At 69.2% G+C, this 108,983-nt stretch carries 121 protein-coding genes (2 of these 121 running past the window's edge); 60 read left to right on the top strand and 61 right to left on the bottom strand.

Annotation, left to right across the window (positions count from 1 at the left end; genetic code table 11):
- Nucleotides 1-391, bottom strand: partial view of a hemolysin III family protein gene (locus AB0M51_RS31935; RefSeq protein WP_344192806.1) — the 5' portion only. 305 nt of this gene lie to the left of the window's left edge; 391 of the gene's 696 nt are visible here — the first part of the coding sequence; the start codon lies at nt 389-391; the stop codon falls past the left edge of the window.
- 260 nt (nt 392-651) lie between these two features.
- On the opposite strand from AB0M51_RS31935, the gene AB0M51_RS31930 reads away from it, so the two are divergent.
- Nucleotides 652-1,431: an isoprenyl transferase gene (locus AB0M51_RS31930; RefSeq protein WP_344192808.1), complete on the top strand. Its 780-nt coding sequence runs from the start codon at nt 652-654 to the stop codon at nt 1,429-1,431.
- Here AB0M51_RS31930 and AB0M51_RS31925 read toward each other — a convergent pair.
- Complete coding sequence (locus tag AB0M51_RS31925) at nt 1,428-2,456, bottom strand: NYN domain-containing protein (RefSeq protein ID WP_344192810.1); 1,029 nt, start codon at nt 2,454-2,456, stop codon at nt 1,428-1,430. The two genes, AB0M51_RS31930 and AB0M51_RS31925, sit on opposite strands and share 4 nt — an antisense overlap.
- Before the next feature lie 403 nt (nt 2,457-2,859).
- On the opposite strand from AB0M51_RS31925, the gene AB0M51_RS31920 reads away from it, so the two are divergent.
- The 3 genes from AB0M51_RS31920 to AB0M51_RS31910 all read left to right on the top strand — a co-directional run bounded on the left by AB0M51_RS31920 (nt 2,860) and on the right by AB0M51_RS31910 (nt 5,747).
- Nucleotides 2,860-4,191 carry a PhoH family protein gene (locus AB0M51_RS31920; protein ID WP_344192812.1) on the top strand — a complete coding sequence of 444 codons (1,332 nt, stop codon included), beginning with the start codon at nt 2,860-2,862 and terminating at the stop codon, nt 4,189-4,191.
- Between the two features lie 203 nt (nt 4,192-4,394).
- Complete coding sequence (locus AB0M51_RS31915; protein ID WP_344192814.1) at nt 4,395-5,099, top strand: hypothetical protein; 705 nt, start codon at nt 4,395-4,397, stop codon at nt 5,097-5,099.
- A gap of 6 nt (nt 5,100-5,105) precedes the next feature.
- Complete coding sequence (locus AB0M51_RS31910) at nt 5,106-5,747, top strand: hypothetical protein (RefSeq protein WP_344192816.1); 642 nt, start codon at nt 5,106-5,108, stop codon at nt 5,745-5,747.
- On the opposite strand, the gene AB0M51_RS31905 is transcribed toward AB0M51_RS31910, so the two are convergent.
- Entirely contained in the window at nt 5,732-6,001 is a 270-nt protein-coding gene (locus tag AB0M51_RS31905) for a DUF3224 domain-containing protein (RefSeq protein WP_344192818.1), read from the bottom strand. The two genes, AB0M51_RS31910 and AB0M51_RS31905, sit on opposite strands and share 16 nt — an antisense overlap.
- Before the next feature lie 189 nt (nt 6,002-6,190).
- Between AB0M51_RS31905 and AB0M51_RS31900 the strand changes: the two genes are divergently transcribed.
- Genes AB0M51_RS31900 through AB0M51_RS31890 form a run of 3 tightly spaced genes read left to right on the top strand, consistent with a single transcriptional unit; the run spans nt 6,191 to nt 8,443 of the window.
- Complete coding sequence (locus tag AB0M51_RS31900) at nt 6,191-7,591, top strand: class II fumarate hydratase (protein ID WP_344192820.1); 1,401 nt, start codon at nt 6,191-6,193, stop codon at nt 7,589-7,591.
- Nucleotides 7,588-8,253 (top strand): DUF402 domain-containing protein, encoded by a 666-nt coding sequence (locus AB0M51_RS31895; RefSeq protein WP_344192822.1) that lies wholly within the window; start codon nt 7,588-7,590, stop codon nt 8,251-8,253. Before AB0M51_RS31900 ends, AB0M51_RS31895 begins: the two co-directional genes overlap by 4 nt.
- A 31-nt stretch (nt 8,254-8,284) precedes the next feature.
- The gene (locus AB0M51_RS31890; protein ID WP_344192824.1) at nt 8,285-8,443 is read left to right on the top strand and encodes a hypothetical protein; all 159 of its coding nucleotides are present in this window, start codon (nt 8,285-8,287) and stop codon (nt 8,441-8,443) included.
- Between the two features lie 199 nt (nt 8,444-8,642).
- On the opposite strand, the gene AB0M51_RS31885 is transcribed toward AB0M51_RS31890, so the two are convergent.
- Nucleotides 8,643-10,304, bottom strand: coding sequence for a fumarate hydratase (locus tag AB0M51_RS31885; RefSeq protein WP_363751728.1), 1,662 nt, complete (start codon nt 10,302-10,304; stop codon nt 8,643-8,645).
- A 77-nt stretch (nt 10,305-10,381) separates the two neighbouring features.
- On the bottom strand, nt 10,382-10,684 hold the full coding sequence (locus tag AB0M51_RS31880) for a hypothetical protein (protein ID WP_344192828.1): 303 nt from the start codon (nt 10,682-10,684) through the stop codon (nt 10,382-10,384).
- 93 nt (nt 10,685-10,777) lie between these two features.
- Between AB0M51_RS31880 and AB0M51_RS31875 the strand changes: the two genes are divergently transcribed.
- Complete coding sequence (locus AB0M51_RS31875; protein WP_344192830.1) at nt 10,778-11,473, top strand: DUF1707 domain-containing protein; 696 nt, start codon at nt 10,778-10,780, stop codon at nt 11,471-11,473.
- Nucleotides 11,474-11,482: 9 nt separating this feature from the next.
- On the top strand, nt 11,483-11,836 hold the full coding sequence (locus AB0M51_RS31870) for a helix-turn-helix transcriptional regulator (RefSeq protein ID WP_363752373.1): 354 nt from the start codon (nt 11,483-11,485) through the stop codon (nt 11,834-11,836).
- Nucleotides 11,837-11,854: 18 nt separating this feature from the next.
- Here AB0M51_RS31870 and AB0M51_RS31865 read toward each other — a convergent pair whose 3' ends face one another.
- The 4 genes from AB0M51_RS31865 to AB0M51_RS31850 form a co-directional block, all read right to left on the bottom strand.
- Complete coding sequence (locus tag AB0M51_RS31865; protein ID WP_363751725.1) at nt 11,855-12,214, bottom strand: hypothetical protein; 360 nt, start codon at nt 12,212-12,214, stop codon at nt 11,855-11,857.
- Nucleotides 12,215-12,323: 109 nt separating this feature from the next.
- Entirely contained in the window at nt 12,324-12,842 is a 519-nt protein-coding gene (locus AB0M51_RS31860) for a hypothetical protein (RefSeq protein WP_363751723.1), read from the bottom strand.
- 87 nt (nt 12,843-12,929) lie between these two features.
- The gene (locus AB0M51_RS31855; protein ID WP_363751720.1) at nt 12,930-13,718 is read right to left on the bottom strand and encodes an ATP-binding cassette domain-containing protein; all 789 of its coding nucleotides are present in this window, start codon (nt 13,716-13,718) and stop codon (nt 12,930-12,932) included.
- Nucleotides 13,706-15,028 carry a 2-isopropylmalate synthase gene (locus AB0M51_RS31850; RefSeq protein ID WP_363751718.1) on the bottom strand — a complete coding sequence of 441 codons (1,323 nt, stop codon included), beginning with the start codon at nt 15,026-15,028 and terminating at the stop codon, nt 13,706-13,708. Before AB0M51_RS31850 ends, AB0M51_RS31855 begins: the two co-directional genes overlap by 13 nt.
- A gap of 184 nt (nt 15,029-15,212) precedes the next feature.
- On the opposite strand from AB0M51_RS31850, the gene AB0M51_RS31845 reads away from it, so the two are divergent.
- Complete coding sequence (locus AB0M51_RS31845; protein ID WP_363751716.1) at nt 15,213-15,881, top strand: FCD domain-containing protein; 669 nt, start codon at nt 15,213-15,215, stop codon at nt 15,879-15,881.
- Here AB0M51_RS31845 and AB0M51_RS31840 read toward each other — a convergent pair.
- The 3 genes from AB0M51_RS31840 to glpX are packed head-to-tail and all read right to left on the bottom strand — an operon-like array spanning nt 15,870 to nt 18,380.
- Nucleotides 15,870-16,343: a hypothetical protein gene (locus AB0M51_RS31840; protein WP_363751714.1), complete on the bottom strand. Its 474-nt coding sequence runs from the start codon at nt 16,341-16,343 to the stop codon at nt 15,870-15,872. The genes AB0M51_RS31845 and AB0M51_RS31840 overlap by 12 nt on opposite strands.
- 2 nt (nt 16,344-16,345) lie before the next feature.
- Nucleotides 16,346-17,290: a carbohydrate kinase gene (locus AB0M51_RS31835; RefSeq protein WP_363751712.1), complete on the bottom strand. Its 945-nt coding sequence runs from the start codon at nt 17,288-17,290 to the stop codon at nt 16,346-16,348.
- Nucleotides 17,291-17,345: 55 nt separating this feature from the next.
- Nucleotides 17,346-18,380 carry a class II fructose-bisphosphatase gene (gene glpX / locus AB0M51_RS31830; RefSeq protein ID WP_344192848.1) on the bottom strand — a complete coding sequence of 345 codons (1,035 nt, stop codon included), beginning with the start codon at nt 18,378-18,380 and terminating at the stop codon, nt 17,346-17,348.
- Nucleotides 18,381-18,449: 69 nt separating this feature from the next.
- Between glpX and AB0M51_RS31825 the strand changes: the two genes are divergently transcribed.
- Together AB0M51_RS31825 and AB0M51_RS31820 are read left to right on the top strand one after the other, a co-directional pair.
- The gene (locus AB0M51_RS31825) at nt 18,450-19,073 is read left to right on the top strand and encodes a DUF4245 domain-containing protein (protein ID WP_363751710.1); all 624 of its coding nucleotides are present in this window, start codon (nt 18,450-18,452) and stop codon (nt 19,071-19,073) included.
- Between the two features lie 173 nt (nt 19,074-19,246).
- Entirely contained in the window at nt 19,247-19,891 is a 645-nt protein-coding gene (locus AB0M51_RS31820) for an NTP transferase domain-containing protein (protein WP_363751708.1), read from the top strand.
- A gap of 10 nt (nt 19,892-19,901) precedes the next feature.
- On the opposite strand, the gene AB0M51_RS31815 is transcribed toward AB0M51_RS31820, so the two are convergent.
- Nucleotides 19,902-20,222 (bottom strand): multidrug efflux SMR transporter, encoded by a 321-nt coding sequence (locus AB0M51_RS31815; protein ID WP_344192854.1) that lies wholly within the window; start codon nt 20,220-20,222, stop codon nt 19,902-19,904.
- Between the two features lie 63 nt (nt 20,223-20,285).
- Between AB0M51_RS31815 and AB0M51_RS31810 the strand changes: the two genes are divergently transcribed.
- Entirely contained in the window at nt 20,286-20,912 is a 627-nt protein-coding gene (locus tag AB0M51_RS31810; RefSeq protein ID WP_363751706.1) for a TetR/AcrR family transcriptional regulator, read from the top strand.
- Here the strand turns inward: AB0M51_RS31810 and AB0M51_RS31805 are convergent.
- From AB0M51_RS31805 to xseA, 3 genes are read right to left on the bottom strand one after another with little or no spacing between them, the layout of a single operon-like run.
- A complete protein-coding gene (locus AB0M51_RS31805) occupies nt 20,902-21,414 on the bottom strand; it encodes a GNAT family N-acetyltransferase (protein ID WP_363751704.1) in 513 nt (170 codons plus the stop codon). The genes AB0M51_RS31810 and AB0M51_RS31805 overlap by 11 nt on opposite strands.
- Before the next feature lie 26 nt (nt 21,415-21,440).
- Nucleotides 21,441-21,656 (bottom strand): exodeoxyribonuclease VII small subunit, encoded by a 216-nt coding sequence (locus AB0M51_RS31800; RefSeq protein WP_344192860.1) that lies wholly within the window; start codon nt 21,654-21,656, stop codon nt 21,441-21,443.
- A complete protein-coding gene (gene xseA / locus AB0M51_RS31795; RefSeq protein ID WP_363751702.1) occupies nt 21,653-22,867 on the bottom strand; it encodes an exodeoxyribonuclease VII large subunit in 1,215 nt (404 codons plus the stop codon). Before xseA ends, AB0M51_RS31800 begins: the two co-directional genes overlap by 4 nt.
- A 136-nt stretch (nt 22,868-23,003) precedes the next feature.
- On the opposite strand from xseA, the gene AB0M51_RS31790 reads away from it, so the two are divergent.
- Both AB0M51_RS31790 and AB0M51_RS31785 read left to right on the top strand, forming a co-directional pair.
- A complete protein-coding gene (locus AB0M51_RS31790; protein WP_363751700.1) occupies nt 23,004-23,147 on the top strand; it encodes a hypothetical protein in 144 nt (47 codons plus the stop codon).
- Nucleotides 23,148-23,317: 170 nt separating this feature from the next.
- On the top strand, nt 23,318-24,349 hold the full coding sequence (locus AB0M51_RS31785) for a 4-hydroxy-3-methylbut-2-enyl diphosphate reductase (protein WP_344192866.1): 1,032 nt from the start codon (nt 23,318-23,320) through the stop codon (nt 24,347-24,349).
- Here AB0M51_RS31785 and AB0M51_RS31780 read toward each other — a convergent pair.
- The 3 genes from AB0M51_RS31780 to AB0M51_RS31770 all read right to left on the bottom strand — a co-directional run bounded on the left by AB0M51_RS31780 (nt 24,342) and on the right by AB0M51_RS31770 (nt 26,084).
- Nucleotides 24,342-25,130: a hypothetical protein gene (locus tag AB0M51_RS31780; protein ID WP_344192868.1), complete on the bottom strand. Its 789-nt coding sequence runs from the start codon at nt 25,128-25,130 to the stop codon at nt 24,342-24,344. The genes AB0M51_RS31785 and AB0M51_RS31780 overlap by 8 nt on opposite strands.
- Before the next feature lies 1 nt (nt 25,131).
- Complete coding sequence (locus AB0M51_RS31775; protein WP_344192870.1) at nt 25,132-25,650, bottom strand: SigE family RNA polymerase sigma factor; 519 nt, start codon at nt 25,648-25,650, stop codon at nt 25,132-25,134.
- A gap of 71 nt (nt 25,651-25,721) precedes the next feature.
- Nucleotides 25,722-26,084 (bottom strand): helix-turn-helix domain-containing protein, encoded by a 363-nt coding sequence (locus AB0M51_RS31770; RefSeq protein ID WP_344192872.1) that lies wholly within the window; start codon nt 26,082-26,084, stop codon nt 25,722-25,724.
- A 79-nt stretch (nt 26,085-26,163) separates the two neighbouring features.
- Between AB0M51_RS31770 and AB0M51_RS31765 the strand changes: the two genes are divergently transcribed.
- A complete protein-coding gene (locus tag AB0M51_RS31765; protein WP_344192874.1) occupies nt 26,164-26,778 on the top strand; it encodes an NAD(P)H-binding protein in 615 nt (204 codons plus the stop codon).
- A 28-nt stretch (nt 26,779-26,806) separates the two neighbouring features.
- Here the strand turns inward: AB0M51_RS31765 and AB0M51_RS31760 are convergent, their stop codons facing one another.
- From AB0M51_RS31760 to AB0M51_RS31725, 8 genes are all read right to left on the bottom strand, one after another.
- On the bottom strand, nt 26,807-27,256 hold the full coding sequence (locus AB0M51_RS31760; protein ID WP_344192876.1) for an SRPBCC domain-containing protein: 450 nt from the start codon (nt 27,254-27,256) through the stop codon (nt 26,807-26,809).
- Nucleotides 27,253-27,591, bottom strand: coding sequence for a metalloregulator ArsR/SmtB family transcription factor (locus AB0M51_RS31755; protein ID WP_344192878.1), 339 nt, complete (start codon nt 27,589-27,591; stop codon nt 27,253-27,255). The genes AB0M51_RS31760 and AB0M51_RS31755 overlap by 4 nt, the downstream gene beginning before the upstream one ends.
- A gap of 39 nt (nt 27,592-27,630) precedes the next feature.
- Entirely contained in the window at nt 27,631-28,797 is a 1,167-nt protein-coding gene (locus AB0M51_RS31750) for a glycoside hydrolase family 64 protein (protein ID WP_344192880.1), read from the bottom strand.
- Between the two features lie 129 nt (nt 28,798-28,926).
- A complete protein-coding gene (locus AB0M51_RS31745) occupies nt 28,927-29,472 on the bottom strand; it encodes a DinB family protein (protein ID WP_344192882.1) in 546 nt (181 codons plus the stop codon).
- Nucleotides 29,473-29,553: 81 nt separating this feature from the next.
- Nucleotides 29,554-30,723, bottom strand: coding sequence for a DNA recombination protein RmuC (locus AB0M51_RS31740; RefSeq protein WP_344192885.1), 1,170 nt, complete (start codon nt 30,721-30,723; stop codon nt 29,554-29,556).
- Nucleotides 30,724-30,794: 71 nt separating this feature from the next.
- A complete protein-coding gene (locus tag AB0M51_RS31735) occupies nt 30,795-31,769 on the bottom strand; it encodes a methyltransferase (protein WP_344192887.1) in 975 nt (324 codons plus the stop codon).
- Nucleotides 31,770-31,778: 9 nt separating this feature from the next.
- On the bottom strand, nt 31,779-32,564 hold the full coding sequence (locus tag AB0M51_RS31730; protein WP_344192889.1) for a polysaccharide deacetylase family protein: 786 nt from the start codon (nt 32,562-32,564) through the stop codon (nt 31,779-31,781).
- Between the two features lie 77 nt (nt 32,565-32,641).
- On the bottom strand, nt 32,642-33,508 hold the full coding sequence (locus AB0M51_RS31725) for a DUF817 domain-containing protein (RefSeq protein WP_344192891.1): 867 nt from the start codon (nt 33,506-33,508) through the stop codon (nt 32,642-32,644).
- Nucleotides 33,509-33,578: 70 nt separating this feature from the next.
- Between AB0M51_RS31725 and ychF the strand changes: the two genes are divergently transcribed.
- Complete coding sequence (ychF, locus tag AB0M51_RS31720; protein WP_344192893.1) at nt 33,579-34,655, top strand: redox-regulated ATPase YchF; 1,077 nt, start codon at nt 33,579-33,581, stop codon at nt 34,653-34,655.
- A gap of 55 nt (nt 34,656-34,710) precedes the next feature.
- Here the strand turns inward: ychF and AB0M51_RS31715 are convergent, their stop codons facing one another.
- Nucleotides 34,711-35,337 (bottom strand): VOC family protein, encoded by a 627-nt coding sequence (locus tag AB0M51_RS31715; RefSeq protein WP_344192895.1) that lies wholly within the window; start codon nt 35,335-35,337, stop codon nt 34,711-34,713.
- A 102-nt stretch (nt 35,338-35,439) separates the two neighbouring features.
- Here AB0M51_RS31715 and AB0M51_RS31710 point away from each other — a divergent pair, with 102 nt between their 5' ends.
- On the top strand, nt 35,440-35,859 hold the full coding sequence (locus AB0M51_RS31710) for a pyridoxamine 5'-phosphate oxidase family protein (RefSeq protein WP_344192897.1): 420 nt from the start codon (nt 35,440-35,442) through the stop codon (nt 35,857-35,859).
- Here the strand turns inward: AB0M51_RS31710 and AB0M51_RS31705 are convergent.
- A complete protein-coding gene (locus tag AB0M51_RS31705) occupies nt 35,856-36,116 on the bottom strand; it encodes a helix-turn-helix transcriptional regulator (protein ID WP_344192901.1) in 261 nt (86 codons plus the stop codon). The genes AB0M51_RS31710 and AB0M51_RS31705 overlap by 4 nt on opposite strands.
- 45 nt (nt 36,117-36,161) lie before the next feature.
- Here AB0M51_RS31705 and map point away from each other — a divergent pair, with 45 nt between their 5' ends.
- Nucleotides 36,162-36,932, top strand: coding sequence for a type I methionyl aminopeptidase (gene map, locus AB0M51_RS31700; protein WP_344192904.1), 771 nt, complete (start codon nt 36,162-36,164; stop codon nt 36,930-36,932).
- A 16-nt stretch (nt 36,933-36,948) separates the two neighbouring features.
- Here map and AB0M51_RS31695 read toward each other — a convergent pair whose 3' ends face one another.
- Nucleotides 36,949-37,887: a WYL domain-containing protein gene (locus AB0M51_RS31695; RefSeq protein ID WP_344192906.1), complete on the bottom strand. Its 939-nt coding sequence runs from the start codon at nt 37,885-37,887 to the stop codon at nt 36,949-36,951.
- Nucleotides 37,888-37,948: 61 nt separating this feature from the next.
- Here AB0M51_RS31695 and AB0M51_RS31690 point away from each other — a divergent pair, with 61 nt between their 5' ends.
- The 4 genes from AB0M51_RS31690 to AB0M51_RS31675 are packed head-to-tail and all read left to right on the top strand — an operon-like array spanning nt 37,949 to nt 41,209.
- Nucleotides 37,949-38,917, top strand: a complete 969-nt coding sequence (locus AB0M51_RS31690) for an ATP-binding cassette domain-containing protein (RefSeq protein WP_344192908.1) — start codon at nt 37,949-37,951, stop codon at nt 38,915-38,917.
- Nucleotides 38,914-39,666, top strand: coding sequence for an ABC-2 family transporter protein (locus AB0M51_RS31685; RefSeq protein ID WP_344192910.1), 753 nt, complete (start codon nt 38,914-38,916; stop codon nt 39,664-39,666). The genes AB0M51_RS31690 and AB0M51_RS31685 overlap by 4 nt, the downstream gene beginning before the upstream one ends.
- Entirely contained in the window at nt 39,663-40,442 is a 780-nt protein-coding gene (locus tag AB0M51_RS31680) for an ABC-2 family transporter protein (RefSeq protein WP_344192912.1), read from the top strand. The genes AB0M51_RS31685 and AB0M51_RS31680 overlap by 4 nt, the downstream gene beginning before the upstream one ends.
- Before the next feature lie 44 nt (nt 40,443-40,486).
- The gene (locus tag AB0M51_RS31675) at nt 40,487-41,209 is read left to right on the top strand and encodes a class I SAM-dependent methyltransferase (RefSeq protein WP_344192914.1); all 723 of its coding nucleotides are present in this window, start codon (nt 40,487-40,489) and stop codon (nt 41,207-41,209) included.
- Here the strand turns inward: AB0M51_RS31675 and AB0M51_RS31670 are convergent.
- From AB0M51_RS31670 to AB0M51_RS31660, 3 genes are read right to left on the bottom strand one after another with little or no spacing between them, the layout of a single operon-like run.
- Nucleotides 41,196-42,083 (bottom strand): aminoglycoside phosphotransferase family protein, encoded by an 888-nt coding sequence (locus tag AB0M51_RS31670; protein WP_344193522.1) that lies wholly within the window; start codon nt 42,081-42,083, stop codon nt 41,196-41,198. The genes AB0M51_RS31675 and AB0M51_RS31670 overlap by 14 nt on opposite strands.
- Nucleotides 42,084-42,128: 45 nt before the next feature.
- Nucleotides 42,129-42,782, bottom strand: a complete 654-nt coding sequence (locus AB0M51_RS31665) for a hypothetical protein (protein ID WP_344192916.1) — start codon at nt 42,780-42,782, stop codon at nt 42,129-42,131.
- A gap of 33 nt (nt 42,783-42,815) precedes the next feature.
- Nucleotides 42,816-43,460 (bottom strand): LysE family translocator, encoded by a 645-nt coding sequence (locus AB0M51_RS31660; RefSeq protein ID WP_344192918.1) that lies wholly within the window; start codon nt 43,458-43,460, stop codon nt 42,816-42,818.
- A gap of 154 nt (nt 43,461-43,614) precedes the next feature.
- On the opposite strand from AB0M51_RS31660, the gene AB0M51_RS31655 reads away from it, so the two are divergent.
- On the top strand, nt 43,615-43,791 hold the full coding sequence (locus tag AB0M51_RS31655; RefSeq protein WP_344192920.1) for a DUF5302 domain-containing protein: 177 nt from the start codon (nt 43,615-43,617) through the stop codon (nt 43,789-43,791).
- A 121-nt stretch (nt 43,792-43,912) separates the two neighbouring features.
- Here AB0M51_RS31655 and AB0M51_RS31650 read toward each other — a convergent pair whose 3' ends face one another.
- Together AB0M51_RS31650 and AB0M51_RS31645 are read right to left on the bottom strand one after the other, a co-directional pair.
- Nucleotides 43,913-44,353 (bottom strand): SRPBCC domain-containing protein, encoded by a 441-nt coding sequence (locus AB0M51_RS31650; protein ID WP_344192923.1) that lies wholly within the window; start codon nt 44,351-44,353, stop codon nt 43,913-43,915.
- Nucleotides 44,343-44,660 (bottom strand): metalloregulator ArsR/SmtB family transcription factor, encoded by a 318-nt coding sequence (locus tag AB0M51_RS31645; RefSeq protein WP_344192925.1) that lies wholly within the window; start codon nt 44,658-44,660, stop codon nt 44,343-44,345. The genes AB0M51_RS31650 and AB0M51_RS31645 overlap by 11 nt, the downstream gene beginning before the upstream one ends.
- A gap of 54 nt (nt 44,661-44,714) precedes the next feature.
- On the opposite strand from AB0M51_RS31645, the gene AB0M51_RS31640 reads away from it, so the two are divergent.
- From AB0M51_RS31640 to AB0M51_RS31630, 3 genes are all read left to right on the top strand, one after another.
- A complete protein-coding gene (locus tag AB0M51_RS31640) occupies nt 44,715-45,896 on the top strand; it encodes a cytochrome P450 (protein ID WP_344192927.1) in 1,182 nt (393 codons plus the stop codon).
- A gap of 72 nt (nt 45,897-45,968) precedes the next feature.
- Nucleotides 45,969-46,589, top strand: coding sequence for a DedA family protein (locus AB0M51_RS31635; protein WP_344193524.1), 621 nt, complete (start codon nt 45,969-45,971; stop codon nt 46,587-46,589).
- A 78-nt stretch (nt 46,590-46,667) separates the two neighbouring features.
- Nucleotides 46,668-47,810, top strand: coding sequence for a hypothetical protein (locus AB0M51_RS31630; RefSeq protein WP_344192929.1), 1,143 nt, complete (start codon nt 46,668-46,670; stop codon nt 47,808-47,810).
- Here AB0M51_RS31630 and AB0M51_RS31625 read toward each other — a convergent pair.
- Nucleotides 47,805-48,629 (bottom strand): acyltransferase domain-containing protein, encoded by an 825-nt coding sequence (locus AB0M51_RS31625; protein ID WP_344192931.1) that lies wholly within the window; start codon nt 48,627-48,629, stop codon nt 47,805-47,807. The two genes, AB0M51_RS31630 and AB0M51_RS31625, sit on opposite strands and share 6 nt — an antisense overlap.
- Nucleotides 48,630-48,679: 50 nt before the next feature.
- Between AB0M51_RS31625 and AB0M51_RS31620 the strand changes: the two genes are divergently transcribed.
- Nucleotides 48,680-49,498, top strand: coding sequence for an AraC family transcriptional regulator (locus AB0M51_RS31620; RefSeq protein WP_344192933.1), 819 nt, complete (start codon nt 48,680-48,682; stop codon nt 49,496-49,498).
- A 25-nt stretch (nt 49,499-49,523) separates the two neighbouring features.
- Entirely contained in the window at nt 49,524-49,877 is a 354-nt protein-coding gene (locus tag AB0M51_RS31615; RefSeq protein ID WP_344192935.1) for a VOC family protein, read from the top strand.
- Between the two features lie 94 nt (nt 49,878-49,971).
- On the opposite strand, the gene AB0M51_RS31610 is transcribed toward AB0M51_RS31615, so the two are convergent.
- The 10 genes from AB0M51_RS31610 to AB0M51_RS31565 all read right to left on the bottom strand — a co-directional run bounded on the left by AB0M51_RS31610 (nt 49,972) and on the right by AB0M51_RS31565 (nt 61,969).
- On the bottom strand, nt 49,972-51,015 hold the full coding sequence (locus tag AB0M51_RS31610) for a hypothetical protein (RefSeq protein ID WP_344192937.1): 1,044 nt from the start codon (nt 51,013-51,015) through the stop codon (nt 49,972-49,974).
- A gap of 75 nt (nt 51,016-51,090) precedes the next feature.
- The gene (locus AB0M51_RS31605; RefSeq protein WP_344192939.1) at nt 51,091-51,378 is read right to left on the bottom strand and encodes a 4a-hydroxytetrahydrobiopterin dehydratase; all 288 of its coding nucleotides are present in this window, start codon (nt 51,376-51,378) and stop codon (nt 51,091-51,093) included.
- Between the two features lie 4 nt (nt 51,379-51,382).
- Complete coding sequence (locus AB0M51_RS31600; protein ID WP_363751685.1) at nt 51,383-53,812, bottom strand: glycoside hydrolase domain-containing protein; 2,430 nt, start codon at nt 53,810-53,812, stop codon at nt 51,383-51,385.
- A 75-nt stretch (nt 53,813-53,887) separates the two neighbouring features.
- Nucleotides 53,888-55,270, bottom strand: a complete 1,383-nt coding sequence (locus AB0M51_RS31595; RefSeq protein ID WP_344192943.1) for an MFS transporter — start codon at nt 55,268-55,270, stop codon at nt 53,888-53,890.
- Nucleotides 55,271-55,304: 34 nt separating this feature from the next.
- The gene (locus tag AB0M51_RS31590) at nt 55,305-57,368 is read right to left on the bottom strand and encodes an AarF/UbiB family protein (protein WP_344192945.1); all 2,064 of its coding nucleotides are present in this window, start codon (nt 57,366-57,368) and stop codon (nt 55,305-55,307) included.
- Between the two features lie 135 nt (nt 57,369-57,503).
- The gene (locus tag AB0M51_RS31585; RefSeq protein WP_344192947.1) at nt 57,504-58,256 is read right to left on the bottom strand and encodes a succinate dehydrogenase/fumarate reductase iron-sulfur subunit; all 753 of its coding nucleotides are present in this window, start codon (nt 58,254-58,256) and stop codon (nt 57,504-57,506) included.
- A complete protein-coding gene (locus tag AB0M51_RS31580; protein WP_344192949.1) occupies nt 58,253-60,130 on the bottom strand; it encodes a fumarate reductase/succinate dehydrogenase flavoprotein subunit in 1,878 nt (625 codons plus the stop codon). The genes AB0M51_RS31585 and AB0M51_RS31580 overlap by 4 nt, the downstream gene beginning before the upstream one ends.
- 17 nt (nt 60,131-60,147) lie before the next feature.
- Nucleotides 60,148-60,867 (bottom strand): hypothetical protein, encoded by a 720-nt coding sequence (locus AB0M51_RS31575; RefSeq protein ID WP_344192951.1) that lies wholly within the window; start codon nt 60,865-60,867, stop codon nt 60,148-60,150.
- 80 nt (nt 60,868-60,947) lie between these two features.
- Nucleotides 60,948-61,235, bottom strand: a complete 288-nt coding sequence (locus AB0M51_RS31570) for a hypothetical protein (RefSeq protein ID WP_344192953.1) — start codon at nt 61,233-61,235, stop codon at nt 60,948-60,950.
- A 107-nt stretch (nt 61,236-61,342) separates the two neighbouring features.
- Entirely contained in the window at nt 61,343-61,969 is a 627-nt protein-coding gene (locus AB0M51_RS31565) for a hypothetical protein (protein WP_344192956.1), read from the bottom strand.
- Between AB0M51_RS31565 and AB0M51_RS31560 the strand changes: the two genes are divergently transcribed.
- The 3 genes from AB0M51_RS31560 to mshB all read left to right on the top strand — a co-directional run bounded on the left by AB0M51_RS31560 (nt 61,941) and on the right by mshB (nt 63,785).
- Nucleotides 61,941-62,387, top strand: coding sequence for a (deoxy)nucleoside triphosphate pyrophosphohydrolase (locus tag AB0M51_RS31560; protein WP_344192958.1), 447 nt, complete (start codon nt 61,941-61,943; stop codon nt 62,385-62,387). The genes AB0M51_RS31565 and AB0M51_RS31560 overlap by 29 nt on opposite strands.
- Nucleotides 62,388-62,525: 138 nt before the next feature.
- A complete protein-coding gene (locus AB0M51_RS31555; RefSeq protein ID WP_344192960.1) occupies nt 62,526-62,822 on the top strand; it encodes a LuxR C-terminal-related transcriptional regulator in 297 nt (98 codons plus the stop codon).
- A gap of 51 nt (nt 62,823-62,873) precedes the next feature.
- A complete protein-coding gene (gene mshB / locus AB0M51_RS31550; RefSeq protein ID WP_344192962.1) occupies nt 62,874-63,785 on the top strand; it encodes an N-acetyl-1-D-myo-inositol-2-amino-2-deoxy-alpha-D-glucopyranoside deacetylase in 912 nt (303 codons plus the stop codon).
- Here the strand turns inward: mshB and AB0M51_RS31545 are convergent.
- Nucleotides 63,724-64,662 carry a DMT family transporter gene (locus AB0M51_RS31545; RefSeq protein ID WP_363751679.1) on the bottom strand — a complete coding sequence of 313 codons (939 nt, stop codon included), beginning with the start codon at nt 64,660-64,662 and terminating at the stop codon, nt 63,724-63,726. The two genes, mshB and AB0M51_RS31545, sit on opposite strands and share 62 nt — an antisense overlap.
- A 92-nt stretch (nt 64,663-64,754) precedes the next feature.
- Between AB0M51_RS31545 and AB0M51_RS31540 the strand changes: the two genes are divergently transcribed.
- On the top strand, nt 64,755-65,273 hold the full coding sequence (locus tag AB0M51_RS31540; protein ID WP_344192966.1) for a flavin reductase family protein: 519 nt from the start codon (nt 64,755-64,757) through the stop codon (nt 65,271-65,273).
- A 113-nt stretch (nt 65,274-65,386) separates the two neighbouring features.
- Complete coding sequence (locus tag AB0M51_RS31535; protein ID WP_344192968.1) at nt 65,387-67,147, top strand: VanW family protein; 1,761 nt, start codon at nt 65,387-65,389, stop codon at nt 67,145-67,147.
- On the opposite strand, the gene AB0M51_RS31530 is transcribed toward AB0M51_RS31535, so the two are convergent.
- Complete coding sequence (locus AB0M51_RS31530) at nt 67,144-67,575, bottom strand: type II toxin-antitoxin system PemK/MazF family toxin (RefSeq protein ID WP_344192970.1); 432 nt, start codon at nt 67,573-67,575, stop codon at nt 67,144-67,146. The genes AB0M51_RS31535 and AB0M51_RS31530 overlap by 4 nt on opposite strands.
- A gap of 48 nt (nt 67,576-67,623) precedes the next feature.
- Between AB0M51_RS31530 and AB0M51_RS31525 the strand changes: the two genes are divergently transcribed.
- Nucleotides 67,624-68,994: an MFS transporter gene (locus tag AB0M51_RS31525; RefSeq protein ID WP_344192972.1), complete on the top strand. Its 1,371-nt coding sequence runs from the start codon at nt 67,624-67,626 to the stop codon at nt 68,992-68,994.
- Here AB0M51_RS31525 and AB0M51_RS31520 read toward each other — a convergent pair.
- Complete coding sequence (locus AB0M51_RS31520) at nt 68,976-69,902, bottom strand: GNAT family N-acetyltransferase (protein WP_344192974.1); 927 nt, start codon at nt 69,900-69,902, stop codon at nt 68,976-68,978. The two genes, AB0M51_RS31525 and AB0M51_RS31520, sit on opposite strands and share 19 nt — an antisense overlap.
- 117 nt (nt 69,903-70,019) lie before the next feature.
- Between AB0M51_RS31520 and fdxA the strand changes: the two genes are divergently transcribed.
- A complete protein-coding gene (gene fdxA, locus AB0M51_RS31515; protein ID WP_012923087.1) occupies nt 70,020-70,346 on the top strand; it encodes a ferredoxin in 327 nt (108 codons plus the stop codon).
- Nucleotides 70,347-70,392: 46 nt separating this feature from the next.
- Here fdxA and AB0M51_RS31510 read toward each other — a convergent pair whose 3' ends face one another.
- Together AB0M51_RS31510 and dapD are read right to left on the bottom strand one after the other, a co-directional pair.
- Entirely contained in the window at nt 70,393-71,370 is a 978-nt protein-coding gene (locus tag AB0M51_RS31510; RefSeq protein WP_344192976.1) for a hypothetical protein, read from the bottom strand.
- 100 nt (nt 71,371-71,470) lie between these two features.
- Nucleotides 71,471-72,400 (bottom strand): 2,3,4,5-tetrahydropyridine-2,6-dicarboxylate N-succinyltransferase, encoded by a 930-nt coding sequence (gene dapD, locus AB0M51_RS31505; protein ID WP_344192978.1) that lies wholly within the window; start codon nt 72,398-72,400, stop codon nt 71,471-71,473.
- Nucleotides 72,401-72,453: 53 nt separating this feature from the next.
- On the opposite strand from dapD, the gene AB0M51_RS31500 reads away from it, so the two are divergent.
- From AB0M51_RS31500 to AB0M51_RS31490, 3 genes are all read left to right on the top strand, one after another.
- A complete protein-coding gene (locus tag AB0M51_RS31500; RefSeq protein WP_344192980.1) occupies nt 72,454-73,284 on the top strand; it encodes a phosphotransferase in 831 nt (276 codons plus the stop codon).
- Entirely contained in the window at nt 73,281-74,174 is an 894-nt protein-coding gene (locus tag AB0M51_RS31495; protein WP_344192983.1) for an NAD-dependent dehydratase, read from the top strand. The genes AB0M51_RS31500 and AB0M51_RS31495 overlap by 4 nt, the downstream gene beginning before the upstream one ends.
- A gap of 121 nt (nt 74,175-74,295) precedes the next feature.
- Nucleotides 74,296-77,379, top strand: coding sequence for a GH92 family glycosyl hydrolase (locus AB0M51_RS31490; protein ID WP_344192985.1), 3,084 nt, complete (start codon nt 74,296-74,298; stop codon nt 77,377-77,379).
- A gap of 44 nt (nt 77,380-77,423) precedes the next feature.
- Here AB0M51_RS31490 and AB0M51_RS31485 read toward each other — a convergent pair whose 3' ends face one another.
- A complete protein-coding gene (locus tag AB0M51_RS31485) occupies nt 77,424-79,331 on the bottom strand; it encodes a discoidin domain-containing protein (protein ID WP_344192987.1) in 1,908 nt (635 codons plus the stop codon).
- Nucleotides 79,332-79,438: 107 nt separating this feature from the next.
- On the opposite strand from AB0M51_RS31485, the gene AB0M51_RS31480 reads away from it, so the two are divergent.
- The 7 genes from AB0M51_RS31480 to AB0M51_RS31450 are packed head-to-tail and all read left to right on the top strand — an operon-like array spanning nt 79,439 to nt 88,275.
- Nucleotides 79,439-80,632 carry a DUF4185 domain-containing protein gene (locus AB0M51_RS31480; RefSeq protein WP_344192989.1) on the top strand — a complete coding sequence of 398 codons (1,194 nt, stop codon included), beginning with the start codon at nt 79,439-79,441 and terminating at the stop codon, nt 80,630-80,632.
- The gene (locus AB0M51_RS31475; RefSeq protein ID WP_344192991.1) at nt 80,632-83,640 is read left to right on the top strand and encodes a glycoside hydrolase family 38 C-terminal domain-containing protein; all 3,009 of its coding nucleotides are present in this window, start codon (nt 80,632-80,634) and stop codon (nt 83,638-83,640) included. The genes AB0M51_RS31480 and AB0M51_RS31475 overlap by 1 nt, the downstream gene beginning before the upstream one ends.
- Nucleotides 83,633-84,529 (top strand): sugar ABC transporter permease, encoded by an 897-nt coding sequence (locus AB0M51_RS31470; protein ID WP_344192993.1) that lies wholly within the window; start codon nt 83,633-83,635, stop codon nt 84,527-84,529. The genes AB0M51_RS31475 and AB0M51_RS31470 overlap by 8 nt, the downstream gene beginning before the upstream one ends.
- Complete coding sequence (locus tag AB0M51_RS31465) at nt 84,526-85,407, top strand: carbohydrate ABC transporter permease (RefSeq protein WP_344192995.1); 882 nt, start codon at nt 84,526-84,528, stop codon at nt 85,405-85,407. Before AB0M51_RS31470 ends, AB0M51_RS31465 begins: the two co-directional genes overlap by 4 nt.
- A gap of 11 nt (nt 85,408-85,418) precedes the next feature.
- The gene (locus AB0M51_RS31460; RefSeq protein ID WP_344192997.1) at nt 85,419-86,714 is read left to right on the top strand and encodes an extracellular solute-binding protein; all 1,296 of its coding nucleotides are present in this window, start codon (nt 85,419-85,421) and stop codon (nt 86,712-86,714) included.
- Nucleotides 86,711-87,640 (top strand): glycoside hydrolase family 130 protein, encoded by a 930-nt coding sequence (locus tag AB0M51_RS31455; protein ID WP_363751671.1) that lies wholly within the window; start codon nt 86,711-86,713, stop codon nt 87,638-87,640. Before AB0M51_RS31460 ends, AB0M51_RS31455 begins: the two co-directional genes overlap by 4 nt.
- Nucleotides 87,637-88,275, top strand: a complete 639-nt coding sequence (locus tag AB0M51_RS31450; RefSeq protein WP_344193001.1) for an SGNH/GDSL hydrolase family protein — start codon at nt 87,637-87,639, stop codon at nt 88,273-88,275. The genes AB0M51_RS31455 and AB0M51_RS31450 overlap by 4 nt, the downstream gene beginning before the upstream one ends.
- On the opposite strand, the gene AB0M51_RS31445 is transcribed toward AB0M51_RS31450, so the two are convergent.
- From AB0M51_RS31445 to AB0M51_RS31430, 4 genes are all read right to left on the bottom strand, one after another.
- Nucleotides 88,253-89,257, bottom strand: a complete 1,005-nt coding sequence (locus AB0M51_RS31445; RefSeq protein ID WP_344193003.1) for a LacI family DNA-binding transcriptional regulator — start codon at nt 89,255-89,257, stop codon at nt 88,253-88,255. The genes AB0M51_RS31450 and AB0M51_RS31445 overlap by 23 nt on opposite strands.
- Nucleotides 89,258-89,387: 130 nt before the next feature.
- Nucleotides 89,388-90,389, bottom strand: coding sequence for a LacI family DNA-binding transcriptional regulator (locus AB0M51_RS31440; RefSeq protein ID WP_344193006.1), 1,002 nt, complete (start codon nt 90,387-90,389; stop codon nt 89,388-89,390).
- Between the two features lie 69 nt (nt 90,390-90,458).
- Nucleotides 90,459-91,397 (bottom strand): ribokinase, encoded by a 939-nt coding sequence (locus AB0M51_RS31435; protein ID WP_344193008.1) that lies wholly within the window; start codon nt 91,395-91,397, stop codon nt 90,459-90,461.
- The gene (locus AB0M51_RS31430) at nt 91,394-92,047 is read right to left on the bottom strand and encodes an SIS domain-containing protein (RefSeq protein ID WP_363751667.1); all 654 of its coding nucleotides are present in this window, start codon (nt 92,045-92,047) and stop codon (nt 91,394-91,396) included. The genes AB0M51_RS31435 and AB0M51_RS31430 overlap by 4 nt, the downstream gene beginning before the upstream one ends.
- A gap of 252 nt (nt 92,048-92,299) precedes the next feature.
- On the opposite strand from AB0M51_RS31430, the gene AB0M51_RS31425 reads away from it, so the two are divergent.
- From AB0M51_RS31425 to AB0M51_RS31405, 5 genes are read left to right on the top strand one after another with little or no spacing between them, the layout of a single operon-like run.
- Nucleotides 92,300-93,658, top strand: coding sequence for a sugar ABC transporter substrate-binding protein (locus AB0M51_RS31425; RefSeq protein WP_344193012.1), 1,359 nt, complete (start codon nt 92,300-92,302; stop codon nt 93,656-93,658).
- Nucleotides 93,658-94,611, top strand: coding sequence for a sugar ABC transporter permease (locus tag AB0M51_RS31420; RefSeq protein WP_344193014.1), 954 nt, complete (start codon nt 93,658-93,660; stop codon nt 94,609-94,611). Before AB0M51_RS31425 ends, AB0M51_RS31420 begins: the two co-directional genes overlap by 1 nt.
- Nucleotides 94,598-95,398, top strand: coding sequence for a carbohydrate ABC transporter permease (locus AB0M51_RS31415; RefSeq protein ID WP_344193016.1), 801 nt, complete (start codon nt 94,598-94,600; stop codon nt 95,396-95,398). Before AB0M51_RS31420 ends, AB0M51_RS31415 begins: the two co-directional genes overlap by 14 nt.
- Before the next feature lie 9 nt (nt 95,399-95,407).
- The gene (locus tag AB0M51_RS31410; protein ID WP_344193018.1) at nt 95,408-96,433 is read left to right on the top strand and encodes a glycoside hydrolase family 172 protein; all 1,026 of its coding nucleotides are present in this window, start codon (nt 95,408-95,410) and stop codon (nt 96,431-96,433) included.
- 3 nt (nt 96,434-96,436) lie between these two features.
- Nucleotides 96,437-98,464 (top strand): DUF4185 domain-containing protein, encoded by a 2,028-nt coding sequence (locus AB0M51_RS31405; protein ID WP_344193020.1) that lies wholly within the window; start codon nt 96,437-96,439, stop codon nt 98,462-98,464.
- On the opposite strand, the gene AB0M51_RS31400 is transcribed toward AB0M51_RS31405, so the two are convergent.
- From AB0M51_RS31400 to AB0M51_RS31390, 3 genes are read right to left on the bottom strand one after another with little or no spacing between them, the layout of a single operon-like run.
- On the bottom strand, nt 98,451-98,909 hold the full coding sequence (locus tag AB0M51_RS31400; RefSeq protein WP_344193023.1) for a GNAT family N-acetyltransferase: 459 nt from the start codon (nt 98,907-98,909) through the stop codon (nt 98,451-98,453). The genes AB0M51_RS31405 and AB0M51_RS31400 overlap by 14 nt on opposite strands.
- The gene (locus tag AB0M51_RS31395; protein ID WP_344193025.1) at nt 98,906-99,571 is read right to left on the bottom strand and encodes a maleylpyruvate isomerase family mycothiol-dependent enzyme; all 666 of its coding nucleotides are present in this window, start codon (nt 99,569-99,571) and stop codon (nt 98,906-98,908) included. Before AB0M51_RS31395 ends, AB0M51_RS31400 begins: the two co-directional genes overlap by 4 nt.
- Complete coding sequence (locus AB0M51_RS31390; RefSeq protein ID WP_344193027.1) at nt 99,562-100,212, bottom strand: pyridoxal 5'-phosphate synthase; 651 nt, start codon at nt 100,210-100,212, stop codon at nt 99,562-99,564. The genes AB0M51_RS31395 and AB0M51_RS31390 overlap by 10 nt, the downstream gene beginning before the upstream one ends.
- A gap of 63 nt (nt 100,213-100,275) precedes the next feature.
- Here AB0M51_RS31390 and AB0M51_RS31385 point away from each other — a divergent pair, with 63 nt between their 5' ends.
- Genes AB0M51_RS31385 through AB0M51_RS31355 form a run of 7 tightly spaced genes read left to right on the top strand, consistent with a single transcriptional unit; the run spans nt 100,276 to nt 105,537 of the window.
- Entirely contained in the window at nt 100,276-100,866 is a 591-nt protein-coding gene (locus AB0M51_RS31385; protein WP_344193029.1) for an ABATE domain-containing protein, read from the top strand.
- Nucleotides 100,867-100,876: 10 nt separating this feature from the next.
- Nucleotides 100,877-101,563: a VOC family protein gene (locus AB0M51_RS31380; RefSeq protein WP_344193030.1), complete on the top strand. Its 687-nt coding sequence runs from the start codon at nt 100,877-100,879 to the stop codon at nt 101,561-101,563.
- Complete coding sequence (gene dapE / locus AB0M51_RS31375; RefSeq protein ID WP_344193032.1) at nt 101,560-102,624, top strand: succinyl-diaminopimelate desuccinylase; 1,065 nt, start codon at nt 101,560-101,562, stop codon at nt 102,622-102,624. The genes AB0M51_RS31380 and dapE overlap by 4 nt, the downstream gene beginning before the upstream one ends.
- A gap of 37 nt (nt 102,625-102,661) precedes the next feature.
- Nucleotides 102,662-103,507: a TIGR00730 family Rossman fold protein gene (locus tag AB0M51_RS31370; protein WP_344193034.1), complete on the top strand. Its 846-nt coding sequence runs from the start codon at nt 102,662-102,664 to the stop codon at nt 103,505-103,507.
- 55 nt (nt 103,508-103,562) lie between these two features.
- A complete protein-coding gene (locus AB0M51_RS31365; RefSeq protein WP_344193526.1) occupies nt 103,563-104,534 on the top strand; it encodes a DivIVA domain-containing protein in 972 nt (323 codons plus the stop codon).
- Between the two features lie 35 nt (nt 104,535-104,569).
- Nucleotides 104,570-104,980 carry an SRPBCC family protein gene (locus tag AB0M51_RS31360; RefSeq protein ID WP_344193036.1) on the top strand — a complete coding sequence of 137 codons (411 nt, stop codon included), beginning with the start codon at nt 104,570-104,572 and terminating at the stop codon, nt 104,978-104,980.
- Complete coding sequence (locus AB0M51_RS31355) at nt 104,977-105,537, top strand: DNA-3-methyladenine glycosylase I (RefSeq protein ID WP_344193038.1); 561 nt, start codon at nt 104,977-104,979, stop codon at nt 105,535-105,537. The genes AB0M51_RS31360 and AB0M51_RS31355 overlap by 4 nt, the downstream gene beginning before the upstream one ends.
- A gap of 228 nt (nt 105,538-105,765) precedes the next feature.
- Here AB0M51_RS31355 and AB0M51_RS31350 read toward each other — a convergent pair whose 3' ends face one another.
- Complete coding sequence (locus AB0M51_RS31350; RefSeq protein WP_344193040.1) at nt 105,766-106,557, bottom strand: enoyl-CoA hydratase-related protein; 792 nt, start codon at nt 106,555-106,557, stop codon at nt 105,766-105,768.
- A gap of 43 nt (nt 106,558-106,600) precedes the next feature.
- Nucleotides 106,601-107,419, bottom strand: coding sequence for a PaaX family transcriptional regulator C-terminal domain-containing protein (locus AB0M51_RS31345; RefSeq protein ID WP_344193042.1), 819 nt, complete (start codon nt 107,417-107,419; stop codon nt 106,601-106,603).
- 165 nt (nt 107,420-107,584) lie between these two features.
- Between AB0M51_RS31345 and AB0M51_RS31340 the strand changes: the two genes are divergently transcribed.
- Both AB0M51_RS31340 and AB0M51_RS31335 read left to right on the top strand, forming a co-directional pair.
- A complete protein-coding gene (locus AB0M51_RS31340) occupies nt 107,585-107,752 on the top strand; it encodes a DUF3117 domain-containing protein (RefSeq protein ID WP_012923066.1) in 168 nt (55 codons plus the stop codon).
- Nucleotides 107,753-107,948: 196 nt separating this feature from the next.
- On the top strand, nt 107,949-108,983 hold the 5' portion of the coding sequence (locus AB0M51_RS31335; protein ID WP_344193044.1) for a leucyl aminopeptidase family protein. It continues 411 nt past the right edge of the window; only the first 1,035 of its 1,446 coding nucleotides appear in the window; the start codon lies at nt 107,949-107,951; its stop codon lies beyond the right edge, outside the window.

Here is a 108,983-nt window from a genome sequence, read left to right as displayed (position 1 = left end):
CGGCGAGGGCGCCGCCCCAGACCAGGCCGAGCATCAGCACGCGGTCCTTGCCGTGCAGCAGGACCATGCCGAGCGGGGTGTAGGTCCCGGCGATCAGCAGGAAGATGTTGCTGTGGTCGAGCCGGCGCAGGATCGCCTCGCCGGTCGGGCCCCAGTAGAACCGGTGGTACAGCGCGGAGATGCCGAACAGCAGCATCGCGCCGACCGTGTAGACCGCGGCCGCCCAGCGGGCGTTGGCGTGCGGTGCGAGGCAGATCAGTACGATGCCCGCGGCGGTGGCGAACGGGAACGTTCCGGCGTGCAGCCATCCGCGGAGCTTGGGCTTCAGTGGGCCGAGCCGGCCCGACAGCTTGTGACCGAGTTCCTGGGGCTGGGTGCTGGAAGCGGTCATCGCCGTCCTTTCGAGGGGTTCCGGGCGGTTCGTACCTACGCAACCGTAACCTACGGCACCGTAGGTTGCATCGGTCAGAAGGATGAAATGTAGGCGACGTCACCCGGACGACGCGACCCCTCCGCGTGTTCGATGCACGAACTTCGAGGAAAGTTCGACCTTGCTGACAGCTTCCTGTGAGGCACTCCAGGGCCTCTCCTACCGGGGCGAATCTGGGCTAGCCTCGTGGTCGAGAAGTCATTGAGGAGAGCACCCTGCCCATGCGGACACCTGGCAAGCAGAAGCTGCGCGACGCGGTCTACGGACTGTACGAACGCCGGCTCACCCGATCGCTGTCGCCGGACCGGATCCCGCGGCACATCGGCGTCATCATCGACGGCAACCGGCGCTGGGCCCGTCAGGGCGGGGACCCGGTGTCGCGCGGTCACGAGGCCGGGGCCAACAAGATCTCCGAGTTCCTGTACTGGTGCGACGAGGTCGGCGTCAAGGTGGTCACGGTGTGGATGCTGTCCACCGACAACCTGACCCGCCCGGCGGACGAGCTGGAGCCGCTGCTCCGGATCATCGAGCAGGCCGTCGAGGAACTGACCGCGATCGGCCGCTGGCGGATCCACCCGGTCGGCGCACTCGACCTGCTGCCGGGCAGTACGGCGGAGGCCCTGAAGGCGGCCGAGACCGCGACCCAGGACGTCAACGGCATGCTGGTGAACGTCGCCGTCGGCTACGGCGGCCGCCGTGAACTCGCCGACGCGGTGCGCTCGCTGCTCCTCGAGGAGGCCGCGAAGGGCATCTCGATCGAGGAGCTGGCCGACCGGGTCGACGTCGAGCACATCGCCCGGCACCTGTACACCAAGGGCCAGCCGGACCCCGACCTGGTCATCCGTACGTCGGGTGAGCAGCGGCTCGGCGGCTTCCTCCTCTGGCAGAGCGCGCTGAGCGAGTTCTACTTCTGCGAGGCGCTCTGGCCGGACTTCCGGCATGTCGACTTCCTGCGCGCGATCCGCAGCTACGCCCAGCGCGAGCGCCGCTTCGGCACCTAGGACCGACCGCAACGTCTGCATGTGGTCCGGCGGCGCAGGTAGTACGCGTACGTCGCCGTACCCAACGCTGCGCCCCACGCGATCCACAGGATGCCTGGGGCGTTGGTTGCCCAGTTGTCGCCGCCGAGCGGCGCCTGGGCGTTCATCAGCCCGGCCGGGATCAGTGCGACGGCCACGACCGACGCGGGCAGGATCGCCAGCAGCGGCGGGACCCGCCGGCCGGCCTTGAACCAGATCCAGCGCGGGTAGACCTCGCCCCAACGGTGCACGAGCCCGTGCGTGAGTACTCCGCCTCCGAGCCCCATCACAGCCAGCCCGAGGCCCATTTCAAGCATGCCTGGCGTGTCGGCCATCATCTGGTGGAAGTCCTCGCTGATGCCGACGGGCCAGCCGAAGTACCAGGCAACCCGGGTGAACTCGTACGGCAGGTTCGCCACTACGGCGACGCCGACCGCCCACTTCCCCCAGCGCAGCGCGGCCTCCGGGCGGGCCCACGCGTGCTCCGCGGCGCCGCGCCCGCATGACACACACAGGTCGCGGCTGCGGCGGTGGTATGCGATCGCCGTCGCCGCCCAGAGCACACCGCCGACGAACAGGATGACCAGGTTCACCCGGTGCCAGTACAGGATGTCACCGACGCCGTCCTGAGCCCCTGGTACGCCGGTGAACGCAAACACCACCAGTGCCGGCGCCAGCGCGACAACAGCGATCAGTGTGTAGTCAGGAATCACCAGGGCGAGCCCCACGGCGAGTACGGCGGCAACCGCCTGCGGGAGTCGTCCACGCGGTCGAGTGCGCGTCATCACGAGCGCCAGCACCGCACCAGCCAGGCCGATCGTTGCCATCACCGGTGCAACCACGCGGTACGACGTACCCTCCAGGATCGAGGCCGTGGCGCGGTCGTCCGGGACTGGTGCGAACGGGTAGCCCGAGCCGCCGAAAGACCAGTACAGGCCGAGTACTCCGTACCCGAAGGACCAGGTCGCCGTGGCGTAGCCGGTCCACGCCGGCCAGTTCTTCCGCATGTACCGAGCGTCGCCGCATGCGAGCGGGTACCGGATCACCCAGGGGAGTGACCGAGCTCCCTCCGGCGGTTGAAGGTGTAACGCCCTGTTAACCCCGTGGCCGGGCGTGTCGGGCTGCGCGGTTTGCGGGAGCCTCCTACGCTGGCAGAGACGGTCGGAGGGGAAGCCGGCTGTCACGGGAGGCCCGATCAGTTTGAGAATCTCGTTCCAGCCGGTTGCCCCATGAGGGGCCGAACGGAGTCCCCGAGACCTGTGGTCTCGAACTCGCTGATCGCCGTTGCCGCACCTGCGGCGGCGCGGACGGGGCCAACACCGGGCCCCGAGGGCGGCACCCGACCCATCACCTAACCACTGGCGGGCCGGGGCGAGGGTGTACGTCACGGCCTAGAAGAGGACGTGCGACATGGCCATCCACGCCAAGGCGTCAAGTACCTCATCCACACCGGACCAGCGCACCTTCGTGCTGGACACCTCGGTGCTCCTCTCCGACCCGCACGCGATGCTGCGGTTCGACGAGCACGAAGTGATCGTTCCGGTGGTCGTCGTCACCGAATTGGAGGCCAAACGGCATCACCCCGAGCTCGGCTACTTCGCCCGTACGGCGCTGCGACTGCTCGACGAGCTCCGGATCCTGCACGGACGACTGGACGCACCCCTGCCAGTGGGGGAGAAGGGTGGAACTCTCCGGGTCGAACTGAACCACACCGACCCGGAGACACTGCCGGCCGGTTTCCGGCTCGGCGACAACGACAGCCGGATCCTGGCCGTGGCGTGCAACTTCATGGCCGAGGGCAAGGACGTGACGCTGGTCTCGAAGGACCTGCCGATGCGGGTCAAGGCGTCGGCGTGCGGCCTGCAGGCCGAGGAGTACCGGGCCGAGCTGACCCTGGAGTCCGGCTGGACCGGGATGGCCGAGCTCGAGGTCGGCACCCAGGTCGTGGACGACCTGTACGAGAACGGGGCCGTGGAGCTGGCGGAGGCCGCCGAGTTCCCCACCCACACCGGGCTGGTGCTGCTGTCCGACCGGGGCAGCGCGCTCGGCCGGGTGATGCCGGACAAGCGGGTCCGGCTGGTCCGCGGCGACCGGGAGGCGTTCGGGATCCGCGGCCGGTCCGCCGAGCAGCGGGTCGCACTCGACCTGCTGCTGGACCCGGACGTCGGGATCATCTCGCTCGGCGGCCGCGCCGGTACCGGTAAGTCCGCGCTCGCGCTGTGCGCCGGCCTGGAGTCGGTGATGGAGCGCCGGCAGCACAAGAAGGTGGTCGTGTTCCGGCCGCTGTTCGCGGTCGGCGGCCAGGAGCTCGGATACCTGCCCGGCAGCGAGTCCGAGAAGATGCAGCCGTGGGCGCAGGCCGTGTACGACACGCTGGGCGCGCTCACCAGCAGTGACGTGATCGACGAGGTCATCGACCGCGGCATGCTCGAGGTGCTGCCGCTGACGCACATCCGCGGCCGGTCGCTGCACGACGCGTTCGTGATCGTCGACGAGGCGCAGTCGCTGGAGCGGAACGTGCTGCTCACGGTGCTGTCCCGGGTCGGCGCGAACTCGCGGGTCGTGCTCACCCACGACGTCGCCCAGCGGGACAACCTGCGGGTCGGACGGCACGACGGCGTGGTCGCGGTGGTCGAGCAGCTGAAGGGACATCCGCTGTTCGCGCACGTCACGTTGACCCGCTCGGAGCGCTCGCCGATCGCGGCGCTGGTCACCGAGATGCTCGACGACCTGCAGCTGTGACCGGGGCGGTGGGGCGGGGAAGGTATCTGTAAGGGGTGTCTTGGTAGTTAGCTCATAGCTTTCTGTAAAGCAAGGGTAAGAACGGTGCGGTCGCCACGCGGCGGCCGCACCGTTGTCCTGTGACCTGCTTGTGATCACGGACGGTTTACGCCAGAGTATGTTCTCGTCGCAGCCGACGGGGGTCGGGTATCTCGGAAGGACAGATGAAAGCGAAGCGCTCCGTCACGGTTCTTGCAGTTACCGGAATCGCCGTGGTCTCCGTTGTCGCCAGTGTCGACCTCTTCAGCTCTCCCGGGAGCAGCAGTGCGTCGGAGCAGGTGTCCGGCCGGGCCGAGATGGCCGTCATCAACAGCGGCAAGGTGCTGGCGACTGACGACAAGCCCTCCACCCAGTCGAAGTCCGCTGTCTCCGACGCAGCCGCCGACGCGGTCCGGATGCGGAACCAGGTCGAGGCCATCGCGCAGCAGCAGGTAGCCCTGCAGAACGCGGCCGACCAGAAGATGGCAGCCAAGAACGTCGCCCGGAAGCGCGACGAAGCCCTGGCTCGCGCCGCCCGCTCGTCGAGCGAGGAGCGCGCCAGCCGGGACGCCGAGCGGAAGAAGTACGAGGGCACGCCGAAGGAGGTCGCGATGAACCTCCTCCCCGACCACGGCTGGGGCCAGGGCCAGTTCAGCTGCCTGGAGAAGCTCTGGAACAAGGAGTCCCGCTGGAAGGTCAGCGCGGCCAACCCGACGTCCTCGGCGTACGGCATCCCGCAGGCGCTCCCCGGCCGGCGGATGGCGGCGTACGGCTCCGACTGGCGCACCAACCCGGTCACCCAGATCAAGTGGGGCTTGGACTACATCGAGGCGACATACGGCTCCCCGTGCAGCGCCTGGGGGCACTCGCAGGCCACGAACTGGTACTGATCACCGGTGGAGCTGGCACGGGCGACCAGCGAGCGTGGCGAACTGGTACTGCGCCGCCGCGAGGACGAGGCGCTGGAGTTGCGGGTCAACGGCGTGTTCGTGATGGACGACCAGGAGACGTCGAGCGAGGAGCTCCTGGCGTCGGCGGCGCTGGCGACCGTACGGCGCCCGGACCGGGTGCTGGTGGGTGGACTCGGGCTCGGGTACACCGTCCGCGCGCTGCTGGCCGACGAGCGGCTCGGTGAGGTCGTGGTCGCGGAGATCGAGCCGGACCTGGTGGCCTGGATGCGGGCCGGGTTGGTGCCGTCGGTCCTCGACGACCCGCGGGTCGCGGTGGTCGTGGGGGACGTCCGGACCGTGGTCGCCGACCTCCCCGACGGGTCCGTCGACGCGATCCTGCTGGATGTCGACAACGGCCCGGACTTTCTTGTCTACAACGAGAACTCGGCCATCTACACGTCCGGCTTCCTGGCCACCTGCCACGCCAAGCTCCGCGCCGGCGGCGTCCTCACGGTCTGGTCCTCCTCGGCGTCGCCCGCCCTGGAATCAGCCGTCGAGGCCGCCTTCGGCGCGTGCGACGTGAAGCCTGTCCCGGTCGAGCTCCAGGGCCGCGACGAGCTGTACTACGTCTATCAGGGCAGCTCGTAGTCGACCGTGACCTGCGGCGACCCGTCCTCCAGGTGCTCGTAGAGCACCGTGCCGGTCAACCCGGCCAGGTCTCCCTCGGCGGCCACGATCTTCCCCGGCGCACCGGTCCGGTCGGCCGTCGCGCCGTGCAGCATCACGAACGACCCCTTCCGGTCGTCGAGCGTCCCGGTGAACCGCTCCAGCGCCGTGTACGCCGCCGGTCCGTCCGCGGTCCCCGCCATCAGCAGCTCGGCTGTGCTGGTGCCCTCGAGCACCGCCGGTGAACGTCTTGCCCACGCAGGCCTTCCCGAGCTGGATCGTGCCGGCCTCGTCGTACGCCGCCTGCTCCCACTTGGTGATCTCGAACGACTGGCTGAACTTCATGCCCTACCCCCTCCTGTGGTGTTGTCCACAGCTTGTCTATCAGCGCCTTCCGACAAGTTCGATCGACGTACTCTGCAGGTATGGGTGATGACGCAGAGTTCAGGATCGAGCACGACACGATGGGCGAGGTCAAGGTGCCTCGGGACGCGTTGTGGCGGGCGCAGACGCAGCGCGCGGTGGAGAACTTCCCGATCTCGGGACGGCCGCTCGCGCCGGCGCTGGTGCACGCGCTGGCAGAGATCAAGGCCTCGGCCGCGGTCGTGAACGCGTCGCTCGGCGTGCTCGACGCGGACCGGTCCGCCGCGATCGTCGCCGCCGCGGACCAGGTGGCGGCGGGGGAGTTCGACGCCGAGTTCCCGATCGACGTCTTCCAGACCGGCTCCGGCACGTCGACCAACATGAACGTCAACGAGGTGCTGGCCACGCTCGCCACCCGCGCGCTCGGGGCCGACGTACATCCCAACGATCACGTCAACGCGTCCCAGTCCAGCAACGACACCTTCCCGTCGGCGATCCACGTCGCGGCCACCGCGGGCGTCGTGCAGGAGCTGCTGCCGGCGCTCGAGCATCTCGCGGATTCCCTTGCCCGTAAGGGATCCGAGTTCGCCGAGGTGGTGAAGTCCGGGCGGACGCATCTGATGGACGCGACCCCGGTGACGCTCGGCCAGGAGTTCAACGGGTATGCCCAGCAGATCCGGCGCGGGGCCTCCCGGGTGCGCGCGACCCTGCCGCGGGTCGCCGAGTTGCCGCTGGGCGGTACGGCCGTCGGCACCGGGATCAACACACCGCCCGGGTTCGCGAGCGCGGTGATCACCGAGCTGAACCGGCGGACCGGGCTGGAGCTGTCCGAGGCCGAGGACCACTTCGAGGCACAGGGCGCGCGTGACGGCCTGGTCGAGCTGTCCGGGCAGTTGAAGACGGTCGCGGTCAGTCTGACCAAGATCTGCAACGACCTGCGCTGGATGGGCTCCGGGCCGCGCGCCGGGCTCGGCGAGATCGCGCTGCCGGACCTGCAGCCCGGGTCCAGCATCATGCCCGGCAAGGTGAACCCGGTGATCTGCGAGGCGACGCTGATGGTCGCCGCGCAGGTGATCGGCAACGACACCACGATCACCGTGGCCGGTGCCGGCGGCAACTTCGAGCTGAACGTGATGCTCCCGGTGATCGCCCGCAACCTGCTCGAGTCGATCACCCTGCTGGCGAACAGTTCCCGGCTGCTCGCCGACCGCTGCGTCGACGGCATCACCGCGAACGTCGGCCACGCCCGCGCGCTGGCCGAGTCGTCACCGTCGATCGTGACCCCGCTGAACCGCTACATCGGATACGAGAACGCCGCCGCGGTCGCCAAGAGCGCTTTGAAACAAGGGAAAACGATCCGCGAGGTCGTGATCGAGAACGGTTACGTCGAGAAGGGAGACCTCACCGAGGAGCAGCTCGACGCGGCCCTCGACGTACTGTCGATGACCCGGCCGGGCTCGTGACGCGGTACTGGGAGCCGGGTACCACGATCGAGTGGGTGTACGAGGGCACCGGGCGGCACGCCGAGCTGCCGAACGTGCGGCCGATGACGGTTGTGCGCGACGACGCCGGCGGACTGGTCGCCTGGCTCGCGCCCGGTACGCCGTTGCTCAAACCGGTGCTGGCGGACGGGCGCGAGACGCGGTACGCCGGTCCGGTCGGGATGTTCACCGAGAAGCGGGTGCTGAAGCTCGACGTGTGGCGCGGTACCGGGATCCTCAAGGCGTCGCCGAGCGGGAAGCCGTGGTCGGTCTGGTACTTCTGGGGCTCGGACGGGGCCTTCCGGGGATGGTACGTGAACCTGGAGCGCGAACACGTGCGCGATCCGGCGGGCCGGCGTACCAGCACCGTGGACCATGTGCTGGATCTGTGGATCAACCCTGATCGCAGTATCGAGTGGAAGGACGAGGACGAGCTGGAGGGGGCGGTGGCCGCGGGGCGGTTCACGCCTGCCGAGGCGGAGCGGATCGTGGCCGACGCGCACGCGGCGATCCGCGACGTGGAGGCCTGGGCGGCGCCGTTCTCCGAGGAGTGGCAGACGTGGGTCGCGCCGGCCGACTGGCGGGTGCCGGCGGCGCCGACGACCCACCAGCCGACGCTGGTCGCGGAGGAGCTGCACAGCTGACAACTGGTGGGGGTGGGATTAGCTTGGAGGTATGTACACCATCGAGCTGCAGGCCGAGGAGCTTCAGATGCTGCGCTCGGCCCTTGGGTGCTACCTCCAAGCCTTCGGCCACAACGAGGCAGATCTCGTCCGCGCCGCCAAGGCCCTCCTCCTCAAACTCCCCGAAGAGATCGAAACCAAAGCCGGCTGAGCCAGCTCCGTGGGACGGGCTGACCCCCACCCCTGCTTTTCAGCTGCGGGGACGGACGGTCAGCGGAACGGGCCGACCCCCACCCCCTGCTTTTCAACTGCGAGGACGGACGGTCAGCGGAACGGGCCGACCCCCACCCCTGCTTTTCAACTGCGAGGACGGACGGTCAGTGGGACGGACCGACCCCCACCCCTGCTTTTCAACTGCGAGGACGGACGGTCAGCGGAACGGGTTTTCTCGTGTCTGTGAAGAAGTCGTTCCCCTTGTCGTCCACCACGATGAACGCCGGGAAGTCCTCGACCTGGATCTTCCAGATCGCCTCCATCCCGAGCTCCGGGTACTCGATCACGTCGACCGACTTGATGCAGTCCTGCGCGAGCCGCGCCGCCGGCCCGCCGATCGACCCCAGGTAGAACCCGCCGTGCTCCTTGCACGCCGCCGTCACCTTCGCCGACCGATTGCCCTTGGCAAGCATCACGAACGATCCGCCCGCCGCCTGGAACTGGTCGACGTACGCGTCCATCCGGCCGGCCGTCGTCGGCCCGAACGACCCCGACGCGTACCCCTCGGGAGTCTTCGCCGGCCCCGCGTAGTACACCGCGTGGTCCCGCAGGTACGACGGCATCTCCTCGCCCGCGTCCAGCCGCTCCTTGATCTTCGCGTGCGCGATGTCCCGGGCCACCACCAGCGGCCCGGTGAGCGACAGCCGCGTCTTCACCGGCAGCTTCGACAGCTCCGCGCGGATCTCGCTCATCGGCCGGTTCAGGTCGACGCGTACCACTTCGGAGTCGTCCAGGTGCTCGTCGGTGGTGTCCGGCAGGAACCGCGCCGGCTCCTTCTCCAGCTGCTCCAGGAAGACCCCCTCCGGGGTGATCTTCGCCAGCGCCTGCCGGTCCGCCGAGCAGGACACCGCGATCGCGACCGGGCAGGACGCGCCGTGCCGCGGCAGCCGGATCACCCGCACGTCGTGGCAGAAGTACTTCCCGCCGAACTGCGCCCCGATCCCGAACTGCTGCGTGAGCTTGAAGACCTCCTCCTCGAGCTCGACGTCCCGGAATCCGTGCCCCACCGGTGATCCCGCCGTCGGCAGCGTGTCCAGGTAGTGTGCGGAGGCGTACTTCGCGGTCTTCAGTGCGTACTCGGCCGACGTACCGCCGACGACGACCGCGAGGTGGTACGGCGGGCAGGCCGCCGTACCGAGAGAACGGATCTTCTCGTCCAGGAACTCCATCATCCTGCTGGGGTTCAGGACCGCCTTGGTCTCCTGGTACAGGAACGACTTGTTCGCGGAGCCGCCGCCCTTGGCCATGAACAGGAACTTGTACGCCGGGTCACCGTGCTGCGGGGTCGAGTACAGCTCGATCTGCGCCGGGAGGTTGGAGCCGGTGTTCTTCTCGTCCCACATGGTCAGCGGGGCCATCTGCGAGTAGCGCAGGTTCAGCTTGGTGTACGCGTCGTACACACCGCGGCTGATCCACTCCTCGTCGACCGCGCCGGTCAGCACGCCCTCGGACTTCTTGCCCATCACGATCGCGGTACCGGTGTCCTGGCACATCGGCAGCACGCCGCCCGCGGAGATGTTCGCGTTCTTCAACAGGTCGAGCGCGACGAACCGGTCGTTCCCGGACGCCTCCGGGTCGTCGATGATCCGCCGCAGCTGCTCGAGGTGCGCGGTCCGCAGGTAGTGCGAGATGTCGTGCATCGCCTCCGCGGTCAGCTGCTGCAACACCTCCGGCTGCACCTGCAGAAACGTCCGGTCGCCGGCGGTGAACGTGCTGACACCCTCGGTCGTCAGCAGCCGGTACTCCGTCTCGTCAGCACCCAACGGCAACAGATCGGAGTAGTTGAAGTCCGCAGACACGCAATACCTCCACACAAACTGGACTGGACGCCCCAAATCCTAGTTCTCGGCACCCGCCCGGGACGGCCGCCCCCGTGTTACTTCACCAACACCCGCCGGGCGCGCGCCAGCTCCAGCCCCAGCGACAACCGGTTCCAGGCCAGCTGCCACCGTTCGCGCTGCCGGCCCGGGCGCGGTGGGACCACGTCGCGCAGGGCGAAGGACAGCCCAGTGATGACCAGCTGCCCGGCGACGAACAACACCCCACCAGGGATGGCCGGCTGCTGGTGCCCTGTGATCTGTGCGATGAGCACGAGAGCGATTCCGGCGACCATGGCCGGGAACGCGATCAGGTAGGCGACGGCCAGTCGACGGGCGTTCGGTACTCCACCCCAGTTCATGGCGCACAGTATGCGGGTCAGGGGACGGTTCAGGGGTTAATCGGGGAGGAAACGGGTCTGCGGTTGGGGGTGGGCGCGCGTATGGTTTCTGACGTGGCTCAGGATGACGTTCCCCAGCAGAACCGCCCGCAGGATGCGGTGCCCGCGCAGGTTGATCCGGCGCTGCGGCGGCGGGTGTCGGACCTCGAGCGGGAGGAGGTCGCCGACGTACTGCGCGACGCCGCCGGCGAGGGCCGTCTGACGTACTCCGAGCTCGAGGACCGGCTGGAGACGCTGTACGCCTCCAAGACGTACGGCGAGCTCGTCGAGCTGACCGTGGACCTGCCCAACGGCCCGCGGGCGCCCGGTGCCTCGCAGGGCATGCCGGCCACCACCCCGCAGTACAGCGGCGCGCTGGTGGAAACCGGGCCGGTGATCAGCGTGTTCCTGTCCGACACCAAGCGGATGGGCAACTGGCTGGTCCCGCAGCGCCAGGAGGTGAACGCGGTCCTCGGCGACGTGACGCTCGACTACACCGAGGCGGAGATCCCGTTCGACGAGATCCAGATCGACGTGAAGTCGATCCTCGCCGACGTGAAGATCCGCGTCCCGCAGAACGCGGTCGTCCTGCTCGACAGCAACCCCATCCTCGGCTCCGTCTCCGAACAGGAAGCCGGCCTCAAAGCCGTCCCCGACCCGAACGCCCGCTCCACCGCCCCCAAACGCTTCCACATCCGCGGCACCGCCATCCTCGGCGAAATCAAAATCAAACGCGGCCCCCGCCTCAGCAAACGCCTAGGCCTGACCTGATCGGCCTGCATCTATCCGATAACAGAGAGTAGTGCGGACCTGGCTCGAAGCGCTGCCGACAGATCTGTTCGTGAGTTGCGCTTCTGGCTTGATCAGGACGCGATGCGGATTGCGTACTGGATCGCCACTGATCGGCGGATCGTACTGCTGACCGTGTTCCGGAAGAGCCGGATGCGGGAGGTGCGAGAGCAGCGTGGCTGGGCGCAGACCCGGTTGGCTGAAGCCGCTGGGATGACCCAGTCGGCGCTCGCGCGATTCGAGGCCGGCGGCACCGTACCTACGCTCGCGTTGCTGGAGCGCATCGCCCACGCGTTCCACAACCAACTAGTGGTTCGCTTCGACGAGACGACCCCTGCTGCTTAGTTCCTGTGTGAAGTGGACCTACGCCCGGTGCTCGTCCAGCAGGTCGCCCAGCCAGAACCGGAACGCCGGTACGTTGCGCACGTGATCGTGTCCGACCCGGAGCCTCCGCTTGCGTACGTTCGGTACGACGACGAACGTGTGGTCACTTGTCGGCCCGTCCAGCTCGGCGATGCTCTCGATCTCGCTCCACGCCACGAACCGCCTCCGCCCCAGCCGTACGCCGGAACCGTCAACCGTCAGCACCGGCCGCCGGGTGAGCAGGTGCCAACAGTCGACGCCCACGCTGACCACAGCCACCGTCGTGATCACGATGCCCACAACCCGCAGTACGCCGCCGCTCCGTACGGCGTGGGGCAGCTCGCTGACGGCCAAGAGCACGACAAACAGTCCGGCGGCGCGGGTGGACCGGAGCAGCGGTTCGCGCCGGCGCGGAAATTCGACTCGTCCGGACCGCTGTAGCTCGGCGGTCCAAGCCTGAGTGGGGCCGTCACCGATCGGCGGCATTGTCGTCCTGTGAGCGTACTGTGAGGCGCTGTTCTTCGAGGATCGTTTCGAGCCAGGTGCGGAACGTTTGTAGGTCGCTCACGTGTTGCTGGGAGAGGACGAGGTCGTTGGCCCACACGTTCTTGGGGTGGATGGGGAGTTGGCGGATCGGTCTCGGGCCGCGGATGAGGCCGATCGAGCCGACTTCGGTCCATGGCATCGAGCGGCGGCCCTGGTGGATCCCGGTTCGGTCGACGATCAGGTACGGGCGCTGGGTGATGAGCTGCCAGGCGACCGCGATCACGACGCCGACGTACGCGGCGATCAGCAGGTAGCCGACGAACCGCCAGGCGCCGTCGTCGAGCATGTCGGGCAGTCGGCTCAGGAGCATCACCGAAGGCCCGACTACGAACAGGAACGGGAACTGCAGGAACGACCACCTGCGCAGCGGAAACTCGACCCGCCGGTTGTGGTGCCACTCGACGATCCATGCCTCGGGGAGGCGTTCGCCCATGACTGCCATGTCGCCCCCAGCTCTCACGACTCCGCCCCCGGAGCAGGATCACTGTAATGCACCACGCTTGGCGGATGGGGAGAGTTCGGCGCGTACTCAGCGGTGGGGCTTACCTCGCCCCGCGGTGGCGGTCCAGCGGCCGGCGTGGCGGTTGATCGCGATCGGGTGGTCGAAGGTCGACGAGATCAGCGGGGTGGTGACGACGTCCTCGACCGGACCGGCGGCGAGGATCCGGCCGTTGCGGATGAGGGCGGCGTGGGTGGTGCAGGTGGGGAGTTCTTCCAGGTGGTGGGTGACGAGGAGCCAGGCCAGGTGAGGGTGGGTGCTGTGGATCTGGTCGAGGACCTCCAGCAGTTGTTCGCGGGCGGCGACGTCGAGGCCGGTGGACGGTTCGTCCAGCAGCAGCAACCTCGGGTCGGCGATGAGGGCGCGGGCGATCAGGGCGCGGCCGCGTTCGCCCTGGGAGATGGTGGTCCAGGGGGCGTCGGCCAGTGCGCCGACGCCCAGCAGGTCGATCAGTTCCGAGGCACGGGCGGACTGGGCGGGGGTCGGTTCCCAGCGGGGCATGCGTTCGATGGTGCCGGTGAGGCCGGTGAGTACGACGTCCCGGATGCTCAGCGGTGAGCGCAACGGATGCCGTGGGTTCACGTGGCCGATCGACTCCCGCAGCGTGCGGATGTCGACCGTACCGAGCCGGCGCCCGAGGATCTCGACCGTCCCGCGGGTCGGGTGGGTGACGGCGCCGCAGAGCCCGAGCATCGTGCTCTTGCCTGCGCCGTTCGGCCCGAGCAGCGCCCAGCGCTCGCCCTCGCCTACGGTCAAGGAAACCCCGGAAAGCAGCAGTTTGCCGTCCCGGACGAAGTCGACGTCCTTCAGTTCGAGCACCCGTAAACCTCCTCGTACAACGCCTTCAACTCCGAAGCGGTCGCTTCCCGCCCGGTCTCGTCCGTGCGCTTCTGCACGTACCGCGCGAACTCACGTTCGTCAGCGGGCCGGATCCCGTACACAGACTCCAGCACATGCGCGATCCCACCCTTACCCGACTGGCTGTTCACCCGTACGACGGCCTCGTACCCGCGCCCCACGTCCGCCGGGTCGATCGGCAGATAGGGCACCTCCCACAGCCCGTCCCCCTGGACGGCGAACCCCTTCCGGATCGCGTCCTGATGCGTCCCCGAGAACGCCGTGTACACGAGCTCCCCGACGTACGGGTGCCGCGGATGGATCGGCATCCGCGTGCAGTACTCGACCACGGAGCGCACCTTGTCGATGTCGGAGAAGTCGATCATCGGGTCGACGCCCTGGGCGTGCAGGTTCAGTGCGAGCGTGGCGATGTCGACGTTCCCGGTCCGTTCCCCGTTTCCGAAAACGCATCCCTCGACCCGCTCGGCACCGGCGAGTACGGCGAGCTCGGCGCAGGCGATGCCGGTCCCGCGGTCGTTGTGCGGATGCACCGACAGGATGACGCCGTCGCGGCGCGGCAGGTTCTGGTGCATGTACTCGATCTGGTCGGCGTACACGTTCGGTGTCGCGGCCTCGATCGTGGCCGGCAGGTTCAGGATGACGGGCCGCTCCGGCGTCGCGTCCCACTGCTTGGTGAGGTGGTCGGCGAGCTCGAGGACGTAGTCCGGCTCGGTCAGGTTGTACACCTCGGGCGAGAACTGGAACCGCACCGAGTCCCCGGCCAGCCGCTGGATCTCCTCCGACCCGGCGTAGATCATCGAGGCCAGCTCGTCCCGCGATTTTCGCAGTACGACGTCCCGCCACACCGGCGCGGTCGCGGCGTACATGTGGATCACGACGTCGCCACGCATCCCGGCGACCGACTCGACGGTCCGCGCGATCAGGTCGGGACGCGCCGGCGTGAAGACCACGATCGTGACGTCCGGCGGCACCAGGTCGGACTCGGCCAGCAACCGGACGAAGTCGAAGTCGGTCTGTGACGCGGACGGGTACCCGACCTCGATCTCTTTGTAGCCGATGGCAACCATCAGCTCGAAGAACGTCCGCTTGCGTTCGGGATCCATCGGTTCGGCCAGTGCCTGGTTGCCGTCGCGGAGGTCGACCGGCACCCACAGCGGGGCCTGGGTGATCCGGCGGTCCGGCCAGGTCCGTTCGACCGGGGCGACCGGGACCTTCGCGAAGATGTCGCGGTACCGGTGGCTGGGCATCGGGGAGGGCTGCTGACGGTTCATGCGGATGGTCCTTCCAAACCTGTAGGAGGACCGGCGGACGACTGCACTCCACGAAGGGAGCGCCGGTCGAATCAGCTCCCGCCGTGGCGGCGAAGAAGGAGGAGACCCGGGAGCAGGCGCATGCCGAGCACGCTATCAACTCCTCAGACAAGCTGACAACCCGGATCCCGCTATTCTTGCCCGCATGATCCGCCGACACCCACTCGCCGAGCAGGCCGCCGAGGAGCTGCTGCGCCGGATCGGCAGCGGGGAGTGGACGCTCGGCACCAAGCTCCCGGGGGAGACGACGCTGGCCGCGCAGCTCGGCGTCGGCCGCTCGACGATCCGCGAAGCGGTCCGGGAGCTGGCCGGGAGGCGGGTGCTGGAGAGCCGGCAGGGCGCGGGGGTGTTCGTGATCGCGCTGCAGGCCGCCGAGGACTGGGACAAGGTCCTGCGGAAGGCCGACATCACCGACGTCCTCGAGGGCAGGCTGGCGATCGAGACCGAGGGCGCCCGGCTGGCCGCGTCCCGCCGTACCCAGGCGGACCTGAGGACCTTCCGCTACACGCTCGCGGACCGCAAGCGGGCGGCGGCGAACGCGCCGGACGACTGGTACATCGAGGCCGACCTCGCGTTCCACCGCGCGGTGGTGACGGCCGCGCACAACGCCGTACTGACCGAGCTGTTCGACACGTTCGTACCGCGGATCCGGCGGGCGATGATCGACATGCTGAAGCTGGACGACGAGCATCGGCACCGGCACGACCAGGCAGCGCACGAGGCGATCGCGGAGGCGATCCGCGCGAAGGACCCGGAGCTCGCGGCGACCCGCGCCCGCGAGCACCTCAGCGCCGTACGGAGCTCAGTCGGCTAGGTGCTGCCGGTGCAGTGCGCGCAGCCAGGGCGTGAGTGCGTCCAGGTCGTCGACGTTGTCCTGGGAGATCGAGATCGGGCGGGTACGCCGGTCTGCCGGGCGTACCTGGACCGCTCGCGCGAGCGGGAGGCCCGCCGGTTCGTCGATGCCGGTGATGCCCGACCAGGGCAGGCTCCGGCCGCGGGTGATGCCTTCGGCGTTCACCGTGACGACCGGGCGGTTCGTGGCCAGCTGCCACGCCGTCAGCCCGGTCCCGTAGACGAACGCCGCGAGCGCCGTCAGCCGCAGTACGCCGAGAGCGCCGGAGACGCCGTCCGCGCGCAGGTGGTCGACGTTCGTCCACGCCGACAGCACCATCAGCAGGCCGAACCCGAGCAGCCGTACCCACAACCTGCTCCGGCGCGGCGGGAAGTCCACACTGCCCTTCGACTCCAGCTCGGCGGACCACGCCTCGGCGGACACCGTCAGGAACCCCAGGTCGCCGTGTACTCGGCCGCGGTCGGCGGGTCGGCGCCGTGCCGCGTGCAGGTGATCGCCGCCGCCCGTACGGCGTACTCGACGACAGCGTGCAGGTCTTCCGGCGTCAGCCCGCTCAGCCGTCGCTCGCCGAGCAGCCCGCGCTTCTCCAGGCCCGCGATCAGCGCGGCCATGAACGAGTCGCCGGCGCCGACCGTGTCGACGACCTGGATCGGCGGCGCGATCACGTCCACCTGCGCGTCCCGGCTGACCCCGAGCGCGCCCTTGCCGCCGCGGGTGATCACCACGCACCGCGTCCGCTCCGCGGTCAGCAGCTCCGCGGCGATGTCGGCCGGCTCGATCCCCGGGCGGAGGAATTCGCAGTCCTCGTCGCTCAGCTTCACCAGGTCGCTCAACGCGGCCAGCTGCCGTACGGCGGTCCACGTCGAGACCGGGTCCGGCGTGATGCTCGGCCGCGCGTTCGGGTCCAGCGTCACGGTCACGGGCTGGTCCGCGACCGACTCCAGAAAAGCCCGGATCGCTGCCGCGCCGGGCTCCAGCACGGTCGCGATCGACCCGGTGTGCACGGCCGGGCAGCCGCGGGACAGCGACAACGCCGGCGGTTCCCAGGTGATGTCGAACTGGTACGTCGCGACACCCGCCGGGTCCAGCGTCGCGGTCGCCGTACTGGTCCGGAAGTGCGGGTCGACGGATCCGGGCGCGAGCTGCACGCCGTTCCCGAACAGGTGCGCGCCGAGCTGGTCGCCGTACCCGTCCGTGCCGAACCGGGTGACCAGCTCGGTCGGCACGCCGAGGCGGGCCAGGCCGACCGCCACGTTGGCGGGAGAGCCGCCCGGCGTCGCCTTGGTCTTCCCGTTGCCGTTGCGGGGCTTCGCAGCGGTACCGACGATGTCGACGAGGGCTTCGCCGATCACGAGAACAGGAGCGGTCACGAGGCCTCCCGGCCTGGAACGAGGCGCGACGGAGTCGCGGCATCCAACACAGCGCTCATCGGGCGTGCTCGAAGTCGATCGCGGAGTACGCGCGCAGCTTCTCCAGTTGGTGGACGCTCTCGATCGAGCGGATCGTGCCGCTCCGGGAGCGCATCACGAGCGAGTGCGTGCGGGCCGTCGAGCGGCCGTACCGGACCCCGCGGAGCAGTTCGCCGTCGGTGATGCCGGTCGCGACGAAGAAACAGTCGTCGCCGCTGACCAGGTCGTCGGTGTCCAGCACCCGGTCCAGGTCGTGGCCCGCGTCGACCGCCTTCTGCCGCTCGGCGTCGTCGCGCGGCCAGAGCTTGCCCTGGATCTTTCCGCCCAGGCACTTCATCGCGCAGGCGGCGATGATGCCCTCCGGGGTACCGCCGATGCCGAGCAGCATGTCCAGGCCGGTGTCCGGCCGGGCCGCCTCGACCGCGCCGGCCACGTCGCCGTCGGAGATGAACTTGATCCGCGCGCCGGTGGCCCGGATCTGCTTGGCCAGCTCGTCGTGCCGCGGCCGGTCCAGCAGTACGACCGTGACGTCGTCGACCGTGGAGCCCTTCGCCTTCGCCACCCGGCGGATGTTCTCCGCGACCGGGAGCCGGATGTCGACCACCTCGGCCGCCTCCGGGCCGACCACCAGCTTCTCCATGTAGAACACCGCGGACGGGTCGTACATCGAGTGCCGCGGCGAGACCGCCATCACGGCGATCCCGTTCGCCATGCCCTTCGCGACCAGCGTCGTACCGTCGACCGGGTCGACCGCGACGTCGCACTCCGGGCCCTCGCCGGCGCCGACCTGCTCGCCGTTGAAGAGCATCGGGGCGTTGTCCTTCTCGCCCTCGCCGATCACCACCACGCCGTTCATCCCGACGGTGCCGATCAGCGTCCGCATCGCGTTCACGGCCGCGCCGTCGGCGCCGTTCTTGTCGCCGCGGCCGACCCAGCGCCCGGCGGCCATCGCCGCCGCCTCGGTGACCCGGACCAGTTCGAGGGCGAGGTTCCGGTCGGGCGCGTGCGCCTCGACCTCCAGGTGGGCCGGTGGCGATGTCGGGTCCGTCATGTCCACGGATCGTAGCCAACGTCCTTGGGCGGTGTTCCGGCGGATTGCGCGTCGCGAGACACTGTGGGCATGAGTTCGACAGGTCAGGACGCTCCCGGCGAGGCTGCGGCCCAGGAGAAGGCGAGGGAACGCGCCCAGATCCAGGCGGAGGCGAACGAGTACCGCCAGGCGTACCGGCGGGACAAGGCGAAGTCGCAGACTGTCGGCAACATGGTGTTCGCGATGGCGATCTGCCTGGTCGTGGTGGCGTTCCTGATCATCGTCACCTGGCGGCCGAAGCACGAGGAAGTGAAGGCGGTCGAGTACACCGCGCAGCTGCAGGACGCCCGCAAGGCCGCGCCGTGGGTCCGCGGCCCGGAGCCGATGCCGTCCGGCTGGACCGCGAACAGTGTGGAGTTCCGCGCGCCGCAACAGGAGCCGATCACCTGGCACCTGGGGACGGTGACCGACAAGAAGATGTACGTCGGCCTCGAGCAGTCGAACATGGCGACCGGGAAGTTCCTCGCCGACAAGCTCGGCCGGACCGTCGACGACGGCACCGCGACGGTGGCCGGAGCGACCTGGCAGCGCAAGGTCCTGCTCGACCGGAAGAACGAGAACGCCTTGGTCCTGGTGACTTCCGGCATCACCACGATCGTCACCGGAAACGCCGGCTACCCGGCCCTCGCCACCTTCGCCACCGCGTTGCACTGAGAGCGTGCTGAGAGCTACCGCCCGGTATTGACCAGTTCGCGCCCACTTTCCGGACGCCCGTTGACACCTGCCCGGCACAGGCGCTTCCATCAAAGCTCGGCTTTGTACGCTCGGGGACCAGCGAATCGAGTCTCGGATGCGCATGCCACCCCGGTCGGGGAGTTGACCCGGCGATGTTCATCACGGGGTTGCTGCTGGGCGCTGATACCGCACCGCATCTCGGTGCGCCCTGGCAGTTGCTGGCCTATCGCGGCGGGACGTTGTTCGGTGCGGCGGTGGACGGTGCGCGGGACTGCGGGTTCGACCAGTTGGTGGTGACGCTGGGCGGCGCGTCCGAGCAGATCCGGGACCGGGTCGACCTCGACGGTGTGCGCGTGGTCGAGTCGCCGCATGCCGACACCGGCAGTGCGTCGATCGTGCCGGCGCTGGACGCGGTCGACCGGCGCGCCGACGGGATCGTCGTACTGCTCGGTGACCAGCCCGGGATCACGTCCGCCGCCGTCTGGTCGCTCGTCGCGGAGGTCGCCACGCCGATCGGCGTCTGCCGGTACGACGACGGCGAGAGCTTCCCGTGCTGGTTCGGCCGCGAGTTGTTCGGCGAACTCCGGGAGTTGCGCAGCGACGCCGACCTGTGGAACCCGATCCGCGACGCCGGCCACCCGGTCACCAGAGTCGATGCCATCGGCAACGTTCCGCCGCGCGCGACGAGTTGGGCGACGTACCAGCAACTCCTCTCCGGCACCCCCGGCCGGCCCGAGGAACTGCATCCCGCCCGCCCCAGCGCCTACGCCCGCCGCCGGCGCCGCGCAGCTCCCTGATCCGCTCCGGTCAGTCTGCTCCGGCGAGGCGGAGACCGACGACGCCGGTCACGATCAGCGCGATGCAGGCCAGGCGTGCCGGTGTCACCGGCTCGTGGAACAGGATGATCCCGAGCGTCACCACCCCGACGGATCCGATGCCGGTCCAGATCGCGTACGCCGTACCCACCGGCAGCCGGTCCAGCGTCCGCGCCAGCAGCGCCACCGAGATCACGCCGAACACGAGTACTCCGAGGGTCGGCCACAGCCGGCTGAACCCCTCGCTCGGCTTCAGGCTGAGCGCGAACGCGATCTCGAACGCCGCCGCCGCGAGCAACACGATCCACGCCATCAGCCGGCCACCGGACCCCTCATATGCTTCCTCCCACGTCCTGACCGGACTACAGTCCGTCTTATGGACGACAGTACCGGACCGAAGTCCGCTTCACAACGTGGGCTGCCGCTCGTGGACGCACCCCGCCCGGAGCGGGCCGACGCCCGGCGGAATCGGCTGCGCGTGCTGGAGGCGGCCGAGCGGCTGTTCACCGAGCACGGCGTCAAGAACGTCTCGCTCGACGCGATCGCCGCCGCGGCGGGAGTCGGGAAGGGGACCGTGTTCCGCCGGTTCGGTGATCGCGCGGGCCTCGCGGTCGCGCTGCTCGACGAGCGCGAGCAGGAGCTCCAGGCCAGGCTGCTCACCGGCCCGCCGCCGCTCGGTCCGGGAACGTCGCCGGACCTGCGGGTGCTGGCGTTCCTCGACGCGTACCTCGACCTGCTCGACCGGCATGTCGAGCTGTTCATGGACAGCGAGAACGCCTCGGACGGCGCGCGCTACCGGATCGGCTCGTACCACCTCTGGCACCGGCACCTGTCGCACCTGATCGAGTCCGCCCGCCCGGACCTCGACGCGGACTACACGGCCCACGTCCTGCTGGCGCCGCTGGCGGCAGACCTGCACAACGCCTTGCGTACTCAGGGATTCGAGCTCGAGCGGATGAAGTCCGGCCTGAGAGCCGTCGCCAAGAACCTGCTCAGCGCCTGAACCTGCCCTCGAGTGGCGCGATCAGCCTGATTTCCGGGAGGTTTCCGAGCGAGGAGTACGTGCGGTCGAGGGTTTCGGAGAAGCCGTAGCGTGTGTAGAACGTCCGCGCGCGGGTGTTTGCCTCGAGCACCCAAAGTTGAACATTGGTACAGCCGGCGGCCCGCAGATCGGCGCAGGCCGCGTCGGTGAGAGCGCGTCCGGCACCGGCTCCCCAGTGCTCAGGACGAACGAAGAGCGCGTACAACTCCCCGGTGTGCGGCGGGGCTTGCGGATCACGCTCGGGGCCGACACCGGCGTACCCGATGACTTGGTCGTCCTGTACGGCGACGTGGATGCGCGAGCGGCCCGCGGCGATGCTGTCCGCCCACGATGCGGCGATCGCGGCCGGGTCCATCGCGTCCAGGAAGTCCTGGGGGATCAGTCCGGTGAATGCACCCCGCCAACTGGCGACCCGCGCCTCGGCGGCGCCCGGTAGGTCGTCGGGGCGGGCGGGCCGCGTCACCAGCCGGTCGCCCGGCCCGGCGGTGCTCAGTTGGTCTTCTCCTCGTGGGCGGCCTGGGCCTTGGTGAGGCGTTCGCGGGCGCCGTCGAGCCAGCGTTGGCAGGTCGTGGCGAGCTCCTCGCCGCGTTCCCACAGCGCCAGCGACTCCTCCAGCGAGGTGCCGCCGGCTTCGAGTTTGCGGACCACCTCGACGAGCTCCTCGCGGGCCTGCTCGTAGGTGATCTCGGGTCGGTCGCCGCTCACTTCTTCTCCTCGGACTTGACTTCCACCGCGAAGCGGCCGTCGGTGACCCGCGCCTGCAGCAGGTCCCCGGGCGCCACCTGCGCCATCTCCCGGACGGCCGTGCCGTCGGCCAGTTGCAGCACGGAGTACCCGCGCTCGAGCGTCGCCTTCGGTGACAACGCCCGGACGCTCGTCAGCCGATGCGCGATGTCGTCGCTCGCCCGGTCCAGCCGATGCGTGAGCGTCCGCCGGCTGCGCTCGACCAGCGCCACGATCTCGTCGGACCGCCGCTGCAGATCGCTGACCGGTGCCGCCAGCGCCGGCCGCGAGCGGATCGCCGCCAGGGCGTGTGCCTCGCGGTCCAGCCACGACCGCACCGCCCGCAGCCCGCGCTCCCGGAGCAGCCGGACACCGTCCAGCTCCTCGCGGACGTCGGGAACGATCCGCTTCGCCGCATCCGTCGGTGTGGACGCGCGCAGGTCCGCGACCAGGTCGAGCAGCGGCGAGTCCGGCTCGTGCCCGATCGCGCTCACCACCGGCGTACTCGTCTTCGAAACCGCCCGGATCAGCCCCTCGTCCGAGAACGGCAGCAGGTCCTCCAGCGATCCGCCGCCGCGGGCGATCACGATCACCTCGACCGCGTCGTCCGCGTCCAGCTTCCGCAGCGCGGTCATCACCTCGGCGGCGGCCGACGGGCCCTGCACCGACGCGTACTCGATCCGGAACGCGACCGCCGGCCAACGGCGCTTCGCGTTCTCCAGTACGTCGCGCTCGGCCGCGGAGTCGCGCCCGCAGATCAGGCCGATCGTGTGCGGCAGGAACGGCAGGCGCTTCTTCCGGTACGGCTCGAAGAGGCCTTCGGCGCCGAGCAGCTGCTTCAGCCGCTCGATCCGCGCCAGCAGCTCACCGATGCCGACGTGCCGGATCTCGCTGACCGCGAGCGCGAGCGTGCCGCGCCGGGCGAAGAAGTTCGGCTTGGCGTGCACGAGCACCCGGGAGCCGTCCCGCACGTCGACCGTCTCGAACACCCGCCGGTTGCAGGTGAACCGCAGCGAGATGTCCGCGTCGGTGTCCCGCAGCGTGCCGAACACGGTCGTCGTACCGCGCCCGATCGAGACGTCCGTCAGCTGCCCCTCGACCCACACGGACCCGAGCTGGTTGATCCAGCTCGCAATCCCGTTCGCAATCGTCCGAACGGCCGCAGGCGCTTCCGGCGACGTCTCCAAAGCCACCCCCAGACCCTACGACCTATCACCGACAATCGAGGGATGCGCCCACTCCTGCTGCTGGATTTCGACGGCCCCCTCAACCCCCACGCGGCCGACGGCGTACGTCGCGGAGTGGGTGGGGGATCGGGGGTTCGCGTGGGTGGATGACGAGGTCGGGGATGTGGAGCGGGAGCGGTTTGTGGGGCAGTTGATTCTGCCGGTGGACGCGCGGACGGGGCTGACCGCGGGGCACTTCGCGGCGCTTAAATCCTTTGCGGGCAAGGGTTTTCGCGGGCATTCTTGAGGTCTGGTAACACCTCCCGCGGGGGAGCCGTCCGGACAGGGCGGGCGGCTCCTCGACGTGCTGCGAACCGTCGTGATACTGCTCACAAAGCCCGGATACGGACGCGCCCTCGGGTTTCGCGCCTGGCACGGAGGCCGGAGGCGTTGAACCCAGGCCCGTACGATGGGGCCGTGACTTCCCAGCCTGACGAGACCGGTGCACCGACCGTGACGAAGACCAAGCGGGTGCTGCTTGCGGCCCCCCGCGGGTACTGCGCGGGCGTCGACCGGGCCGTCGTCGCGGTGGAGAAGGCGCTCGACCTGTACGGGCCGCCGGTGTACGTCCGCAAGGAGATCGTGCACAACAAGTACGTCGTCCAGACCCTGCAGAAGCGCGGCGCGATCTTCGTCGACGAGACCTCCGAGGTGCCCGAGGGCGCGACGGTGATCTTCTCCGCCCACGGTGTCGCCCCGGTGGTGCACGAGGAGGCGGCCGCACGGCAGCTGAAGACGATCGACGCGACCTGCCCGCTGGTCACCAAGGTGCACCACGAGGCGAAGCGGTTCGCCGCCACCGACTACGACATCCTGCTGATCGGACACGAGGGTCACGAAGAGGTCATCGGCACCTCCGGTGAGGCCCCCGACCACGTCCACATCGTCGACGGGCCGGACGACGTACCGAACGTCACCGTCCGCGACCCCGAGAAGGTCGTCTGGCTCTCCCAGACCACGCTGTCGGTCGACGAGACGATGGAGACGGTACGCCGGCTGCGCGAGCGCTTCCCGCACCTGCAGGACCCGCCGAGCGACGACATCTGCTACGCCACCCAGAACCGGCAGGCCGCGGTCAAGAAGCTCGCCCCGGAGGCCGACCTGATGCTGGTCGTCGGCTCCCGCAACTCGTCGAACTCGGTCCGCCTGGTCGAGGTCGCGATCGAGCACGGCGCCAAGGGCGGCTACCTGGTGGACTTCGCCGACGAGATCGACGAGGCCTGGCTGGAGGGCGTCGACTCGGTCGGCGTCAGCAGCGGTGCAAGCGTGCCCGAGGTGCTGGTGCGCGACGTACTGCGCTGGCTCGCCGAGCGCGGGTACGGCGACGTCCGGGAAGTGACGACCGCGGAGGAGAGCCTGACGTTCGCTCTCCCCCGCGACCTGCGCACCGACCTGAAGGCAGCCGGCCTCCCCACCACCGGCACCTCCGACCACGCCTGGACTATTTGACCGTCACGTTCGTTGTCGCAGTCACCGGGACCCAGTCCTTCGCGCCGCAGTACTTGACCGTGTAGCTGATCCTGTAGGTCCCGGCTTTCGTGTAGGTGTGACTGCTCGGCGGCGTCGGCGCGGGGGAATTCCAGTCGATCAGCGCCCGCGTTTCATGACCGGTTCTCGTGGTGTGGGAGCCGACGCAGTTGACCGCGCCGGCGTCCGAACCGGTCTGCTGGCCGTCGCCGAACGTGTAGCTCTCGGAGCCGAGGACAGAGGTGAACGAGCCGGAGCTGACGTCGCCGATCGGCACCCGCACCGTTCCCTGGGCGGTCATGTTCGCCGTCACCACCCGGCCCTTCACGACCGGGTGCAGGCTGACGTGCAGACCGAACTGCGGTGCGGCCGGCGTGTTCGAGGTCGAGGCGGGAGGTGGGGTCTTGGTGTTCGGGGTGTGTACGGCGCCGCTCACGTGTGCCGACGAGGTGGTCCGTGTCGACCCGGTCGCCGACGGAGCTCCGGTGGGCGTCGCGGTGGGAGCGGCCGAGGGTGATGGCGTGCTGGTCGGTGCTACGACGCTCGGGGTGTTGGACGTCGGTGGGCGGCCGTCGATGTCGGTGACGTTGTTGACGGCGAACGCCACGGCGACCACCGCGGCAGCGGTCAAGGTCAGCGCACCGGCGGTACGGCGGCGTCGTACGGTCCGGACCCGGGCGAACACGGCCTCGCTGGGCGTCGCGCTCGGTGGCGGCGGATCGGCAACCAGCTGCTCGAGCTTGTTCTTCAGATCGTCGGTCATGTCAGCCCTCCTTCTGGACCGTGGTGGGGATCGCGGTGATCAGTTCGTGTTCGCGGAGCTTCGCGAGCCCGCGGGAGACGCTCGACTTCACGGTGCCGATCGAGCAGCCCATCATCTGGGCGATCTCGGCCTCCGGAAGGTCTTCGAAGTACCGCAGGACCAGCGCCGCGCGGGTACGGCGGGGCAGCGTGGCGAGGGCGCGGAGCAGCAGGTCGCGGTCGTCGACCGTGCCGTACTGCTCCTGGGCGCGGTGCTCGGGCAACTGCTCGGTCGGTGTTTCGCCGCGCCACTTCCGGCGCCACCACTGCGTGCTGGTGTTCACCATCACGGTCCGGGTGTAGCTCTCCAGCGCGGTGCCGCTGCGCAAGGAGTTCCGGTGGAACCACACCTTTGTCAGCGCGGTCTGCACCAGGTCCTCCGCGAGATGCCATTCACCCGTCAGCAGGTATCCGAACCGCTGCAGTGCGGTGAACCGCCCGTCCACGAACTCGGCGAACTCGTGGTCGCGTCCTGGATCCATCCCAACCCCCATCATGTTCAACTCGGTCAGACTTGTGATGCCCGAGCGGGCCGCAAAGGTTGAGCGGGATTTCAGGCGTTCGCGTCGTACGTCGCCTGGGCGCTGGTGATCGCCGGGAGATGGGTCTCGGCCCAGTCGGTGAGGACGCTGATCGGGTCGATGAGAGACGTGCCCAGCGGCGTCAGGGTGTAGACGACGCGGGGCGGGATCTCCGGGAAGACCTCGCGGGTGACCAGCCCGTCGCGCTCCATCCGGCGGAGGGTCTGCGTGAGAACCTTCGGCGCGACCTGGCCGATGGCGTCGCGGAGTTCGGTGAAACGCTGCGGGCCGGAGCGGAGCCGCAGTACGACGAGGACCGTCCACTTGTCGCCGAGCCGGTCCAGGATCACCCGGGTCGGGCAGTTCGGGTCGAAGACGTCGCCTTTGGTTACCACGAGGTACTTATAGCACGTTGAAGTAGCCAGTTACCAATAGATACTGTCGAGGTCGGACCCAACGAGACAGGAGTTGTTCATGAAGATCGCGGTGATCGGGGCGAGTGGGATGGTCGGCAGCCGGGTGGCGGCCGAGGCCGTCGGCCGGGGCCACGAGGTGACCGGCGTCACGCGCTCCGGCGGCGAACTGCCGGCCGGGGTTCGCGCGGTGCGGGGCAGCGCGAACGACGTCGCGACGGCGCGGGAACTCGCGGCCGACGCCGACGTACTGGTCGCGGCGATCGGCCCGAGCCGGACCGGCGGCGACCACCAGGAGTACCTGGACGCCGTCGACAACCTGATCGCCGCGGCGCGGGGTACGGCGACCCGGCTGTTCGTGGTCGGCGGCGCCGGCAGTCTGGTTGTCGACGGCAACCGGGTGGTCGACAGCCCCGACTTTCCGGCCGAGTACAAGGATGAGTCACTGACCGTCTCGCAGGCGCTCGAGAACCTCCGCGCCACCGGCGACGACGTGAACTGGACGATGCTCTCGCCCGCGTTGGTGATCGCCCCCGGTGAGCGCACCGGCAGCTTCCGGCTCAGCGGCGACGAGCCGGTCGGTGACCACATCTCCGCCGAGGACTATGCCGTTGCCCTGGTCAACGAGATCGAGACGCCGGAACACAACAGAAAGCGTTTTACGCTGGGCTACTGAGGTCGGGGAGACGGGACGCGTCTGCCTGCTATCGGGCGAACTCGACGTACTTGCCCAGCACGTAGTCCCAGCCGGTGTCGTAGCTGAGCCGTGCCTGGACGCCGTCGCCGCGGCGTTCCCAGCCGGCGTGGACGAGCTTCACCTCGGTGCCGGCGCCGGTCGCGGTGAACGTCACGGTGACCTGCCCGGCCGCCGCGGGATCCTGCCCCGGGTGCCAACTGAAGCTCAGCGACGCCGGCGGGTCCCACTCCGACAGTGTTCCCCAGGTGGCGATGTCGCCGTCGGCGCCGTACTCGACGATCTGCCCGCCGACTGCGCCTTCCACCCGCACGCCGCGCGCGGAGTCCTCGCCGACCGAGTGGCCGAACAACGGCCACCATCGCGACGCCTCCGCGGTGAACGCCTCGAAGGCGCGGTCGACGCCGACCGGCACCGTGACGGTCTTCACCAATGGCGAGATGTCTTGTTCCACAGTCATTTCCGTTCCTCCTCGGTCCGCCGTACGTGGTCTGCGTACGCCTGCAGCGTGTCGCCCCAGAACCGGTCGAGCCAGTTGCGCAGCTCGTCGAGGCCGGACTGGTGGACGCGGTAGATGTTCCGCGTCCCGCGCGACTCGTGCCGGACCAGGCCGACCGCGCCGAGCACCTTCAGATGCTGCGAGATCGCCGGCCTGCTGACGGGCACGCGCTCGGCCAGTACGCCGACCGAGCACGGCCCGCCGGTCCGCAGGGTCTCGAGGATCACCCGCCGGGTCGGGTCGCCGAGTGCGTCCAGCACCGGGCCGACCGCTTCGAGTGATCCGTAAGTTTCCACGAACGGTAAGTTGCCACTAACGAAGCGAGGAGTCAAGCCTCAGTTGAACGGATCGAGGATCAGCGCCGCCTGCTGAGGATTGCCGTCGTGCACGAGCGCCTCGTGGTTGCCGACGTCGTCGAACGCGAAGCCGTACGCGCGGCCGTCCGCCATCTGTGCGTGGATCGCCTTCGAGTACTGGTTCGTGACGGAGTCGGCGTAGAAGTTCGCGTCGCTCGCGTCCGGCTGGTTCGGGTTCGTCAGCAGGGTGGAGCGGTTGTACCCGGCGCAGAGCGTGCGCGAGATCGGGCCGCGGACCTGGTCGTTCGGGGCGTCGAGCAACTTGAAACAGCCGAAGACGCTGGCCGAGTCGGGCTTCTGGAACGACGTGACGACGGCGCCCGTGCTGTCGGTGAAGTTCATGACGTTGCCGGACACCTTGCCGAAGTACTTCGTGTTCGGTTGATCTCCGAACGGTGTCACGGTCAGGGTGTCCGAGCTGTACTTCGACCACACGCGGTTGATGTAGTCGTCCATCGCGCTCGCGGGTAGTGCGCCGGTCTCCACGCCGTACAGCGGGGAGAGTGCACGCAGCGTCGAGCCGTCCGGTGCGGTCTGGATCAGCCCGCCCCAGCCGGCCGAGCGCAGTCCGTTGTAGACCGCGGCGTATCCGCCGGACTTGAGGTGGCCGGTGGTGCTGGAGTTCACGCTGACGGCGTACGGCGCCGAGAACATGTCGACCTGGGTGCTGTTGATCCACAGGCCGTCGTTGTTGAGGGTGTACTCCGACCAGTTGAACAGGATGTTCCGGTTCGGGTCTGACGGGTTCTGGACCGCGGGCTGGACCAGGCCGCCGGTGGTCAGCTTGAAGACGAGCTTCTGCCCGTACGAGAAGTACACCCGGCCGGAGAACTTCGGCATCTGGATCGTCACCGACTGACCGTTGGCCGGACCCGCGATCGACGCGTCCGGCGCGGGCGTCGGCGGGTCGCCGCCGCCCGGCCAGGCGTGGAAGGTGCCGGACGCATCGGCCCAGCCCTGCTGTCCGGTCGCCAGGTTGGTGCCCAGGTTGTAGATGTACACGGCGTCGCCGCGGCCTGAGTTGTTGGTGATCGTCAGCGGGATGGTGTCCGGCACGGCCGCGTCGGCCGGCCTGGGTGGGGCCGCCGACAGCACGCCCGCCACGGCCGCCGCTGCTGCGACGACACCCAGCAGTCTGAAGCGCATCAGTTTCTCCTCACGTCCGCCTGAGAGAGCGCTCTCATCGTTTCGTGAGCAGACCACCGTGTGTCAACACTCCATCACTGTCGGCTTTCCGACACCGTCCAGCCGCCTGGCCCGACTCGGCGGGGCGGGCTACTGGGGTGGGATGCCTTCGCCGGTGAGGCCGTCGATGGATTCGCGGATGAGGTCGGCGTGGCCGGTGTGGCGGGCGTACTCCTCGATCAGGTCGACCAGGATGTAGCGCAGGCTGGGGGAGTCGCCGTTGCGGCCCTGCCAGTTCGCGAGCTGGTCGACGCCGCCGCGGGTGAGGACCTCGGCGACAGCGGCGCGCGAACGCTCGACCGACGCCTCCCAGAGGCCCATCAGTTCCTCGGGGGAATCGCCGGCCGCGCTGTGCCACTCCCAGTCCGGGTCGGCGTCCCAGTCGACGCCGTCCCACGGTGCGCCGAGGTCCTTCCCGAGCAGGCGCCGGGTGAAGTACTCGTCCTCGACCAGCGCCAGGTGTTTGAGCAGCCCACCGAGCGTGACCGTCGACGGCGGATGCGCCTTGTTCAAGCCGGCCGAGTCCAGCCCGCCGCACTTCCATGCAAACGTCCGCCGGTTGCGCTCGAGCGCCCCCAGCAACGTGTCGACCTCAGTCCCGGCAACCGGCGGCCCCGTCAACGGTGTCGTATCCATACCGGGCACGCTATCCGCGGTTCCGGACGATCCCCGTCCGGAACGCCGTCCGAACCACCAAGCTTGGCCCGGCGGTGTGGGTCAGCCTGCTTGGGACGGGGGCCAGCGGCGAGTGGTGGGGGATTCGTCGATCGCGAGGAACTCGGGCGCGGTGAGCGGGCGGACGGACGCCTCGATGGACTCCATCGCGGTCAGTTCGGACTCGGTGACGTGGAGGTCGCGCAGCTTTCGTGCGGTGATGAAGACCCGGCGCTCGAACGAGCCCACGGTGCCGTTGTACGCCTCGACCGCGGACGTCAGCGATCGCCCGACCCGGCCGAGGTGCTCGCCCATCGTGCCGAGGCGCTCGTACAGCTCGCGGCCGAGCTCGAAGACCTGCTGCGCCGACTCGGTCAGCGCCGACTGGTTCCAGGCGTAGGCCGCCGCGCGAAGCGTCGCGATCAGCGTGGTCGGCGTCGCCAGGATCACCCGGCGCTCGGCGGCGTACTCCAACAGGGACGGCTCGACGTCGAGCGCCGCGGACAGGAACGACTCGCCAGGCACGAACAGGATGACGAACTCCGGCGACGGAGACAGCCGGGTCCAGTACGCCTTCGACGAGAGCTGGTCGACGTGCGTCCGCAGATGCCGCGCATGCGCCCGGAGGCGGTCCTCGCGGAACGCGGCGTCGTCGGACTCGCTCGCGTCCAGGAACGCGGCCAGCGGCACCTTCGAGTCGACGACCAGATTCTTGCCCTCGGCAAGTCGCACCACGAGATCCGGCCGCAGTACGCCGTCCTCGCCGAACGTGGTCGTCTGCTCGGTGAAGTCGCAGTGCGCGACCATCCCGGCGAGCTCGACCGTACGGCGCAGGTGCAGCTCGCCCCAGCGGCCCCGGACCTGAGGCTTGCGCAGCGCGGTCGACAGCGACGCCGTCTCGCGCCGCAGCGCCTCGCCGCTCATCCGCACCTCGTTGACCTGCTGATGCAACTGGCTCTGCCACGCCGCCCGCCCCTGCTCGAGCTGATTCAGCTGCGCGTGCAAGCGATCGAGCGCCTCCTTCACGACCGCCTGGCCGCCCAGCTGCTGCCCGACCGACGTCCGCTCCTGCGTCAGCTCGACCACCCGGTCCTCGGCCGCGTCCCGCTCCGCCGTGATCCGCGCCAGCTGTGCCCCGTCCCGCCCGCGAACCCACAGCACCCCGAAGACAGCACCCAGCAACAGCCCGACCACCAGGAAGAGCAGGATCAGCAACACAGTCGTACCGGTCATGTCACCGATAGTGCCGAACCGCACCGACAGTTTTGTGCTGAAAGCGCCCGGAGTTCCGGAAAAGTGCCGGATCAGTTCCGGTCGGGTTCTGCTTCGAGCGCGAACATGTCCGAGGACGTCGGGATCGTCCGGGTCAGCCGCAGCCCGGCGGCGGCCAGCAAGGCGGCGTACTCGGCGGTGGTTCGTTCGAGGCCGCCGGTCATGACGAGCATGTTCAGGTCGGTGAATGCCGTGCGGACGGGGTCGGGTGCCTGGTCCAGCAGTTGTTCGAGGATCAGCAGCCGCCCGTCGACCGGCATCGCGCGGCGGATGGTGCGAAGGATCGCGACGGCTTCCTCGTCCGCCCAGTCGTGCAGGACGGACTTGAGCAGATGCAGAGATCCGGACGGGACCTCCTCGAAGAAGTTGCCCCCGACCACCTGACAGTCGACGACAGCCTCCGCGACCACCGCGGGCTGGTCGAACAGGATCCCCTCGACCGACGAGTACCGCTCCAGCACCGCGCCGAGCAACAGCCCGCGACCGCCGCCCACGTCCACGACGGTCGGGAAGCGGCCGAAGTCGTACGCCGACACGATCGCCTCGGCCTGCGTCTTCGACACCGACAACATGGCCGCGTCGAACAGCTCACGCTCGACCGGGTGCTTGTCGCGGTACGACCAGAGCGACTCGCCGTGCACCGACGCGAAGGCCGTCTCGCCAGTACGGACGCTGTGCTCCAGGGCGCCGTACGCCTGCCACTGCGAGCCCTGGCCGACGTACCGCGCCCAGCCGGCGATCGACTGCGGTGCGTCGGTCCGCAACGCATCGCCCAGAGAGGTGTTCACGTAACGGTCGTCGTCGACCTCGTACAGGCCCAGTGCGGTCAGCGCGCGCAACAGGCGTGTGAGCGCGGACGGCTCCGCTGACGTGAGCTCGGCGAGTTCGGTCAGAGTTTTCGGGCCTTCGGCGAGCAGGTCGCTCAGTCGCAGCGTGGCTGCGACGTGGACGGCCTGCGTCACCTGGAACCCGGAGACGAGGCGGTACAGCTGCCGGGAAGCATCCATACCGTCAATTCAACGCTGTTGGCAGTTCATCGCAGGGAACGTGTACCCCTGCGCCTTCAGCACCGGCAGCACCTGCTCCAGGGCCGCGACGGTCTGCGCGCGGTTCCCGCCGCCGTCGTGCATCAGGACGATCCGGCCGCTCTTCGCGTGGGTGAGGATGTTGTGCACGATCACGCTGGTGCCGGGGCGGGCCCAGTCCCGCGGGTCGACGTCCCAGAGCACCTGGACCATGCCGGCGGCCTTGATGTCGGCGCGGACCTTCGCGTTCGTCGCGCCGTACGGCGGCCGGAAGCAGGTGGACCGCGGGCCGTCGAAGATCTGGTGGTGCCGCTGTGCCGCGGACAGCTTGGTCAGCTGCGGGTGGCTGATCGAGTGGCTGCCGATCGCGTTGCCCGCGGCGAGGACCTGGCCACGCAGGCCCGGGTGTTCGCCCTGCATCTCGCCGAGCTCGAAGAACGTCGCGTGCGCGCCGTACTTCGCCAGCGTCGCGAGCACCTGCGGCGTCCAGGTCGGGTCCGGTCCGTCGTCGAAGGTCAGGAACAGCACCTTCTTGCCGCCGGCAACAGATGTGGTCGGGTTCGGCGGCACCGGCCTGACCGGCGTCGTCCGCTGCGTGGGGGTACTGCTCGGAGTGGGAGCACTGGTCGGCGTACCGGACGGTGCTGTGGTCGCCTTCGTGGTGACGGCGACCGCGTGCGGTTGCCGCTGTTGCCCGACCGCAGTGGCCATCAGCCAGCCGCCGAGAGCGGCGAGTGCGACCATCGTGGTGACGAATGCAGCCAGCTTGCGGGTCATGGCGTTTCCCCTTGTATTTCAGGCGGTTCTTTCCCCAGTGCTCCCCCTCAGGAGCGCCTCACACCACAAGAGACGCCTCATCCCGCGGAATGGTTGGCCCCGTCATGTTGCGGTGAGATCTCGACTGTCGCCGGCGTACCGCGGTGGTACAGCCGGCCCTCCAACGCCTTCACGCTCGCGACCAGTACGAAGCTCATGCTGACCAGCAACGACCACGCGCCGAACTTCGCCGGATGCACGAGCCGCCACACACTCACCTGGTCCGGGTAGTTCCAGGCGTCCAGGAAGGTGCCGAAGTTCTCCGCGATCCAGAGGAAGAACCCGATCAGCGCGAACGCCATCGCCAGCGGCATCCGGTACCGCCGTACGCCGACCGTGAAGAACACCCAGGTACGCCGTAACACGACGAGCAGGCCGAGTGCGATCGGGATCCGCAGGTCCGGGATCCAGTGATGGGTGAAGAAGTTCGCGTAGATCAGCGCCGCGAGGACCGTGGTCGGCCACGGCCGGTAGTTGCTCACCCGCAGGTCGAACCGGCGCCACGCCTGACAGATGTAGCTGCCGACCGCCGCGTACATGAACCCGGCGAACAGCGGTACGCCGCCGAACTTCGTCACCGCGTCGCCCGGGTACTCCCACGAGCCGACGCGGACCTTGAACAGCTCCAGCCCGAGCCCGACGAGGTGGAACCCGAAGATCACCGCCACCTCGCGCCAGGTCTCCAGCCGGACCGCCCAGAACAGTACGGTCAGCGCGAGGCAGTAGATCAGCAGCGCGTCGTACCGCGCGATCGGCAACTCGACGTACTTCGAGATCGCCAGGCCCGCGAACAGGAATCCCGGGAACAGGCAGGACACCACCTCCAGCCACCCGAACCGGCACAACTGCAGGCAGCCGAACACGAAGCGTGAAGGGATTCCGGCCCGATCTGTCCACGTGGTCACGCAGTGCCTGACGCTTCCCGCGACCGCCTGGTTGGGCAGGAATCGGTCACGCCGCGTACCCTTGCCTCCCGTGGCACTCACCATCGGAATCGTCGGACTCCCGAACGCGGGCAAGTCCACCCTGTTCAACGCACTGACCAAGAACGACGTGCTCGCCGCGAACTACCCGTTCGCGACCATCGAGCCGAACGTCGGGGTGGTCGGTGTGCCGGATCCGCGACTCGCCAAGCTGGCCGAGGTGTTCGGGTCCCAGAAGCTGATTCCGGCCACCGTGCAGTTCGTCGACATCGCCGGGATCGTCCGCGGCGCGTCCGAGGGTGAGGGGCTCGGGAACAAGTTCCTCAGCCACATCCGCGAGTCGGACGCGATCTGCCAGGTCACCCGGGTGTTCCGCGACGACGACGTCACGCACGTCGACGGCAAGGTCTCGCCGGCCGACGACATCTCCACGATCCAGACCGAGCTGATCCTCGCCGACCTGCAGACCGTCGAGAAGGCGATCCCGCGGCTGGAGAAGGAAGCCCGGCTGAAGAAGGAGAGCGCGGCCGTGCTGGACGCGGTCCGGGAGGCGCAGAAGCACCTCGAGGCCGGTACGCCGATCATCGCCACCGACGTGGACCGGGACGCGCTCCGCGAGCTGATGCTGATGACCGCGAAGCCGTACCTGTACGTCTTCAACTGCGACGCCGACGAACTCGCCGACGAAGAGCTCAAGCAGAAGATGCGGGACCTGGTCGCGCCGGCCGAGGCGATCTTCCTGGACGCCAAGTTCGAGGCCGAGCTGGTCGAGCTCGGCGACGAGGACGAGGCCCGCGAGATGCTCACCGAGATGGGCATCGACGAGCCCGGCCTCGACGTCCTCGCGCGGGTCGGTTTCGACACGCTCGGGCTGCAGACGTACCTGACCGCGGGCCCGAAGGAGTCCCGCGCCTGGACGATCAAGCGCGGAGCGACCGCTCCGGAGGCGGCCGGGGTGATCCACACCGACTTCCAGCGCGGGTTCATCAAGGCCGAGATCGTCTCCTTCGACGACCTGATCGACGCCGGCTCGATGAACGCCGCCCGCGCCGCCGGCAAGGTCCGGATGGAAGGCAAGGACTACGTGATGCAGGACGGCGACGTCGTCGAGTTCCGCTTCAACGTCTGAGAAAAGAAAAAGAGGTTGGGGGAGAGACGGCGACGTCGTCGGGCTCCTTCGACGTTTAGCCGGCGGGGGTGCCGAAGAGGATCAGGTTGCCGTCCGGGTCGCGGACGACGAACTCGTTGGCTCCCCATGGCTTCAGTTGCAGGCGCTCCTGGAATTCGACACCGGCGGCCTGGAACTCGAGGAACAGGTCCTTGGCGTTGGTGGTCGCGATGTACGCGGACAGTAGCTGCTCCCGTTCGCGCACGTCTGGGACGAAGGGTGACTCGTCGACGTGGCGCACGTTGAAGCCGGCGTCGCCGCGGCGGACCTCGCCGTAGAACGGAGGCTCGCCGTACGTGAAGACGACGTCGAATCCGAGCAGGGTGCGGTAGAAGGTCATCGCGCGGGCGAAGTCCGTGACGAACAGTTGCGCGCTCGCTCGCTGAAGCCGGGGCGTGGACGTGTCGGTGACAGGCATCGGTGGGTTCTCCTTCAGGTCGGACCAGGACGTGAACCCGAGTTCGGACGCGACGACCTCCTGGGCCTCGTGCAGAGCGAACTCCGCGGCGAGCACCTCGCGATCGGTCAGGCCGGCAAACCGAGGCAACGCGAGCCGCAGCCGTGCGGCAACCGGCCAGGCACCGGCGCGGTGCTGGCGGACGAGATGTTTCGCGCGTTTCCTGAGGTTCTCGAGTTCATCCATGGTCGATGAACGAGTGGGCATGGCCCTTTCCGGACTCTCCAGGTGCGCCTCGGCCGCGCTGGCTTGACGCTACCGGTTCGGGACACAGGAAACAATGGACCCATGAATCGTGAAGAGTTCGTGGCCTTCGTTCGGGAGGCGCGGGAGGGAGTTGTCGCGACGGTCGACGCCAAGGGCAGCCCGGAAGCCGCACTGGTTGGTTTGGCTGTTACCGATGCGGGTGACGTGCTGTTCGACACGTACACCGTGGCGCGGAAGGTCGCCAACATCCGGGTCAACGCACGCGTTGCGGTCGTGATCGGGTGGGACGACGGCGTGTCGGTACAGGTCGAGGGGGTGGCGGCGGTGCTCGCAGGCGCGGAGCGGGAGGCCTGTGGAAAGGTCTACCTCGAGCAGTTCCCGGGGGCGCGGGCGCTGGCGGACGGGTTCTCGCTTGTGCGCGTCGTACCGGACTGGTTGCGGCGCTACGACGCTCGTACGGACCCCGCGCTGGTGACCGAAGGGCACCCCTGGCACGGCTAGGAGACCAGGCGTTCCGGCTGGGTCACCTCGGACCAGAGGGTGTCGAGGGAGAGGCCAAGGACGTCGGCGATCGCGGCGATCGTGGGGAAGGCGGGGGTGGCGACCCGGCCGGACTCGATCTTGCGGAGGGTCTCGGGGGAGACGCCGGCGTCGAGGGCGGTCTGCAGCATCGAGCGGTTGCCGCGGGCGCGGCGGAGGAGCGCGCCGAGGCGTTCGCCGCGCTCGACTTCCGCGGGGGTGAGCGGGAGCCTGACCATGATCCGATAATAGTACCGGGATAATATGGCCGGTATAGTTATTGCATGATCGAGATCCTGGACACCCGTGAGTTGGCGCAGGCGAAGCAGACCGGCGCGTTGGTCGGCGGCATCCTGCAGGACCTGAAGAGCCGGACGGCGGTCGGGACGAACCTGCTGGACATCGACCAGTGGACCAAGGAGCTGATCCTCGGGGCCGGCGCGCAGTCGTGCTACGTGGACTACGAGGCGTCGTTCGGGCGCGGACCGTTCGGGCACTACATCTGTACGGCGGTGAACGACGCCGTGCTGCACGGGAAGCCGTCGGACTACAAGCTCGCGGACGGAGACCTGCTGACGCTCGACCTGGCCGTGTCGCTGGGCGGGATCGCGGCGGACGCGGCGATCAGCTTCGTCGTCGGCGAGACCGCCGCGCCGGAGGATCTCGCGATGATCGACGCCACCCGGCGGGCGCTGGAGGCGGGAATCGCGGCCGCCGTGCCGGATGCCCGGGTCGGGGACATCTCGCGCGCGATCGGGACCGTGCTGAGCGCGGCGGGGTACCCGATCAACACCGAGTTCGGCGGGCACGGGATCGGGTCGACCATGCACCAGGACCCGCATGTGGCGAACACCGGGCGCCCCGGGCGCGGGTACAAGCTGCGCCCCGGTCTGCTGCTCGCGCTGGAGCCGTGGGTCATGCAGGACACCGCGGAGCTGGTCACCGACGAGGACGGCTGGACCCTCCGCAGCGTCACCGGCTGCCGCACCGCCCACACCGAGCACACCATCGCCATCACCGCCGACGGCCCCGAGATCCTCACCCTGCCGAAGTAACCGCCCGGCGCCGGCTTCAGGACTGGCGGTGTGAGTGCGCGAGGCGCTCGGCGGCCTTGTGGACCAGCGCGACGAGTTCTGGTGGAGCCAGGGCCTGGGCGGCGCCGGCTTGGGCGAGGACGGCGGCTTGGGCTTCGTCGGCGTTCTCGAGGTCGGCGTGCACGATCCACCAACCGTCGTCGGTGGGGAGCATCGGCTGGGTCGGGCGGAAGCGGCGTACGGCGTGGTCGCGGACCTTGAGGACGATCGGGTACGACGAGCGCAAGGCCTGGAACTCGCGCTGGGACTGGGCCCAGTACGCGGCGAGGTCGAAGCCGGGCGGCCGGGTGAACGGGTCGCCCAGCTCGGCGGAGGTCAGGCGGGACAGGCGGTAGGTGCGTAGGCGGCCGTCGGTGCGGGCTGCTACCAGGTACCAGGTACGCGCCTTCGCCACCAGCCCGAGCGGCGCGACAGGGAACGGCCCGCGCTCGGATGGTTCGCCGTACGTGATGTTGAGGTGGCGTTCCTCCCAGACGGCTTGGCGGCAGAGGTCGAGCCAGCGAGGGGTTTCGCGGCGGTCGTCCCAGCCGGCGTGGTCGATCAGGAGCCGCTGGCGGGCGTACTCCGCTTCGCGACGGGTGCCCTCCGGGAGCGAGGCGATCAGCTTCGTGACGGCGAGGTCGCTGGACGCGTCCAGCCCGAGGTCGGCCAGCACGTGCGCGGTCGCGCCGACGAACACCGACATGACCTCGGACGGCGTCAGCCCGGTCAGCCGGCTGCGGTAGTCCGGCAGCAGCGCCCACCCGCCCCCGCGCCCGCGGATCGAGTACACCGGAACGCCCGCGAGGCTCAGCACTTCCAGGTCGCGCTGGATCGTCCGCGGCGATACGTCCAGCGCCTGCGAGAGCTGGTCGACCGTCGTCCGGCCGCGCGTCTGTAGGTGCAGGAGCAGCCGGAGGAGCCGTTCCGCGCGCATCTCCCGAGTATCGCAGGAAAATAAGCCACAGCTGGGCGTCTTTTGTTTCTACGGTCGCCCCATGACTGCTGTCGAGGTGGAAAACCTCTCGATGTCCTACCGAGCCCCCGTCCGCAAGGGCGGGCTGCGGGCGGCCTTCCGTTCGCTGGTACGCCGTGAGTACAAGACCGTCCAGGCCCTCGACGACATCTCGTTCGGGATCGCGCCCGGCGAAGTGGCGGGTTTCATCGGCCCGAACGGTGCCGGCAAGACCACGACCATGAAGATCCTCAGCGGGATCCTGCACCCGACGTCGGGCCGGGTGCAGGTGCTCGGCAGCGTCCCCTGGCACCGCCGGTCGCCGTTCCTGAAGCGGATCGCGTTCGTCCGCGGCAGCCAGCCGGTCGGTGGCTCGCAGGAGCTGACCGTGATGGACTCGCTGGAGTACCAGCGGCTGTTGTACGACGTCCCGCGCCCGGCGTTCCGCAGTACCCTCGCCGACCTCGCGAAGCTGCTCGACCTCGAACCGCTGGTCGAACGCCAGCTCCGTGCCCTCAGCCTCGGCGAACGGATGCGGGTCGGTCTCGCGATGGCGCTGGTCTACCGCCCGGAGGTCCTGTTCCTCGACGAGCCCACGATCGGGCTCGACGTCAGCGCCGCGAGCCTGATCCGCGCGTTCGTCCAGGAGTACGTCGAGCAGACCGGCGCGACCGTACTCCTGACCAGCCACTACATGGCCGACGTCGCCTCGCTCTGCCCACGGCTGATCCTGATCGACCACGGCCACGTGCAGTACGACGGCCCGTTGAAGGAGCTGTCCGCGCGGCTGACGCCGTACAAGCTGATCCGGATCTCCACCGGTGACGACCCGTCCGCGTTCGGTGAGGTGGTCGAGAAGGCGGACGGCCAGTGGGTACTGCGGGTGCCGCGGGACGAGGTCGCCGGTACGACGGGCCGGCTGCTGCAGGCGCTGGAGGTGGTCGATCTCGCGGTCGAGGAGCCGCCGCTGGAGAAGGTCATCGACCAGGCGTACCGGGAGGGGCTGCGATGAGAACCGCGGTACTGCTGGGGTTCCGGCTCCGTCAGGACGTGCTGGAGTGGTCTGGCGCGTGGTGGTTTCTGCTGACGCTCGTGGTGCAGGCCGTGGTCGCGCCGCTGATCGGGTTGTTCGTCTGGTCGGCCGTGTACCCGGGGGATCCGGCGATCGGGCGGTACTACGTCGCGGTCATCCTGGTCACGTTGATGACCGAGTCGTTCGAGCAGCACACGTTCTCCGAGCGGATCTACGACGGGACGCTGAGCCACGAGCTGCTCCGCCCGCAGCCGGTGGTGCTGGGCGTGATCGGGACGAACCTCGCGGTCCGCGCCTGGCTGACGTTGCTCGGGGCACCTGTCGTGCTGGTGACGGCGGTGGGGCTGCGGGTCGGGTTCGACTGGTGGGCGGTGCTGCGGGCGCTGCCGTATCTCGTCCTCGCTGCGGTGCTCGTGTTCTTGTGGACGTTCCTGCTGTCGCTGACAGCGTTCTGGACGGATCGGGTGCACGCGGTGGTGGGGTTCGGCGGGCAGGTGATGTTCCTGCTCGGCGGTACGGCGGCGCCGATCGGCGTGCTGCCGTCCGGGTGGCGGCGAGTGGCGGAGGTGTTGCCGTTCTACGGGATGAACGGATTGCCGGCGTCGGTCGCGGCCGGAGTCGGGGCCGGCGCGGTCGGTTATCAGTTGGCGTGGGTGGTGGTCCTGGTGGGCGGGGTCGTGGTCTTGTGGCGGGCCGGCGTACGGCGGTACACGGCGGTGGGATCGTGAAGCTGTTGCGGCTGTTCGGCGCGGGGTTCTCGATGTCGCTGCGGCGGAGCGTGGCGTTCCGGATCAACCTGTTCTTCGACGTCCTGCTGGCGTTCACGGGCCTGGGTACGGCGATCGCGGCGGTGCTGATCGTGTTCACCCGCGCGGATACGCTGGCGGGCTGGTCGAAGGCGCAGTTCCTGGTGCTGATCGGGACGTATCAGCTGATCACCGGGCTGCGGTCGGCGTTCATCGATCCGAACCTGTCGTGGTTCCCGGAGACCGGCATCCGGAACGGGAAGCTCGACGGGTACCTGTTGCAGCCGGCGTCCAGTCTTTTCCTGTCCAGTTTGTCGTTGTCGTCGCCGTTGCAGCTGATCCAGGTCGTGCTCGGTTTCGCCGTACTCGGATGGGGGATCGCGGATCGCTTGCCATCGGTCGGCGGGGTCGCGAGCTGGCTGTTGCTGGTCGTGGCGGGGATCGTGGTGACCTGGGCGTTGAGCGTGTTGCTGGCCTGCTTGGCGTTCTGGGCGCCGAAGCTGCAGTTGGACGTGTTCTACCACTCCGCCTGGCAGCTCGGCCGCTACCCGACGGACGTCTTCGCCCGCCCACTCCGCATCATCCTCACGTACGTCTTCCCGATGGCCCTGATCGCCAGCATTCCGTCCAGAGCACTCCTGCGCGGGCCTCAGCTTGGTGTCCTGGTCGCTGGGGTGGCAGCAGCGGGCGGGGCGGCCGGGCTGGCGGTGCTCGCCTGGCGGGCCGGGTTGCGGAGGTACTCCGGCGCAACGTCCTGAAATACAGTCGCCGACGTTGCGCGGGGCGGGTTAGCGTCGCGGGCATGGTTGATGCCTTGTTCGGGGTGCCTCGGTTGGCGGCGATCTACGACGCGCTGGATCCTGATCGCGGAGACTTGGAGCACTACTCGGCGATCGTGCAGGAGTTCGGCGCCGGGCAGGTGCTGGATGTGGGGTGCGGGACGGGTGAGCTCGCCTGTCTGCTGGCGAGCGCCGGAGTGGACGTGACCGGGGTGGATCCGGCGGAGGCTTCGCTGGAGGTTGCCCGAGGCAAGGAGTTTGCCGAGCGGGTGCGGTGGTTGCACGGGGACGCGACGACGCTGCCGCCGTTGCAGGTCGAGCTGGCGTTGATGACCGGGAACGTGGCGCAGGTGTTCCTCACCGCCGACGAGTGGGCGGCGACGGTGCGCGGGATCCACGCGGCGCTGGTGCCCGGCGGGCGATTCGTGTTCGAGACGCGGGTTCCGGCGCGGCGTGGGTGGGAGGAATGGACCCGCGAGAACACGCACCAGATACGGAAGATCGGCGACGAGACAGTCGAGGTCTGGACCGAGCTGGCCGAGGTGAAGCTGCCGTACGTGACCTTCCGCGCGACCTACATCTTCTCGTCCGACGGCGCAGTACTCACGTCAGACTCGACGCTGTGGTTCCGCGAGCGCGACGAGGTGGAGCAGTCGTTGACCGCGGCCGGGTTCGCGGTCGACGACGTGCGGGAGGCCCCGGATCGGCCGGGGAAGGAGTACGTGTTCGTGGCTAGGAAGCTTTGAGCAAGGCGGTCAGCGTGTGGTGAGCGGTGCGGGACATGACCGGATTGGTCTCGACGTAGTACCAGAGGCAGCCGATCGCCTGCGCGAACGACCAGCCCATCCCGCGTCGCCACTCGGCGTCGTCGCTGCCCAGGGCGGTCCGGAACGCCGCCCGCGCTGTCGGGTCCAGCAGGTTCCAGGCGGGTTGCAGGTCCATCGCGGGATCCGACACCGTGAACATGCCGACGTCGATCACCCCGGCCAGCCGGCCGTCCTCGACCAGTAGGTTGCCCGGCATCAGGTCGCGATGGGTCCACGCGTCGGGCTCGGTCCGCGGCGTCGTGCGCAGGTCGGCCCACAGCCTGGTCAACGCGTCCACGTCGATCATGCCGCGACTGTGCTCCAGGCACTCCGCGACCCACTCGTCCTGGGACGACAGCACCCCGCCGCGCCAGTGCCCGTCGAACGTCCGCCCCTCGGTCGGCTGTGCCCGCAGGGCGAGCACGAACCGCGCGAGATCCTCGGCGAACGCGGTGGAGCCGGCCACGTCGGCGTCGTACGCGATCGTCCCGTCCACCCAGGTCTGCACCGCCCAGGGCAGCGGGTAGTCCGGGGCCGGCGCGCCGAGCGCGACCGGCTCCGGCGTCGGGTACGGCGACATCGCGCGCAACCGCCGCGCCGCCTCGGCCTCGTTCTCGAGCTCCTGCCGCACCGCCTCCGGATCACCGGGCTGGATCGGGAGCCGCGCGGTCAGGTCGTCGCCGATCCGGAACACCGCGTTGACGGTCCCGTGCGACGGCACCGCGCGGACCGCGAGGGCGCTCCACTCCGGAAACTGCTCCTTGACGAGGCGTTCGACGAGCTCGACCGATACGTCCAGTTGTCCTTCGTGCATCACGCCGATCAGTATTCCGGCGGCCTCGCCGCGGGCGCACACGATTTAGACCAGGACTGCAGGGGCGACCCGGGCGGAGCCGATGCCTCGGTCCGGCTTGCCGAGACGGAAGCGGACCTTGCCCTTGAGCACCGTCCCGGACTCGGCCTGTCCGTCGACGAGCGGCTCGCCCGGGAAGAGGGTGAACGTCCAGCGCTCGTTGTGCTCGCAGTCCGGGGGCGTCGGACCACACTGCAACACACGCGCGCCCCAGACCTGGCGGGTCATCCAGGTGCGGGTGTCCTGCCCGTCGACGACGAAGCCGTCCGATGCCAGCACGTCGTTGTAACTCCCGAGCGACGGGCCGTACGACCCGATCACGCTCACGACCAGTCGCCACGGACCGTCACCCGGCAGCGCGACCCCGGCCGGCAGGCGCTCGTCGAACACATCCGGCGCCGTCAGCTCGCGGGGGAGAGGGGCGCGGGTGTCCAGCTTGGACGGATCGGGAACCAGCAGTACGCCGTACTCGACCTCGTCGGCGAACCGGGCCGAGGCGAAGTGCGAGGTCAGCGCACGCGTGGCCTGCTCCGCCCGGGACCAGTGGAAGGTGTCGCGCAGGTACTCCGTGGTGACTGCGGGGAGGCCTCGTTCGCAGACGAGCGGTAGGTCCCACGCGGCGACCAGCCGACGGATCGAGGAGGTGGCGAAATCGGTCATCCCGCGCAACGGTAGTCGGCGGGGCCGACAGGTTCAGTGGGTCGCGAGGGGGCGGGCGCGGTCGGTGGCGAGGCGGATCGCGAACACGGCGAGCGCCGTACCGGTCAGGTAGCGGTGGATGCGCATCCAGGACGGGCGGCGGGACAGGAATACCGCGATCGAGCCGGCAGTGATCACGAACACCGCGTTCATCACCACGCCGACAGTCAGCTGGCCGAGACCGAGGACCAGGCTCTGCAGGCCGAGGTGCCCGCGGGACGGGTCGAGGAACTGCGGGAGCAGCGAGATGTAGAGAATCGCGATCTTCGGGTTCAGCAGGCAGGTGAGCAGGCCCATCCCGAACAGCTTGCGTGGGCGGTCCGGTACCAGCTCCTGCGTCGCGAACACCGACGTACCGCCGGGACGGAACGCCTGCCAGGCGAGCCAGAGCAGGTACGCCGCGCCGGCCAGCTTCAGCGTCAGGTAGATCTCCGGGACCAGCGCGAACAGGGTCGCGAGGCCGGCGCTTGCCGCGAGCAAGTACACGAGGAAGCCGAGGCCGACGCCGGCCAGCGAGATCAGCCCGGCCCGGCGGCCCTGCGCGATCGAGCGGGAGATCAGGTAGATCATGTTCGGCCCCGGCACGATCACCAGGCCGAGCTCGACCAGCGCGATCCCCAGCAGCGCCTCGTTGCTCACCAGCACTTCGTCGTCCCTCCCTCGGCGGTACTCCGAACGCTAACAGCGCCGCGGTCGCCGTGGCCGGGGATTTCCACAGGCCGGTATTGACTCGCCTGCGGTACTCACCCTCGGTTAGTTTGGGTGCGTACGCCTACGGTTTGAAGGAGACGGTATGAGCGAAAAGTCCAGCGAGCCGGCGGACGATCTGCAGAAGAAGTTTCGGGAAGCGCTCGAGAAGAAGAACGCCGGCAACCACTCGCACCCCGGAAGCGGGACCCGCGGGCAGGGCGTCGGCGAGGCGCACAACGACAAGCAGAAGCGCCAGTTCCGGCGCAAGTCCGGCAGCTGAGTTCCGCCAAACTGTCCATCCATCCGACATGAGCCCCGGGTTGCCGCCCGGGGCTCGACCTTTGCGTCGGCGGGCGACGCTGGTCCTGTGACCGCCGGTCAGCTCTCCGTCGTACTCGTGGTCATCGTCGACCGGCTGCCGGTCCGGGCTGCCGGACGCCGAGCAGGTCGACCAGGCGGTCGAGCTCCGGCTCCCAGCCCATCCGGTGGTTCGCGGCGTCCTCGGCGTCGGCGAACCCCGTGTGGCTGAGCCGCATCCGGGTGCCGTCCGGTACTTCGGTCAGCTCGACCTCGACCCGGGTCGGCTCGTCGCCGGCCCCGTCCCACTGCCAGCTGAACACCAGCCGCGTCGGCGGCTCGACCTCCAGATACGTCCCGCGCACCACGTGCGGCCCCATCTCCACGACGTACGACCCGCCGCGCCGCACGTCCGCCCGCACCTTCAGCTCGAGCCGCGGATTCGGGCAGTACCACCGGACCAGCAGCTCGGCCCGCGTCCAGGCGTCGTACACGCGCTCGATCGTTGCCGGGAGCACCCTTTCGATCCGGATCTCAGTGTCCATCGCCGTCCTCCCGTAAGAGCTCTTCCAACCGGTCAACGGTGCTGTTCCAGTACGTCGTGAGGTCGCCGAGCCACTGCTGCACCTCGGAGATGGCCTCCGGCCGGAGCGTGCACACCACCGTCCGGCCGACCCGCCGGCGGTGCACCAGCCCGGCGTCGACGAGCACCCGGACGTGCTTGGTCATCGCCGGCGGCGTGATCCGGTGCGGCTCGGCGAGCTCACCCATGGTCGCCGCGCCGCGACTCAGCCGGCCGACGATCGCCAGCCGGGTCGGATCCGCGAGTGCCCCGAAGGTGGTCGTCAGCACCCGCAATACTTCACCAAATGGTGAAGTGTCCTGTCAAGCCCGTACGCTGGCCGCATGCGGCAGCCGTTCACCGAGACCAGTGGAATCGCCCGGCACTGGGGTTTCGAGGACCTCGCCTCCACCGGGCCCGTGCAGCGCTTCACGATGTTCACCGGCGTCCCGGTCCAGCTCGTCACCGGGTACGCCGAGACCCGCGAGTTGCTCGCCCATCCGGATGTGGTGCGGTCGTCGATGGAGGGCCCGCACCGGGACGCGGTGATGGACGACCTGATCGCGAGCACCGAGCTACACATGCTGAACCTGAACCCGCCGGACCACACCCGGCTCCGCAAGCTGGTCGCGGCCGCGTTCACCCGGCGCCGGATCGAGGCGCTCGAGCCGCGGATCCGCGAGATCGCCACCGGTCTGCTCGACGAGATGGCCGGCGCCGACGGCCCGGTGGACCTGGTGGACGCGTACAGCTATCCGCTACCGATCACCGTGATCTGCGAACTGATCGGCATCCCCGCGGTCCGCCGGGACGACTTCCGCCGCTGGTCGTCGGTGTTCGTGAACGCGGCCGTGCACACCCCGGAGGAGTACGTCGAGGCGATCACGCTGATGCGCGAGTTCGTGCACGAGCTGATCGCGCAGAAACGGCGGGCGCCGACCGGCGACCTCCTGTCCGGGCTGATCGCCGTACAGGAGGACGGGGACCGGCTGAGCCAGGACGAGCTCACGTCGATGGTGTTCCTGCTGCTCGCGGCCGGGCACGAGACCACGGTCAGCCTGATCAGTAACGGAGTACACGCTCTGCTTCGGCATCCGGACCAGCTCGAGCTGCTGAAGTCCGAGCCCGAGCGGTTGCCCGCCGCCGTCGAGGAGCTGCTCCGGTACGACGGCCCGCTGCAGGCCGCGATCCCGTACGTCGCCCGCGCGCCGATCGACGTCTCCGGGCGGCGGATCGAGGCCGGCGAGGTGATCGTGTTCGCGCTGCTGCCGGCGAACCGCGACGTCCGGAAGGTCGAGCGGGCCGACGAGCTGGACATCACCCGCGCGGACTCGGGGCATCTCGCGTTCGGGCACGGGATCCACCACTGCCTCGGCGCCCCGCTCGCCCGGTTGGAGGGGCGGATCGCGCTGGAGTTGCTGTTCGCACGGTTCCCGCGGCTGCGGCTCGCCGTACCGGAGCAGGACCCGCCGCGGAACCCGAGCTTCCTGATGAACGCGATCCGCGAACTGCCGGTGCTGCTCTGAACATCCGGTGAATGACGACGCCGGGACTGCCGCGAGTTTGACCGGGAATGGCATCCTTTCGGGGTGACGGAGATGATGGAGGTCGCGCGGCACCTGCTGAGCACCGCGATGGCCTCGCACTGGCTGCTGCTCATCCTGTTCGTCGCCGCCGCGGTCGACGCGGTGTTCCCGGTGGTGCCCAGCGAGGGCATGGTGATCACTGCCGGTATGGCCGCGGCCGCCGGCCACCAGAACCTGCCGCTCGTGATCGCGGTCGCGATGGCCGGCTCGGTGATCGGTGAGTCGTTCTGCTACTTCCTCGGCCGTGGCTCCGGTCCGGCGCTGCACCGCTGGATGAAGCGCCAGGAGCGCCGCCAGCAGCTCTACGACCGCGTGTCGGGGGCGCTGCACCAGCGCGGCGGGCTGATCCTGATGACGGTCCGCTACATCCCCGGCGCGCGGATGGTCGCGACGCTGACCGCCGGCGCGACCCGGTACTCGTTCAAGAAGTTCCTGGTCTTCACGTTCTTCGGCGTCACGATCGCGTACACGTACGTCGCGATGCTCGGCTACCTCGGCGGCGACGCGTTCGCGCACGACCAGTTGAAGGGGCTGGCGTTCAGCCTGGGGCTGGCCGCGGTGATCGGTCTCGTCATCGAGACGTCCCGCCGGATCGCGAACCGGCGGCGCGCCGCGAAGATCACAGGCGCCTAACGATCCCCACCCGGGTTCCGGCACCAGCGCGTGTCCTGAACCAACCTTTCCGCCCTTCCGTGCGTCAGTAGACAGGTGGTGAGGCCTGGGGTGAACCTCGCGGCCGCTGTGGTTGTCGTCGCGGCGGTCGTCGCCGGATGTGCCGACGTACCGCTGGAGGGCGCTCCGAAGCCCAGCAAACACACGGTTCCCAGGACCGGTGTGACGCCGTCGCCGAAGCCGACCACGCCAAGCGCGTCGACACCCTCGACGCCGAAACTTCCGGCGGCGGCGCCGGTGCTGCGGTCCTTCCCGGCGCGGCTGCCGAACGGGAAGCCGCCGCTGTTCGTCGTGGTCTCGTTCGACGGCGCGGGCGACCTCGGGCTCTGGGCGCACTGGCGGGCCGTCGCCAAGCAGGTCAACGCGCGGATGACGTTCTTCCTGTCCGGGCCGTACCTCTACCCGGAGGACCACCGCACCGACTACAAACCGCCGTACAAGAAGCCCGGCGCGTCCGACATCGGGTGGGGCGACACCGCGAACATCCTCGGCCGCACGAAGGTACTGCGGGAGGCGATCGCCGAGGGCCACGAGATCGGCACGCACGCCAACGGGCACTTCTGCGGCAAGGACGGCATCGGCCGTTGGACGACTGCGCAGTGGACCGCCGAGCTGAACGCGTTCGACCGGATGGTCCGGACCGGACCGACGCTGGCCGCGGGCAAGACCGTCCAGCCGCCGTTCGACCCGTCGACCGTGAAGGGCATGCGGACGCCGTGCCTGGAGGGCAACCGCGCCGCCTACCGGGCCGCGATGGTCCGCCGCGGCATGCTGTACGACGCCTCCACGCCCGGCTACCTCGCCTGGCCGAAGAAGGAGAACGGGGTCTGGAACTTCCCGCTCGAGTCGGTTCCGCTCGCGGGGACGAAGAAGATCACGCTGACGATGGACTACAACCTCTGGTACTCGCAGACCAAGGCGAAGCGGGCGCCGGTCGCCCAGGCGCCGGCGATGAAGGCGCAGGTGCTCGCGACGTACCGGCAGACGCTTGCCAAGTCCCGCGCCGGCGACAACCCGCCGCTGTTCCTCGGCAACCACTTCAACCACTGGAACAACAGCGTGTACTCCGACGCGCTCACCCAGTTCGTGCTGGAGACGTGCAAGCAGCCCGACGTCCGGTGCGTGTCGAACATGGAACTCGCGAGCTGGTTGGCCAAGAACGGCGTACCCGGGCGGTCATAGCTCCAGGTAGCCGAACCCGCTCTGCCAGGTGCCGCCGTCCTTGATCCGCTGCACGACGAGGCGCTGCAGCGTGGTGTCCTGCGGGAGCTCGTCGAGGTGATCGGTGCCGTGCGTACGGAACGTGAAGAAGATCGCGCTGTCCTGGCTGTCGACCGGCGTCCCGTACGGCGTGAACCGGCGGCCGAACTTCACCATGTTCGAGTCCTGCGGCAGGTGGTCCAGCAGGTACGGGTCGATCAGCCACGACCACAACGTCGCGATCCGCACCGGGTGCTCCGGGAAGTATCGCGGGAAGAACTCGCGGGCCTGCTGCAGGCTGTCGTCGACCAGCTCCGGGGTCAGCGGGCCGATCTCCGGGATGTGGACGCCGATCACCCACTCGCCGGTCTCGACACCCGGGACCGGGTCCTTCTCGGTGACCTCGTACAGCATGTACTGCAGCCGGCCGAGCGAGTAGATCTGGCCGTTCCAGAAGTGCCGCAGCCACCAGTGCGTCTCGAGGCCGTAGTCACCGTGCGTACGGCGGTTGACCTTGAGCTGCTGGCCGAGATCCGCGAGCGAGGCCCAGCTGATCTCGTCCGGGATGCCGCGCTCGGTGTGGAACCGGCGGATGTCCGGGACGGTGTCGAGGTACGCCTGGACCGAGTTCCGCGGGTCCTCGGGAAAGGTCGGCTCGGGCTCGCTGCCGAGCTTGCCGACCGCGGCCCGGAGCTGGTCGGCGAGATCCTTCACTGCCACCGGATCCGGCCTGAACGCCTCCGCCGCCTCCCGATCAAGCTCCGAAAACCCCAGCAGCCGGTACTCCTCAGCAGTCGTCACCGGTCAACGGTAACCGATGTAACCGCGGCCAGAACCTTACGATCTGAGGCGTGAGCTACCAGCGGTTTCCGGTGCCGGAGCGGTTGCAGGGTGTGGTCGAGCATGTCTGGATGGTCGAGTCCGCGCCGCTGCCGGAGGTCCGGCGGGAGATCCTGATCCCGAACGGGCGCCCCGGGTTGGCGATCGCGCTCGCGGATCCGGGGACGCGGCACGATCCGGTGACGGGCGCCGAGTGGGTGAACTCGGGGTCGGTGTTCGGCGTGATGACCCGGCCGCACGTGCTCGGGCAGATCGGTACGTCGAGCTACGTCGGCGTCGAGTTCACGCCGTGGGGACTGGCGGCGTTCGGGTTGCCGGCGTTGGTGGACTCGGTGCGGGAGCTATCGGAGTGGGCCGGTGCCGAGGCTGTGGCCGGGTTGCTGGGGGAGTTGCGGGCGGTGCCGTTCGGGGCTGCCCGGGCGGAGCGGCTGGCGGGGTTCCTGGCGGCCCGGCTGACCGGGGTCGACGTACCGCAGGTGGTGGTGGAGGCGGTGCGGGCGATCGACGAGCTGCGTGGGCGGGTCGCGGTGGCGGAGGTCGTGCGGCGGTGCGGGACGTCGTACAGCACGCTGTATCGGTTGTTCCGGCGGAGCGTGGGGATCGGACCGAAGCAGTACGCCGAGATCATCCGGTACTACGAGTTCGTCGGCGGGCTGCTGGGCGGTCCGGCGGATGCGGCGGCGACGCTGGCCGCGCTGCACGGGTACTACGACCAGGCGCACGCGGCGCGGGACTTCAAGAAGTACACCGGCGTCAGCGCGACGACGTTCCTCGCGGTGCAGAACGGGATCGCGGCGCTGATGCATGAAAGATCCGTCCAAGACGAATAGCCGCCGTGCCTACACGATCGTGGGTATGGGACGAATCATCCATGTCGAGATAGTTGCCGAGGACCACGACCGGGCGGCGGAGTTCTACACGAAGGTGTTCGGTTGGGAGGTGGCCCCGGCACCCGTGCCGAACGGCTATCTCGTGGCGCGGACCGGCTCGGGTGAGGGGATCGACGGAGCGATCATGAGCAACCGCTACCAGTCGCAGCCGACGATCGCCTGGATCGAAGTCGACGACCTCGAAGCAACGCTGGCCGCCGTGCGCTCGGCTGGTGGCACGCCGGTCGGCGAGATCCAGGAACTCCCAGGCGTAGGCCGCCTCAGCTACGTCCGCGACACCGAAGGCGTGCTGATCGGACTGCGTCAGGAGCGGACCTGAGGCACTCACCAACCCGCCGCAGCCGGAGCCGCGCACGCTCAGCGCGGCGCCGGCACGGGTCCTTCGGCCGCGTTGGTGAGTGCTGGAGGTCCGCCTACCGCTCCTCGGCGAGGCCCAGGTAGAGGATCTTGGGGTTGGCAGGGTTGAAGGCGAGGGAGGGGATGCCGTCGTTCTGGTTGTGCTGTTTGGTGAGGGCTCCGGTGGAGGGGACGAAGCGGTAGAGGTCGGCGCCGAAGTTGGCGAAGGATGTGCCGTAGCTGAAGTAGAGCAGGTCCGGGTCGACGGGGGAGGCCCACATCCGGTTGCCGTTGACGAGGTCGGCGCGGGACTGGTCGAGGACCTCGCGGAACTTCAGCCCGCCGTCGTCGGACTGCCAGATGAACCGGGTCGAGCGGTCCCGGTCGTACCCCTCCAGCCACACCTTGGACGGATCTGCCGGTGAGATCGTCAGGCTGAACGCGTTCACCCGCTCCACCGCCCGCGCCCGCGTCCAGGTCCGGCCGCCGTCGTACGTCGTGTAGACGCCGTCCGACATCACCCCGACGACGATGTGATCAGGGTTCCGCGGATCCACCACCGCGTCGTACAGGAAGAGATCGGCGGCTGCCGGTACGCCGATCCGCTGCCAGGTCGTGCCGTCGTCGGTGGAGTCGTAGATCTGCCCGTCCGTGGACACCGCGCGCAACCGCCCGGCGCGGGCGTCGAGCGCCGCCAGGCCGTTCCACTGGACCGGCCCGAGGGTCGAGGTGACCTGCGAACCGTGCACGCGATAGATCGGCTGGTCGTTGACGCTGTAGATGTACGCCGAGTCGCCCGGCCCGGGCTGGACGTCGTACGTGCTGAGGTCGTCAGGCGACTTGTCGAGCAGTTGCCAGCTGCAGCCGGCGTCGCTGGACCGCTGGATCGACCGCTGGCCGATGCTGATCAGCGTGTTGGGCTCCTGCAGCGCGGCGACCTTCGCGTATGTGACGGCCTGCAGCGTGCCGGTCGTCGGCGCGAGCACCTGGCCGTCGGTGCGGGTGATGGTCACCGAGCCGTCGCCGTACACCTTGTCGCAGTGCGGCTGGTTCCAGGACAAGCCAGGGGTCGGCGGAAGCAGTGTCAGCAGGACGGTCAGCGCGCTCGTGATCGGAGTCATCCCTTAGATGTAAGGGATTGCGGGCACCACGAGCCAGCGCCTGCCCTGGCCGACAGGCGCCATGACGTAAAGCGGTCAGCCTGCGGCGGTGTCGATGTGGCGGGCGAGGACCAGGTCGTCGTCGGTGATGCCGCCGGCCTCGTGGCTGCTGACCCGGAACGTGATCGTCGTGTAGCGGATGTCGATGTCCGGGTGGTGGTTCATCGACTCGGCCAGCTGGGCGACGGTCGCGACCAGGCGGATGCCGTCCAGGAAGTTGTCCCTCTTGACGCTCCGGACCAGTTCGTTGTCCACGACCTTCCAGTTCGGCAGGTGGTCGCGCAGCGCGACGTCGATCTGGTCGTCGGTCAAAAGGTCAGCCATGCAGTCACTCTAGACCCACCAACGTAGCGATGACGTCGGTACGCCAGGCCCGGTACCGGACCGGGTCCTCGGTGAAGGTGCGCTGGTCGGTCACCACGGCGTTCGCGGACAGCAACTCGGTCGCGTGTGCGCGCACGGGGGGCGGGATGTGCGTGTCGGTCTGCAGGCGCTGCCGGAGCAACCAGAGCAGGTTGTAGTCCTCCATGCCGTCGCGGAAGTTCTCCAGCCGGATCGACGCCATCGGTCCGTTCGGGCCAGGGTAGAACATCGAGCCGTCGCCGGCGGTGCCGTTGAAGGTACCGGCTTTCCACGCGGACAGGATGCCGTCGTTCACCAGCAGTTGGTTCGCGTGGTCGGAGCGCAGCCAGCGGTTCGTCGCGTAGTACAGCATGCCCTCGACGCCCGCCTTGAAGGACATTGGCCCGGCCAACGTCCTGGTGTCGATCGGCGGGTAGCCGTTGAACCAGTTCGGCAGTGGCGAACCGGTCGCGATGTCCGGGTACCACCAGGCCTGGTCGCCGCGAGCACGGGTGCGCTCGGCGACCGCCTGGTTGTAGAGGTCCTGCTGTGGAGCCCAGATGTCGACGAGCCCGGTCAGTCCGGTGTCGACGCCCATCGAGTTGTCCCGTAGCGTGGTCATGATCGGCAGGTCCGGGAACGCCTGCTTCACCGCGGCGAACGTTCGCTTGGCCGCCTCCAGCAGTGGCCCGCCGGCCTCGTCGAAGCCGTACACGTAGGCGTACTTGTCGACACCGGCCGCGCGGTAGCTGTCCATCGCGGTCCGCAGCTGCGCGATCCACGTGTCGATCTGCGCCTGCCAGGTCTCGGGCTTGGACGGGTTCAGCAGTCCGGCCCACAGGTAGAACGCGTTGAAGTCGCGCAGGCCGTAGTGGTCGCGGATGTACAGCACGTCGTCGACAGGGGTCGGCACGATCACCGGGTTCGCGTTTGAGGGGATGCAGGTGCAGGTGTAGAGCTGGTCGGGTTCGATCTTGTAGTCGTGCAGGAAGGACCAGTACTGGTGCTTGGTCGCCTCCTGTGCGGCCGGGTCGGTGATCCCGTACAGGTCGTTCACGATCGCGGGCGTGAACTGGAACGACGTGTTGAGCTTGGGTGAGTCTGGCACGGTCACCGGCCACACCTTGGCAGCGACGGTCATCGTCCGGGGCTGTTTGCCGGCCGCGGAGAACGTCACCTTCACGTGGTACGTCCCGGGCTTGGCGGTCGGCGCGGCCTTCAGCCGGATCCAGTACGGCTGGAAAGAGTCCGCCGGTACGTCGACCGCCGTCAGATCGTCGCGGATCGGGTCCGGCGTCCACCCGGCGTACGTCGGCCGGTGGTACACGTTCGTCGGCGTCACGTTCAGCGAGCCGACCGGTGCCACGGTCGCCTGCAGACCCGGTGGTACGGCGGTCACCCGCGCCTGTACGCCGGTCAGCGGCTCGGCGAACGGCAGTACGACGGCCTGCACGTTTTCGTACTCGCCACGGGTCAGCGACACCGTAGGCGCCGTACCGGTCGAGGTGAACGGGAGGTCCTTCGGGTATACCAGCGTCATCGAGTCCGCCGACTCCAGCCCGAAATCCGCTTTCTGGTCGTGGGCCCACGCCTGGATCGTGTCCGCCAGCCGCGGCACGGTCCGCTGGAGCGCGGCGACGGCGGCATTGAAAGGCTTGTACTGCGCGTAGGTCATCGGCCCGAGTTGCTGCCGCAGCTCCGCGCACTGCTTCGCCGCCGCGTCGACCTGCGCCCGCAGTTTGGCGTTGTCCGTCCGGAGCTCCTTGAGCTGGGTGCCTAGCTTGCTCAGTACGCCGTCGAAGTCCGCGAGCCGGAGCAACTGCGTCGCCGCCTGGTTCGCGTACGGCGTCTCGTCGTACGGGTAGCTGTCGACCAGCCGGAACGCGTCGTAGTGGCCGACCACCGGTGTCGTCGAGCGCGGCATCGAGAAGCCGATGTAGGCGATCCGGCTGATGTCGACGCCGGCCGCCGCGATGGTCTTCAGCTGCAGGTCGATCGGCGTCCAGTCGCGGGCCCGGATCGGGTAGTCGACGCCCCACGCCTTGTTCGAGCGGTCGCGGACCGTGATCCGGCCGACGGTCGTGTAGTCCTGCTCGGTGAAGAAGTCGAACCCGAGGACGGCGTGCCCGGACCAGTCGGAGACCGGGAGACTCGGCGTACCGGCGTACAGGTTGATGCCGGACGAAGCGCTCGCGCCCGGCGTACTGGCCGGGCCGATCGTGAACCTGAGGCCCGAGCTGCCGTGCGTCGGGTCCGCGGTGCGCTCGATCCTGTCGGCCTGGGGGAGCGTGACGGTCGCGCCCTGCAGGTCGGCATCACTCTCGAAGTCCTGGAACACACCGTCCGGCGGACTACCTGCCGAGAGCAGGCCGATGACCAAATTGCTTGCAGCCAGCAACAATCCGAGCTTGCGCATCGCCTGCTCCTCGCGCCGGGGGCGGGAATACGGTCCTCACCGTAAAACCGCCGCCGGTGCGCGTCAAGGCGTCGATCATTCTCGAAGTGTCCGGCGGGCCGCCAGGAAGCCCAGCAGGGCCAGGACGGCGCCCGCGGTGATGATCGCGCCGAAGACCCAGGGTCGCGGGTCGTCCGCGTTGAAGGCGAGCAGGGTACCGCTGATCGCCAGGCCGGTGGCGATGCTCATCGTGGCCGCCATCTGGCCGGCGCTGGAGTTCCGGCCGGAGTTGTTCTGGTCCGAGAGGTCCAGCGTGAGCACCGACAGGCTGGACGAGCTCAGGCCCATCCCGATGCCTGCGAAACCCCAGCCGATCAGGCCGAACCACGTCGTCGCGCCGGTCCACGCGAGCAGTGAGGTCGCAGTCAGCCCGATCGTCATGAAGGCCAGCCCGGTCCGCAGTACGGCGACCCGCGCGAACCCGTGCTCGCGGCCCTGCAGCCACGACCCGAACGCCCAGCACACCCCGGTGATCGACAACGTCACGCCGGCCTTGGACGGGCTGAAGTGGTGCTGCAGCGTGAGCAGCAACGGCAGGTACGCGCCGACTCCGGCGAAGGCGGCACCGCCGAGGGCGCGGACCGCGACGACGGCCGGGAACCCGCGCCGGGCGGTGAACGTGCCCGCGGGCATCACCCGCACGGCGGCCCGTCCGAGGACCAGGAGCGCGACGAGTACCGCCGTACCGCCGAGCACCGGATGGGCTTGGAGGTGGTCGCCGGCGACCGTCATCGTGAACAGCGCCACCGACGCGGCGAGCGCCCAGGGGAGCGCGGCGCGCCACGCCTCCAGTTCGGCGGCATCCTCGGCGGTGCGCTCCGGTGCCGGTACGCGGGCGGACTGGAGCATCGCCGGACGGAGCAGGAGCCAGCTCGGGACGAGCAGGGCGACCGCGCCGAGGAAGACCCAGCGCCAGCCGAACTGCTCGGTGACGACACCGGTCAGCACCGGCCCGAGCACCGACGGCAGGATCCACATCGCGGCGAACAACGAGAACATCCGTGGCCGCAGTACGGCGGGCAGCGCCCGGGCGACCAGCACCATCAGCGACACGTCGAGCAGGCCTTCGGCGAGACCGCTCAGCAGCCGGCCGGCGATCACCATCGGCATCGCGGCCGCCGTACCGACGAGCAGTTGGGCGAGCGCGAACGAGATCGCGCCGGCCCGCAATGTCGGAATCGGTCCGCGCCGGTCGGACCACAGGCCGGCGACCGCCAGCGAGATCAGGTAGCTGGCGTTCGGGGCCGCGTTCGCGAGTCCGAAACTGCCGAGCGCGTCGAACTCGCGGACCATCGTCGGCAGCGCCGTACCGACCGCGCGGTTCTCGAACGCGCCGAGCGTGACGAGGCCGATCACCCCGAGAACCAGGGGCAGATGTTGTCCGGTGAAGAGCTTGGGGCGGGCCTCGGTGACGGTCATGCCCGCTATCGTCGAAGTTAAAGTGAGGTTTAAGTCAAGCGCGACCGGGCAGCCGGAAGATCAGCACCAGGACGCGGAGCACCAGCACCGCGCAGATCACCAAAAGGTTGTAGCCGAACAGCTGGAACAGCGACATTGTCGCGGTGATCTTCGGGCCGCCGGCGGTGCCGAGCAGGAGCACGGCCATGATGCCGGCGGTGGCGCCGAGGACGACCAGCAGCACCTGGTGCAGCAGGGCGGTGACGTGCCGGCGGTCGCGCTCGTCGGCGAGCAGCCGGACGTTCACGCCGAGCCGGCCGCTCTCCGCCGCCGCCGCGATCCGGTCGATTCGGCGGGGCAGGCGGCGCAGCATCGGGAGGAGCTGAGCGAGCTCCTCGGTCGCCGTACGGCGGAGCGCGTCCGGGGCGAGCCGGTCGACCACATGCGCGCCCGCGAACTGGCGGGACGCCGCGACCAGGTCGAAGCCGGGGGAGATCCGGGAGATCGTGCCCTCGATCGTCGCCAGCGCCCGGAACACCGCCGCGACCTCCGGCGGTACGCCGAGCTCGTGCGAGGTGATGATCTTGAACAGGTCGTTGAACATCGCCGGCCCGAGCGTGACGCCCGCGGCCAGGTACTTCGTCATGAACTGGCCGACGGCACGCTCCAGCGAGCGCTCGTCGATCACGTCCGGGCGGTTGACGATCTCCAGCAGCGCATCGGTCGCCGCGACCGGGTCGCCGTGGTCGATCGCGAGCAGGAACCGCTGCAGCGCCTCCCGGGTGGCCGGGTCGAGCCGGCCGACCGAACCGAGGTCGAGCATCCCGATCCGGCCGTCGGCGAGCAGCAGGAAGTTGCCCGGGTGCGGGTCCGCGTGGAAGACGCCGTCGATCGCCACCTGGCCGAGCAGGCACTCGAACAGCGCCCGGCCGAGGCGGGCCGGGTCGAGCCCGCGGTCGGCGATCGCCTGCTGGGCGTTGCCGAGGCCGATACCGTCCAGACGCTGCATGGTCAGCACCCGGCGGGTACTGCGTTCCGGATGCAGCCGCGGTACGACGAGATCATTGCTGGCGGCAACGGAATGGCCGGCGGCGACAGTGGTCATGTTGCCGGCCTCGACGGTGAAGTCCAGCTCCTCACGCATCGCGTCGGCGAACCCGTCGGCGAGCGCACGGACCCCCATCGCCCGTCCCCAGTCCGTGTTCCGCTCCAGCAGCCGCGCGAGTCGCCGGACGATGTCCAGATCCCGCTCGACCAAGGAGGCGATCCCGGGCCTTTGCACCTTGACCACGACATCGAGCCCACCGCCGCCCCGCTCCGCGGTGCTGGAGGGGAAGGACGGAGCGGCGCCCGCGGAGGCGGAAGCCGGTGGCGCTCCCGTCGACGCCGGCGCGGCGACGTGCAGTTTCGCGGTGTAGACCTGGGCGACCGAGGCGGCGGCCAGTGGGGTGGTGTCGAACTCGGCGTACAGCTGGTTGATCGGGGCGCCGAGTTCGTCGATCAACACCTGTTCGATCTGCGGCCACGGCGCGGGGGTGACCTGGTCCTGCAGGCGGCTGAGTTCTTCGGCGACCGAGGCCGGGAGGATGTCGCTGCGGGTGGACAGCACCTGGCCGAGCTTCACGAACGTGACACCGGCCTCGTCGAGGGCGAGCCGCAGCGACCGGGCGAGTTCCGCCTGCCCGGCGGCGTTCTCCCGGCCGGGGCGGCGACGGCCGCGTAGGTACGGACCGAGGCCGTGCTTGATCGCGATCCGCAGGATCTGCAGGTACCGCCGAGTGCGGGCGATCCGGCCGCTCAGGTCACGCCGCAGATCCCGTGCCCGCGGCAACGACCCGGTCGGCACCAGCGCCTCCGCCAGCACCAGGAAGACCAGCCCGGCCAGCATCGACACCAGCGCGATCAGCACCATGTACGCCATCGCGGCGCCGTTCGACCCGGTCCACGGCGGCGGACCGATCATCGCGACCGCCAGCGGCCCGGACACGCTCAGCGTGATCAGCGCCCCCACCGCCAGCCGCCCGAACCCGAACCGCACCCCCAGCAGCCGCTGCGCGATCGGCACGAAGACCACCATGAAAACGACCAGATTCCCCAGCCGCAACACCACAACGTCCATGCCCGGAACCCTAGGCGCCACACCGCCGCGCGCGGCTCCCCCACGCGAGGGGTTGCCCCCTGAGCTGGAGGGTTGTGCGGAAAAGGGTGAGCCCCCGGGACCAGGTTTGGTTCCGGGGGCTCGGTGTGCTGCGGGTCAGGCCGGGCGGCGGCGGATCTTGTTGCCGAGCCAGACCAGGGGGTCGTACTTGCGGTCGACAACGCGTTCCTTCATCGGGATCAGGGCGTTGTCGGTGATCTTGATGTGTTCGGGGCAGACCTCGGTGCAGCACTTGGTGATGTTGCAGAAGCCGAGACCGTGCTGCTCCTGCGCGGCGTGCTGCCGGTCGGCGTCGTCGAGCGGGTGCATGTCCAGCTCGGCGATCCGCATCAGGAACCGCGGACCGGAGAAGTTCTCCTTGTTCTCCTCGTGGTCCCGGATCACGTGGCAGGTGTTCTGGCACAGGAAGCACTCGATGCACTTGCGGAACTCCTGCGAGCGTTCCACGTCCTGCTGCTGCATCCGGTACTCACCGGGCTTCAGGTCCGCCGGCGGCTTGAAGGCCGGCACCTCGCGGGCCTTCTGGTAGTTGTACGAGACGTCCGTGACCAGGTCCCGGATCACCGGGAACGTCCGCATCGGCGTGACCGTGACGACCTCGTCCTCTTCGAACGTGTTCATCCGGCACATGCACATCAGCTTCGGCATGCCGTTGATCTCGGCGCTGCAGGAGCCGCACTTGCCGGCCTTGCAGTTCCAGCGGACCGCCATGTCCGGCGCCTGGGTGGCCTGCAGCCGGTGGATGACGTCGAGGACAACCTCGCCCTCGTTCACCTCGACCTCGTAGTCCTTCAGCTCACCGCCGTCGGAGTCACCCCGCCACACGCGGAACTTGCCTTTGTAGCTCATGCGGTCGGCAACTCCTCTTCGGTCAGGTACTTCTTCAGCTCGTCGACCTCGAACAGTTCGAGCAGGTCCTCGCGCATCGGGATCTGCTGCTCCTCGCTGACGTCCACGCCGCCGTCGGCGTCGAGCTTGCAGACCAGCAGCTTCTTCCGCCACTCCGCCGACATCGCCGGGTAGTCGTCGCGGGTGTGACCGCCGCGCGACTCCTGCCGCTGCAGCGCCGCCTTCGCCACGCATTCGGAGACGGTCAGCATGTTCCGCAGGTCGAGCGCCAGGTGCCAGCCCGGGTTGAACTGCCGGTGGCCCTCCACCGTCATCTTCGCGATCCGGCCGCGGAACTCGGCCAGCCGGCCGAGCGCCTGCTCCATCTCGGCCTCCTTGCGGATGATGCCGACCAGGTCGTTCATCGACTGCTGCAGTTCCTGGTGGATCGAGTACGGGTTCTCGCCGCCCTCGAGCTCGAACGGCGCCAGCGCTTCCGTGGCGGCCGCGTCGATGTCGGCCTCGTCGATCTTCGGCCGCTCGGCCAGCGAGTCGACGTACGTCGCCGCGCCGAGGCCCGCGCGCCGCCCGAAGACCAGCAGGTCGGACAGCGAGTTGCCGCCGAGCCGGTTCGAGCCGTGCATGCCGCCCGCGACCTCACCGGCCGCGAACAGGCCGGGCACCTTCGAGGAAGCGGTGTCCGGGTCGACCTCGACGCCGCCCATCACGTAGTGACAGGTCGGGCCGACCTCCATCGGCTCCGCGGTGATGTCGACGTCGGCCAGCTCCTTGAACTGGTGGTGCATCGACGGCAGCCGCCGGGTGATCTCCTCGGCCGGGAGCCGGGTCGACACGTCCAGGAAGACACCGCCGTGCGGGGTGCCGCGGCCGGCCTTCACCTCGGAGTTGATCGCCCGGGCGACCTCGTCGCGGGGCAGCAGCTCCGGTGGGCGGCGATTGTTGTCCGGGTCCTTGTACCAGCGGTCCGCCTCGTCCTCGGATTCGGCGTACTGCGCCCGGAACACGTCCGGGACGTACTCGAACATGAAACGCTTGCCCTCGGAGTTCTTCAGTACGCCGCCGTCGCCGCGCACCGACTCCGTGACCAGGATGCCCTTCACCGAGGGCGGCCAGACCATGCCGGTCGGGTGGAACTGGATGAACTCCATGTTGATCAGGGTCGCGCCGGCCCGCATCGCGAGCGCGTGCCCGTCACCGGTGTACTCCCAGGAGTTCGAGGTGACCTTGAAGGACTTGCCGACGCCGCCGGTCGCCAGTACGACGGCCGGCGCCTCGAACAGCACGAACCGCCCGGACTCACGCCAGTACCCGAAAGCACCCGAGATCGCGTCGCCGTCCTTCAGCAGCTCGGTGATCGTGCACTCGGCGAACACCTTGAGGTTGGCCTCGTAGTCGCCGGTGGCCTCGAAGTCCTCCTGCTGCAGCGAGACGATCTTCTGCTGCAGGGTGCGGATCAGTTCCAGGCCGGTGCGGTCGCCGACGTGCGCGAGCCTCGGATAGGTGTGGCCGCCGAAGTTCCGCTGGCTGATCCGGCCGTCGGGCGTGCGGTCGAACAGTGCGCCGTACGTCTCCAGCTCCCAGACCCGGTCCGGGGCCTCCTGGGCGTGCAGCTCGGCCATCCGCCAGTTGTTCAGGAACTTCCCGCCGCGCATCGTGTCGCGGTAGTGGACCTGCCAGTTGTCGTTGGAGTTCGCGTTGCCCATCGCGGCCGCGCAGCCGCCCTCGGCCATCACCGTGTGCGCCTTGCCGAACAGCGACTTGCAGATGATCGCGGTCTTCTTGCCCTGCTCACGGGCCTCGATCGCCGCGCGCAGACCGGCGCCGCCGGCCCCGATCACGACGACGTCGTACGAGTGTCGTTCCAGCTCAGTCATGGAAAGTCTTCAGATCCTCAGTTGATGAAGCGCAGGTCGGAGAACCATCCGGCGGAGACCGCCATGATGTAGAAGTCGGTCAGGATCACGGTGAACAGCGACGTCATCGCGAAGGTGCCGTGCTTCGGGTTCAGCTTGGACACGAAGGTCCAGTACCGGTAGCGCATCGGGTGCTTGGAGAAGTTCTTCAGGCGGCCGCCGACGATGTGCCGGCAGGCGTGGCAGGACAGCGTGTACAGCCACAGGCAGACGAGGTTGATCCAGATGATCAGCGTGCCGAGGCCGATACCGAAGCCGCCGCCCTTGCCGTGGAAGGCCTGGACGCCGTCGTAGATGTTCAGCAGACCGAACAGCAGCGCACCGTAGAAGAAGTAGCGGTGCAGGTTCAGTGCGATCAGCGGGAACTTCCGCTCACCGGTGTAGGCCTTGTGCGGCTCGGGCACCGCGCACGCGGCCGGCGCGAAGAACAGCGACCGGTAGCCCGCCTTGCGGTAGTAGTAGCAGGTGCCGCGGAAGCCGGCCAGGACCACGAACGTGATCAGGCTGAACGGCAGGAAGCGCGGGAAGTTGCCGAACCAGGTGCCGAGATGGCTCGAGCCTTCGACACAGCTGCTGGTCACACACGGCGAGTACAGCGGGGTCAGGTAGTGGTACGCATCGACCCAGTACCACTTGTTCATGAAGATCCGGACCGTCGCGTAGACGATGAAGAACAGCAGGATCACGCCGATGCGCAACGGCGCGAGCCACCATTTGTCCGATCTTGCGGTCTTGAGGCCTACTTGAGCGCGGCCCGGGGCGCTTACTCCGGTAGCCATCAGGGGGCGTGCCTATCTGGGGCGCCGAAGCCTTCGTGCTCCGCGTCGGTCCACATGGACGCGTCATACTCCACGTCGGGAATCTCCTCGAGTTCCTCCGGAACGGGTCCGGGCCTGTGCCTGGGGTCGGGCGGGCCCAGCTCTGCGAGATCGTCGCTCAGCCGGGCCACGTCGGACACCAGGCGGCGGATGCCGAGGGTGTCACCGTACTCCTGGCTGAGTCTGCCGACGGCGGCGTGCAGCCCTTCGAGTGCGCGGGCGACTGCGGCAACCTCGCTGTTGCTCATGCCGACTCCAGTGATGGTTATGTAGCTGTCAGTATGGGCACACTTTGCCCCTGCCGAGCGCCCAACGGAAGACCCCTCGGTACGGCGTGTTTCCAGTTAGGCTTACCTCAGTTGCGACCGGCCGTCGGGTGGAGTAATGGAGCGAATCCGGCCTGCAACACAAGAAGATTCGCGGGTGGCGTCAACGTCTCGACCTGATGAAGACCGGCGGGCTCGAGCGGTACGCCGTACCCCTCCCAGGACCACGGCAGCACCCGCCCGCCGAGCACCAGCGCGGGCGACCCGTCGAACCGGACCATCGCGCCGTCGGGCAGTTCGGACAGGTGCTGGGTGGTCGTGCGCTGCCGCCGGGTGCGCGATTCGACGCGTTGGTGATGCAGGACTGCGTCCATCTCGGCCGCCCGCGGTCGTTCGGCCGAAGAATGCGCGGCCGCCCAGGCGCCGGCGTACAGCAGGTAATCCCTGCGTCTGCAGTAATGACACGGCCGATGTCCCGCCGCCAGCGCGACGGCCTCGTCGAAGAAGAACAGCGCGGTCCACCGGCCCGGCGGCATCGGATCGCGCCGGATCCCCTTCCACTCAAGGACGCAGCAGATCCACGCCTTCGAGCGCCAGCGGGTCGTGCCGAGCGTCCGGTCCGGGCGGTGGATGCTGCCGCGGTTGCCCATCAACAATCCGCGGCCGGGCTCGGCCACGATCTCCTGGGTGGGCAGAACCCTGTTCTGCAAGGGCATGAACAGCATCCTGCCGCACGCGATGGACAGTTTCTGGCAGAGTCACCGCGTGAAGACAGTGGTGGGAGTCGCGGTAATAGGAGACGGCCGGGTGCTGGCGGCGTACCGGCCCGACCCCGGCGGTGGGTGGGAGTTCCCGGGCGGGAAGGTGGAGCCGGGGGAGACCGACGAGCAGGCCGCCGTACGGGAGCTCCGCGAGGAACTCGACCTGGAGATCAAGGTCGGCGACGCGCTCGGGCCGGCAGTGAACATCTCGTCCGAGTACCAGCTGCACGTCTATCTCGCGACAGTGGTTTCCGGCGATCCGGTACTGCGGGAACACTCTGAGCTGAGGTGGTTCGCGGCCGCCGAGCTGGACGAGACGGGCTGGCTGGTCCCCGATCGGCCCTTCGTCCGGGAACTTCGTACCAGATTGTAAGTGGTACACATCACACTTCCGCCCGGCGCCGATTGCTCACGCTCCGGAACTGTATGGGTCGTTTGTATGGGTTGTACCTGGCGAGTGGTTCAGCCGCCGGACGAGAATCCTTGCCTGACTCTTGGGGAGGAGTGACGTATGTCGGTGTACCCGGCAGTTCCGGTGGTGCGGAGGGAGGACTTCGCACCAGAGGTCGTCTGCGAGGTGTACGAGCTCGGCTCGCACCGGCGGACGCCCGCGGCGGTGAAGGAGCTGACCAGCCGTCAGGTGGCGATCGGCCGGATGATGTCGACCGGCGCCAAGGACGCGGCGATCGCCCGTGAGCTGGGGCTCTCGCTGCGCACCGTGCGGGCGGAGATCAGCGCGCTGATCAAGGGCCTCGGCGCGCAGTCGCGGTTCCAGGCGGGCTGCCTGCTGGTCCGCCGGTTCGGCTGATCTCCCGGAACTGCTCCGGAATTTGTCCGGGCGCCGACGTAGGCTTTCGGCATGGTTGAGCTTGCTGAGCGCCGGCTGCTGCTGGTGCACGCCCACCCGGACGACGAAACCATCAACAACGGTGTGACGATGGCGCGATACGTGGCCGAGGGAGCGCACGTCACGCTGATCACCTGCACCCTCGGCGAAGAGGGCGAGGTCCTGGTCCCCGAGCTGGCGCACCTGGCCGCCGACCAGGAGGACGGCCTCGGCCGGCACCGGATCGGCGAGCTGGCGAACGCGATGTCCGAGCTCGGTGTCACCGACCACCGGTTCCTCGGTGCGACGGGCAAGTACCGCGACACCGGGATGATCTACAACGACCAGGGCAACGCGGACGTCCCGCCGGAGACCCGCAAGGACAGCTTCTGGCAGGCCGACCTGCTCGACGCGGCCAACGACCTGGTCCCGGTGATCCGCGAGCTCCGGCCCCAGGTCCTGGTCACCTACGACCAGTGGGGCAACTACGGTCACCCGGACCACATCAAGGCACACCGGGTCGCGATGTACGCCGCGCACCTGGCCGCCGCCCGCTCGTACCGCGAGGACCTCGGCGAGGCCTGGGACATCCCGAAGATCTACTGGACCGCGATGGCGGAGTCGCCGATGCGCGAGCAGTTGCGGGCGCTCCGCGACGCCGGTGACACCACGACGTTCGAGGGCATGGACCCGGACGGCCCGCTGCCGCCGATGATCACCCCGGACCGGCTGATCGACTGCGTGATCGCCGGCGAGGAGTACCTCGACCGGAAGATGAACGCGATGAAGGCGCACGCCACCCAGATCACCGTGGACGGCCCGTTCTTCGCCCTGTCCAACAACAACGGCAACCAGATCTGGGCCTCCGAGCCGTACCGGCTCGTCAAGGGGACCGCCGCCCCGGACGCCGACGGCCTCGAGCACGATCTGTTCGCTGGCCTCTGAGCCGATTGCCGGAGAAGTAGGCACCGGCCACGATCAGCACCGATCCGATCAGCTGGAGCACGGTCGGCCGCTCGTGCAGCACGACAGCGCTGAGCACGAGCGCGCCGACCGGCGTCAGCATCAGCAGGGCCGCCCCGACGTGGCTGGGCAGTAGCGGCGAGTTCGTCGCCACGAGCAGCCAGCCGACCACGGTCCCGGCGACCGCGACGCCGATCAGCCAGCCGATGACGCGGAACCCGGGCGTCAGGTCGACGCCGCGCCACAGCCATCCGCCGGCCAGTGAGACCAAGCCGGCTGCGGCGATCACGACGAAGTAGTTCTGGACCGGCCGGCCGGTCGTGCCGGTCCGCCGGAGCAGATACAGGAAGACCGAGTAGCACGCGGCGGCCAGGACCGCGTGGATCGTCCCTTGCACAGGGTTTGTTCCGGCGGCGCCGCCGTCCACCAGCCCGGCGGTCAGCGCGACGCCGAGCAGCATCACGGGCACCCAGGCGACGAAGCGACGAGGTACGGACTCGCCGTCGATCGCCCAGGCCAGCAGCGGTACGCCGATCACCTGGACGTTCACCACCACCGTCGACAGACCGGCGCCGACCTCCTCGATCGCGCGGGTCCACAGCAGCATGTCGCCCGCGAAGAACACCCCGGCCAGCAGCGCGGCCGGCAGTTGGCGGCGATCGAGCGGGCGATGCCGGTGCCGTTCGAGGGCGGCGACCACCGCGAGCAGCGGAAGCGACAGCACGCAGCGGTAGAAGCTCGCGGTGCCGGGGGTCGTACCGGCGAGGTCGATGAGGACCGAAGACACCGAGACGAACAACGCCCCGATGCCCAGCCGAACCGCGGGGCCTGCCGGTCGCCTCTGTGGGTCACCGCCCATCGCCGTCCGGTACCCGCCGCAGCTTCGTCCGAACCGGCTGCGTGACCGTTCCCACACCCTCGGCCGAGGCCCGGAAGGCATAACCTGCTGACGTGTCCTCGATCGAGTCCAGTGGGAGCGTGTCCGCCGCGGCGTTTCGTGCTGCGCTCGGGCGGTTCGCGTCCGGGATCACGATCATGAGCACACTGCAGGACGGCGTCGCACACGCGATGACCGCGAACGCGTTCACCTCGGTGTCGCTCGACCCGCCGCTGGTGCTGGTCTGCGTGGACAAGGGCGTCCGGATGCACTCGGCCGTCCTGGACTGCGGGTACTGGGCGATCTCGGTGCTGGCCGCGGAGCAGCAGCCGGTCGCGGAGCGGTTCGCCCGGTCCGGACGGGACCTGTACAGCCAGTTCGACGGCATCGCCACCACGGCCGGCCCGAAGACCGGGTGCCCGACCGTCGACGGCGCCCTGTCCTGGCTGGAGTGCCGCACCTGGGCGACGTACGACGGGGGAGACCACACGATCGTGGTCGGCGAGGTGCTCAGCCTGGCGACCGGCGGCCCGGACGCCCCGGGAACGCTGCTCTACTCGTCCGGTCACTATCGGAAACTGCCCGGAAACTGACCGTTGTCCCCGGGGTGGTCCGGGGCAGCCCCGAAGGGTGGCCACGCCTCGGCCGTCCCGTAGGATGTGCGCTTGTGCCCTGACCATGCACTCGAGCAGGAGGACGCTGTCCGGTGGGGAGAAAGCAGCTCGCGGGGATCATCGCCGCCGCGGGTCTCGGTGTCATCGTCGTCGGGTACGGCGCCGCGTTCGCGTTCGCGGGCTCGAAGATTCCCGCCGACACGACCGTGCTCGGGATCCCGATCGGCGGCCTCTCGAAGGACGCCGCGCAGGCGAAGCTGACCGACGGCCTGAAGGACCGGGCGGCGGCGCCGATCGCGCTGACCGCCGGCGGATCGAAGTTCCAGGTGGTGCCGGCCGAGGCCGGGCTGTCCGTGGACGTCGGCAAGACCGTCGAGGCCGCCGGTGCGGGCCGCAGCCTGGCGCCCGGCCGGATCTGGCACGCGCTCACCGGCGGCGACGCCGTCGACCCGGTGGTGACCAAGGACGACGCGAAGCTGAAGGCCGCCGTCGACAAGCTGGCCGGCCAGGTGAACCGCAAGGCCACCGAGGGCACGATCACCTTCAAGGGCACCCAGCCGGTCAAGCACGAGCCCGCCGAGGGTCTCGAACTCGACACCGCGAAGGCGACCGGCGCGGTGGTCGCGGCGTACCCCGCGGACGGTCAGCCGAAGGAGCTGCCGGTCAGCACGACGAAGCCGCAGGCCGCCTCCGAGGCGATCGACAAGGCCGTGCAGGAGTTCGCCGAGCCGGCCATGGCCGGTCCGGTCCGGCTGGCCGTCGGCTCGAAGTCGGTCGACCTGACCCCGGCCGAGCTCGCTCCGGCGCTGTCGGTCACCGTGCAGGAGGGCAAGGTCATCCCGGCGCTGAACACCAAGACCCTGGAGCCGCTGTTCCAGCAGCGCTTCAAGACCTTGGAGACGCTGCCGAAGGACGCGACCGTGCAGATCGTCGGCGCCGGCCCGCGGGTGGTTCCGGCCGTCGACGGGTTGGTCGTCGACCGGACGAAGGTCGGGGCCGCGATCCTCTCGGTGCTGCCGAAGCCGGTCGGCGAGCGGCGGGCCGCCGTACCGCTGATCCAGACCAAGGCGAAGTTCACCACCGAGCAGGCGGCCGCGCTCGGGATCACCCAGAAGATGGGCGAGTTCCAGACCCAGTTCCCGCACGCGCCGTACCGGAACGTCAACATCGGCACCGCGGCCGGCCGGATCAACGGCACGCTGCTGAAGCCGAACGAGATCTTCAGCCTGAACAAGATCGTCGGCGAGCGGACCAAGGAGAACGGGTTCACCGAGGGCACGATCATCAGCGGCGGGAAGTTCAAGGAGGATCTCGGCGGCGGGGTCTCGCAGTCCGCGACCACGACGTTCAACGCGGCCTTCTTCTCCGGGCTGAAAATCCTTGCCCACAAGGCGCACAGCGTCTACATCTCGCGGTACCCGGTCGGCCGGGAGGCGACCGTCGCGTGGCCGACGGTGGACCTCAAGTTCCAGAACGACTCCGGCCACGGCGTGCTGGTGCAGACCATCTTCAAGGCGTCCACGCCGGGGAACTCGGGCAGCATCAAGGTGATCATCTGGGGCACCAAGGTCTGGGACATCACCGCGGGGCAGTCGCCGAAGTCCAACGTCCGGCAGCCGAAGGTCGTCTACAACACCGCCGCGGACTGCAAGGCGCAGGCGCCGACGCCGGGCTTCGACATCACCGTGTACCGGTACTTCGCGAAGAACGGCGCCCGGCAGAAGACCGAGTCGTTCACCACGAAGTACAACGCGGCCGACGACATCCGCTGCGGACCGCAACCCGGCACGGTGACCCCGCCGCCCGGCACCACCACGACACCCCCGCAAGGCCGGGGCCAGAAACCCAACTAGTGCAGCTTGTGTAGCTCCGCCGCGACCCGGTCGAAGAGGGCTTCCTCGATGACCGCGCCTTCGCGGCGGACCTGCTGCGGGTCGATGCGCAGCACGCGGTCCAGCCGTACTTCGCTGTTCCGGTGGTCCTTGTCCCACGGGCCGCTGCCGATGTCCATCCAGACCCGTCCCCAGCGTGCCTCGTCGGCGGCGTCCCGGTCGTGGTCCTTGCTGGTCAGGATCAGCGCCAGCAGGTACGGCTCGTCCCAGCCCATCACCAGCACCGGGCGGTCCTTGCCGCGGGTGTGGTCCTCCTCGAACGGCACCCACGTCCAGACGATCTCGCCCGGATCCGCGACCCCGTCGTCCGGATGCGGCCGGTACTCCACCCGCACCGTCCCCTCGAAGTCCCCGGGGTACTCCGGCCGCTCAATCACGTGATCCGCCATGGCATGCGAGGGTAGCGCCCTCACATCTCAGTGGCCTCACACCGTTCGATGACCGTGCTCATCACTCGCAACCGGGGCGCGGTCCTCGCCGTGCTGCTCACCGGTCAGTTCATGGCCAATATCGACACCGCCGTGGCGAACATCGCCGGGCCGTCGATCGGGACCGACCTGCACGCCTCGGCGGGCGCGGTCGGGCTGGTCGTCTCCGGGTACGTCGTCGCGTTCGCCGTCCTGCTCATCACCGGCGCCCGGCTCGGTACGTCGCTCGGTTACCGGCGGACGTTCCTGCTCGGCCTGACCGTCTTCACCGCCGCGTCGCTCGCCTGCGGGCTCGCGCCCGGGATCGGCGCTCTGGTCAGCGCGCGCTTCGTCCAGGGCGCCGGGGCCGCGCTGATGGTCCCGCAGGTGCTCAGCGGCATCCAGTTGCACTTCCACGGCCGGGACCGGCTGAAGGCGCTCGGGTACTTCTCGATCGCACTGTCCGGCGGCGCGGTGGCCGGGCAGCTGCTCGGCGGCGTACTGATCGCCGCGAACCTGTTCGGCACCGGCTGGCGTCCGATCTTCCTGGTCAACGTGCCGATCGGCGTCGCGCTCCTGATCGCCGGGCGCCGCCTGCTCCCGCCCGACCCGCCTGGTCGCCGGGATCGCCTGGACCTGGGCGGCGTACTCGTCCTGTGTACGACGGTCCTGCTCGTGATCGTGCCACTCCTGCTCGGTGCTGAACGCGGCTGGCCCGCGTGGTCCTGGCTGTGCCTCGTGCTGAGCGTTCCGACGCTCCTGCTCTTCGAGTACGGCGAACGGCGTACGGCCGCACGTGGTGGCCGACCGCTCGTCGCGCGGGAGGTGCTCGGCAGCAGGTCCGTCCGGGCCGGGCTGCTCGCCCACGGGTGCACCAGCGGCTCGTACTTCGCCTTGCTGTTCGTACTCGCCCTTTACCTACAGGGCGGGCTGCACAAAGGGCCGGCGTACTCCGGGTTCGCCATGGTGGTGTGGGTGGCCGCCTTCGGGCTGGCGGGGCCTGTGCTGCCGAGACTGCGCAGGGGAGTGCAGTGGATGCCGGTTGTTGGCTGTCTGGTGCTGGCGACGGGCTATGTGTGCGTGCTGGCGTACCTGGTGCTCGGTGGGCGTAGCGGGCCGTTGCTGTTCGTTCTGCTGGGTGTTGGCGGGTTGGGGCTCGGGATCAGCGCCAACACGTTGATCGGCGCGGTGACGTCCAGCCTGCCGCCGGAGTACGCCGCTGACCTGTCAGGGGTCGTGGCTACGAACGCGCAGCTGTCCGGTGCGCTGGGCGTTGCTGTGGCGGGCTCCACGTACACCGCGCTCGCTGCTGATCCCGGGAGGGCGTTGACCGTCGTACTGGCCGGGTTTGCGGTACTGGCGCTGGTCGGGGCAGCGGCGGCTCAGCGGTTGGTGAGATAGCGGTAGCGGTACGCCTCTTGGTAGCCGAGGCGGGTGTAGGTGGTCAGGGCGGCGCTGTTCTCGAGCAGGACTTCCAGATAGGTGCGGCGGCCGCCTTCCGGGCCCGACCAGCGGGCCAGGCCTTGGACGATCGCTGTACCGAGGCCGCGGCGGCGGAAGCCCTCGGCCACGTGGATGGCGTCCACGCCCAGCCAGTGCCCGGTCATGGACCCGCGGCCGACGGCAACCACCTGCCCGTCGAGGCTGACCGACGCGAACATCGCCTTGGCCGCGCCCTCGAGCACCTTCGGGGCAACTTCCGGTACGGGGCCCTGGAAAGCAGCGGCATACCAGTCGCCGTTCGGCCGCTCCGTCAGCCGCACGTCGTACCGCGGCGCAGCGTTCACGTGGTCGAGCGTGGTGTGCATGACGAGTACGTCGGACTGCTCCGGGCGGGCGTCCACCCAGCCGAGGGCGCGAATCTCCTGGTCGGGGGGACTGCCGACGCGGACCTGGACCTGTGGGCGGAGCCCGCGCTCTGTGTAGAACGCGATGGTTTGCCGGAGCGCCTCGGCGACCGGGACACCAGGGTTGCCGGCCGGGAGGAGCGAGTTGCCGCGGCCCGTCCAGCCGGCGGATGCGCGGAGCAACCACTGGCCGATGTATGCCCGCTCGACGGCCGGGCGGCCGAGCGACGCGGTCAGGAACAGTTGCTCGACGTCGACCGGGCGGAGGGGCGTCTCCGGGATCTGCTTGGCGGCGGCGATGTCCGCGACCGGGATCTCGTACAGCGTGCTGTCCGCGTGCCGGACGGTGACGCGTTCCGGCGTACCGGCCTGCAGGACGCCGATCACGTCGGTCAGCCCGCCGGGGATCCGGTGCCGGACGACGACACGGTGGCCGATATCACGGGCACCGAGGCCTGACACGATCCGGACTCCTGGCAAAGTGGGCGACGTACTACCGTGATACTAGAGATACTCGCATCACCGCATCGCAGCACCCCGAAACCAGCGCTGCGCTTGCCTGCCATAGGAGGAGTAGCAGTGACCTACGTCATCGCGCAGCCGTGTGTTGACCTGAAGGACCTCGCGTGTGTCGAGGAATGCCCCGTCGACTGCATCTACGAGGGCAACCGGATGCTGTACATCCACCCCGACGAGTGCGTCGACTGCGGAGCCTGTGAGCCGGTCTGCCCGGTGGAGGCGATCTACTACGAGGACGACACTCCGGAGCAGTGGAAGGACTACTACACGGCGAACGTCGACTTCTTCAACGACCTCGGCTCGCCGGGCGGCGCGTCCAAGCTCGGCAAGATCGACAAGGACCACCCGTTCATCGCCGCGCTCCCGCCGCAGGAACACGACGAGTAGTCAACTGATTGCAGCTTGAGACAGGGCGCCCTTCGGGGCGCCCTGTTTATTGCGCCAGAACGTCCACGTGGACGTGGTCGAGGTGGCGGAGGATCTTCGGGTCGCCGGAGCGTTCCGGCGGGGTGTAGGGGCGCCAGCCCGCGTCGGACTTCCCGCCCGCGGTCCAGATCTTGTCGCTGAAGATCACCGTCTGGATGTTCAGCAGCTTCGCCCGGGCGACCAGGTACTGCGCGATCGCCCACCCCCTGGTGGTGTTCGCCTCCGAGATCGGCCGGACGAACACGTCGATCGCCCGCCCGTCGTAGTGCGCCGACCCTTCCATGTGTCCGGTCCGCGCCCCGCCGGCTTCGTACCCGCCGGTCGACAGCTTCCCGAACGTCCGCGCCAGGTCCTTCCGGACCGCTTCCGCCCGCGGCGTCAGCCCGTTCCGCCCCATCGTCTCCTGCGGTACGTCGGCGGTGTTCACCGTGCAGCTGAACACGCTCTCCGACTGCCCGGTCAGCGCCGACGCCAGCACCCGCGCGTCCGCCTCGTGGTCGGCGTACGCGTTCGGGAACGCGCTGCGCTGCACCCGGTCCGCGGCGACCGTGATCGCGAGCTTCTGGTAGTTCCTGATCTTGACCAGCGCGTCGTAGAACTTCCCGGTCGCGTAGTACGGGTCCTGGACCTGTTTCGCCGTACCCCACCCCTGCGACGGCCGCTGCTGGAACAGCCCGAGCGAGTCGCGGTCGCCGTGCGCGAGGTTCCGCAGGTTGGACTCCTGGTACGCCGTGGCGAGCGCGATCGTCGCCGCCCGGGCCGGGAGTCCGCGGCGGACCGCGATGCCCGCGATGATCGCCGCGGACTCGGCCTGCTCGAAGTCGAGCACGACCTGCTGCCCGTTGACCGTCGCGGTGCACTGCTCGGGCGGCGGCAGGATGTTCGCGATGTGCTTCCCGCCGAGCCAGGCGATCCCGGCGCCGATCGCGAGGCTGAGCACGCCGATGCCGCCCAGGACCACGAGGGCACCACGCTTCACCGGCATACCGCTCCCAACGTACGAGGGCAGAGGACAGTTTCGCGCTTCACGTACTGATTGACGTGGACAGCCTCACGCTGGTTGGCAAAGTCATTCTTTCGGACGATCAGGCGTTGGCGTGCAGCGCCTCGTTCAGCGTGATGCCCTCGCCCGTGCGCGGGCGGGCCTCGACGGCGCCGGTGACCGAGTTGCGGAGGAACAGCAGGCCGGGCTGCCCGGACAGGTCGCGGGCCTTCACGACCGAACCGTCGGGGAGCGTGACCTTGGTCCCGGCGGTCACGTACAGCCCCGCCTCGACCACGCAGTCGTCGCCGAGCGAGATGCCGGTGCCGCCGTTCGCGCCGAGCAGGCAGCGCTTGCCGATCGAGATCACCTGCTTGCCGCCGCCGGACAGCGTGCCCATGATCGATGCCCCGGCGCCGATGTCGCTGCCGTCGTCGACGACCACCCCGGCGACGATCCGGCCCTCGACCATCGACGTCCCGAGGGTGCCGGCGTTGAAGTTCACGAAACCCTCGTGCATGACCGTGGTCCCGGAGGCGAGGTGCGCGCCGAGCCGGACCCGGTCCGCGTCGCCGATCCGGACCCCGGACGGTACGACGTAGTCGGTCATCCGCGGGAACTTGTCGACGCTGGTCACGCTGAGGTGCTTCCCCGCGGCGCGGGCGCGGAGCCGGACGTTCTCGATCTCGTCGACCGGGACCGGGCCGAGCGAGGTCCACGCGTTGTTCGGCAGGGCGGCGAAGATGCCGTCCAGGTTGACGCCGTGCGGGCGGACCAGGCGGTGGCTGAGCAGGTGCAGCCGCAGGTACGCGTCCGCCGTACCGCTCGGGGCCTCGTCCAGGACGAGCTCGGTCGCGACCACCTGACGCCGTACCTGCCGGAGGTCGTCGTTGCCCTCGGCGGCGACCAGCTCGGCCGGAGCCTTCGCGTCGGCCGGCCGGGTACCCAGCGCGGGCGCCGGGTACCAGACATCGAGGACGTCGCCGGCGGTCGTAACGGTGGCAAGGCCGAAGCCCCAGGCGTGGTTCGTCATGCGTACACCCTAAATCGGGAGCACCTGGCGCCGGAGCATGGTCTACTTTTCGGATGCTTCCTGGATGGGTTCCGCGGGATGTGGTGCTGGAGGCGTTGGCGGCGCCGGCCGAGGACGCGGTGCATTCGGAGCTGCTGCGGCAGTGGGGATCGTCGGAGGTCCGGCGGCTGTCGCACGGGTTGCGGAGCGTGATCGTGAAGCACGGGACCGACACGCAGGCCGGCGAGGAGACGGCGTACCAGCGGTATGTCGTACCGCTCGGGCTGCCGGCGCCGGAGCTGCTGTACGGCGCCGACGGCGTGATCGTGCTGGCCGACGTCGGCCGGGTGACGCTGGAGCAGGAGCCGACCGCGGACGGGTTCGTCGCGGCGGCCGAGCTGGCGGCGCGGATCCACGGTGCTGCCGTGCCGGGGTCCAGCGACTTCCCGCCGGCCCGGGTGAAGGAGCTGGCGGGACGGATCGCGCGGATCGACTTCGATCTGGATCCGCTGGTGGAGGCGGTCGACCGGCTGCACCGGGACGCGCCGCTCGGGGTGGTGCACGGCGACTTCGTGCCGAAGAACCTGGTCACCGACGGCACGCGCTGGACCGTGGTCGACTGGCCGCTGGCGCATCTCGCCCCGCATCTGAGCGACCTGTACACGTTGATCCGGGACGCCGTTGCCCTCGGCTACGACCGCGGCCCGATCGTCGCGCGGTACGTCGAGGTCTCCGGCGCGGATCCGTTCCTCGTCGATCGGCAACTGCTCGTGGGCGGGGCGTGTTTCTGCCTGCTCGCGCTGGCGTTCGTGGTCGAGGAGGGCGTCCGGACGATCCCCGGCTCCGGGGACTGGATCGATCCGCTGCTCGCGGAGCTCGCCGACCTCGTCGGGCAGCTGTCGTGAGGCTGCTGGTCCTCGGCGGCACGAAGAACCTCGGCCGGCACGTCGTCGAGGCGGCGCTGCGGGACGACCACGAGGTGACCCTGTTCAACCGCGGCCTCACGAACCCGGCGCTCTTCCCCGACGTACGCCGGATCACCGGCGACCGGGCCGCCCCGGAGGCGCTGGCCGGCGGCGAGTGGGACGGCGTGATCGACATGTCCGGCTTCCTGGTTCGCGAGGTGTCGCTGAGCGCCGCCGTGCTCCGGGACCGCTGCGGGCACTACACCTACATGTCGTCGATCGCGGTGTACGCGAGCAAGTCCGACGTCGGCATGACCGAGTCCGCCCCGCTCCTCGACTGGCCCGCCGGCGCACCGGAGGACCACTTCACGATGGACCTCTACGGTCCGTCGAAGGTCCGCAACGAATCGTTGCTCACCGCCACTTTCGGCGACCGCACCGCGGCCGTCCGCTCGGGTTTCGTGATCGGACCGTACAACCCGGACTTCGGCAACTGGGGCTGGGCCCTGGCCCATGGCGAACCGATGGAGTGCGCCGCCCGCCCCGAGCAGCCGGTCCAGTACGTCGACGCCCGCGACCTCGCCGCCTTCCTCCTCCACGTGACGGTCGACCGCCTACCCGGCCCGTTCAACGCCGTCGGCCCCACCCGAACGCTTGCTGCCCTCGCCGAAACCTGGCGCTCGGTCGTCCCCGACGCGGCGCCCGTCGACTGGTCCCCGTCGGTCGACCGCTTCCACCTCCCGCACGACGGCTCCAACGACGGCACGTTCCACCTCTCCAACACCCACACCCTCGCTCACGGCCTCCACCTCCGCCCCGACGAAGAAGTCGCCCGCGACTACATCGCCTGGGTCCGAGCCGGCAACAGCCCGCCCGACCCACCACATTGATGGTGCAGAGCGACAGGACGTATACGTCCCCTGCCCGGCCCGCCACGCTGGGCGCACCTCTGATCTCCACGTAGTGGGCGGACATGTCCTGTCCAGCTGTCGGATTCGTAGGATTGCGGGCGTGGATATCGAGACTGGTGGCGGGCCGGGTGGGCCCACGAGTTCGCGGGGCGGGTTCAGCAGTGTGGACGGGACCCGGTACTCCGGGGTCGTCGGCGGGCGGCAGGAGGTGCGGCTGCCCGGCGGCGGGCACACCGTCGCGGCGGGCGATCGGCTGCGGTACAAGGTTTACCCGGAGCTGGACGCGGGGTTGACGTATGCGGCGACCTACGTCGCGGTCGAGGTGGTGTTCGCGGACGGGACGCGGTACGCCGGGACCGACCAGTACGGGAAGCCCGCCGACGCCGCGGGGCAGGGCACCGCGAAGATCCTGTACGCCGACCAGTGGAACGACGTCCAGGTCGACCTGACCGCTGCCGAGGGGCGGACAATCGCGCAGCTGGTGCTGGTGGTCGACGCGCCGGGCGAGGGGCACGCGTTCGCGGGCTGGATCGACGACGTCGAGGTCGGGCCGGCACCGGCGGAGCCGGACGGCGCGGACCTGACGGCGTACGTCGACACGCGGCGCGGGACCAACGCCAGCAGCGACTTCTCCCGCGGTAACACGCTCCCGATCACCGCCTGGCCGAACGGGTTCAACTTCGTCACCCCGGTCACCGACGCCTCGACGTACCGCTGGCCGTACGAATACCACCGGGCCAACAACGCGGACAACCGGCCGGAGCTGCAGGGGCTCACGTTCTCGCACCAGCCGAGCCCGTGGATGGGCGACCGCGACCAGCTCACGATCATGCCGGTCGCGGCCGCCGCACCGCTCGGCGACCCGAAGGAGCGTGCCGTCGCCTTCAGCCACGACGACGAGCTCGCCAGGCCAGACCTGTACTCCGTCGCCCTCGCGAACGGCGTCCGCGCCGAGCTCACCCCGACCGACCACGGCGCGATCTTCCGGTTCACGTTCCCGGCGGACGCGGCCGGGCGGCACCTGGTCTTCGACACGATCGACGAGAACGGCGGGTTCGCGTCCGACGGAACCGCGGTCACCGGCTGGGTCGAGAACGGGTCACAGCGGTCCGAGTCCGGGGTCACCCGGATGTACTGCTACGGCGAGTTCTCCAGTACGCCGACCGGGTTCGGCCCGGCCTCCGGCGGTCGCGGCAACGCGCGCGCCGCGAGCTTCGACGTACCCGAGGTGACGCTGCGGATCGCGACGTCCTTCATCAGCGTCGACCAGGCGCGGCACAACCTCGCGCTCGAGCTCGCGGGGCGGTCGTTCGAGGAGATCCAGGCGGCGGCGAACGCGATCTGGAACGAGCGGCTCCAGGTCATCCGGCCCGAGGGCGCGACGCCGCCGCAACTGCGGACGGTCTACGGCAATCTCTACCGGTTGAACCTCTATCCGAACTCGCACTTCGAGAACACCGGGACAGCGTCGGAGCCGGAGTACCACTACGCCAGCCCGGTCCAGCCGGTTGAGGGTGAGGCGACGGAGCTCGCGACCAACGCGGTCGTGCGGCCCGGGAAGATGTATGTGAACAACGGGTTCTGGGACACCTACCGGACCGCGTGGCCGGCGTACGTCTTCTTCTACCCGGAGCTGGCCGCCGAGCTGGTGGACGGGTTCGTGCAGCAGTACCGCGACGGCGGGTGGATCGCGCGCTGGTCGTCGCCGGGGTACGCCGACTGCATGACCGGGACGAGTTCGGACGTGTCGTTCGCGGACGCGTACCTCAAGGGCGTCACGCTGCCGGACCCGTTGGCGACGTACGACGCCGGGCTCCGGAACGCGACCGTCGCGCCGGAGGCGACCGAGGTCGGGCGGAAGGGCGTCGAGACCGGGTTCTTCGCCGGATACGTGAGCACGGACACCGAGGAGAGCGTGTCGTGGTCGCTCGAGGCGTACCTGAACGACTTCGGTCTCGCCCAGATGGCGCTGCGGTTGGCGGAGGAGTTCCCCGAGCGGCGTGAGCAGTTGCTCGAGGAGGCGGAGTACCTGCGGCGCCGGTCGCTGAACTACGTGCTGCTGTTCGACGACGCGGTGAACTTCTTCCAGGGACGGCGTCCGGACGGCAGCTTCGCGAAGACACCGGCCGAGTTCGACCCCGAGGAGTGGGGCGGCGACTTCACCGAGACCGACGGGTGGAACTTCGCCTTCCACGTCGCGCACGACCCGCGCGGGCTGGCGAACCTGTACGGCGGTCCGCGCGGCCTGGAGGAGAAGCTCGACGGGTTCTTCGCGACGCCGGAGCTCGCCGTCAAGAAGGGCACGTACTCGATCGTCATCCACGAGATGGTCGAGGCGCAGGCCGTCCGGATGGGTCAGTTCGGCTTCTCGAACCAGCCGGCGCACCACATCGCGTGGATGTACAACTACGCCGGTACGCCGTACAAGACGCAGGCGATCGCCCGCGAGGTGCTGGACCGGCTGTACGTCGGGGAGCAGATCGGCCAGGGGTATCCGGGCGACGAGGACAACGGCGAGATGTCCGCGTGGTACCTGTTCGCCGCGCTCGGGCTGTATCCGCTGCGCGTCGGCGCCCCGGAGTACGCGATCGGGTCGCCGTTGTTCCCGCGGGTGCTGGTGTCGCCGCTGGGCGGCCGGCCGCTGACGATCACCGCCGCCGGGGTCGAGAACCCCTACGTCCATGACGTCCGGGTCGACGGCAAGCAGTTGCCGGTGGCATCCATCACCCACGCCGACCTGACCGCCGCGACCCGGCTCGACTTCACCCTCGGCGCCGAACCGTCCGACTGGGCAACCCTTGAACTCCCACCCGCCCTGACCACCGACGACCAGGTCGCCACCCCACTGGTCGACCTGATCCCGGTAGACCCCGGCAGCCCCCTGTTCGACGACACGTCGGCCACCGAGGCCGTCTTCGAGTCCGTCACCTGGTCACTGCCCGCACCGGCGAGCCCGACCCTTTACACGCTGACGTCCGGGGTCGGCGAGCCCCCAGCCGGCTGGCAACTGGAGGCCTCGACCGACGGCACCACCTGGACCGTCCTCGACACTCGCACGGACGAATCCTTCCGCTGGCCGCGTCAGACCCGCCCCTTCAAAATCCCGACTCCCCGCGAATACCAGCACTTCCGCTTGACCCTCGCCACCCCCGCGGCCCTCGCCCAACTCGAACTCCTCGCCTGAGGCGGGTGAGGTCAGTGGGTGGAGGGTGAGGGATTTGCGGCGGGTCAGGTCGGTGGGTGGAGGGTGAGGGATTTGAGGCGGGTCGTCTTCTCCGGGGTGGAGTCGGCGACCGGCTTGGAGACGAGCAGGCGGACGTAGCGGGCGGTGAACGTCGGCACCTGGCGGTCGGTGGTCGCGGCCGTGTTGCCGGTGACCGTGTCGCGGGTGGTCCACTGCTTGTTGTTGTCGCTGGACTGGAGCTGGAAGTCGCGCGTGTTCAGGTCCGCCTGGCCGGCGTGGGTGACGGTGTACCGGCCGATGCTCCGGTCCGCGCCGAGGTCGATCGAGACCCAGGCGTTGGGGGAGGGGTCGACCCACAGGTCGCCGGCAGGGTCCGTGACGTTGTGGGCGCTCCCGTTCTCAGCGCCGGCCAGGACCGGGCAGTAGCGGGCCAGATCCGGTACGCCGTTCGTGTCGGCGACCGCGGCGAACTCCAGCACCCGCACGGTGGTGTCGTCGGACTGCGTCGGCCGCTGCACGGTCAGCCGGAGGTATCGCGCTGTCACCGGACGCGGGAAACGCCGGTCGGTCAGGTTGTGGATGTTGCCCGTGACAACATCCACCGCATGCCAGGGACCGGTCGAGCGCTCAGCGGCTTCGACGGTGAAATCCCTGGTGTTGAAGGCCGTCTGACCACTCTCGTACCCGGCGTGTTTGACGCGATACCCGGACACCGTCCGCAACCCGCCTAGATCCAGCACCCGAGCGCCGGCAGCCACGTCTGTGGTGGCAGCTGGTACGACGGGTCCGTCGGCGAAGCGGTGCAGGTCCAGCCAGACGAAGCGTGGCCGGTAGATCTCGGTCGTCAGCGGATCGGCCCCGAGGCGGTTCACGTTGTAGCTGATCAGCAACCGCCCGTCTTCCGACAGACTCGGGTGGGCCTTCGCGTTGTAGCAGTACGTCCCGCCCGCCGTCTGCGCCTCGTACACGTAGGGCTCCGGACAGTTGTAGAACCGCACCCCCGGCCCGAACGGCCCGATCGGTGACGACCCGATCGCGTACTCCAGCCCGGTCGAGTTAACGTTCCGCAGATACACGAGCAGGTAGCGCCCGCCCGGGATCGGCGTCACGCTCAGCTCGGTCGACACGTCGGCATGCAGTACGGCGGCATCCTGGACGCTGACCGTGATGTCCGGGCTCCACGACGTACCGCTCCAGAACCGCCAGGACGCGATGTCGGCGAACTCCTCGCGGCGCACCCGGGCGCAGACCAGGTCCTTCTGTCCGCCGGCCAACGTGTTCCGGTACCCGTAGACGTACACGAATCCGTCGGCACCCGGCATGATCCCGACGCCGAACATCACGATGTACGTGCCGTCCCGGACCAGCAGCCCGACGTCCTCGGTCCGGCGTACCGCGGTGTAGTCCGGGACCCCGTCGGCCAGCGGTACGGCGATCAGGTCGACCCGCGCCGCGTTCCAGTCGGAGTCCGGCGCGAACCCCGTGGCGTACAGGGTGTCGCCGATCGCGATCCCGTCGTTCATCCAGAACCCGCTGCCGAACGCGCCGTTCTCCGGGATCACGAACGTCGTACGGTCCGGGTCCGGCCGGTTGCCGGTCAGGACCGCCGACGAGTTGTTGACGAACCCGGTCTGCCGGTACGTCAGGGTGTCCGGGTCGACGGTGCCGATCCGGGTGTCGCTGAAGATGAACGCGGTCCGCGAGCCGGGCGTCGCGGACCCGATGCCGTCGCGGCCGTCGAGCGGGACCGAGTAGATCCCGTCGGCGCCGATCCAGCCGGAGCGACGGTCGAACAACTGGGTCCACTCGTCGGCACGGGTGGCACGGAGCGGTCTGCTGGATGAGGTGGTGGGGGAGGACCAGGACGGCGCCGGCAGTGCGGCGGAGACGCTCAGACCGGCGGCCAGAGCGGCGTTGGTGCGCAGGAAGGTACGGCGGGAAACGGTGCTCACCGCAGGCACCCTAGGAAGAAATGTCAACGTTGACAAGGCTATGTCAACGTTGACATCATCAAATCGCTTCGCACTTGTTGCTGTCACTCAGTGAGGGAGTACCAACCGTGCGTCAATCCCGCATCCCCCTCGTCCTCGCGGCGCTGCTCGCCGCGACCGCCCTCTCGGTTCCGGCGGCGGCCGCGCCGGCGAGACCTCGCTCCTCGAACCTGGTGGTCGAGAGCGCGACCGAGCTCGGCCCGATCACCCAGAACCCGCACAACGCCGCCCGCGACAACGGTCAGAGCGTCCGGTACGGCAACCAGTCGGTGTGGTTCTTCGACGACACGATCCTGAAGAACCCGGACGGCTTCCTGACCAGTACCGCCGCGACCACCAGCGACCTGGACGCGAGCGACAACATCACGCTGACCTCGGCGAACCCGCTCGACGAGCACTCCACCGGCGTACCGCCCGAGTTCGTCCCGTTCTCCGCGGCCGAGACCGCGTTCCAGGAGCAGCACGCGTCGTCCGACTGCACGAACTCGACCGACGAGTACTGCGGGACCGTCTTCGCGCACTGGCCCGGTCCGGCCGTGGTCGACCAGGCGCGGCACCGGATCCTGGTGTCGTACGGCAAGCTCTGCCGCGGCGGTCGCGTCGGTACGCCGTGTGAGTCCGGCTTCGTCGGCCAGGCGCAGGGCACCGGCCTGCTCTCGGTCGACATGGACACCAAGACGATCACCCGGCTGACCGCGACCAATCGCCCGGCCGACATCCCGAGCCCGGAGGGCACCGACAACACGCTGTTCTTCCCGGCCGGTCAGGACTGGGGCGGCCAGGCGATGGTGCTGGTCGGCAACACGCTCTACGGCTACGGCAAGTGCACCCTCGACGGCTGCGCGGTCGCGAAGGTCCCGGTCGCACAGGTCACCGACATCTCCCAGTGGCGCTTCTACACAGGTGCCGACAGCAACGGTAATCCGCAGTGGTCGACGGATCCGAGCAAGACCGTGCAGGTGAAGGCGAACGGCGCCGCCGGTTCGACCGTGTACTGGGACAGCGCGTTCGGCGCCTACGTCAACACGTTCATGCAGTTCCAGTCCCAGGACGTCCAGTACCAGACGGCGCCCAACCCGTGGGGCCCGTGGAGTACGCCGACCAAGCTGTTCACCGCCGCCAAGACGAGCGGGATCGAGTACGCCGCGTTCGCGCACCCGGAGTACACCAGCGCGGACGGGCTGACGAAGTACTACACGTACTACACCTCGTCCACCGGCGCCCAGATGCTCGTCAAGGTCCGCTTCGCGAAGGGGTCGTGATGCATCAGCATCCACAACGCACGATCGACCGGGCCCGCCGGATGCTCGACGAGCGGGTGCAACCCGCCGTCGAGCGCCGTGCGGCGCCGCTGCAGCTGGCCGTACGCCGGTTGCCGGGCGAGCCGGAGCCGTTCGAGCAGGCGACCGCCGGACCGTTCGAGCCGTTCACCGCCGGGTCCACCTGGGGCCCGGCGTGGACGACCGCGTGGTTCCACCTGAGCGGCGACGTCCCGGCCGGGTGGGACGCGGCCGTGGTCGTCGACCTCGGCTTCGACGGCGGCCCCGGCTTCCAGTGCGAGGGCCTCGTGTATCGCGCGGACGGCAGCATCATCAAGGGAGTACACCCACGAAGCCGGTACGTCCGGCTCGATCCGGGAACGACGACGGTCGACCTGTACGTCGAGGCCGCCGCGAACCCGGACATCGCCGCGAAGGCGTTCCGCCCGACCGGGCTCGGCGACGGGCTCGACGTCGACGGCGAACCGCAGTACCGCTTCCGCCGGGCCGAGCTGGTCGCGCTCGACGACCGGGCCGACGCGCTCGCCGTCGATCTCGACGTACTGATCGGCTGGGCGGTCGAACTGGCCGCCGACGACCCGCGCCGGTCGAAGATCCTCCGGGCACTCGACCGCGCCTGCGACGTGATCGACCCGGAGCGGATCCACGACTGCGTGGACGCCGCGCGGGCCGAGCTCGCGCCGGTGCTCGGGCAGCCGGCCGCCCCGAGCACGCACCGGGTTGCCGCGGTCGGGCATGCGCACATCGACTCGGCCTGGTTGTGGCCGATGCGGGAGACCGTGCGCAAGTGCACGCGGACGTTCTCGAACGTGCTGGCACTGATGGACGACTACCCGGAGCTGCGGTTCGCCTGCTCGCAGGCGCAGCAGTACGCCTGGATCGAGGAGCACCAGCCGAAGCTGTTCGCGCGGATCGCCGACGCGGTCGCGGCCGGGCGGTTCGTGCCGGCCGGCGGGATGTGGGTCGAGTCCGACACCAACATGCCGGGCGGCGAGGCGCTGGTCCGGCAGTTCGTGCACGGCAAGCGGTACTTCGCCGAGCGGTTCGGGGTCGAGCCGCGGGAGGTGTGGCTGCCGGACTCGTTCGGGTACTCCGCCGCGCTGCCGCAGATCGCCGTACTGGCCGGGTTCCGCTGGTTCCTGACCCAGAAGCTCGCGTGGCATCCGACGAACCCGTTCCCGCATCACACGTTCTGGTGGGAGGGAATCGACGGCAGCCGGCTGTTCGCGCACCTGCCGCCGGTCGACACGTACCTGTCCGAGCTGACCCCGGCCGAGCTGAACCACGCGACGAAGAACTTCCGCGATCATGCGGGTGCGACCACCTCGCTGGTCCCGTTCGGGCACGGCGACGGCGGTGGTGGGCCGACCGCGGTGATGATGGAGCGCGCCCGCCGGCAGGCCGATCTCGAAGGTGCGCCGCCGATCGAGCACCTGACGCCGACGGCGTTCTTCGAGCGCGCCGAGGCCGAGTACCCGGACGCGCCGGTGTGGGTCGGCGAGCTCTACATGGAGGCTCACCGCGGCACCTACACGTCGCAGGCGGCGATGAAGCGCGGCAACCGGCGCAGCGAGCACCTGCTCCGCGAGGCCGAGCTGTGGTGTGCGACGGCGACGATCCGGACCGGGGCGCCGTACCCGTACGAGGCGTTGGACCGGATCTGGAAGACGGTGCTGCTGCACCAGTTCCACGACGTACTGCCGGGCTCCTCGATCGCGTGGGTGCACCGGGAGGCACGGGAGGCGTATGCGAAGGCCGGTGCGGAACTGGAGGAGCTGATCGGGTCTGCCCTCGGCACGTTGGCCGGCGCGGGCGACACCCCGATCCGCTTCAACGCGGTCCCACTGACGATCGACGGCATTCCCGCCCTCGGCGCATCCGACGCGGCTCGGGCGATCGGTGCAAGCGTGACGGCGAAGTTCGACGGTGAGCAGTGGATCGTCGACAACGGCGTACTGCGGGTCACGATCGCCGCGGACGGCACGATCACCTCGCTCGTCGACACCCGGTACGACCGCGAACTGGTGGCCGAGGGTCAGCGGCTGAACGACCTGGTGCTGCACCACGACCTGCCGAACGCGTTCGACGCCTGGGACCTGGACTCCTTCTACCGGACGACGGCCGCGCCGCTCCGGGCGGTCGACTCGTTGCGCGTCACCGAACGCCCCGACGCGGTGGTGGTCGAGGTACGACGGGTGCACGGCGCGTCGACGTACGAGCAGACGATCACGATCCCGGCCGGCGCGGACCGGGTGGAGTTCGCGATCGAGGTGGACTGGCACGAGCGGGAGAAGTTGCTGAAGGCAATGTTCGGGGTGGACGTCCGCTCCGACCAGGCGACCGCGGAGATCCAGTTCGGGCACCTGCGGCGGCCGACGCACGACAACACCACCTGGGACGAGGCGAAGTTCGAGGTGTGCGCGCATCGCTGGGTGCACGTCGGCGAGCCCGGCTTCGGGGTCGCCGTCGCCAACGACTCGACGTACGGGCACGACATCCGGCGGCTGTCCGGATCGGCGGGTGATCCGCTCGCGGGCCGGGCAGGCACCGGGATCGGGCTGTCGCTGTTGCGGGCCCCCCGGTACCCGGACCCGGAGACCGACCAGGGCCGGCATCACGCGCGCTACACGCTGGTGTCCGGTGCCGGCATCGACGACGCGGTCGAGGCCGGTCTGCGGCTGAACCTCCCGGTCCGGGAGATCCGCGGTACGTCGGCACCGGCACCGCTCGTCACGGTCGACGGAGCCGGGGTGGTGATCGAGACGGTGAAGCTCGCCGAGGACCGGTCGGGCGACGTGATCGTCCGGCTGTACGAGTCCCTCGGTGCGCGGACGACGGCCCGGCTGAGCTGGGACTTCGTTGCCGTGGGCGCCGAGATCGTGGACCTGCTCGAACGTCCGCTCGAGACCGTCGACGAGCCGCTGTTCTCGTTGCGGCCGTTCCAGATCCTGACCGTGCGCATCCGGGTGCAGGAGACCGATGATGAGTAAACGCAGCCGGGACACGATTCTCGGGTACCTGTTCATCTCGCCGGCGATCATCGGGTTGCTGCTGTTCGTGGCGTACCCGATGGTGACGTCGCTCTACCACTCGTTCACCCAGTGGAACGGGCTGACCCCGGCCAAGTGGGTCGGGCTGGAGAACTACAAGTTTCTGTTCACCAGCGATCCGACCTTCTGGCCGTCGTTGAAGGTGACCGTGCTGTGGGTGGTCATCTCGGTCCCGGCCACGCTGATCGCCGGCCTGGCACTGGCGGTCGTGGTGAATCGCACGATCGCGGGCGTCAAGGTGTTCCGGACGATCTTCTACCTGCCGGTCGTGCTGCCCGCGGTCGCCGTCCTGACGTTGTGGAAGTACATCTACGACCCGACGTACGGGCTGGCCAACCAGATCCTGAAGTTCCTGCACCTGCCGACCAGTCTGTGGCTGGGCGACGCGCACGTGGCGCTGCCGGCGATCCTGATCGTCGGGGTGTGGGGCGTCGGCGGCACGATGATGATCTTCCTGGCCGGCCTGCAGGCGGTGCCGGAGGAGATCCAGGAGGCCGCGAAGGTCGACGGCGCGAACGCGTTCCGGCGGTTCACCCGGATCACGCTGCCGATGATCGGGCCGATCATGATGCTCCAGCTGATGCTGGCGCTGAACGGCGCGTTCCAGACCTTCAACCAGGTCGCGATCCTGACCAAGGGCGGACCCGGGCACTCGACCAACCTGTTGATGTACAAGATCTACAACGACGGGTTCGCCGACTTCATCACCTCGCCGCAGCTCGGGTACGCGACCGCCGAGGTATGGGTGCTGTTCGTGATTGTGATGCTGGTGACCGTCGTGATGCTGCGCCTCACCCGGAATCGTGTCTATCAAGGAGAAGGCGCATGACGGCCGAGGCGCTGGTGGTGGCACGCCCGGCGGCGATGACGCAGCGGGTGCCGTTGATGCTGTCGCGGGTTGCCTGGTACGCCTTGTGCGGGCTGCTCGCGGTGTCGATGCTGTTGCCGCTGGTGTGGATGATCAGCATCGCGCTGAAGGGCAACGGCGACATCAACCAGCTGCCGCCGGCTTTCCTGCCGCGGGAGTTCCGGGCCGCGAACTTCGTCGACGGTCCGGCGCAGATCGGGTTCTACCGGCTGCTGCTGAACACCGTGATCGTCACGGTGCTGTCCACGGTCGGCGCGGTGGTCAGCTCGATGATCGTCGGGTACGGCATCTCCCGGATCGACTTCCCGGGCCGCCGGTTCTGGTTCGCGCTGATCTCCGGCAGCATCTTCGTCCCGGGCATCGTCGGGCTGATCCCGCTGCAGCACCTGTACATCAACCTCGGGCTGATCGACACCTGGGTGCCGTTGATCCTGCCGGCCTTCTTCGGCAGCCCGATCTTCGTGTTCCTGGCGCGGCAGTACTACCAGTCGATCCCGAAGTACCTGGACGAGTCGGCCACCATCGACGGCGCCGGGCACTGGATGATCTTCACCCGGATCATGATCCCGCTCACCAAACCGGTCTGGATCACGATCGCGATCATGTCCTTCCAGTTCGCCTGGAACGACTACCTGAGCCCGCTGGTCTACCTGCAGGACGCGAAGAAGTTCACGCTGCCGCTCGGGATGGCCGCGTTCCTCTCCGACCAGGCCGGCTCTCAGTACAACTACTACATGGCGACGAACCTGCTGTTCGTCGTACCGCCGCTGGTGCTGTTCTTCCTCGCCCAGCGCTACTTCATGGAGGGCCTCGGCGCCCTCGGAACCATCGCGAAATGAGGAGATCGATCATGCCCAAACCAAGGTCCTGGCCGACAGCAGTACTCGTCGTCGCCGGGCTCGCGCTCGCCGGGTGCGGCGGCGGTTCCGGCGCCGGCTCCGGGAAGGACGGCGGGACGGTCAGCTACATGACCTGGGAGTCGGTGCCGACCAACCAGGCGCTCGACAAGAGCATGGCCAAGCTGCAGGGTGTCACGGTCAAGCGCGAGGAGTCGCCGAACGCGGACTACGCCCAGAAGCTCGCCTCGCTGATCATGTCCAAGAAGGCGCCGGACTTCTTCTGGTGCTCGAACTCGCAGGAGCAGAACCTCGCCGCGGAAGGCCTGCTGTACGACTGGTCGTCGTACCTGAAGAAAGGCGACGGGCTGCAGGAGGACAAGTTCTCGCCTGGTTCGCTCGACCTGTGGCGGAACGCCGAGGGCAAGCTGTACGGGATCCCGACGCTCGCGAACACGTACGGGTTCTTCTACAACAAGGCCGACTTCGACAAGGCCAAGCTGAAGACCCCGGCGATCGGCTGGACCTGGGACGAGCTGTACGCCGACATCGCCGCGCTGAAGAAGACCGACGCCAAGTCCACGCCGCTGGTGACCGCGTGGGCGTTGCTGGAGAGCCCGCAGGGCGTCTCGGCGTACTCCGTCGCGAACGGCGGCGCGCCGATCGTCGAGAAGCCGATCGGGTCCAAGCAGGTCCAGGCCGACGCGACCTTCCGGACCGGCGCCGAGCGGATGGCGAAGGCGATCAAGGCCGGCGAGATGACGAACCCGGACTACGACGGTACGAACGCTGTCGCGAAGTTCGCCAACGGCGGCATCCCGCTGATGTTCGGCGGCCAGTGGCTGCACCAGTCGATCACCCAGAACAAGCCGAAGTTCGCCTGGGGCTACGCGCCCTGGCCGGCCGGTACGGCGAAGTCCGTGCAGCCGATCGAGACCAACGGCGTCTGCTCGCCGGCCACGCTGAAGGACCCGGACAGCACCTGGAAGGTGATCAGCTACATGGAGGTCACCGGGTTCAACGAGACGATGAAGGACCAGCCGATCGCGCCGATCGCGTACGAGCCCGGCTCCAAGGGGTACTACGAGTCCCTGCAGGCCGGTGACGCGGCGGCGAAGAGCATCGCCGCGACCGCGACGTACGAGCTCGGGGTGAAGGACAAGTTCGTCACGCAGTTCCTGGACCCGTGGTCGACGCCGGCCGGGGACGTCGTCGGGACCACCTGGAACCCGGCGCTGTCCGGGAAGAAGGACCTGTCCGCCGGGATCGACGGAATGGTTGCCGGGATCAACAAGCTGGCGGCCAAGTGAGTACGCCCGCGGTCGACTACCCGTTCGGCCCGTTCGTGCCGCGGCCGGAGAACCCGATCCTCCGGCCGGGGCGGCACGACTGGGAGTCGGCCAACGTCTACAACCCGGCGGCTCTGGTGGTGGACGGGCGGGTGGCGCTGGTGTACCGGGCGCACGCCGACGACATCGTGTCGCATCTCGGACTCGCCTGGTCCGACGACGGGATCACGTTCGAGACCGAGCCGGAGCCGATCATGGTGCCGACCGAGGACTACGAGCGGTACGGGTGCGAGGACCCGCGGGTCGTGCTCGTCGACGGCACCTACTACCTGACCTACACCGGGTGGGACCGGCACACGGCCCGGTTGTGCCTGGCGACGTCGACGGACCTGCGGACGTGGGAGAAACACGGCCCGATGTTCCCCGGGATCAACACGTTCGCCGGGGTGCGCGAGACGCCCGGGCCGGAGTGGAGCAAGGGCGGGGTGATCCTGCCGGAGCCGGTCGACGGGCGGTACCTGATGTGGTTCGGCGAGGGGAACATCCACCTCGCCGTGTCGGACGATCTGCTGCATTGGAAGGCCGAGCCGACGCCGGTACTGCGGCCGGAGCCGGGGACGTTCATGGGCGACCTGGTGGAGACGGGCCCGCAGCCGATCCTGACCCGGACCGGTCATGTGCTGCTGATGCACAACAGCGCGGTGGTCCAGCCGGACGGCGGGGTGTATTACGCGTGCGGGCAGGTGCTGATCGATCCGGCCCGGCCCGGCACCGTCGTCGCGAAACTGACCGAGCCTTGGCTGGAGCCCAGTACGTATGAGGATCAGAACGGGCTGGTCAGCAACGTGACGTTCGTCGAGGGGCTCGTGTTCCATCGCGGGACCTGGTTCGCGTACTACGGGCAGAGCGACACCACGATCGGTGTCGCGACGTACACGCCGTCATGACCGGGCCGCGGGTGATGTTCACCGGGGACTCGATCACCGACTGCCATCGACGGGAGACCGACAACCCGCTCGGGTACGGGTACCCGTTGCTGGTGGCCGGGCAGTGGGGGATGCGGCGGCCGCAGGAGTCGCCGGAGTGGATGAACACCGGGATCTCCGGCGACACCCTCGCCGGGCTGGGCGGGCGGTGGCGGGCCGACGTACTGGATGCGCGGCCGGACGTGGTGTCGATCCTGATCGGGATCAACGACACCGGGTACCGGTTCTCGTTCGGGCATGACGAGGTGTCGGCGGACGTGTTCCGGGCCGGGTACCGGCGGTTGCTGGAGCCGTTGGCCGACGTACAGCTCGTGCTGATCGAGCCGTTCCTGCTGCCGGTGAAGGAGGAGCAGTGGACGTGGCGGCCCGACCTGGATGCGAAGATCCAGGTGGTGCGGGAGCTGGCCCGGGAGTTCGGGGCCCGGCTGGTCGCGGCGGACGGGCTGTTCGCGGAGCTTGCCGCGGGCAACAAGAACCCGGAGCACTGGTTGTTCGACGGCGTACACCCGACGCCTGCCGGTCATGCGGCGTTGGCGGACGCCTGGCTGCGCCAGCTCACCTCCCCATCTGCTGTTAGTACGTCGGTACGTCGTTGACGACCAGGCGGGCCGGGACCTCGAGGCGCTGGGGTGCGCGGGTCGGGTCGGTCAGGCGGTCGAAGAGGAGCTGGGCGCCGGCGCGGCCGACGTCGTACGGGTCGCTGTCGATCACCGAGACGCCGAACGCCGCGGCCAGTTCGAAGCGGTCGAAGCAGACGGTGTCGATCCGGTGACTCGCGAAGGCCCGCGACTGCAGTAGCCCGGTGCAGAGCCGGTTGTTGTCGACGAAGACCGCGTCCGGCGCGGCCGACGGCAGCAGGTCCTCGGCGGCGCGGCGGGCGTCCTCCTCGCTGACCAGGTTGTCCCGGACCAGCGCCGGGTCGACGGCGATCCCCGCGGCGCCGAGCGCGGCGACGTACCCGGCCCAGCGTTCCTCGGCGCCGCTGCCGCTGCGTGGGTGACCGAGGTACGCGATCCGCCGGCGGCCCTTCGCGAGCAGGTGCTCGACACCCGCGCGGGTGCTGGCCGCGTTGGTGGTGGTGACCGAGTCCATCGACTCACCGAGGCCTGGAGGAGGGGAGTCGACGAACACGATCGCCGACCCGAAGCGGGCCTCGTTCGCCAGGTAGCCGAGGTCGTTGCCGACCGGTGCGATGATCAGCCCCGCGACCCGGTGCGCGAAGAACGACCGGATCGCCCGGTGTTCGAGCTCCGGGTCGTTCTGCGCGTCGGCGGTCAGCACCAGGTACCCGCGCTCCGAGGCGACCGAGTGGATCCCGCGCAGCATCGGCGCGAAGAACGGGTTCGTACAGTCGCCGAGGGTTACCCCGATCGACGTCATCGCCTGGTTCTTCCGCCGCAACCCCGCCGCGACGTCGTTCAGCTGCACGCCGAGCCGATCCGCCTCGGCCACGATCCGCTGCCGCGTCGACTCCCGCACCTTCGGATCCCCACGCAGCGCCCGCGACACCGTCTTGATACTGACGCCGGTAGTCGCGGCCACATCCTCGAGCCGCGGCCGCCGCGGAGTTTCACTCATACCCTGCATTGTAATGTCAACGTTGACATAACAGCTCCATCCTCACGGACCAGGTCCCCCAGCAGCGTACGACCGGCTCCGGATCGCCACCATCTCCCACGACTCGGCGCACGCCGCGAGGGGTGTCCGGTTAGTTCTTTTTGGGGGCGGAGGTGGCGCGGATGTGGAGTTCGGTGCGGAGGGTGACGGTGGAGGGTGGGCGGCCGGGGGAGGTGGTCCGGTCCTTGAGGAGCATGCCGGCGGTGCGGCCCAGTTCGTACGTGGGCTGGGCGACCGTGGTGAGGCTCGGGATCACCAGGTCCGCCCACGGGATGTCGTCGAAGCCGACCAGGGCGATGTCGTCGGGGGCGCGCAGCCCCTTGCGGGCCAGGCATTCCAGGGCGCCGACGGTCATCAGGTTGTTGGTGGCGAACAGTGCCTCGGGCGGATCGGGCAGTTCCAGCAGGCTCTCCATCGCGGCGTACCCGCCGGCCTCGCGGAAGTCCGCGTGCCGCACCAGGTCCTTGTCGTACCGGATCCCGCCGGCCCGCAGCGCCGACCGGTACCCGGCCAGCCGGTCCATCGCGGTCGACACCTTCCGCGGCCCGGTGATGCAGGCGATCCGCCGGTACCCGCCGTCGATCAGGTGTTTGACGCCTTCGAACGCCCCGTGCTCGTTGTCCACCAGCACCGTGTCCGCCTCGACGCCCTCGACCCGGCGGTCGATCATCACCAGCGGGATCTTCGCGTCCGCGAGCAGTTGCACGCCCTCCGCGGTCGACGTCGGCGAGATCACCACGCCGGCCATCTGGTCGGTCAGCACCGCCGAGGCGTACGCCGCTTCCTTGGCCGGGTCCTCGTCGGAGTTGCACAGTACGACGTGGTACCCCTCGGTCTGCGCGACGTCCTCGAGCCCGCGGACCAGCGAGGTGAAGAACGGGTTCTCGATGTCCGAGATGACCACCGCCCACAGGTTCGTGGAGGACTTCCGCAGGTTCCGGGCCACGCCGTTCGGCCGGTACCCGAGCTCGGCGACCGCGGCGCGGACCTTCTCGGACAGCTCGGGGTCGACGTTGCGCCGGCCGCTCAGCACCCGCGACACCGTCGCCGGCGACACCCCCGACCTACGCGCGACGTCGTAGATCGTCGTCATACCCGCTCCCCGCTGGAGATCCGATGGTCGTCTGGATCGCACTCTAACCCCGATCCCTCACAAAGGATCTCATGTCACCGAACTGGCGCCGTCCAGCAGCGCCAGCGCCGCGGCCTGGGACGGGGCCGAGGCGGCGGCGCCGTTCACCGTGGTGGACAGTGCGCCGGCCGCGTTCGCCAGCCGTACGGCGTCCACCAGCCCGGCGCCGTCCGCGAGCGACGCGGCCAGCGAACCGCAGAACGCGTCCCCGGCGCCGACCGTGTCGACGGTGTCGACCTGGTGTGCCGCGACCCGTTCCTCGACCCCGCCGTCCCGGTCGAGGACGAACGCCCCGCGCGACCCGAGCGTCACTACACAGGCCCGCAGGTCCCAGTCCTCGGCGAGCTTCCGCGCGATCACCGGCACCTGCGACTCGTCGTCGCAGTCCAGCCCGGTGAGCGCCGCGGCCTCGACCTCGTTCGGCACCAGGACGTCGACGTACTTCGCCAGCGCCGGGTCGATCGGCCCGACCGGGGCCGGGGTGAGGATCGTGGTGACGCCCGCGGTCGAGGCGAGCCGGAGGGCGGCGTGGCTCGCCTCGACCGGGAGTTCGAGCTGCACGCTGAGCACCTTGCTCCCGGTCAGTACCTCGCGCGCGGCCTCGACCTCGACGGCGGTGATCGCGGCGTTCGCGCGGGAGACGATGATGATCGAGTTCCCGCCGTCGGGCAGCACCAGCGGCAGTCCGACGCCGGTGCCGAGCGACGGGTGCCGGACGACCCAGGACGTGTCGACGCCGTTCGAGCGGAGCAGTTCGAGGAACTCCTCGCCGTACCGGTCCTCGCCGATCGTGCCGACGATCGCGGTCCGGGCGCCCATCCGGGCCGCCGCGATCGCCTGGTTCACGCCCTTGCCGCCGAGGTGCTCCGCGAACCCGGTGCCGTGCAGCGTCTCGCCCGGCAACGGCCTCCGCTCCGCGGACGCGACCAGATCCTTCATGAACGACCCGAGCACACAAACATCTGTCATGACGACTCCTCCGACAGACGCTTGCCGAGGGCACCCGACGGGTGGAACTGGGCGAAGTCGCGGTGACTGAACTCCCGCAGTACGACGAGAGCGCACGCGAGCGCGTCGCCCATCGCGAGCGAGGCGGTGGTGGACGCGGTCGGTGCCAGGTTCAGCGGATCGGCCTCGCGCAGCACCATGGTGTCCAGCGTGTACGTCGCCAGCCGGGCGAGCGTGGACTCCTCGCGGCCGGTCATCGCGATCACCGGGATCTGCCGTTCGCGCAGCATCCGGGCGAACGCGACCACCTCGGCGGTCTCTCCGGACGCGGACAGCGCGAGGACGAGGTCCCGGGACGTGACCGCCCCGGAGTCGCCGTGCAGCGCGTCGCCGGAGTGGATGAACGTGGCCGGCGTGCCGGTACTGGCGAGGGTCGCGGCGATCTTCCGCCCGACCAGGCCCGACTTGCCCAGGCCGGTCACCACCAGGTGGCCCTCGCACCGGGCGACAGCGGTCAGCACCTCCAGGAACACTCCGTCCAGCCGGTCGGCGAGTGCCGACACGGCTGCTGCTTCGGTCTCGATGGCGTCCCGCGCCGCCTGCAGCCCCCGTGCCACCAGGTCCCTGGACAGCTCGTCGGCCGTGCGGTGGGCGGACGCACGGTTCGGCACAACTGGCATCCCCAGCGCCTCTCATCTCAGAAATCGATTTCCGCAGATTAGGCAGTGGGGTGAGCCGGTGTCAACGTCTACGGCCGGCACGAAACCCTGTGTGTACGCGGGAATCGGCAGAGTTGATCACATCGTCACCCAGGCGGCCCTTGACCGGCCCGGACGAGCGCTCGTAGATTGCGAGAAATCGATTGCCCTTCGAGCCGGCCGCACCGGCCCCGGCTCGATCGTTCCGACCTCTGGAGCACCCTGATGGCTGCAACACCCTCCCCTGCCCGGTTCAGCCGCCGGTCCGTCCTGCGTGGCGGGCTCGGTGCCCTCGCCGCGTCCGCTGCCGGCGTATCGCTGCTCTCGGCCTGCGGCGGCGACTCCTCGTCCGGCGGTGGCAAGGAGTTGTCGTTCTGGAACTTCTACGGCCCGTCCGACGACCAGGGCCCGCAGAGCAAGTGGTTCGTCGACACGGTCGCGGAGTGGAACAAGAACAACGACGTCAAGGTCAAGCTGCGGTACGTCCCGAACAAGGACTACATGAACGGCTCGACCCTCCAGACCGCGTTCCAGTCCGGGCAGGGCCCTGACATCTTCCTGATCAGCCCGGGCGACTTCCTCCGCTACTACAACGGCGGCGTACTGCAGGATCTCGGGCCCGCGCTGTCCGACGAGTCCAAGAAGGACTACCTGCCCGGGCTCCTGGAAGCCCGCAGCGTCGACGGCAAGGTGTACGGCCTGCCGATGGAGATCGAGCCGCTCGCGATGTACTACAGCGAGGCCGCGTTCGAGAAGGCCGGCCTGTCCGAGGCGGACCTGCCGAAGACCTGGGACCAGACGCTCGCCGTCGCGCAGAAGCTGACCAGCAAGGACCGGTACGGCGTGATGTTCGAGACCGCGCCCGGCTACTACCAGAACTTCACCTGGTACCCGTTCCTCTGGCAGGGCGACGGGAACGCGATCAAGGACGGCAAGTCCGCGTTCGACTCGCCGGCCGCCGTCCAGGCGCTGAAGTTCTGGGGCGACACGATCAAGACCAAGGTCGCCCCGCGCAAGTCGCTCGGCACCGGCGGCGGCGACGTACCGTCGAACCTCGGCTCCGGCGCGGCCGCGATGCAGCAGAGCGGGATCTGGGCCGTCTCCGACATGCGGACCAAGGCCAAGAACTTCAAGTACGGCATCATCCCGCTGCCGACCCCGGACGGCGGCAAGGCGGCCACCGACCTCGGCGGCTGGGCGTTCGTCGCGAACTCCAAGGGCAAGAACCCGGAGGCCGCGGCCAAGTTCATCGCCTGGGCGCTCGGCTCGACCGACGCGGCCGGCGTCGAGCGGCAGCGGCAGTGGAACACCGTGGTGAAGACCAACCTGCCGCCGCGCAAGTCGGTGCAGCAGGCGGCCGACGCCAAGGGTGCGTTCGCGGACGGCGTCCTGAAGAAGTTCGTCACGGACATCGCTCCGTCCGGGAAGCCGGAGCCGCGGTTCCCACCGGAGGTGTACCAGCCGATCGCGGACGCGATCCAGGCCTGCCAGCTGAACGGCGCCGATCCGGCCAAGGCGGCGTCCGAGGCCGCGCAGAAGATCGACACGTTCCTGAAGACCTACCAGGGTGCGCCGATCAGCTGATGGTGACCACGACAGCCCCACCGTCGGACCACAAGGTCGAGCAGCACGCGCGACCGCGGGCCGGCCTGACCCGGAAGCGGCGCGAGGCGCTGGCGGCGTACGCCTTCCTCGCGCCGGACACCATCGGCCTGCTGATCTTCGTCGCGATCCCGATGCTGCTCGCATTCGGCGTCGCGTTCTTCAAGGTCGACGGGTTCGGGAACTACCAGTACATCGGCCTCGGCAACTACAAGCTGATGGCCGGCGACGACCAGCTCTGGGACTCGCTGAAGGTCACCGCGCTGTACGTCGTGTCGTTCGTGCCGATCGCGTTCGTGGTCAGCTTCGCGCTCGCGATGCTGGTCCGCAACCATTTCAAGGGCATCGGCTGGGTACGGTCGGCGTTCTTCCTGCCGAACGTCGTCAGCCTGGTCGTCGTCGGCCTGATCTGGCAGTTCCTGCTGGTCGACAAGCGCGGTGCCCTGTCCCGGATGCTGGCGCCGTTCGGCCTCGGCGACGTGTCCTTCCTGGGTACGCCGTCGCTTGCCCTCGGCACCTATGTGGTGATCAGCGTGTGGTTCCTGATGGGGTACCAGATGCTGGTCTTCCTGGCCGGGCTGAAGGACGTGCCGAAGGAGCTCGAGGACGCCGCGGCGATCGACGGCGCGGGCCCCTGGCAACGGTTCCGGTACGTGATCTGGCCGCTGCTCCGGCCGACCAGCTTCTTCGTCGTGGTGAACTCGACGATCGGCGCGGTCACCGGCCTGCAGGCGTTCGACCTGGTCTACGTACTCACCAAGGGCGGCCCGGCGCGCGCGACCAGCACGGTCGTGCTCTACATCTACGAGCAGGCGTTCACCTTCAACAACATGGGGTACGCCGCCGCGCTGACGACCGTGGTGGTGGCCCTGCTGATCATCTGTACCGGCCTGATGTTCGGCTTCACCCGAGGAGGCCGCTTTGACGAGGATTAGAGTCCTGCCGATCATTGCGCACGTCCTGGCGATCGTCGCGGTGCTGCCGCTGCTGTGGATCCTGGTCAGCGCGCTGAAACCGGCCGACGAGATCTTCAACTTCGGCTGGCCGGCGCACTGGACGCTGAGCAACCTGCAGTACGTACTGCTGAAGATCCCGATGCCGCGGTTCATGCTGAACTCCGCGATCGTGTCGGTGACGGTCACCGTGATCGCGCTGTTCTTCCACTCGATGGCGGCGTACGCGCTGGCCCGGCTGCGGTTCCCGGGGCGCGGGATCATCTTCTCCGGCATCATGTCGACGCTGCTCGTGTCGCTGCCGGTGATCCTGGTCCCGTTGTTCCTGGTCGCGAAGCAGCTCGGTCTGCTGGACAGTTACGCCGGCCTGATCGTGCCGAGCATCTTCCACGCGTTCGGGATCTTCCTGCTCCGGCAGTACTACCTGAACATCCCGCGGGAGCTGGAGGAGGCGGCCGACCTCGACGGCTGCGGGTACTGGCGGCGGTACTGGAGCGTCATCCTGCCGCTCAGCCGGCCGGTACTGGCGTCGCTGTCGGTGCTGTTCTTCCTGGCCAACTGGAACGCGTTCCTCTGGCCGCTGACCATCACCCGCAACCCGGACATCCGGGTCATCCAGCTCGGCATCTCCGGCATGCAGGGGCAGTACGCGGCCGCCTGGAACCTCATTCTCGCGGCCGCCGTGATCGCGGCCGTCCCCACGGTCGTGGTGTTCGTCGCGGGCCAGCGCCGGCTGGTCGACGCGATGAAGACCACCGGACTCAAGTGAAAGGCTCATATGTACGGCGACTACGGGAGCAGTCTGCGTGATCTGCCTCGACTGCGGGACTCCAAGCGCCGCCGCGCGTCCAGCTGGGACCGCACCGGCGGCAACGACGACCGGTTGACGATCCGCCCGGGCGAGACCGCCGTACTGGCGGACATCGAGGGGCCCGGGTCGATCAACCACATCTGGTGCACGGTCGCCCGGGACAGCCCGTGGGGACCGGACGAGGCCGACGGGGACTACCTGCGGAAGCTGATTCTCCGGATCACCTGGGAGGACTCCTCACAGCCGAGCGTGCTGGTGCCGCTCGGGGACTTCTTCGGCGTCGGGCACGGGAAGACCGTGAACTTCGTGTCCGCGCCGCTGCAGATGAGCCCGCAGGACGGGAAGGGCTTCAACTGCTGGTTCCACATGCCGTTCGCGTCGAGGGCGCGGGTGGAGATCGTCTCGGAGCTGACGTCGGCGCCGGTGTTCTTCTACTACTACGTGGACTACGAGCTCTTCGACGGCGCACAGGACGGCCTCGGGTACTTCCACGCGTCGTACAACAGGCAGAACCCGACCGACGGGGTCGAGCAGGGCTCGGAGACGCTGCGGCAGTACCAGGTCGAAGGCACGAACCTCACCGGCGACGGGAACTACGTCGTCCTCGACACCGAAGGGAAGGGTCACTACGTCGGATGCGTGGTGAGCATCCGGAACCTGCGCGACTCGCCCGAATGGAACTGGTACGGCGAGGGCGACGACATGATCTTCATCGACGGCGAGCCGTTCCCGCCGTCGCTGCACGGCACGGGGACCGAGGACTACTTCAACACCGCGTGGTGCCCGAGCGAGGCGTACTCCGCGCCGTACCACGGCATCACGCTGCCGGGCGGACCCAACTGGAGCGGTGAGATCTCTCTGTACCGCTTCCACATCGAGGATCCGATCACGTTCTTCAGGTCGATCCGCGTGACCATCGAGCACGGGCACGCGAACAAGCGCAGCGACGACTGGTCGTCGGTCGCGTACTGGTACCAAACCTTGAAGGGATAGCTCATGAAGCGTGGGGCCTTGCTCGCTGTCCTGCCGCTGGTCTTCGGAACGGCGACACTGCTCACCCAATCGTCCGCCTCCCCGTCACCTACTCCCAGCACCACTCCGATCGGCACCGTCCAGGTCGAGTCGAAGGGCACGCCGAGCAAGAGTGACGGCGACCTCTGGCCGTCCTGCTGGGCCGGCAACGACAAGCTGTACGCCGCCAACGGCGACGGCAAGGGCTTCAGCACCGACGGGGACTTCGCCGATGTCGCGGTCAGCGAGATCAACGGCACGCCGGGAAACTTGTCCGGGGCAACGATCTCGAAGGGCGACCAGGTCGGCCAGATCTGGAGCGGCGCCGGGTACAACCGGAAGCCGACCGGGATGGTGTGCGTGGGTGACACCTTGTACCTCGCCGTACAGGATCTCGCGCTGGACTTCAACGACGTACCGGCGGCGACCATCCTGAAGTCGACGGACCACGGGCGGACCTGGACGTGGGACAAGTCCAAGCCGATGTTCTCGAACCACGAGTTCACGACGATCTGGTTCGCGGACTTCGGTCGCGGTGGTGCGTCGGCACCGGACGGCTACGTCTATGCCTATGGACTGGACGGGAACTGGAGGGACTCGTTCGACGACACAGTCGCGGATCCGCAGTCGGTGTTCCTGGCCCGGGTCCCGCGGGACGAGGTGCAGAACCGGAGCGCGTGGAAGTTCTACACCGGGTCCGGGTGGTCGGCGAAGCTCGCGGACCGCAAGCCGGTGCTGACCGACACCCGCCGGCTGTACGCGCAGACGTACGGGACGAACGCGTCGAACCTGAGCGTGATCAGCCAGGGCGGGGTCACGTACCTGCCGGCGCAGAAGCGATATGTCTACACGTCGTGGACCGAGTACACCTTCGAGTTCTACGAGTCGCCGACGCCTTGGGGCCCGTGGAAGCACTTCCTGTCCAAGGACTTCGGCGGGTATCCGTGGTCGACGTCGAAGTACGGCGGGTACGGCGTGACGATCCCGTCGAAGTTCGTCCAGCCGGACGGCAAGACGATGTACATCCAGGCGAACGTCTGCCCCTGCGGCGGTGGCGGGATCGGTACGTCGGTCTACAACTTCAATCTCCGCAAGCTGGTGCTGACGCCGTCGTCCGATGCGCCTGCTTCCAACCTGCCCGGGCCGGACAATCTCGCGGCTGATGGTGTCGCGATCTCCAAGTCGTCGCAGTCCGGCAGCCTCGCGCTGATGAACGACGGTGCGAAGACCGGGAGCGAGTCGGACTTCGACGACGAGGTGAAGGGCGCGTCGTGGTGGGGGTACGAGTGGGCGGCGCGGCACAAGGTGAACAACGTCGAGTTCACGTCGGGCGCGGTGTCCGCCGAGGGCGGGTACTTCACCGGGCGTCCCCGGGTGCAGGTTCGCCGTGACGGCCAGTGGGTCGAGGTCGGCTCGCAGACGGTGTCGCCGGCGTACCCGGGGGATGCGTCGGCCGGGGCGAACACGACGTACACGATCACGTTCCCGACGCAGGAGACCGACGGGGTGCGGGTGATCGGGTTGCCTGGTGGGACGCGTTCGTACACGACGGTGTCCGAGCTGGCGGTGCGGTACGTGTCGCAGGTGGCGGACGGCGGGTTCGAGGGGACCGGCGGCGGGAAGCCTGCGTGGCTGTTCGAGGGTACGGCGGCCAACGGCGTCGACCGCGGCCTCGGCTTCGCACACTCGGGCGCCAGCAACGGCTGGATCCGCTGCACGTGCACGGGCTTCAGCGACCTGTACCAGAGCGTGCCGGTCGTGCCCGGGACGACGTACACCTTCGGCTCCTGGATCAACGCCTCAGCCAACCTCCCCGCGGACCAGGGGCGGTTCGGCGTCCGCAACGGCACGACGGACCTGGCGAGCACAACGTTCGGCGCCGGCACCGGCTACGTCCACCACGAGGTGACGGTAAAGGTCCCACCGAACGTCCACGAACTCACGGTCTACGCCGGCTTCAACGCCCCCAACAAAGACACCTGGATCCAGGTAGACGACTTCACAGTGTCATGACCATCAGCAGACAGGGGTTGCTCCCCCACAACCCCTGCAACTCCTCCACCGGCCGAAACCCCATCGCCCGGTAGAACTTCCGGGTGGCTGCATAGCCGGGGTCGGGGTGCGAGGGGCCCAGGGTCTTCACCTGGAGTACCTCGCACCCGTCCCGGCGCAGTTCTGTCAGCAGCTGGTTGACCAGAGCCCGACCAACACCCTCACGGTGGTGGTCGGGCCCGACTGCCATCAGGTGGATCTCCGCTGCCTCCGGGAAGTGCCTCCGATGGAGGAGCACGCCGACCGGCTCGTCGCCTACGCGCGCTACCAGTCCGTTGAGTGTGCGCGCCGCGTTCACGTACTCCGCGTTGGCCTCGGCGATGCCGAACCAGGCCGGTAGCTGTGCGAGGAGCGCCTCGGTGGTGGTGGCGAGGGCGTCGGAGGCTGGTACGGCGGTGATGTTCACGGCCAGGGGAGGAGGTCGGGGAGTGGGCCGGTGACGGGGCCTGGGGTGGGGCGGCCGGCGTACCAGGCGGTGAGGTCGGGGAAGGTGCCGGTCAGGAGGATGCCTTCGCCGGTGCCGTTGTCCCAGGTGGTGGTGGGGGACTGGAGGATCAGGTGGGTGTTGTCGGGGGTGCGGGGGCGGAGGAAGTCGAGGAGGTGCAGGCAGAAGTCCTCGGACCAGTCGGCGGGGGTCACGCCGAGGTCGAGGTCCGAGGTGTGGATGGTGAGTTCGCGCCAGGTGGCCTGCAAGCCGGCGGACAGGTTGCTGTTGCGGTGCAGGATCGGGAGCGGCCAGTCCGTCGGGCTGACCTTGTCCCAGGACGCGAGCAGCGTGCCGACCGCCTGGGTCAGGTGGGTCTTGAGCTCGGCGGCGGGACGGCCGGCGCCGGCTTCGATCGCGGCGTCGCGGGCCGGGCGGCCGCCGTCGTACACCTCGACGAGCCGGCCCTGGAGGGCTTCCTCGACCTGGCGGGTCATCGCCTCGGAGAAGTACGCGATGTGCGTGATCACGTGACCGCGGGACCACCCGGGCAGCACCGAGTCGCCGCGTGCGGTCGGGTCGTCGAGGTCCGCGGTGAGGGCGAGCAGCCGGTCGGCGATCGCGTGTACGTCGTTCAGGGCCACAGGAATTCCTTCGTCCAGGTGTCGTCGAGGTCGTACCGCAGGCGTACGTGCCGGCGGTCCGGGTCGGCCTGCCAGAACTCCACCTCGTCCGCGTGCAGCGTGTACAAGGTCCAGTTCGGCGCGACCAGGTCCGGGTCGAGCACGATCCGGTCCTGCTGTTCCTTCACGGCCGCCTCGATGTCCGAGCGATCCGCGAGTACTGCGCTCTGCCTGCCGACCAGCGCCTCCGCCCGGGCCGCGAGCGGCCGTTGCAGGAAGTCGCGCTCGGAGTCTTCGCGCGCGGCGGGCGCGACCCGCCCGGTGATGCGTACCTGCCGTCCGAGCGGGACCCAGTAGAAGGTCAGCGCGGCGTACGGCGAGGTCGTCAGCTCCTCGCCCTTGCGGCTGGTCGACGTCGAGGCGAACTGCCAGCCCTCGGTGGTGACGTCCTTGAGGATCAGGATCCGCGCGTTCGGCCGGCCGTCGGGGCGGACCGTCGAGAGGGTCGCGGCGCAGGGCTCGACGACGTCGCGGTCGATCGCCGTCAGCAGCCAGTCGACGAACAGGTCGTGCGGGGAGTCCGGGGCGGCTGAGGGATCCCAGTCCGGCGGGGTCCCGGTCAACGTCGGTACGGCGCGTAGCCGCGTGCGGAGATCACTCACGCTTCGAGACCCTAGGGGAGGTGTTCACATGGCAGCAAGCGGATATCCCATTAGTATCGCCAGATGACCACGCTGGCCTTCGCCCTGGCCGCCACCATCAAGCACGACGGCCACGGCGGCATCGCGGACCTCCTCTCCACCCCGGAGCAGGCAACCGCCTGGCTAACTGACCACAACCACCTCGTCATAGCCGTGCTCGGTCCGGAAACCGGAGCGGGCGGGTGGCGGGGGGAGCTCGTACGGCGGGAGTTGGTGGAGGTCAGGCGGGCGGTGCGGGCGTTGTTCGCGCGGGCGGTTGCGCCGTGGGCGCCGTCGAAGGCCGATGCGGATCGGCTGATGGATCTGAGTGAGGCGCTCGAGGCGGTGAACCACGCGGCGCGCCTGTTGGGTAGTAGCGAGTTGGTGTGGGAGGACGAGCCGCGGGTGCGGTGGGGACTGCGGACGGAAGATCCGGTGGACCTGCTGGTGGGCGCGGTCGGGCGGTCGGCGGTCGACTTCATGGCCGGACCGGATCGGCATCGGCTGCGGGCGTGTCCGGCGGCACGCTGTGTGAAGTACTTCCTGCAGGACGACCCTCGGCAGACCTGGTGCTCGCCGGCCTGCGGGAACCGGGAGCGGGTGAACCGGCACTACCGGAAACGGACCGCCGGATAGCCTTGGAGCTATGACTGTCGCGCGGTTCAAGGACCTGTGTGTGGACGTCGCCTGTCCGAGTGAGATGGCCGCGTTCTGGGGACGGGTGATCGGCCTCACCGCGCCGGCCGACAACCCGAACGTCCTGGTCGGCGACGTACCGGAGAAGACCGTCTGGATGTGCCAGGTCCCGGAGCCGAGGACGGTGAAGAACCGTGTCCACCTGGACGTGCACACCCGCGCCGTCGCCGACCTGGAGGCGGCGGGCGCGACCGTGCAGCTCCCGCAGTCGGGCGAGCAGCACTGGAACGTACTGACGGACCCGGAAGGTGGCGAGTTCTGCGGATTCGTCCGCGACACCGACCCGGCGTACCGGCTGATGGAGCTGGTGGTGGACTCGGCCGACCCGGAGCGGCAGGCGCGCTGGTGGGCGGGCGTGGTCGGCGGCGACGTCGCGAGTACGCCGGAACACCCGTGGTACTGGCTCGAGAACGTCCCAGGCCTCCCGTTCCCGTACTGGGTGTTCGTCCCGGTCCCGGAGCCGAAGACCGTGAAGAACCGCGTGCACTGGGACGTGACTGCACCCGCCCTGCAACCGGTCCTGGACGCGGGTGCGACACTGCTCCGGCCCCGGGACAGCGAGATCGGCTGGCACGTCTGTGCCGACCCCGAGGGCAACGAGTTCTGCGTGTTCCTGCCCCCGTCGGAGGACGAATGAAGCTTGACCTGACCGCGAGTGCCGCTGATCTGACCGAGGCGCTTGTCAACGTCTCCTCGGTCAGTGGGACCGAGGAGAAGCTCGCCGACAAGGTGGAGAAGGCGCTCTCGGTGCATCAGCACCTGAAGGTGTTCCGGCACGGCAACACCGTCGTCGCACGCACCGACCTCGGTCGCGACGAGCGCGTCGTACTCGCCGGGCATCTCGACACCGTGCCGCTCAACGACAACCTCCCGGCCCGCCGCGCCGACGGGCTGATCCACGGCCTGGGTGCGTGCGACATGAAGGGCGGCGTCGCGGTCGCGCTCCGGCTGGCCGCGACCCTCGAGGAGCCGAACCGGGACATCACCTATGTCTTCTACGACTGCGAGGAGATCGAGGCGGAGCGGAACGGGCTGTACAAGCTGACCCGCTCCAACCCGGAGTTGCTCGAAGGCGTGTTCGCGGTCGTGATGGAGCCGTCGAACGCCGTGGTCGAGGCCGGCTGCCAGGGCACCCTGCGGGTCGAGGTCAGCACCCGCGGCGAACGCGCGCACTCGGCCCGCTCGTGGATGGGCTCGAACGCGATCCACGCCGCGGGTGAGGTGCTCGCGCGGCTGTCGGCGTACGAGCCGCGCCGGGTGCCGATCGACGGGCTCGAGTACCGCGAGGGGCTGAACGCGGTCGCGATCAGCGGCGGCGTCGCGGGGAACGTCGTACCGGATCTGTGCACGGTGACCGTCAACTACCGGTTCGCGCCGAGCCGGTCGGAGGCGGAGGCCGAGGCGCATCTGCGGGAGGTGTTCGAGGGGTACGACGTGGTCGTGACGGACTCGGCGCCCGGCGGACTGCCCGGGCTCGAGCGGCCCGCCGCGGCCGCGTTCCTGCAGGTGGTGGGCGGGGAGCCGCAGCCGAAGTTCGGGTGGACGGACGTGGCGCGGTTCACGATGCTCGGCGTACCGGCGGTGAACTACGGGCCGGGTGACCCGCTGTACGCGCACAAGCAGGACGAGTTCGTGCCGGAGGCCGAGATCGAGCTGTGTGAACAGCGGCTGAGGACTTGGTTGACAGACCGCGCCTAGACGGGCCCCGTTACCTACCAGGCAATAACCTGGTGGCATGTCAGAACCATCGATCCACCCCGACCGTCCGGTCGGCCAGCAGCAGCGCGGGCCGATCGTGATGCGCCGCAAGCAGGTGCAGCACTCCACTTCCGAGCAGCGACTGCTGGACAGCCGCGGGCCGTCGGACTGGGTGCACACCGACCCGTGGCGGGTGCTGCGGATCCAGTCGGAGTTCATCGAGGGATTCGGGATGTTGGCCGAGCTCGGGTCCGCGATCAGCGTGTTCGGGTCGGCGCGGACCAAGCCGGACGACCCGATGTACGCCGCCGCGGAGGAGTTCGGCCGCAAGCTGGTCGTCGCGGGGTACGCCGTGATCACCGGTGGCGGGCCGGGCGTGATGGAGGCCGCGAACAAGGGCGCCTCCGAGGCCGGCGGCGTGTCGGTCGGGCTCGGCATCGAGCTGCCCTTCGAGAACGGCCTGAACGAGTGGGTCGACATCGGGATGAACTTCCGGTACTTCTTCACCCGGAAGACGATGTTCGTGAAGTACGCCCAGGGATTCGTGGTGATGCCGGGCGGGTTCGGCACGCTCGACGAGCTGTTCGAGGCGCTCACGCTGGCGCAGACCCGGAAGGTCACGTCGTTCCCGGTCGTGCTGTTCGGTACGTCGTACTGGGGCGGGCTGGTCGACTGGTTGCGGACGACGATGCTCGAGGACGGGAAGATCTCGCCCGCCGACCTCGACATGTTCGTGGTCACCGACGACGTCGACGAGGCGATCAGCTACATCGTGAAGTCCGGCGAGCTCGCCGACGCCGCCGCCGACGAAGCCGCCGAAGCCGCCGCGTCCGAGGTCGCCGGCAGCTCCCGCTCGCACCGGCTGGGCTCCGACGGAAGCTGAATTCCCTGGGTGATTGTGCGGTTGACTCGGGCGGCATGGCACGATCGGTCCCGTGATGTGGTTCTTCGGGCTGATCGTGGTGCTGTTGATCGGGGCTGTCGCGGTAGTGGCCTCGGGTCGTTGGGGTGCCATGAGTACGGCGTACGACGACCGTCCCGACATGACGGTGCCGGCGCGGCAGGCGCTGACCTCGACCGACATCGAGTCGGCCCGGTTCGCGGTGGGCCTGCGCGGCTACCGGATGGACGAGGTCGACACCCTGCTCGAACGCGTCGCGAAGGAGGTCGCCGAACGCGACCGCCGGATCGCCGACCTCGAACGCGCCGTAGCCCCGATCGTCGACTCCCCCGAGGGCCACGGCTTCACGTCCCGCCCGTACGGCACCCCCGAATTCGACGACACCGGCACCCAGCAGCCCATCCTCGTCGGCGGCGACTTCCCGCCTCCCGACACCACTACGGAAGCAGACCCGGCCGAGTCCGACACCTCCAGCGACCAGCCAGGCGCGGCGGATGCCGCGGGGGCCGCATCCGATGAGAGCGCCACCGGTTCGGCGAACGCTGGTACGCCGGAAGATGGCCCAGCCGGTACTGCGCGTGCCGGTACGTCCGATGGTGGCGCGACGGGTGCTGACGGCGCTGAGGCAGAAGTTGCCGGTACGACGGACGCGGCGGACGCGGAGCCGGAGACGCGGGCGGGCCAGGCCGCCGCGGACGAGTACGAACGCCTCCAGGCCGAAGCACGCGCCGTACTGGAAGCCCAGTCCCAGCCCGTAACCCCCCGCCGCACCCCGGCCCCGCAAGAGCCGCACGAAGAGCCGCACGAGGACGCGGCCACCCAGCAACCCCAGGAGGAAGAGCAGCCTCCGCAGGATGCTTATCACCAGGCTGCGCCGAACACGTCGCAGCCGGCAACGCCCCTTACCCCCGCGCAGCAGTACGACCGGCTGAAGCTCAGCCAGCCGGCACCCCAAGCGGAACAGCCGAACGGGCAGGAGGGCGAAGGGGCTTATCAGCGGCCCAGCTGATGAGCGCCTCGAGGAGTTGTCACGCTGCGGCGACGGTGGAGTTGGGGCTGGCGCCTGAGGAGGCGTGGGCGGTGGTGATGGACTGGGAGCGGCAGTCGCGGTGGATGTTGTTCACGCGGGTGTGGGCGACCGGGAACGGCGGCTCCGGCGTCGGCGGGGGAGTTGCGGCGCGGACTTCTGTCGGTGGCGTCGGGTTCACTGACGACATGGTCATCACCCACTGGGATCCGCCGCGCGAGTGCACGGTGAAACACCTCGGCACGATCGTCCGCGGCACCGGAACCTTCAGCATCCACCCGGCCGGGAGCGGCAGCGCCTTCACCTGGTCCGAGGACGTCGTGCCGCCGCTGGGCCGGGTCGGCGTGCTCGCCTGGCCGGTCGTGCGGCCGGCGTTCGAACTGATGATGCGGATCTCGCTCCGCCGGCTTGTCCAGGAGGTCCGGTGACGGTGGCGGGCCCGGACGGGCAGCAGCGGTGTGGCTGGGCGACGTCGGCACCGGAGTACGTCGAGTACCACGACACCGAGTGGGGCAAGGAGATCCGGAACGACGTCGGCCTGTTCGAGCGGATGACGCTCGAGGGGTTCCAGTCCGGACTGTCCTGGATCACGATCCTCCGCAAGCGGGAGAACTTCCGGGCCGCGTTCGCGCACTTCGACCCGGAGACGATCGCGAAGTACGGCGCCGCCGACTTCGACCGGCTGATGGCGGATCCCGGTATCGTCCGGAACCAGTTGAAGATCAACGCGACGATCTCCAACGCCCGCGCGCTGCTGGACCTGGCCGAGGGCGAGTTCACCGAGCTGCTCTGGTCGTTCAGGCCCGCGAAGCACAAGCCGCCGAAGACGCTCGCCGACGTACCGGCCACCACGCCCGAGTCGATCGCGATGTCGAAGGCGCTCAAGAAGCACGGTTTCGTGTTCGTCGGACCCACCACGGCGTACGCCTTGATGCAGGCCACCGGCATCGTCAACGACCATCTGAAAACCTGTATTGCCCGTTGAATCTCGTGCACGTGCATCTGCAAACGGCAACTGCATAAGGCTTTTTGCCGAATCCCAAAGACAAACGGCTGAACGAGTTGTGCTCCGGGCACAGAACGTGATGAGGTGTTCAGCGGGCTCCCCGACTGTCAGGTGGTTGTCCGGCCGTGACTCGCCCGGCCGGAACGCGGTCGTGGAGCCCACCAAATTTTCTGGCCGATAAACGTTGCCCGAGGCATCGGTTGCGGGTCAGCGGCCGGTGAAGGTGGGCTTCTGCTTGGCGACGAAGGACGCGACGGCGTTGTGGTGGTCCTCGGTGGCGCCGGTTTCCTGCATCTTGCCGGCTTCGAAGGCGAGCGATTCGGCGAGCGTGTGACTGGCCGAGTAGCCGAGCGACTGCCGCACGGCGCCGTACGCGACCGTCGGACCGGCGGCGAGCTTGCGCGCCAGTTCCGCGACGGTGTCGGGGAGGTCTGCGGCCGGTACGACGGAAGTCGCCAGGCCGAGGTCCAGTGCCTCGGCGGCCGGGACGGTGCGCGGGAAGTACAGCAGCTCGAGCGCGCGAGCGTGGCCGATCAGCCGGGGGAGGGTCCAGGAGATGCCGGTGTCGCAGGACAGCGCGATACCGGTGAACGCGAGGTTGAAACCGGCCGTGTCCGCAACCACCCGGACGTCGCACGCGAACGCCATCGACGCGCCGGCCCCGGCGGCCACCCCGTTGACCGCGGCGATCACCGGCTTCGGCATCTCGGCGAGCGCCAGCGCGATCGGCGCGTAGTGGTCCGGCACCGTGCTCCACAGCGCGGCCTGGTCGTTGGCCTGCAGCAACCCGATGTGCTCCTTCAGGTCCTGCCCGACGCAGAACGCCCGTCCGGTCCCGGTCAGGACGACGACCCGTACGGCGGGATCGTCCGCGGCGGCCCGGATCGTGTCGCGGAGCAGCACCTTGGTCGGCGTGTCGAGCGAGTTCATCGCGTCCGGCCGGTTCAGCGTGACGGTCGCGACTCCGTCGGCGACGGCGTACACAACGGAATCACTCATCGTGGTCAGCTCCTTGACTGTCAGTGAGAATTTGTGTGCTGGGTCAGGCGTGTGCCAGGCAACTGTCGACGAAACGCCCGGCCGCGGGGCTCAATCGTTCGGCGTGGAAATCGAAGAACGCGGCCGCCTTCGTCCCGGCCCAGCCGGCCGGCAGCAGCTCGTCCGGCAGCCCCGGATCCCGGAACAGGAACTTCCGCCATTCGTGCACCAGTTCGGACCGCACGGCGAACGCCTGCTCGTCGCCCGCGTCCGCGCCGCCCGCGTCGACCAGCGCCTTCGCCTCGATCAGCCAGGCGTCGTACGACGCGCCGAGCTCGTCGAGCTTCCAGACCCGCCGGGCGAACGCGGGAGCGCCGTCGTCGACCGGGGCCCGGAACCGGTCCGCGGCGATGCCCTCGACGTCGAGGATCTGGTCCACCTCGGCGGCGTTGCGCAGCCCGACCCAGGCGCCGTCGGACAGCGGAGCCCAACCCAGGAAGGAGAGTTGGCTCGCCAGCTGGTCGCGGCGCCGGGCGTTCGGAACCTCGCGGAGGATGCTCAGGTGCCAGTGCCGGTCCCAGTCGCCCGGACCCTCGGAACCGGTCACCAGCGGGGTGCCGTCCGGCGCGGTCCGGTAGATCCGCGCGGCGGCGTCGTCGAGCCGGCGACGCGCCCGGGAGGTCAGTCCGTATCCGGGTTGTCCGTCGATCCGGACCGGCTCCAGCCAGCCCTGCCGGACCATCCGCGACACGGCGGTCCGGACGGCCGGCGGATGCACGCCCAGCGGGGCGAGCAGCCGGACGAGAGCCGCGACCGGGGCCTGCGCACCACGCGCGCGCAAGTGGTCGCCGTACAGGTCGAAAAGGGCTGAACGGGCGTGCACAAGACTCGAGTCTGCCGTATGGTGCACGGCCTTGGCCTGAGATCGGGAATAATGGGGTGCGATACACACTGCGATACGCGCCGACGGCGCATCACCGCAACGGCGCCGGACACGGTCCCAGCGCGGTGTCGTCGCTCAACACCGACACTGGGAAGGGGTGCGCGCATGGCGGCGATGAAGCCGCGGACGGGCGATGGTCCGCTCGAGGTCACCAAGGAGGGCCGCGGGATCGTGATGCGGGTTCCGCTCGAGGGCGGCGGACGGCTCGTCGTCGAGCTGAACGCCGACGAGGCGACCGAGCTCGGCAACGCACTGAAGGCCGTCGTCGGCTGATCACAACCTCCGGGGGTGCCAGCGCCCCCTGTCTGTCACTCCGACCCCGGTGGGTGCCTTCGCGGGCACCGGCCGGGGTCGTTACGGTTGTCCAACTCTCTTTGATCAAACCAGTGAGGTCGTCCTAGTGGCTCGCCGCAGCAGTTCGTCTCCTTTCCCCAGTCTTCCGGGTGTCAGCTGGCAGCCCGGTCTCCCGGTGCACGGGTCCTCGACGTGGGTGATCCTCGTCGGCGACGAGTTGCCGGCCGCCGCGAAGGAGGCCGGGGAGCGCCTCGGGGTCGACCTCGACCGGCTGTTCGAGGTGCAGCGCGACACCGGCTTCACGCCGTCCGCCGGCAGTACGGCGGCGTACCCGCTGCTGACCGGCGAGGTGACCGAGATCCTGCTGGTAGGGGCCGGCGACGGGAGTGCGAAGGACCTGCGACACGCCGGGGCGGCGATCGCCCGCTTCGGGCGCGGCAAGGACGAGCTCACCACCGTCGTTGCCGAGGGCATCGATGACGCGGCGCTCCAGGCGTTCGCGGAAGGCGTGGTGCTCGGCTCGTTCTCGTACACCCAGAAGACCGTCGACCCGGGCGAGCCCGCGGTCGGCACGGTGACGCTGACCGACGGGTCGGCCGCCGCCCGGCAGGACGTGCTGGACCGCGGCGTCGTGATCGGCCGGACCGGCTGGCTGGCCCGGCAGCTCGCGATCACCCCGTCGAACGAGAAGGACCCGTCCTGGCTGGCCGCGCGAGCGACCGAGATCGCGGCGGCGACCGGTCTGGTCGCGACGGTCTGGGACGAGAAGAAGCTGGCCGCCGACGGGTTCGGCGGGATCCTCGCGGTCGGCCAGGGCTCGACCCGCCCGCCGCGGTTCATCCGGCTCGACTACGCCCCGGCCGGCTCCGGCAAGGACACGCCGTACGTCGTGCTGGTCGGCAAGGGCATCACGTACGACACCGGCGGCCTGTCGCTGAAGCCGCGTGACGGCATGGTGTCGATGAAGCGCGACATGACCGGCGGCGGCTCGGTGATCGCGACCATGTCGGCGCTCCGCGACCTCGGCGCGAACGTCCGGGTGACCGGCCTGGTCTGCGCGGCGGAGAACATGCCGTCGGGTTCGGCGTACCGCCCGGACGACGTGATCCGGCACTTCGGCGGCCGCACCACCGAGGTGAAGAACACCGACGCCGAGGGCCGGCTGGTGCTCGCGGACGGGCTCGCGTACGCCGTCCAGGAGCTGAAGCCG

Origin of the sequence: Kribbella sp. NPDC051137, assembly GCF_040682535.1 — a bacterium.
In the GTDB taxonomy this organism is placed as follows: Bacteria; Actinomycetota; Actinomycetes; order Propionibacteriales; family Kribbellaceae; genus Kribbella; species Kribbella karoonensis.
The sequence above is the reverse complement of the archived record's forward strand: the minus strand, read 5'-3'. Positions and strand labels throughout refer to the sequence as shown.

What these genes read in the sequence shown, in the direction of transcription:
- AB0M51_RS31930 (WP_344192808.1), top strand. Translation starts at nt 652, where the DNA reads ATGCGGACACCTGGCAAGCAGAAGCTGCGCGACGCGGTCTACGGACTG.
- AB0M51_RS31925 (WP_344192810.1), bottom strand. Translation starts at nt 2,456, where the DNA reads ATGCGGAAGAACTGGCCGGCGTGGACCGGCTACGCCACGGCGACCTGG.
- AB0M51_RS31920 (WP_344192812.1), top strand. Translation starts at nt 2,860, where the DNA reads ATGGCCATCCACGCCAAGGCGTCAAGTACCTCATCCACACCGGACCAG.
- AB0M51_RS31915 (WP_344192814.1), top strand. Translation starts at nt 4,395, where the DNA reads ATGAAAGCGAAGCGCTCCGTCACGGTTCTTGCAGTTACCGGAATCGCC.
- AB0M51_RS31900 (WP_344192820.1), top strand. Translation starts at nt 6,191, where the DNA reads ATGGGTGATGACGCAGAGTTCAGGATCGAGCACGACACGATGGGCGAG.
- AB0M51_RS31890 (WP_344192824.1), top strand. Translation starts at nt 8,285, where the DNA reads ATGTACACCATCGAGCTGCAGGCCGAGGAGCTTCAGATGCTGCGCTCG.
- AB0M51_RS31880 (WP_344192828.1), bottom strand. Translation starts at nt 10,684, where the DNA reads ATGAACTGGGGTGGAGTACCGAACGCCCGTCGACTGGCCGTCGCCTAC.
- AB0M51_RS31860 (WP_363751723.1), bottom strand. Translation starts at nt 12,842, where the DNA reads ATGGCAGTCATGGGCGAACGCCTCCCCGAGGCATGGATCGTCGAGTGG.
- AB0M51_RS31850 (WP_363751718.1), bottom strand. Translation starts at nt 15,028, where the DNA reads ATGAACCGTCAGCAGCCCTCCCCGATGCCCAGCCACCGGTACCGCGAC.
- AB0M51_RS31845 (WP_363751716.1), top strand. Translation starts at nt 15,213, where the DNA reads ATGATCCGCCGACACCCACTCGCCGAGCAGGCCGCCGAGGAGCTGCTG.
- glpX (WP_344192848.1), bottom strand. Translation starts at nt 18,380, where the DNA reads ATGACGGACCCGACATCGCCACCGGCCCACCTGGAGGTCGAGGCGCAC.
- AB0M51_RS31825 (WP_363751710.1), top strand. Translation starts at nt 18,450, where the DNA reads ATGAGTTCGACAGGTCAGGACGCTCCCGGCGAGGCTGCGGCCCAGGAG.
- AB0M51_RS31820 (WP_363751708.1), top strand. Translation starts at nt 19,247, where the DNA reads ATGTTCATCACGGGGTTGCTGCTGGGCGCTGATACCGCACCGCATCTC.
- AB0M51_RS31815 (WP_344192854.1), bottom strand. Translation starts at nt 20,222, where the DNA reads ATGGCGTGGATCGTGTTGCTCGCGGCGGCGGCGTTCGAGATCGCGTTC.
- AB0M51_RS31810 (WP_363751706.1), top strand. Translation starts at nt 20,286, where the DNA reads ATGGACGACAGTACCGGACCGAAGTCCGCTTCACAACGTGGGCTGCCG.
- AB0M51_RS31780 (WP_344192868.1), bottom strand. Translation starts at nt 25,130, where the DNA reads ATGACCGACGATCTGAAGAACAAGCTCGAGCAGCTGGTTGCCGATCCG.
- AB0M51_RS31775 (WP_344192870.1), bottom strand. Translation starts at nt 25,650, where the DNA reads ATGGATCCAGGACGCGACCACGAGTTCGCCGAGTTCGTGGACGGGCGG.
- AB0M51_RS31765 (WP_344192874.1), top strand. Translation starts at nt 26,164, where the DNA reads ATGAAGATCGCGGTGATCGGGGCGAGTGGGATGGTCGGCAGCCGGGTG.
- AB0M51_RS31760 (WP_344192876.1), bottom strand. Translation starts at nt 27,256, where the DNA reads ATGACTGTGGAACAAGACATCTCGCCATTGGTGAAGACCGTCACGGTG.
- AB0M51_RS31750 (WP_344192880.1), bottom strand. Translation starts at nt 28,797, where the DNA reads ATGCGCTTCAGACTGCTGGGTGTCGTCGCAGCAGCGGCGGCCGTGGCG.
- AB0M51_RS31745 (WP_344192882.1), bottom strand. Translation starts at nt 29,472, where the DNA reads ATGGATACGACACCGTTGACGGGGCCGCCGGTTGCCGGGACTGAGGTC.
- AB0M51_RS31740 (WP_344192885.1), bottom strand. Translation starts at nt 30,723, where the DNA reads ATGACCGGTACGACTGTGTTGCTGATCCTGCTCTTCCTGGTGGTCGGG.
- AB0M51_RS31735 (WP_344192887.1), bottom strand. Translation starts at nt 31,769, where the DNA reads ATGGATGCTTCCCGGCAGCTGTACCGCCTCGTCTCCGGGTTCCAGGTG.
- AB0M51_RS31730 (WP_344192889.1), bottom strand. Translation starts at nt 32,564, where the DNA reads ATGACCCGCAAGCTGGCTGCATTCGTCACCACGATGGTCGCACTCGCC.
- AB0M51_RS31715 (WP_344192895.1), bottom strand. Translation starts at nt 35,337, where the DNA reads ATGGATGAACTCGAGAACCTCAGGAAACGCGCGAAACATCTCGTCCGC.
- AB0M51_RS31710 (WP_344192897.1), top strand. Translation starts at nt 35,440, where the DNA reads ATGAATCGTGAAGAGTTCGTGGCCTTCGTTCGGGAGGCGCGGGAGGGA.
- AB0M51_RS31705 (WP_344192901.1), bottom strand. Translation starts at nt 36,116, where the DNA reads ATGGTCAGGCTCCCGCTCACCCCCGCGGAAGTCGAGCGCGGCGAACGC.
- map (WP_344192904.1), top strand. Translation starts at nt 36,162, where the DNA reads ATGATCGAGATCCTGGACACCCGTGAGTTGGCGCAGGCGAAGCAGACC.
- AB0M51_RS31695 (WP_344192906.1), bottom strand. Translation starts at nt 37,887, where the DNA reads ATGCGCGCGGAACGGCTCCTCCGGCTGCTCCTGCACCTACAGACGCGC.
- AB0M51_RS31690 (WP_344192908.1), top strand. Translation starts at nt 37,949, where the DNA reads ATGACTGCTGTCGAGGTGGAAAACCTCTCGATGTCCTACCGAGCCCCC.
- AB0M51_RS31685 (WP_344192910.1), top strand. Translation starts at nt 38,914, where the DNA reads ATGAGAACCGCGGTACTGCTGGGGTTCCGGCTCCGTCAGGACGTGCTG.
- AB0M51_RS31675 (WP_344192914.1), top strand. Translation starts at nt 40,487, where the DNA reads ATGGTTGATGCCTTGTTCGGGGTGCCTCGGTTGGCGGCGATCTACGAC.
- AB0M51_RS31670 (WP_344193522.1), bottom strand. Translation starts at nt 42,083, where the DNA reads ATGCACGAAGGACAACTGGACGTATCGGTCGAGCTCGTCGAACGCCTC.
- AB0M51_RS31665 (WP_344192916.1), bottom strand. Translation starts at nt 42,782, where the DNA reads ATGACCGATTTCGCCACCTCCTCGATCCGTCGGCTGGTCGCCGCGTGG.
- AB0M51_RS31655 (WP_344192920.1), top strand. Translation starts at nt 43,615, where the DNA reads ATGAGCGAAAAGTCCAGCGAGCCGGCGGACGATCTGCAGAAGAAGTTT.
- AB0M51_RS31650 (WP_344192923.1), bottom strand. Translation starts at nt 44,353, where the DNA reads ATGGACACTGAGATCCGGATCGAAAGGGTGCTCCCGGCAACGATCGAG.
- AB0M51_RS31640 (WP_344192927.1), top strand. Translation starts at nt 44,715, where the DNA reads ATGCGGCAGCCGTTCACCGAGACCAGTGGAATCGCCCGGCACTGGGGT.
- AB0M51_RS31635 (WP_344193524.1), top strand. Translation starts at nt 45,969, where the DNA reads ATGATGGAGGTCGCGCGGCACCTGCTGAGCACCGCGATGGCCTCGCAC.
- AB0M51_RS31615 (WP_344192935.1), top strand. Translation starts at nt 49,524, where the DNA reads ATGGGACGAATCATCCATGTCGAGATAGTTGCCGAGGACCACGACCGG.
- AB0M51_RS31610 (WP_344192937.1), bottom strand. Translation starts at nt 51,015, where the DNA reads ATGACTCCGATCACGAGCGCGCTGACCGTCCTGCTGACACTGCTTCCG.
- AB0M51_RS31605 (WP_344192939.1), bottom strand. Translation starts at nt 51,378, where the DNA reads ATGGCTGACCTTTTGACCGACGACCAGATCGACGTCGCGCTGCGCGAC.
- AB0M51_RS31600 (WP_363751685.1), bottom strand. Translation starts at nt 53,812, where the DNA reads ATGCGCAAGCTCGGATTGTTGCTGGCTGCAAGCAATTTGGTCATCGGC.
- AB0M51_RS31595 (WP_344192943.1), bottom strand. Translation starts at nt 55,270, where the DNA reads ATGACCGTCACCGAGGCCCGCCCCAAGCTCTTCACCGGACAACATCTG.
- AB0M51_RS31590 (WP_344192945.1), bottom strand. Translation starts at nt 57,368, where the DNA reads ATGGACGTTGTGGTGTTGCGGCTGGGGAATCTGGTCGTTTTCATGGTG.
- AB0M51_RS31585 (WP_344192947.1), bottom strand. Translation starts at nt 58,256, where the DNA reads ATGAGCTACAAAGGCAAGTTCCGCGTGTGGCGGGGTGACTCCGACGGC.
- AB0M51_RS31580 (WP_344192949.1), bottom strand. Translation starts at nt 60,130, where the DNA reads ATGACTGAGCTGGAACGACACTCGTACGACGTCGTCGTGATCGGGGCC.
- AB0M51_RS31570 (WP_344192953.1), bottom strand. Translation starts at nt 61,235, where the DNA reads ATGAGCAACAGCGAGGTTGCCGCAGTCGCCCGCGCACTCGAAGGGCTG.
- AB0M51_RS31565 (WP_344192956.1), bottom strand. Translation starts at nt 61,969, where the DNA reads ATGCCCTTGCAGAACAGGGTTCTGCCCACCCAGGAGATCGTGGCCGAG.
- AB0M51_RS31555 (WP_344192960.1), top strand. Translation starts at nt 62,526, where the DNA reads ATGTCGGTGTACCCGGCAGTTCCGGTGGTGCGGAGGGAGGACTTCGCA.
- mshB (WP_344192962.1), top strand. Translation starts at nt 62,874, where the DNA reads ATGGTTGAGCTTGCTGAGCGCCGGCTGCTGCTGGTGCACGCCCACCCG.
- AB0M51_RS31545 (WP_363751679.1), bottom strand. Translation starts at nt 64,662, where the DNA reads ATGGGCGGTGACCCACAGAGGCGACCGGCAGGCCCCGCGGTTCGGCTG.
- AB0M51_RS31530 (WP_344192970.1), bottom strand. Translation starts at nt 67,575, where the DNA reads ATGGCGGATCACGTGATTGAGCGGCCGGAGTACCCCGGGGACTTCGAG.
- AB0M51_RS31525 (WP_344192972.1), top strand. Translation starts at nt 67,624, where the DNA reads ATGACCGTGCTCATCACTCGCAACCGGGGCGCGGTCCTCGCCGTGCTG.
- AB0M51_RS31510 (WP_344192976.1), bottom strand. Translation starts at nt 71,370, where the DNA reads ATGCCGGTGAAGCGTGGTGCCCTCGTGGTCCTGGGCGGCATCGGCGTG.
- dapD (WP_344192978.1), bottom strand. Translation starts at nt 72,400, where the DNA reads ATGACGAACCACGCCTGGGGCTTCGGCCTTGCCACCGTTACGACCGCC.
- AB0M51_RS31500 (WP_344192980.1), top strand. Translation starts at nt 72,454, where the DNA reads ATGCTTCCTGGATGGGTTCCGCGGGATGTGGTGCTGGAGGCGTTGGCG.
- AB0M51_RS31475 (WP_344192991.1), top strand. Translation starts at nt 80,632, where the DNA reads ATGCATCAGCATCCACAACGCACGATCGACCGGGCCCGCCGGATGCTC.
- AB0M51_RS31470 (WP_344192993.1), top strand. Translation starts at nt 83,633, where the DNA reads ATGAGTAAACGCAGCCGGGACACGATTCTCGGGTACCTGTTCATCTCG.
- AB0M51_RS31465 (WP_344192995.1), top strand. Translation starts at nt 84,526, where the DNA reads ATGACGGCCGAGGCGCTGGTGGTGGCACGCCCGGCGGCGATGACGCAG.
- AB0M51_RS31460 (WP_344192997.1), top strand. Translation starts at nt 85,419, where the DNA reads ATGCCCAAACCAAGGTCCTGGCCGACAGCAGTACTCGTCGTCGCCGGG.
- AB0M51_RS31450 (WP_344193001.1), top strand. Translation starts at nt 87,637, where the DNA reads ATGACCGGGCCGCGGGTGATGTTCACCGGGGACTCGATCACCGACTGC.
- AB0M51_RS31445 (WP_344193003.1), bottom strand. Translation starts at nt 89,257, where the DNA reads ATGAGTGAAACTCCGCGGCGGCCGCGGCTCGAGGATGTGGCCGCGACT.
- AB0M51_RS31440 (WP_344193006.1), bottom strand. Translation starts at nt 90,389, where the DNA reads ATGACGACGATCTACGACGTCGCGCGTAGGTCGGGGGTGTCGCCGGCG.
- AB0M51_RS31435 (WP_344193008.1), bottom strand. Translation starts at nt 91,397, where the DNA reads ATGACAGATGTTTGTGTGCTCGGGTCGTTCATGAAGGATCTGGTCGCG.
- AB0M51_RS31425 (WP_344193012.1), top strand. Translation starts at nt 92,300, where the DNA reads ATGGCTGCAACACCCTCCCCTGCCCGGTTCAGCCGCCGGTCCGTCCTG.
- AB0M51_RS31420 (WP_344193014.1), top strand. Translation starts at nt 93,658, where the DNA reads ATGGTGACCACGACAGCCCCACCGTCGGACCACAAGGTCGAGCAGCAC.
- AB0M51_RS31410 (WP_344193018.1), top strand. Translation starts at nt 95,408, where the DNA reads ATGTACGGCGACTACGGGAGCAGTCTGCGTGATCTGCCTCGACTGCGG.
- AB0M51_RS31405 (WP_344193020.1), top strand. Translation starts at nt 96,437, where the DNA reads ATGAAGCGTGGGGCCTTGCTCGCTGTCCTGCCGCTGGTCTTCGGAACG.
- AB0M51_RS31385 (WP_344193029.1), top strand. Translation starts at nt 100,276, where the DNA reads ATGACCACGCTGGCCTTCGCCCTGGCCGCCACCATCAAGCACGACGGC.
- AB0M51_RS31380 (WP_344193030.1), top strand. Translation starts at nt 100,877, where the DNA reads ATGACTGTCGCGCGGTTCAAGGACCTGTGTGTGGACGTCGCCTGTCCG.
- dapE (WP_344193032.1), top strand. Translation starts at nt 101,560, where the DNA reads ATGAAGCTTGACCTGACCGCGAGTGCCGCTGATCTGACCGAGGCGCTT.
- AB0M51_RS31370 (WP_344193034.1), top strand. Translation starts at nt 102,662, where the DNA reads ATGTCAGAACCATCGATCCACCCCGACCGTCCGGTCGGCCAGCAGCAG.
- AB0M51_RS31365 (WP_344193526.1), top strand. Translation starts at nt 103,563, where the DNA reads ATGTGGTTCTTCGGGCTGATCGTGGTGCTGTTGATCGGGGCTGTCGCG.
- AB0M51_RS31350 (WP_344193040.1), bottom strand. Translation starts at nt 106,557, where the DNA reads ATGAGTGATTCCGTTGTGTACGCCGTCGCCGACGGAGTCGCGACCGTC.
- AB0M51_RS31340 (WP_012923066.1), top strand. Translation starts at nt 107,585, where the DNA reads ATGGCGGCGATGAAGCCGCGGACGGGCGATGGTCCGCTCGAGGTCACC.